The following is a 113,278-nucleotide window of genomic DNA, read 5'->3' as shown; positions in this document are numbered from 1 at the left end:
ATTTCTTCACGTCGCGGATCATGTTGCCACTCGGTGGTTTGTGTTTCGTGGTGTTTGCAGGCTGGGTGATGGGGCGTGAAGCGGTACGCGACGAGTTGTCGATCCGCAGCCCTGCGTTGTTCGCCTTGTCCTTGTTCTTGATGCGCTATGTGGCGCCCATCGGCATTCTCGTAGTGTTTGCCGCACAGCTGTGGAAGTGACGCTGACATGACGACACACATTCAACGTTCGGCTCTGCTGCCTTACCCGGCGCAAGCGCTGTATGACCTGGTCAACGACGTGGCGCGTTACCCGGAATTTCTGCCGTGGTGTTCCACCGCCGAAGTGCTGGAAAGCACTCTCGAACACATGCGTGCCAGCGTCGGCGTGGCCAAGGGTGGGTTGAGTCAGCATTTCGTCACCCGAAACACTTTAGTGCCCGGCCATTCAATCGAGATGAACCTCGAGGAAGGACCTTTCACCCAGTTGCACGGCATTTGGGTGTTCAAGCCGTTGGGCGAAAAGGCCTGCAAGATCAGTCTGGACCTGTCCTTCGATTACGCCGGGCCGATTATTCGCGCAACCTTGGGGCCGCTGTTCAATCAGGCCGCAAACACGCTGGTGGACGCGTTTTGCCAGCGCGCCAAACAAATGCATGGTTGATCCGATGGTTGACGTCGAGGTGGCCTACGCCGCCGTTGATCGTCAGGTGCTTCTCCCGGTGTCGGTGCCAGACGGAACGACAGTACGCGGGGCTTTGCTGGCGTCAGGCATTGGCGAGTCCTTTGCGGAGCTGGATCTGGCCAATTGCCCGGTGGGGATCTTCGGTAAAGTGATCACTGATGCGGGCAGTCGACCTGTCCAGGCGGGTGATCGCATCGAGATTTACCGGCCATTGCTGGCGGATCCGAAGGAAGTTCGTCGGCTGCGTGCCGCCAAGGCTGCCGAGGCCAAAGCCCGGAATCAGTGAATCGACCAAACGCCAGACAATAAAAAACCCGGACATGCCGGGTTTTTTATTGCGTCGCAAATTATTGCGGCGAAGTTTCCAGTGGTTCTGGCGTCGGGACTGGAACGGTTTCTACACCGTCTACGTCCTTCTGGATCTGGTCCAGCAACGAACCTGGCTTGACCGGTTTTTCCGGTTTCGGCTTCTCGGCGTTTTCTGCTGGTGCAGTGACTGTTGTGCCACTGTCCTTGCCGAGAATGGCTTCGTCGCGGCTCACGCCTGGCATGAAATCACCAGAGAGGCTGACAAGTTGATCATTTGGGTTGAAGATAACGCTAATGCGTTCCTGTTGGCGTTCACCGCCACCCGGTTGCAGGCTGTACAGATAATCCCAGCGATCGGCATGGAACGTGTCGGTCAGCAGGGGATTGCCCATGATAAACCGTACTTGCTTACGGGTCATTCCCGGGCGTAACTGGTTTATCATGTCCTGCGTGACGACATTGCCCTGCTGGATGTCGATTTTGTAAACCCCGGGGAATGAACAACCGGCGAGTGCGAGCAGTCCCACAAAGGTGAAACTGGTTAGCAAGAGCTTGGTGTTTTGCATCGGTGGGCGACTTCCACTATCTTGGCTGGGACAACGTAAACGCCGATCATACCCGCATTAAGAGAAGCTGCGAAGCAGCATCGCGAGAAAGCTGACCATGGTTGAAAATAGCGAACTACGCAAAGCCGGCCTCAAAGTGACCCTTCCACGGGTCAAAATTCTGCAAATGCTCGATTCCGCCGAGCAACGCCACATGAGTGCCGAGGATGTTTACAAGGCGCTGATGGAGGCTGGTGAGGACGTCGGTCTGGCCACGGTTTACCGTGTACTGACTCAGTTCGAGGCAGCTGGCCTTGTGGTGCGGCACAACTTCGACGGGGGCCATGCGGTCTTCGAGCTGGATGACGGCAAGCATCACGACCATATGGTCAACGTCGAAACCAGCGAAGTGATCGAATTCTTCGACGAAGAAATCGAGCGCCTGCAGAAAGCCATCGTCGATAAGTACGGCTTCGAGATGGTTGATCACAATCTGGTGCTGTACGTGCGCAAGAAAAAGTAAGCATGTCGCGCGAATTTCACATTCGCGAAACGAGCGAAGGCGACCCCTGGGTCGCCTTCGTGCTTTGTGCCGTCCTTAAATCTTTGCGGTAACGACCATTTTTTTCGCGTGAGCCAGGGATTCCTTGGTCAGATCGATGCCGCCCAGCATCCGCGCCACTTCTTCAACGCGCTCATTCTTGCTCAGTTTGGAAACAGCCGTGTGGGTCGCCTCTTCGCCGCGCACCTTGTGCACGAATAGATGTTGATGGCCCTGGGCGGCCACTTGCGGCAAGTGGGTCACCGTCAGCACCTGCCCGCGTTCACCGAGACGACGCAGTAACTGGCCAACGATCTCGGCGGTTGGGCCGCCGATGCCGACGTCGACTTCGTCGAACACCAGCGTCGGTACACGTGAGGTCTGCGCGGTGATCACTTGAATAGCAAGGCTGATCCGTGACAGTTCGCCACCCGAGGCCACTTTGGCCAAGGCTTTCAATGGCTGGCCGGGGTTGGCGCTGACCAGCAGCTCTACCTGCTCCAGTCCATTAGGCAGCAGTTCGTCGCTACTGTTAGGGCGTAATTCGATTGTGAAGCGCCCGCCGGGCATGCCCAGTCGCTGGATTTCCTGTTCCACGGCGCTGGCCAGACTGTTCGAGGCTTGATGGCGCAGGTCGCTCAGCTCCCGAGCCTTCTCCTGGTAATGACGGGCATAAGAGGCCAGCTCATCGCTCAGTCGCTCGATGGATTCGTCGTTGGCGTTCAGGGTTTCGATTTCATCCAGCAGGCGCTGTTGCATCTCAGCGACCTCGGTCGGCTGGATGCGGTGTTTGCGCGCCATGGTGTAGATCGCATCCAGGCGTTCTTCCAGGTACTGAAGGCGCGCCGGGTCGGCGTCGAAGTTGTCGAGAAAGCGGTTGAGCTCGCCCACGGCTTCTTCGACCTGTATCTGTGCGCTGGTCAGCAGGCTGCTGGCTTCACCCAATGCGCCGATCGAGTTATTGACGCTCGATAGGCGGTTGAGGCTGGCGGTCAGCGCGTTCAGGACATTCCCGGAATCACTTTCGCTGCATTGCTCGACCACTTGCCGGCAGATGCCCAGCAGGGTTTCGGCGTTGGTGAGGTTCTTGTGCTCCTGCTCCAGTTGCTCCAGCTCGTTTTCGCCGAGGCCGAGGTTTTCCAGCTCTTCGAGTTGATAGCTGAGCAATTGATGGCGAGCGCGCTGCTCGTCGCCGGAATTGGAGAGGCGCTCCAGTTCCTGGCGAGTCTGGCGCCAGCGCTGGGCAGCCAGTTGCACCTGGCGGGCGAGGTCAGTGGCGCCAGCGTATTCGTCGAGCAAACGGCGGTGAGTGTCGGTCTTCAGCAGGGATTGGTGTTCGTGCTGGCTGTGGATATCGATCAGCAGCTCACCGAGAGCCTTGAGGTCACCGAGCGGGCAGGGCGTACCGTTGATATAGCCGCGAGAGCGTCCTTCGGCGGTGATGACCCGGCGCAGGATGCACGGACCGTCGCTCTCCAGGTCGCGCTCAGCCAGCCAGGCGCTGGCTTCCGGGATGTCGACCAGGTCGAAGGTTGCGAGAATGTCGGCCTTGTCGGCGCCGGGACGGACCACGCCGCTGTCGGCGCGGTCGCCCAGAGTCAGGCCGAGGGCGTCGAGCATGATCGACTTGCCGGCACCGGTTTCCCCGGTTATCACGCTCATCCCGCGATCGAGCTCGAGATCGAGATGTTCAACGATGGCGTAGTTATGTACGGACAGGTGCACCAGCATAAAGGCCGCTCCCAGGCTTTAGGTCTGGTTATTTATACAGTGTTTTATTTGCAGCTGACAATGCCCCTGAATAGCTCGATCGACTCGGTCTGACGAAATACCTGGTCGACGCGCAATCACAATGCAGCGTTTTTTGTAGGGTTAATCGCAGCCCACCCCTTGAAGCTGATTTTTGCGGCCCCATATACCGGGACAGAAGCGCGAGTTGAGCTCGCGGACGTTATTGAAAGGAGAATTCTATGGCTGACGAACAGACAGTGGATACGCAAAATCTAGACGCCGATCAGGCTGCCCAGGATTCGGGTGCTGAACTGGCGGCTCGTGTACAAGTGCTCGAAGAGCAATTGGCTGGCGCTCATGATCAAGCTTTGCGTGTAGCGGCTGATCTGCAGAACGTCCGCCGCCGCGCCGAGCAGGATGTAGAAAAAGCGCACAAATTCGCCCTGGAAAAATTTGCTGGCGATTTGTTGCCGATCATCGACAGCCTGGAGCGTGGCCTGGAGTTGTCCAACCCGGACGACGAAAGCATCCGTCCAATGCGCGAAGGCATCGAGCTGACCCTGAAAATGTTCCAGGACACCCTGAAGCGTTATCAGCTGGAAGCGATCGATCCGCATGGTGAACCGTTCAACGCCGTTCTTCATCAAGCGATGGCCATGCAGGAAAGCGCTGACGTAGAGCCGAACAGCGTTCTCAAAGTGTTCCAGAAGGGCTATCAGCTCAACGGTCGTCTGCTGCGCCCGGCCATGGTCGTGGTCAGCAAGGTCCCTGCGCCAGTTTCGCCTTCTATTGATGAGCAGGCTTGAAATTAGCCGCAAGGCCCCCATTTATAAGTCAAGCGTTTAAGTGCTACCGCAGTTAGCCACCACTGCTGCGGCAACCAAATCCAAAGTTTCGGGAGAGTGAACATGGGCAAAATTATCGGTATCGACCTGGGGACTACCAACTCCTGCGTCTCCGTGATGGAAAACGGCAAAGCCAAGGTTATTGAAAACGCTGAAGGCGCGCGTACCACGCCGTCGATCATCGCTTACGCCAACGATGGCGAAATCCTGGTTGGCCAGTCGGCCAAGCGTCAGGCTGTGACCAATCCGCATAACACCCTGTACGCGGTGAAGCGTCTGATCGGTCGTAAGTTCGACGAAGAAGTCGTACAGAAAGACATCAAGATGGTCCCGTACAAAATCGCCAAGGCTGACAACGGCGACGCGTGGGTTGAAGTGAACGGCCAGAAAATGTCGCCGCCACAGATCTCGGCTGAAATTCTGAAGAAAATGAAGAAGACCGCCGAAGACTACCTCGGCGAGCCAGTGACCGAAGCGGTGATCACCGTTCCGGCCTACTTCAACGACAGCCAGCGTCAAGCCACCAAAGACGCCGGTCGTATTGCTGGCCTGGACGTAAAACGCATCATCAACGAACCAACCGCAGCCGCTCTGGCCTACGGTATGGACAAGGCGAAGGGCGATCACACCGTGATCGTTTACGACTTGGGCGGCGGTACTTTCGACGTTTCCGTGATCGAAATCGCTGAAGTCGATGGCGAGCACCAGTTCGAAGTGTTGGCCACCAACGGTGACACGTTCCTGGGCGGTGAAGACTTTGACATTCGTCTGATCGACTACCTCGTCGACGAGTTCAAGAAAGAAAGCGGCATGAACCTCAAGGGTGACCCGCTGGCCATGCAGCGCCTGAAAGAAGCTGCTGAAAAAGCCAAGATCGAACTGTCTTCGAGCATGTCGACCGACGTGAACCTGCCGTACATCACTGCAGATGCCACCGGTCCTAAGCACTTGAACGTGAAAATCTCCCGCGCCAAGCTCGAAGCGCTGGTAGAAGACCTGGTTCAGCGCACCATCGAACCTTGCCGTATCGCTCTGAAAGACTCCGGCATCGACGTTGGCGCGATCAACGACGTGATCCTGGTAGGCGGTCAGACCCGTATGCCACTGGTTCAGAAGCTGGTGACCGAGTTCTTCGGTAAAGAAGCTCGTAAAGACGTGAACCCGGACGAAGCCGTTGCCATGGGGGCTGCTATCCAGGGCGCCGTACTGGCCGGTGACGTGAAAGACGTTCTGCTGCTCGACGTCAGCCCGCTGACCCTGGGTATCGAAACCATGGGTGGCGTGATGACTGCGCTGATCGAGAAAAACACCACGATTCCTACCAAGAAATCGCAAGTGTTCTCGACAGCCGACGACAACCAGGGCGCCGTGACCATTCACGTGTTGCAAGGTGAGCGTAAACAAGCCGCTCAGAACAAGTCCTTGGGCAAGTTCGACCTGGCCGAGATTCCACCAGCACCACGTGGCGTGCCACAAATTGAAGTGACCTTCGACATCGACGCCAACGGCATCCTGCACGTAGGCGCCAAAGACAAGGCTACCGGCAAAACTCAGTCGATCGTGATCAAGGCCAACTCCGGTCTGTCCGAGGAAGAGATTCAGCAGATGATTCGCGATGCTGAAGCCAACGCCGAGGAAGACAGCAAGTTCGCAGAGCTGGCTGCTGCCCGTAACCAGGGCGATGCACTGGTTCACTCGACGCGCAAAATGGTCGCTGACGCTGGCGATAAAGTGACCGCTGAAGAGAAGACTGCAATCGAAGCCGCTGTTGTTGCTCTGGAAGCCGCTGTCAAAGGCGACGACAAAGCTGCAATCGAAGCCAAGGTTGAAGAGCTGTCGAAAGTCTCCGCTCCAGTGGCGCAGAAGATGTACGCCGAACAGGCCCAGCCTGCCGAAGGCGCGGCACCTAACGACGAAAAAGCTGAAAAAGCCGACGACGTTGTTGATGCCGAGTTCGAAGAAGTCAAAGACCACAAGTAAGTTGTTGGTCGCCCGGTTGACTGCCTTCAGGCGGTGACTGGTAGGATGTCGCCGCGCGGGAGCTTGCTCCCGCGTTGGCGTGTCTGGAGTTAGAGAATTTTTACAGCATGCGACACCGCTCGCGTGCTGCTGGTATGGCCGGGAATGCTCCTGCTTTTCGAGCCGAAAGTACCGTATTGAATCAAAGACCAGGATCGTTGAATTGACGTGAGTTGGGTCCGGGCCTGTATTGGGGCTCAACGAGTTTGGCGAGGCTCAGGAGGGGTTTGCCGGACGTCCTTAAGAGTGCAAAGACTTATGGCAAAGCGTGACTATTACGAAATATTGGGTGTTGAGCGTGGTTCAAGCGAAGCGGACCTGAAAAAGGCCTACCGTCGCCTGGCGATGAAGCATCACCCGGACCGTAATCCCGATGACAAAGCGTCGGAAGAGATGTTCAAGGAGGCCAACGAGGCCTACGAAGTCCTGTCCGATTCCAGCAAGCGCGCGGCCTACGACCAGTACGGTCATGCCGGCGTGGACCCGAGCATGGGTGGCGGCGGTGCCGGATTTGGCGGTCAGAACTTCTCCGACATCTTTGGTGATGTCTTCAGTGACTTCTTCGGTGGCGGTCGTGGCGGTGCTCGTGGCGGCGCTCAGCGCGGCAGCGACTTGCGTTACACCCTCGAGCTGAACCTGGAAGAGGCGGTGCGCGGTACGACCGTGAATATCCGCGTTCCGACACTGGTCAACTGCAAACCGTGCGACGGCTCGGGTGCTAAGAAAGGCTCGTCGCCGGTCACTTGCCCGACGTGCGGCGGTATTGGTCAGGTGCGGATGCAGCAGGGCTTCTTCTCGGTGCAGCAAACCTGCCCGCGTTGCCACGGCCAAGGCAAGATCATTTCCGACCCGTGCAACTCCTGCAACGGCGAAGGCCGTGTCGAAGAGTACAAAACCCTCTCGGTGAAAGTGCCGGCCGGTGTGGATACCGGTGATCGCATTCGGCTGTCCGGCGAAGGCGAGGCGGGTGCGCAGGGTGGTCCTACGGGCGATCTGTACGTGGTGATCAATGTGCGCGAGCACGCGATCTTCCAGCGCGACGGCAAGCACCTGTTCTGCGAAGTGCCCATCAGTTTTGTTGATGCAGCACTGGGTGGCGAGCTGGAGATTCCAACCCTGGATGGCCGAGTCAAGCTGAAAATCCCTGAAGGGACTCAGACCGGCAAGCAGTTCCGTGTTCGCGGCAAAGGCGTTGCGCCTGTGCGTGGCGGCGGTGCCGGTGACTTGATGTGCCGTGTGGCGGTCGAAACCCCGGTCAACCTGGGTCGTCGTCAGCGTGAATTGCTGGAAGAGTTCCGCAGTTCGCTGGCGGACGACAACAGCCATTCGCCGAAAACCACCGGTTGGTTCGAAGGCGTGAAGCGCTTCTTCGGCGATTTGTAAGGAGACTGGCATGCGACGTATTGCAGTGATGGGCGCCGCCGGGCGCATGGGCAAAACCCTGATCGAGGCCGTGCAGCAACAGCCGGGCGCGGGGCTGACGGCGGCCATTGATCGCCCGGACAGCTCGCTGGTCGGTGCGGATGCCGGCGAACTGGCTGCGCTGGGTCGTATCGGTGTACCGCTGTCGGGTGATCTGGATCGCGTGGTCGACGAGTTCGACGTGCTGATCGACTTCACGCACCCGACGGTGACCCTGAAGAATCTCGCGTTCTGCCGCAAGCATCACAAGGCGATGATCATCGGTACCACCGGTTTCAGCGTTGAAGAGAAGCAGTTGCTGGCGGAGGCGGGCAAGGACATTCCGATTGTCTTTGCGGCCAACTTCAGTGTCGGTGTCAATCTTTGCCTGAAGCTGCTCGACACCGCTGCTCGCGTGCTGGGTGATGATGTCGATATCGAAATCACTGAAGCCCACCATCGGCATAAGGTCGATGCGCCGTCCGGTACTGCCGTGCGCATGGGTGAAGTGATTGCCGATGCGCTGGGGCGTGATTTGAAGAAAGTGGCGGTCTACGGTCGTGAAGGTCAGACCGGCGCTCGTGCTCGCGAAACCATCGGCTTCGCCACTGTGCGTGCCGGTGACATCGTCGGTGATCACACCGTGCTGTTCGCCGCCGATGGTGAGCGTGTCGAAATCACGCATAAAGCGTCCAGTCGCATGACCTTCGCCAAGGGTGCCGTGCGGGCAGCTTTGTGGCTGGATGGTCGCGAGCCTGGTCTTTATGACATGCAAGACGTGCTCGATCTGCGTTAAGAAGTGCCTGAAACCGGGTTCGAACCCAGCGTTTGAGCCCGGTTTTACACCGCCAAGCGACGTCCTGTCGCATTCTCCGGCCTTTAAGGCTCATTGGCGGTAGACCAAAAATGCCTTTTTCTGTAAGCTACAGCTTTAGTGTGTTCACTAAAAGCGCGCAGAATAATTCAGTGAATGAGCGGGGTGACGTGTCCATACGTCACTCCGCTTTTTTACACCTGCGATCGCCCTTTCAGGCTTTATTTACGGGAGGTCTTCTTGACTAAGCCAGCCATACTCGCCCTTGCTGATGGCAGCATTTTTCGCGGCGAAGCCATTGGAACCGACGGTCAAACCGTTGGTGAGGTGGTGTTCAACACCGCAATGACCGGCTATCAGGAAATCCTTACCGATCCTTCCTACGCCCAGCAGATCGTTACCCTGACTTACCCGCACATCGGCAACACCGGCACCAACCCTGGAGATGCCGAGTCTGACCGCGTATGGTCCGCTGGCCTGGTCATCCGTGACCTGCCGCTGGTTGCGAGCAACTGGCGTAACACGATGTCCCTGTCCGACTACCTGAAAGCCAACAACGTTGTGGCCATCGCCGGTATCGACACCCGCCGCCTGACACGCATCCTGCGTGAAAAAGGCGCGCAGAACGGCTGCATCATGGCTGGTGACAACATCTCCGAAGAAGCCGCCATCGCCGCTGCCCAGGGTTTCCCTGGTCTCAAAGGCATGGACCTGGCGAAAGTCGTCAGCACCAAAGAGCAATACGAATGGCGCTCGACTGTCTGGGATCTGAAAACCGACAGCCACGCGACTATCGAAGCCTCCGAGCTGCCGTACCACGTGGTTGCCTACGACTACGGCGTCAAGCTGAACATCCTGCGCATGCTGGTCGAGCGCGGCTGCCGCGTCACCGTGGTGCCGGCTCAAACGCCAGCCGCCGACGTTCTGGCGATGAAGCCAGACGGCGTGTTCCTGTCCAACGGCCCTGGTGACCCGGAGCCTTGCGACTACGCGATCCAGGCGATCAAGGACGTGCTGGAAACCGAGATTCCGGTATTTGGCATCTGCCTCGGTCACCAACTGCTGGCCCTGGCCTCCGGCGCCAAGACCCTGAAAATGGGCCACGGCCACCACGGTGCCAACCACCCGGTCCAGGATCTGGACAGCGGTGTGGTGATGATCACCAGCCAGAACCACGGTTTTGCGGTAGACGAAGCGACCCTGCCGGCCAATGTCCGCGCGATTCACAAATCGCTGTTCGACGGCACCCTGCAAGGCATCGAGCGTACCGACAAGAGCGCCTTCAGCTTCCAGGGTCACCCTGAAGCCAGCCCTGGCCCGAACGACGTAGCGCCATTGTTCGATCGCTTCATCAACGAAATGGCCAAGCGACGCTAATCGCTCGCCTTGATGTTGCAAAGCTTGAGGGGCGGTCCCGAACACTGGCGGCCCCCCTCAAGGCTTCAAAGATTGAACAAGACGGCTTGCCGACTGACCTGCGGATTTGAGTGACAAACCCATGCCAAAACGTACAGACATTAAAAGCATCCTGATTCTCGGCGCTGGCCCGATCGTGATCGGCCAGGCCTGCGAATTCGACTACTCCGGCGCCCAGGCCTGCAAAGCCCTGCGCGAGGAGGGTTACCGCGTCATCCTGGTGAACTCCAACCCGGCGACCATCATGACCGACCCGGACATGGCCGACGCCACCTACATCGAACCGATCAAGTGGCAGACCGTTGCCAAGATCATCGAGAAAGAGCGTCCGGACGCACTGCTGCCGACCATGGGTGGCCAGACTGCTCTTAACTGCGCCCTGGACCTGGAGCGCGAAGGCGTTCTGGAGAAGTTCGGCGTAGAGATGATCGGTGCCAACGCTGACACCATCGACAAGGCTGAAGACCGTTCGCGATTCGACAAGGCGATGAAATCCATCGGCCTGGACTGCCCGCGCTCAGGTATCGCCCACAGCATGGAAGAGGCCAACGTGGTCCTCGAGAAGCTCGGCTTCCCGTGCATCATCCGTCCGTCCTTCACCATGGGCGGCACCGGCGGCGGTATTGCTTACAACCGTGAAGAGTTCGAGGAAATCTGCGCCCGCGGTCTGGACCTGTCGCCGACCAAGGAACTGCTGATCGACGAATCCTTGATCGGCTGGAAAGAATACGAGATGGAGGTTGTCCGCGATAAGAAGGACAACTGCATCATCGTCTGCTCCATCGAAAACTTTGACCCGATGGGCGTGCACACCGGTGACTCGATCACTGTTGCGCCAGCACAGACCCTGACGGACAAGGAATACCAGATCATGCGTAACGCCTCTCTGGCGGTACTGCGCGAGATCGGCGTGGAAACCGGCGGCTCCAACGTCCAGTTCGGCATCTGCCCGGACACTGGCCGCATGGTGGTCATCGAAATGAACCCGCGGGTATCCCGCTCTTCGGCACTGGCCTCGAAAGCCACCGGTTTCCCGATTGCGCGTATCGCTGCCAAGCTGGCGATCGGCTACACCCTGGACGAGTTGCAGAACGAAATCACCGGCGGCGCTACTCCTGCGTCCTTCGAGCCGTCGATCGACTACGTCGTTACCAAGCTGCCACGTTTCGCCTTCGAAAAATTCCCGAAAGCCGACGCCCGCCTGACCACTCAAATGAAGTCGGTCGGTGAAGTCATGGCCATCGGCCGGACCTTCCAGGAATCCCTGCAGAAAGCTTTGCGCGGTCTGGAAGTGGGCGTTTGCGGCCTGGACGAGAAGCTCGACCTGAGCAATCCGGAAAGCATGAGCATCCTCAAGCGCGAACTGACCGTGCCGGGCGCCGAGCGTATCTGGTACGTGGCTGACGCCTTCCGCGCCGGCCTGTCGGTCGAAGATATTTTCGGCATGAACATGATCGACCCGTGGTTCCTGGTGCAGATCGAAGATCTGATCAAGGAAGAAGAGAAGGTCAAGACCCTGGGCCTGGCCAGCATCGACCGCGACTTGATGTTCAAGCTCAAGCGCAAAGGCTTCTCCGACATGCGTCTGGCCAAGCTGCTGGGCGTGACCGAGAAGGCTCTGCGTCGCCACCGTCACAAGCTCGAGATCTTCCCGGTCTACAAGCGCGTTGACACCTGCGCGGCCGAGTTCGCCACTGACACCGCCTACATGTACTCGACTTACGAGGAAGAGTGCGAAGCCGCACCGACGGGCCGCGACAAGATCATGATCCTGGGCGGCGGTCCTAACCGTATCGGCCAAGGCATCGAGTTCGACTATTGCTGCGTACACGCGGCACTGGCCCTGCGCGCCGACGGGTACGAGACCATCATGGTCAACTGCAACCCGGAAACCGTTTCGACCGATTACGACACCTCCGATCGCCTGTACTTCGAGCCGGTGACCCTGGAAGACGTGCTGGAAATCTGCCGCGTCGAGAAGCCAAAAGGCGTGATCGTCCAGTACGGCGGCCAGACCCCGCTGAAACTGGCCCGCGCCCTGGAAGAAGCTGGCGTGCCAATCATCGGCACCAGCCCTGACGCCATCGACCGTGCGGAAGACCGTGAGCGCTTCCAGCAAATGGTTGAGCGCCTGAACCTGCGTCAGCCGCCAAACGCCACCGTGCGTAGCGAAGACGAAGCGATTCGTGCTGCCGCCAAGATCGGCTACCCGCTGGTGGTTCGTCCGTCCTACGTACTAGGCGGTCGCGCGATGGAAATTGTTTACGAAGAAGAAGAACTCAAGCGCTACCTGCGTGATGCGGTGAAAGTGTCCAACGACAGCCCGGTGCTGCTCGACCACTTCCTCAACTGCGCCATCGAAATGGACGTGGATGCGGTCTGCGACGGCACCGACGTGGTGATCGGCGCGATCATGCAGCACATCGAGCAGGCCGGTGTTCACTCCGGTGACTCCGCGTGCTCCCTGCCGCCGTACTCGCTGCCTGCGCATATCCAGGACGAGATGCGCGAACAGGTCAAGAAAATGGCCCTGGAACTGGGTGTTGTCGGCCTGATGAACGTTCAGTTGGCGCTGCAAGGCGAAGACATCTACGTCATCGAAGTCAACCCGCGCGCTTCCCGTACCGTACCGTTCGTGTCCAAGTGCATCGGTGTTTCCCTGGCCATGATCGCAGCGCGCGTGATGGCCGGTAAAACCTTGAAAGAAATCGGCTTCACCAAAGAAATCATTCCGAACTTCTACAGCGTGAAAGAGGCGGTGTTCCCATTCGCCAAATTCCCTGGTGTGGACCCGATCCTGGGCCCAGAGATGAAGTCCACCGGTGAAGTGATGGGCGTGGGCGACACCTTCGGCGAAGCGTTCGCCAAGGCCCAGATGGGCGCCAGCGAAGTGCTGCCGACCGGCGGTACCGCGTTCATCAGCGTGCGTGACGACGACAAGCCACTGGTTGCAGGCGTGGCCCGTGATCTGATCAACTTGGGTTTCGAAGTGGTCGCCACTGCCGGTACTGCCAAGCTGATCGAAGCCGCAGGCCTGAAAGTGCGACGTGTGAACAAGGTGACCGAAGGTCGTCCGCACGTGGTCGACATGATCAAGAATGACGAAGTCACCCTGATCATCAACACCACCGAAGGTCGTCAGTCGATCGCTGACTCGTACTCCATTCGTCGTAATGCCTTGCAGCACAAAATCTACTGCACCACCACCATTGCTGCTGGCGAAGCCATCTGCGAGGCGCTGAAGTTCGGTCCCGAGAAGACCGTGCGCCGCTTGCAGGATCTACACGCAGGATTGAAGGCATGATCAAGTACCCAATGACCGTCCAGGGCGCGAAAGCCCTGGAAGAAGAACACGCTCACCTGACCAAGGTCGTCCGTCCGAAGCTCAGCCAGGATATCGGCACGGCCCGCGAGTTGGGTGACTTGAAGGAAAACGCCGAATACCACGCAGCCCGCGAGCAGCAGGGGATGGTCGAGGCGCGGATTCGTGACATCGAGGGCCGGATTCAGAATCAGGTCATCATCGACGTCACGACCATTCCTCACACTGGCAAAGTGATTTTCGGTACCACCGTTGAAATCGCCAACGTCGAGACTGATGAAAGCGTCACTTACCACATTGTGGGTGAGGATGAGGCTGACTTTAAGCTCGGCAAGATTTCGGTGGGCTCGCCACTGGCCCGCGCCTTGATTGCCAAGGAAGAGGGTGATGTGGTCGCCGTGAAAACGCCGAGTGGCGTTATCGAGTACGAGATTGTCGAAGTACGCCACATCTAAGCGCAGGCGCCCGCTACGTGCGGGCGCCATGCTTTGGCAGCTGACTCAGATGTTGTGGGTCGGCGGTCTGTGGCTGTTACATATTGGTCTGCTGCCGGTGCTGGGCCAGATTGGCCTGGCACCGCTGCTGATCGACGAAATTGCAGGCATGCTTGATGCGCTGATGGTGGGTTTCGCCACAGCGTGTGTGATTTTTCAGGCTTTGGTGCTGATTCAGGCCGAGGGCCTTGCCAGTCTATGGCGCGATATTCGTGGGCAACTGCTGCTGATGGCGCTGTATGCGTGCGCGATGTACTTCGTGGTGCGTTTCGGTTGGCCAGATGCGGTGCGCTGGGAAGAGTTCAGCTACCTGATCCTGGGGTTTTCCGGGCTGGTGCTGGTGTTGCAGCCGGTGCCGGGATGGGGTGGCAGGGTGCGCGAAGCACACCCTTGACCCTTGCCATCACTTGAAGCGATGGACGTTCGACAGCTGCTTGTTGACGCTGAAGTTCTTGCGATAAATCAGTGCCATCTTGCCGATGACCTGGACCAGGTCCGCTTTGCCGACCTTGCACAGTTCTGCAATGTTCGCCAGGCGCGACTCGCGATCGAGGATGTTGAGCTTGATTTTAATCAGCTCGTGATCCGCCAAAGCGCGTTCAAGTTCGGCTAACACACCTTCAGTCAAACCGTTGTCAGCCACAATCAAAACTGGTTTCAGATGGTGGCCAATGGATTTGTACTGTTTCTTCTGCTCTTGAGTGAGCGGCATAATCTGACCCCTGCGTCTGATCTTGTAAAAAGCGGCGGCCAGTTTACCCGAGCGAGTCCGGGACCGCCCAGTTAATCACGACCCGTTTTATTTCGAGGTGGCCCGTGGCCCGTTCCAAGACAAGCCTTAAATGGCTGCAAAGACATGTCAATGATCCCTATGTGAAGCAGGCGCAGAAGGATGGTTATCGCTCGCGTGCGAGTTACAAGCTTCTGGAGGTCCAGGAGAAATACAAACTGATCCGTCCGGGTATGAGCGTTGTCGACCTGGGAGCGGCGCCCGGCGGCTGGTCACAGGTCACTAGTCGGCTGATCGGTGGTCAGGGGCGTCTGATCGCCTCGGACATACTGGAAATGGACAGCATTCCGGACGTGACTTTCATCCAGGGTGACTTCACCCAGGACGAAGTGCTCGCTCAGATCCTTGAAGCCGTGGGTAATTCGCAGGTGGACCTTGTGATTTCCGATATGGCCCCCAATATGAGTGGTACGCCTGAGGTGGATATGCCAAAAGCCATGTTTCTATGTGAGCTGGCTCTTGATCTGGCTGCTCGGATACTCAAGCCGGGTGGTAATTTCGTGATCAAGGTGTTTCAGGGCGAAGGGTTTGATGCTTACGTGAAGGACGCTCGTAAGAAATTCGAAAAGGTCCAGATGATCAAGCCGGACTCTTCCCGTGGCAGTTCCCGCGAGCAATACATGCTGGCTTGGGGCTACCGGGGCCGTAGTGAGTAAATCGAGGTTTTTTTGCGGGTCGATAGGTTTTTCGTATTTCGCCCCGTGAGCATTAGCGAATATTGTGTAGAAAGTGTTTCACAAAGGGTTACAGACGGCGCCTGCCAGAGTCGTAGGTAATGTAGTAAGTTAGGCCGGTGAATATCATGCGAAGCGCGCGCCATTAGCGGAGCTTGCTTCAGAGGGTAGTTAATTGAACGATATGGCAAAGAATCTGATCCTGTGGTTGATCATCGCGGCTGTCCTGGTGACAGTGATGAACAACTTCTCCAGCCCTAACGAGCCGCAGACCCTCAACTATTCCGACTTCATCCAGCAGGTCAAGGATGGAAAGGTCGAGCGCGTAGCGGTTGACGGCTACGTGATTACCGGCAAACGCAACGATGGCGACAGCTTCAAGACCATTCGTCCTGCCATCCAGGACAACGGTCTGATCGGTGACCTCGTGGATAACCACGTCGTGGTCGAAGGCAAGCAGCCTGAGCAGCAAAGCATCTGGACTCAACTCCTGGTCGCCAGCTTCCCGATCCTGGTGATCATTGCCGTGTTCATGTTTTTCATGCGGCAGATGCAGGGCGGTGCAGGCGGCAAGGGCGGGCCGATGAGCTTTGGCAAGAGCAAGGCGCGCCTGCTCTCCGAAGATCAGGTGAAAACCACCTTGGGTGACGTTGCCGGTTGCGACGAAGCCAAGGAAGAGGTCGGTGAGCTGGTCGAGTTCCTGCGTGATCCGGGCAAGTTCCAGCGTCTGGGCGGTCGGATTCCTCGCGGCGTGCTGATGGTGGGTCCTCCGGGTACCGGTAAAACCTTGCTGGCCAAGGCGATTGCCGGCGAAGCCAAAGTGCCGTTCTTCACCATTTCCGGTTCCGATTTCGTCGAGATGTTCGTCGGTGTCGGTGCCAGCCGTGTTCGCGATATGTTCGAACAGGCCAAGAAACACGCGCCATGCATCATTTTCATCGATGAAATCGACGCCGTCGGTCGCCACCGTGGCGCCGGCATGGGTGGTGGTCACGACGAGCGCGAGCAGACGCTCAACCAATTGCTGGTTGAGATGGATGGCTTTGAAATGAATGACGGCATCATCGTCATCGCCGCAACCAACCGTCCTGACGTACTGGACCCTGCGTTGCTGCGTCCGGGCCGTTTCGACCGTCAGGTTGTGGTCGGCCTGCCGGATATTCGTGGTCGTGAACAGATTCTCAAGGTTCACATGCGCAAAGTGCCAATGGGTGACGACGTCGCTCCTGCGGTGATCGCACGTGGTACGCCTGGTTTTTCTGGTGCCGACCTGGCCAACCTGGTGAACGAGGCCTCGTTGTTCGCTGCGCGTACCGGCAAGCGCATCGTCGAAATGAAAGAATTTGAACTGGCGAAAGACAAGATCATGATGGGCGCCGAGCGCAAATCCATGGTCATGTCCGAAAAAGAGAAGCAGAACACCGCTTATCACGAAGCAGGTCACGCCATCGTCGGTCGTGTCGTGCCAGAGCACGATCCGGTCTACAAGGTGTCGATCATCCCGCGCGGTCGTGCGCTGGGTGTGACGATGTTTCTGCCGGAAGAAGATCGCTATAGCCTGTCCAAGCGTGCACTGATCAGCCAGATCTGCTCGCTGTACGGTGGCCGTATCGCTGAAGAAATGACCCTGGGTTTCGACGGTGTTACCACCGGCGCGTCCAACGACATCATGCGTGCCAGCCAAATTGCGCGGAACATGGTGACCAAGTGGGGTCTTTCAGAAAAACTCGGTCCGTTGATGTATGCCGAAGAAGAGGGCGAAGTGTTCCTCGGTCGCGGCGGCGGTGGTCAGAGTGCGAGCTTCTCTGGTGAGACAGCCAAGCTGATTGACTCCGAAGTGCGCAGCATCATTGACCAGTGCTACGGCACGGCCAAGCAGATCCTCACGGATAACCGCGACAAGCTCGACGCCATGGCCGATGCCTTGATGAAGTACGAGACGATCGATGCCGATCAGATCGATGACATCATGGCGGGTCGCACGCCTCGCGAACCACGCGACTGGTCGGGCGGCGGCACCGGTACTTCCGGGACGCCTCCGGTGGTGCAGGATGAGCGTCCGGAAACACCGATCGGCGGTCCGGCTGCTGACGTATAAGGTTTGAAATGACTTCTGTTCAGTCCTCGACCCGGTTGCCTTGCGGCAACCGGGTTCTTGATTTGGCCCGGACGCATGTCATGGGCATTCTCAATGTCACTCCCGATTCCTTTTCTGATGGCGGCCGATACAGCCAGCTTGACGCGGCCCTGCATCATGCCGAGTCGATGGTTGCGGCGGGCGCCACGCTGATCGATGTCGGTGGCGAATCGACGCGTCCCGGTGCAAGGGCGGTTTCGCCACTTGAAGAGCTGGAGCGCGTGGCGCCTATCGTTGAGCGCATCAATCGCGAGCTGGATGTGATTATTTCGGTCGATACCTCCACTCCGGCGGTCATGCGCGAAACCGCACGGCTCGGAGCGGGATTGATCAATGATGTGCGCTCGCTACGTCGAGATGGCGCCCTGGATGCGGCAGCCGCCACCGGATTGCCGGTGTGCCTGATGCATATGCTCGGTGAGCCGAACGACATGCAGGACAATCCGTATTACGGCGATGTCACAAGGGAGGTTGGCGAGTTTCTCGCCGAGCGCATGGCCCAATGTGCGTTGGTGGGAATCCCGGCTGAGCGGATTATTCTTGATCCAGGGTTTGGATTCGCGAAAACCTTGCAGCACAATCTAAGTTTGTTCAAACATATGGAAGACCTGCACGCCTTGGGGCGGCCCCTGTTGGTCGGGGTTTCGCGAAAGAGCATGATAGGTCAGGCCTTGAATCGCCCGGTTGGAGAGCGCCTGTTTGGCGGTCTGGCGCTCGCGGCGCTGGCTTCGGCCAAGGGTGCGCGTATATTGCGCGTCCATGATGTAGCCGAAACAGTGGACGTGGTGCGGATGATCGCCGCAGTGGAATCAGCCGAATAAGAATGATGGAGCACTTATGAGCAAAAAATACTTTGGCACCGACGGTATTCGTGGTCGGGTCGGTGAGTACCCGATTACTCCTGATTTCATGCTCAAGCTCGGTTGGGCTGCGGGCATGGCCTTCCGCAAAATGGGCGCCTGCAAGGTGCTGGTCGGCAAGGACACCCGGATCTCCGGTTACATGTTTGAGTCCGCGCTCGAGGCGGGTCTGACCTCGGCAGGTGCTGACGTGATGCTGTTGGGTCCTATGCCAACGCCGGCGATCGCTTACCTGACGCGTACCTTCCATGCCGAAGCCGGTATCGTGATCAGTGCCTCGCACAACCCTCACGACGACAACGGCATCAAGTTCTTCTCCGGAAAGGGCACGAAGCTGCCGGACGAAGTCGAACTGATGATCGAAGAGTTGCTCGACACCCCGATGACTGTGGTTGAGTCGAGCAAGATTGGCAAAGTGTCGCGCATCAACGACGCCTCTGGCCGCTATATCGAATTCTGCAAAAGCAGCGTGCCGACCGGTACCAACTTTGCTGGCCTGAAGATCGTGATCGACTGCGCTCACGGCGCGACCTACAAGGTTGCACCTAGTGTGTTCCGGGAGCTGGGTGCCGAAGTCGTTGTGCTTTCCGCTCAGCCAAACGGCCTGAACATCAATGACAATTGCGGTTCGACCCATATGGGGCAATTGCAGGCTGCCGTATTGGCCGAACACGCCGATCTGGGTATTGCCTTCGACGGTGACGGTGATCGCGTCTTGATGGTTGATCACACTGGCGCCATTGTTGATGGTGATGAGCTGCTGTACATCATCGCCCGCGATCTACATGAGCGCGACAAGCTGCAAGGCGGCGTGGTCGGAACATTGATGAGTAACCTGGGGCTGGAGTTGGCCCTGGCGGATCTGTCGATTCCTTTCGTGCGTGCCAACGTTGGCGATCGTTATGTGATCGCTGACTTGCTGGAGCGCAACTGGTTGGTAGGTGGTGAGAACTCGGGTCATATCGTCTGCTTCAATCACACCACCACAGGTGATGCGATCATTGCTGCGTTGCAGGTGCTGATGGCGCTGAAAACGCGCTCGGAAGGTCTGGCTCAGGCCCGTCAGGCGCTGCGCAAGTGTCCTCAGGTGCTGATCAATGTCCGGTTCGGCGGGGGCGCGAGTCCGCTCGACCATCCGGCGGTCAAGGAAGCCAGCGACCGTGTCACCCAAGCCATGGCCGGTCGCGGGCGCGTGTTGTTGCGCAAGTCCGGGACAGAGCCGTTGGTGCGGGTGATGGTCGAAGGCGAGGACGAAACACAGGTTCGCGGTTACGCCCAAGAGCTGGCAAAACTGGTTACTGAAGTTTCTGCCTGAATTCGGCTTGCCAGCCATGATTGTGTTGGGTAACATCTGCGCCCACTTTGACCGACGAGGTACAGCATGCGTCGCCCTATGGTAGCTGGTAACTGGAAGATGCACGGTACCCGCGCCAGCGTCGCTGAGCTGATCAATGGCCTGCGTGATATGGCCTTGCCGAGCGGTGTTGATGTAGCGGTATTCCCGCCTTGCCTGCATATCAATCAAGTGATTGATGGCTTGGAAGGCAAGTCGATTTTGGTTGGCTCGCAGAATTCTGCGGTGGAATCCATGCAAGGTGCACTGACCGGTGAAATCGCGCCGAGTCAATTGGTGGATGCAGGTTGTTCCCTGGTTCTTGTCGGGCATTCCGAACGCCGCCAGATCATGGGCGAGCAGGACGGTATGCTGATTCGCAAGTTTGCAGCGGCTCAGGCATGTGGCTTGATCCCGGTGTTGTGCATAGGGGAAACCCTTGAGCAGCGTGAAGCCGGTAAAACTCTTGAGGTTGTCGGGCGTCAGCTAGGCAGTATCATAGAGGAGCTGGGTGTCGGTGCCTTTGCAAATGCAGTAATAGCTTACGAGCCGGTCTGGGCCATTGGCACCGGGCTGACTGCTTCGCCGCAACAGGCGCAGGATGTGCATGCAGCCATCCGCGCTCAGTTGGCGGCAGAGAATTCTGAGGTCGCACAAGGTGTGCGGCTTCTATACGGCGGCAGCGTGAAGGCGGCCAATGCGGTCGAACTGTTCGGCATGCCGGATATCGATGGGGGGCTCATTGGTGGAGCTTCCCTGAATGCAGATGAGTTCGGTGCGATTTGTCGCGCCGCGGGAAACTGAAAAAATGCTGGAAACAGTCGTAGTCGTTTTTCATCTGCTGGGTGCATTGGGCGTAGTTGCTCTGGTATTGCTGCAGCAGGGTAAAGGTGCGGATGCTGGCGCGTCTTTCGGAGCAGGTGCTTCAAATACTGTGTTCGGAAGCCAAGGTTCCTCTACCTTTCTTAGTAAGTTTACTGCTATACTTGCCGCCGGTTTCTTCATAACCAGCTTAGGGTTAGGTTACTTCGCTAAAGAGAAAGCTCATCAGCTGACTCAAGTAGGTTTGCCAAACCCGGCAGTGTTGGAAGTACCAAAGCAACAACCGGCTTCTGATGATGTACCGGTGCTTCAAGAGCAAAAGTCGGCTACTCCAGCGACTGACGTGCCTCCAGCTCAAGAGCAAAAGTAAGAAGGGTTTCAAACGTAGTATTGCCGAGGTGGTGGAATTGGTAGACACGCAACCTTGAGGTGGTTGTGCCCATAGGGTGTAGGGGTTCGAGTCCCCTTCTCGGTACCAATTATCAGGAGAGCCCGCTGTTGCGGGCTTTCTTGTAGGTGGAAGGTTACATTGACCCTGTCAGGGATCGGTCGTATACTTCCGCCCCAGCTTTGTCGCGGGGTGGAGCAGTCTGGTAGCTCGTCGGGCTCATAACCCGAAGGTCGTCGGTTCAAATCCGGCCCCCGCAACCAGTTTAAGGAGCCCCTTTTAAGGGGCTTTTTGTTAGCTGGACACTTTCTACGCCGCTGTTCGACGGCGTTTCAAGGATGGGCGTTTCGCCCATTTTTTTATTTTGCATAGCATGCACATACATGCACGAGGGGGTTCAGGTGTCGAGCAAGCTAGAAGAGTTGCAGGCCTTGTTGGCCCCGGTGGTCGTGGCCCTGGGCTATGAATGCTGGGGTATTGAGTTTTCGGCTCAAGGTCGCCACTCAATGTTGCGCGTTTATATTGATAAAGAGGGCGGTGTGCTGGTGGACGATTGTGCCATCGTCAGCCGTCAGATCAGCGGTGTCCTGGATGTTGAAGATCCAATCGCCGTTGAATACACCCTTGAAGTTTCCTCGCCTGGCATGGAACGCCCACTGTTCACTATTGAGCAGTTTGCAAAATTTGCCGGTGAACAAGTGAAGATCAAGCTGCGCTCGCCTTTTGAAGGACGACGCAACTTTCAGGGCCTTCTGCGCGGTGTAGAAGAGCAGGACGTCGTGGTGCAGGTTGAAGACCATGAGTTCCTGTTGCCGATCGATATGATCGACAAGGCCAACATTATTCCCAGTTTTGACTGAGACGCGGATCCCGCGGATCCAATGGCTTGCGAAAGGCGAGGCGTACGATGAGCAAAGAAGTACTGCTGGTTGTTGAGTCGGTATCCAATGAAAAGGGCGTACCGGCAAACGTAATTTTTGAAGCGCTGGAGCTGGCTCTGGCCACTGCTACCAAAAAGCGTTTCGAGGACGAAGTCGATCTGCGTGTGGAAATTAATCGCCACACCGGTGCTTACGAGACATTCCGTCGCTGGACGGTCGTCGAAGAAGCAGACCTGGATGATCCGGCCATCGAAACCTGGCCGAGCAAGGTTGCCGAAACGCACCCGGGCGCCCAGGTAGGTGATGTAGTCGAAGAGAAAATCGAATCCATCGAGTTCGGCCGCATTGCTGCACAGACTGCCAAGCAAGTCATCGTGCAGAAAGTTCGCGAAGCCGAGCGCGCTCAAGTCGTTGACGCTTATCGCGAGCGCCTGGGGGAAATCATCTCCGGCACCGTGAAGAAAGTGACTCGCGACAACGTGATCGTCGACCTGGGCAACAACGCTGAAGCGCTGCTGGCTCGTGAAGACATCATCTCTCGCGAAACCTTCCGGGTTGGCGTGCGCTTGCGTGCGCTGCTCAAGGAAATCCGCACCGAGAACCGCGGCCCGCAGCTGATCCTGTCGCGTACTGCGCCGGAAATGCTGATCGAGTTGTTCCGCATCGAGGTGCCGGAAATCGCTGAAGGCTTGATCGAAGTCATGGCAGCCTCCCGTGACCCGGGTTCGCGTGCCAAGATCGCGGTCCGCTCGAAAGACAAACGCATCGACCCGCAAGGCGCTTGCATCGGTATGCGCGGTTCGCGCGTCCAGGCAGTGTCGGGTGAGTTGGGCGGTGAGCGTGTGGACATCGTCCTGTGGGACGACAACCCGGCTCAGTTCGTAATCAACGCCATGTCCCCGGCTGAGGTTGCGGCAATTATCGTTGACGAAGATGCCCATGCAATGGACATCGCCGTTGGCGCAGACAATCTGGCTCAGGCCATCGGTCGCGGTGGTCAGAACGTGCGTCTGGCTAGCCAGTTGACTGGCTGGACCCTGAACGTGATGACCGAATCGGACATCCAGGCTAAGCAGCAAGCAGAAACCGGCGACATCCTGCGCAACTTCATCGACGAGCTGGAAGTCGACGAAGACCTGGCACAGGTGCTGGTAGATGAAGGCTTCACCAGCCTGGAAGAGATTGCCTACGTACCGTTGGAAGAAATGCTCAACATCGACGGCTTTGACGAAGAAACCGTCAACGAGCTTCGCGCTCGCGCCAAGGATCGTTTGTTGACCAAAGCCATCGCTACTGAGGAAAAGCTGGCAGACGCCCATCCGGCCGAAGACCTGCTCTCGCTTGAGGGTATGGACAAGGATCTGGCGATGGAACTGGCGGTGCGCGGCGTAATTACCCGCGAAGACCTGGCCGAGCAGTCTATTGACGATCTGCTCGACATCGACGGCATTGACGATGATCGTGCCGGCAAGTTGATCATGGCCGCCCGAGCCCACTGGTTCGAGTAATTAGGCGCGGCCTGAGGAGAGAAGTGCATGACGCAAGTCACGGTGAAACAACTGGCCGATGAGGTCAAAACACCGGTAGAGCGCCTGTTGCAGCAGATGCGTGAGGCAGGTCTGCCGCACACCGCCGCCGATGAAGGTGTGAGCGATAGTGAGAAGCAGTCTTTGCTGACTCACTTGAAGAGCAGCCACAAGGCGAAAGTGGAAGAACCGCGCAAGATTACATTGCAGCGCAAAACCACCAGCACCCTGCGTGTTGCTGGCAGCAAAAGCATCAGCGTTGAAGTACGCAAGAAGAAAGTCTTCGTACAGCGCAGCCCGGAAGAAATTGAAGCCGAGCGCAAACGCGAACTGGATGAACGTCGCGCAGTAGAAAATGCTGCTCGTCAGAAGGCTGAAGAAGAAGCCAAGCGCCGCGCCGAAGAAGAAGCGCGTCGCCAGCCTGCTGCTGCGCAATCCGCTACTAACGACGCCGTTGCAGCCCCTGCAGCAGTTGCCGAACCAGTACGCGAAAGCGCGCCGGTTGTAGCCGCTGCTCCAGCACCGTCTGCTGACGTTCGCAACAAGCAGAACGAACAGCGCCGTCCGGACAAACCACGTGCCGACGATAACAATCGTCGCAGCGGCGGTGGCGATGGCGAGCGCAAAAACGCTCCACATCGTGCTTCGGTCAAAGAGAAAGCGCCTGCTCCACGTGTTGCGCCACGGACTACCGACGAAGAAAGCGATGGCTTCCGTCGTGGTGGTCGCGGCAAGGCCAAGCTGAAGAAGCGCAACGCCCACGGTTTCCAGAGCCCAACCGGCCCTGTCGTGCGTGATGTGCAGATCGGCGAGACCATCACTGTTGGCGATCTCGCCCAGCAGATGTCGGTCAAGGCTGCTGAAATCATCAAGTTCATGTTCAAACTGGGTACCCCAGCGACCATCAACCAGGTACTGGATCAGGAAACTGCCCAACTGGTTGCTGAAGAGCTGGGCCACAAAGTGACCCTGGTCAGCGACACTGCCTTGGAAGATTCCCTGGCCGAGTCCCTGAAGTTTGAAGGTGAGACGTTCTCCCGTGCACCGGTTGTGACCGTAATGGGCCACGTCGACCACGGTAAGACCTCGCTGCTCGACTACATCCGTCGTGCCAAGGTAGCTGCGGGCGAAGCCGGCGGTATCACCCAGCACATCGGTGCGTACCACGTTGAAACTGATCGCGGCATGGTCACTTTCCTCGATACCCCGGGTCACGCTGCGTTTACCGCAATGCGTGCTCGTGGTGCCAAGGCGACTGACATCGTGATCCTGGTCGTTGCAGCGGACGACGGCGTAATGCCGCAGACCATTGAAGCGGTCCAGCACGCCAAGGCAGCCGGTGTTCCTCTGGTTGTTGCCGTGAACAAAATCGACAAGCCGGGCGCCGATCTCGATCGCATCCGTAGCGAACTGTCGGTTCATGGCGTGACCTCGGAAGAGTGGGGCGGCGACACCCCGTTCGTTTCGGTTTCGGCGAAAGTCGGTACTGGCGTGGACGAGTTGCTCGAAGCTGTTCTGCTGCAAGCCGAAGTTCTGGAACTGAAGGCGACCCCTTCGGCCCCAGGTCGTGGTGTCGTGGTTGAATCGCGTCTCGACAAAGGTCGTGGCCCGGTTGCTACCGTTCTGGTCCAAGACGGTACCCTGCGCCAAGGCGACATGGTCCTGGTCGGTTCGAACTACGGCCGTGTACGTGCCATGCTCGACGAGAACGGCAAGCCAATCAAAGAAGCCGGTCCTTCCATCCCTGTCGAGATCCTCGGCCTGGACGGTACTCCGGACGCTGGCGACGAGATGAGCGTGCTGTCGGACGAGAAGAAAGCCCGTGAAGTGGCTCTGTTCCGTCAAGGCAAGTTCCGCGAAGTCAAACTGGCCCGTGCTCACGCCGGCAAGCTTGAAAACATCTTCGAGAACATGGGCCAGGCAGAGAAGAAGACGCTTAACATCGTCCTCAAATCTGACGTCCGTGGTTCGCTGGAAGCGTTGAACGGCGCCTTGAACGGCCTGGGTAACGACGAAGTGCAAGTGCGTGTTGTCGGTGGCGGTGTCGGTGGTATCACCGAGTCCGACGCTAACCTGGCACTGGCCTCCAACGCTGTACTGTTTGGCTTTAACGTGCGTGCCGATGCCGGCGCTCGCAAGATCGTCGAGCAGGAAGGTCTGGATATGCGTTACTACAACGTGATCTACGACATCATCGAAGACGTCAAGAAAGCCCTCACCGGTATGCTGGGCAGCGATGTTCGCGAGAACATCCTGGGTACCGCTGAAGTGCGTGACGTGTTCCGTTCGCCGAAGTTTGGCGCGATCGCCGGTTGCATGGTTATCGAAGGTGTTGTTCACCGTAACCGTCCAATCCGTGTACTGCGTGAAGACATCGTTATCTTCGAAGGCGAGCTGGAATCCCTGCGCCGCTTCAAGGATGACGCTTCCGAAGTACGTGCCGGCATGGAATGCGGTATTGGCGTCAAGAGCTACAACGACGTCAAAGCTGGCGACAAGATCGAAGTCTACGAGAAGGTTCAGGTTGCTCGCAGCCTCTAACTCGCGCACTTCAAGGGCCACGGCGAGCCGCCGCATGCAAGTGCGCGGCACGGCGTCAGGACTCTAAACGCAACGCCCGGTCTGGCTTTTGTCAGGCCGGGCGTTTGCCGCTTTCAGACCCCTCGGGTTTCACCGTGGGGCAGTAACAGGTAACAAGACATGGCAAAAGAATACAGCCGTACCCAACGTATCGGCGATCAGATGCAGCGTGAGCTGGCACAGCTGATCCGTCGTGAAGTCAAAGACCCGCGCGTCGGCCTGGTCACCATCACCGCTGTTGAAGTCAGTCGTGACGTCGGTCACGCCAAGATCTTCATCACCGTGATGGGTCAGGACAACGCCGAAGACATCGCACAAAGCATCAAGGTGCTCAACTCCGCCGCTGGCTTTCTGCGTATGCAGTTGGCTCGCGAAATGAAGTTGCGCAGCGTTCCGCAGTTGCACTTCCACTACGACGAAAGCGTCGTGCGTGGTGCACACCTGTCGGCCCTGATCGAGCGTGCGGTGGCTGAAGACAATCAGCACCCGGTAGCCGCTGAACCCGAAGACGCCAAGGAGTAATCGGTGGCTCAGGTCAAACGTATCCGTCGTAACGTCAGCGGTATTATCCTGCTCGACAAGCCGCTGGGGTTCACCTCCAACGCCGCGTTGCAGAAGGTTCGCTGGTTGCTGAACGCCGAGAAGGCAGGGCATACCGGCAGTCTCGATCCGCTGGCCACCGGCGTGCTGCCGTTGTGCTTCGGTGAGGCCACCAAGTTCTCGCAATACCTGCTCGATTCCGACAAGGCTTATGAAACCCTGGCGCAGCTGGGCAAGACCACCACCACGGCCGATGCCGAGGGTGAAGTTTTGCAGGAACGCCCGGTGACCGTTGGTCGTGTCGATGTCGAAGCTGTTTTACCGGGTTTTCGCGGGCAAATCAGTCAGATACCGCCGATGTACTCGGCGCTCAAGCGTGACGGACAGCCGCTGTACAAGCTGGCTCGTGCAGGCGAAGTAGTGGAGCGCGAACCGCGTTCTGTTACTATTGCGCGCTTGGAATTACTGGCCTTCGAGGGTGATACTGCGCGGCTTGCGGTGGATTGCAGCAAAGGCACCTATATCCGCACCCTGGTGGAGGATATCGGTGAGCAACTCGGTTGTGGCGCTTACGTGGCTGAATTGCGACGTACCCAGGCCGGGCCTTTCACGCTAGCGCAGACGGTCACGCTGGAAGAGTTGGAAGCGGTACATGCCGAAGGCGGCAATGAAGCGGTTGATCGCTTCCTGATGCCATCGGACAGCGGTCTGCTGGATTGGCCGCTGTTGCAGTTCTCGGAGCACAGCTCGTTCTACTGGCTCAACGGCCAACCGGTACGAGCCCCGGATGCACCGAAGTTCGGCATGGTACGGGTACAGGATCACAATGGTCGCTTCATCGGAATCGGTGAAGTGGGCGAAGACGGGCGAATCGCGCCACGTCGACTGATTCGGTCAGAATGACCGGACGAGGGTGGCTGTTAACAGGCACGGTCACTACTCATTTTTAGATACAGGGATTTGTCCCTGGCCTGTTGAAGCTGTTTCTCTGAAACAGTTTCCTGATAAAAGGATTGCCTCATGGCTCTCGACGTTCAAGAAAAAGCTCAAATCGTAGCTGACTACCAGCAAGCTGTTGGTGACACTGGTTCGCCAGAAGTGCAAGTTGCACTGCTGACCCACAACATCAACAAGCTGCAAGGTCACTTCAAGGCCAACGGTAAAGATCACCACTCCCGTCGTGGTCTGATCCGCATGGTTAACCAGCGTCGTAAGCTGCTGGACTACCTGAAAGGCAAGGATCTGGGTCGTTATCAGGCTCTGATCGGTCGCCTGGGTCTGCGTCGCTAATAAGCGATTGCGCTAGAGGTTGGTTGTCTGTCGTGCTTCAGTGGGTTTCCCGCTGGTGCATGGCAGGCTCCCAGCCTCAAGTTTTATCTGGATAGTCGTTTTACCCTGGACAGGCGTTGGGCCGATTCCCGACATTGCCCAAGAATTTCGCAAGAAGACAAGTTCCCCAAGAGCCACAAAAGAAGGTAGGACACCGTGAACCCGGTAATCAAAAAATTCCAGTTCGGTCAGTCGACCGTTACCCTCGAGACTGGCCGTATCGCCCGTCAGGCCTCCGGCGCAGTATTGGTCACCGTTGACGACGACGTCAGCGTATTGGTGACTGTGGTCGGCGCCAAGCAAGCCGATCCAGGCAAGGGCTTCTTCCCTCTGTCCGTTCACTACCAGGAAAAGACTTACGCTGCCGGTAAGATCCCTGGCGGTTTCTTCAAGCGCGAAGGCCGTCCTTCCGAGAAAGAAACCCTGACTTCCCGACTGATCGACCGTCCGATCCGTCCGCTGTTCCCAGAAGGCTTCATGAACGAAGTGCAGGTTGTCTGCACCGTCGTTTCCACCAGCAAGAAAACCGATCCGGACATCGCTGCGATGATCGGTACCTCGGCTGCCCTGGCCATCTCCGGTATTCCTTTCGATGGCCCGATCGGCGCTGCCCGCGTTGCGTTCCACGAAAGCACTGGCTACCTGCTGAACCCGACTTACGAACAACAGAAAGCTTCGAGCCTGGACATGGTCGTTGCCGGTACTTCGGAAGCCGTGTTGATGGTTGAATCGGAAGCCAAAGAGCTGACCGAAGACCAGATGCTGGGCGCTGTACTGTTTGCTCACGACGAGTTCCAGGTGGTGATCAACGCCGTCAAGGAACTGGCCGCCGAAGCTGCCAAGCCGACCTGGACCTGGGCTCCACAGCCAGAAGCCACCGCTCTGCTGGGCGCCATCCGTGCCGAGTTCGGCGACGCGATCTCCCAGGCTTACACCATCACCATCAAGGCCGACCGTTACGCTCGTCTGGGCGAACTGAAAGACCAGGTTGTTGCCAAGCTGTCCGGTGAAGAAGGCCAGCCTTCGTCCAGCGAAGTCAAAGCCGCTTTCGGCGAAATCGAATACCGCACCGTTCGCGAAAACATCGTAAACGGCAAGCCACGTATCGACGGTCGCGACACCAAGACTGTACGTCCCTTGAACATCGAGGTCGGTGTTCTGCCCAAGACCCACGGTTCGGCTCTGTTCACCCGTGGCGAAACCCAGGCCCTGGTAGTTGCAACACTGGGCACCGCCCGTGACGCACAACTGCTGGACACCCTGGAAGGCGAGAAAAAAGACCCGTTCATGCTGCACTACAACTTCCCTCCGTTCTCGGTAGGTGAGTGTGGTCGCATGGGTGGCGCTGGTCGTCGCGAAATCGGTCACGGCCGTCTGGCCCGTCGTTCGATTGCAGCCATGCTGCCTGCTGCCGACGTGTTCCCGTACACCATTCGTGTTGTGTCGGAAATCACCGAATCCAACGGTTCGAGCTCGATGGCTTCCGTTTGCGGCGCTTCCCTGGCCCTGATGGACGCTGGCGTTCCGATGAAGGCACCGGTTGCCGGTATCGCCATGGGTCTGGTTAAAGAAGGCGAGAAGTTCGCCATCCTGACCGACATCCTGGGTGACGAAGACCACCTCGGCGACATGGACTTCAAAGTAGCCGGTACCGCCAAAGGTGTTACCGCGCTGCAGATGGACATCAAGATCAAAGGCATCACCGAAGAAATCATGGAGATCGCTCTGGGCCAAGCCCTGGAAGCGCGCCTGAACATCCTCGGTCAGATGAACCAGATCATTGGTCAGTCCCGCACCGAACTGTCGGAAAATGCTCCGACCATGATCGCGATGAAAATCGACACCGACAAAATCCGTGATGTCATCGGTAAAGGCGGTGCGACCATTCGTGCGATCTGTGAAGAGACCAAGGCTTCGATCGACATCGAAGACGACGGCTCGATCAAGATCTTCGGCGAAACCAAGGAAGCGGCTGAAGCTGCACGTCAGCGCGTTCTGGGTATCACCGCAGAAGCTGAAATCGGCAAGATCTACGTCGGTAAGGTTGAGCGCATCGTCGACTTCGGCGCATTCGTCAACATCCTGCCTGGCAAGGACGGTCTGGTTCACATCTCGATGCTGAGCGACGCTCGCGTTGAGAAAGTGACCGACATCCTGAAAGAAGGCCAGGAAGTGGAAGTACTGGTACTGGACGTGGACAACCGCGGCCGTATCAAGCTGTCCATCAAAGACGTAGCAGCAGCCAAGGCTTCGGGCGTTTAATCACCCCCGCTTGATTGCTTCAACGTTATAAAAAAGGCCCCGCAGTGAAAACTGCGGGGCCTTTTTTTGTCTTTGAAACAGGATGTGAAGTTGCTGGCTCTCGAACCCGGTGCTAGGTTTAGCCCACCGCCCGTGTAGCTCAGCCGGTAGAGCAGCGCACTCGTAACGCGAAGGTCGCAGGTTCGATTCCTGTCTCGGGCACCACATCTATTTTCACCCTGTTTCGCAGAGCTTCACGAAACCGCCAAGAGCCATAAGCCTTGACGGTTTTTATTTTCGCCATCTTTCGCAGTCTTTCGCTGCGTCCCGCGCATTTTTAGTACATCATTCAGCACTTCTTAATTCGAGTGACTTGGTGATGTACTAATGCCCCTCACTGATACCGCTGTGCGCCAGGCCAAACCGGCCGACAAGGAATTCACCCTCACTGACGGCAGCGGTCTATCGCTGTACGTTGCGCCCAACGGCACCAAGTCCTGGCACTTCAGGTTCTCCTGGCACGGCAAACAGCCGCGCATGTCGCTGGGCACCTATCCCGAAATCACCCTAAAAGAAGCCCGCGAAAAGCGGGATCAGGCGCGGTCGCTCGTTGCCAAGGGCGTTGATCCTCGATCTCAACGCCGCGAAGAAAAACGAGCTGCAGCGTCCGAGGCCGTGAAGACCTTCGAGGTTGTGGCGAACGAGTGGCATGCCTTCAAGCTGCCGCGCTGGGTGGCGGCCCATCATGGCGCCGCCTACCAGTCACGTTTCTACCTGGACAAGGATCTGATCCCGGCGCTGGGCAAGATCCCAGTGGCGGACGTCAAACGGTCCGACGTGCTCGCAGCCTTGCGCAGGATTGAGAAGCGCGAGGCGCTCAACTCGGCGAAGAAGTGCCGGTCATGGCTCAACAACATTTTCCGCTTCGCTATCGCGTCCGATTATCTGGAAATGAACCCGGCTGCCGACTTGGACATTGTCGCGGTGAAAGAGCCGCCGGTGAAACACAACCCGATGCTCAGGCAGCGAGAGCTAAAGGTATTCCTGCACACGCTCAGGAACTTCGACTGCGCAGGTTACACAAAGAGTGCCATCCGCATTTTGCTACTGACAGGCGTTCGCACAGGCGAGATGCGCCACGCAAGGGCAGCCCAGTTTGACCTGGACGCCGCGTTGTGGACGATACCGCCCGAAGGCGTTAAGCAATTGAGGAAGGTGATCCGAACAAAGGAGGGGGAGGAAGTGCCGCCGTATCTGGTGCCACTGTCGCGGCAGGCGGTCGAAGAGGTGCGCAAGGTGCATCAGTTGACCGGTCGTTACAAACTGCTGATCGCGGGCCGCAACGACCCGAGCAAGCCAATCAGTAACAACACGGTCAACGCTGCATTAAAGCGCATGGGGTATGAAGGCAAGCTGACCGGGCAGGGAATCCGAGCCACGATTTCAACGGCCTTGAACGAGATGGGTTACAACGAAGACTGGATTGAGGCGCAGCTTTCGCATGCAGGCTCAAGCAAGGTCAGGAAGACCTACAACCACGCAGAATACGTGGAACAGCGGAGGGGGATGATGCAGGACTGGGCGGATTACTTGGATGCGCTGGAGGCCGAAGCCTGATCGCGTTGACCGCGCGCGGCTGCGACCTGGTCGTTGTTCCATTGCAGAACCTCGGACTTTACCCAGGCCACGGACCGGCCCCCAAGCCTGACCTGTTTCGGGAATAGACCGTCGCTGGCCATGGTGTAAATCTTGGTGGTGCCCAAGCCGGTCAGCTCTTTGACCTTTGGCAGTCGGATGAACTCAACCTGCTCGTCGCGCAGATCGTCGGTGCGTGCGGTGTTCATGGTTTTTCTCCATTCAGCGCAGCGGTGGCGTCGAGGCAGGCGCTAATTGACTTGAGCACATTTAAAATGTGTTGCTCCTGAGTTTCCATAGTTTGATCGGATTTATTCTGCTGGCTTGTAGAATCCGAATCAGCCTGCTGCCAGTAAATCTGGCCAAGCGTGAAAGATCTACGAAGAGCGCTTTGGACCTGAGCAGCAATCTCCGCCGCCTGCCGCTCGATGGTGGCTTGCAGCTCTATTTCTCTATCCACTGACGCAGCAAGGCTGTTTTCCACCTCATCAAACATGTGGCTTGCGGTATCTAATTGGGCTTGCAGTTCGGCGAGTTGGGGCGGGGCGGCTACATCACGCATCGCAGCAATAACCCAGGCATGAGGAAACCACTTATATGCTTCTTCTGGGAGGCACGGCATATAGCTGTAACGGTGCGTGCTTTCGAGTGCGGCTTTAACTGTCTTGACCGAGTCAATAGACGCTCCAATGACTGGAAGTAGACGCTCGAATGCGGCCGGGCTTGGGTGCTTATGGTCCTTTGACTCACGCAGCCGCTCGATCTCGGCGATCATTTCCAGAACCGCTGTCGGCGAACAGCGTTTCACCAAGTCCATCTCTGAAAAGCCCGGACCAATTTCGAACCAATCGCTACCGTCCGGCCATGCACAGGTGAACTCGTGCGCCTTATATTCCGCAACAATAACCTCCGCCGCCTTCTTCAGTTCGCTGTAATCGGTCATTCACCTGCTCCCGATTCGGTGGGTTTGAGGGCTTCCGCCCGGCGCCGTGCTTTGTTGCCATTGCCAGGACTGAAGTCTGGGATTTCGTCGGCGGCTAGTGGCTTGGAAGTCGGCTTGTATTCGGCGCCGTCCGCATACATCAGGCCAATCCCAAGTTCTCTGGCGATCGACACCTCCAGTCGCGCACCTCGGGAGGACGTCCAGCCAGGCAGCAGCATCACGACTTCACAGGTTGCTAGCCGACCGATGTCATAGCGCAAGTAATCAGCCCACTCCGCGCCCACAACGTGTCCATGGTCAGCTGGGTTTTCAACATGCCAGCCTGCGCCGCGCAGCTTTTCTGCCATAGCGTTGAATGCAGGGAAATTGTACTCAGGAATACCTGTCATCGGCCCCGCGATATAGACGCGCATTTCGCGATCCATGGTTAGCAGCACAGCCCGCTTTGCGCTGGCGGGTTTTCCCTCCAGCACCTCGGCTGTGGACGTGACGATGTGGTAAGCGGCGTCATCGACCCGGATCAGCCTCTTAGCGTTCGCCTCGTACCAGGCACGCAGCAGTCCGTCGAGATCATCGTTGCGCTGATCGGCCACGGTCAGGCGCAGCTGCAGGGCATCACGCTCGGCGGTGACCCGGTCGAAGTCGGCCGCCAGCACAACCGAAGGCCGCCCCAAGGCCGTACCCTCAACGAGCCCTGTATCGCCAACGTGGTAACGCTTCACTTCACTCATTGCCTTTCTCCCGTGCGCGCTGCTCGGCCGCTTCGGCCTGGCGCTTCTTGCTGCATTTGTCGTGGTTTCCCCGGTTCCGGTTCTTCTGGCATATATCGCAGGTAGTCGGGAAGTCGGGGCAGTTGGCTTTCAGTTTTCCGGGGATGGGGGCTGTCATGGCGCTGGCTCCGGCAGGAAGTAATAGGCGATCTGCTTTTCTTGGCTGCAATGGCCGGAGTACTTCACCGCCTCATCAAAGGTGTAAATGCCAGCGTCTGACACGTCGGTTGTGTATCCACGGCCGTTCGCACGCCAGTAGCATTGCCATTCGCCCGACCAGATCCGCACGAGGTGCCGGCCTTTCTCAGCCCGCCACTTCGCAAGGGTGCCTTTGCTTTTCAGCCCATGCAGGGTGCGACGTAGGGTCATGGCATCACCCGCTTAAATTCGACGACCCAGACCCACGGATTCGCGGCCCAGCTGTCAACGCCGTTGATGGACTCCCACAGACGCTGGAACGAGTCGACATAGGAGAGGCTTCCGCAATTGCAAGCGGGATAGCCGTCCGGCTCAGTCGGGCGATCACAGCCGAACTCGTGGTCGCCGATTCCTTCCGCCTGCGCCTGGTCGCCATCGATGTCGTGCAGGCGTTCGATCCGGACGGCGGTTACCTCCAGCAATGCGCGGGAGGCGTCACGCGGCATGTGGATTGACGGGATTCGGCCGAACTTGCGAGCCCATGGCCTCGCCTCGGCCGGCTTGTATTCCTTGCCGTGCCACTCATCGTCGTACACGACGCAAGGTTGGTCGCCGTGGCCGGGCAGGTCGCAGCCCCAGAACGACTCTCGTACCCACAGCCGGTCGCCGGGTTGGCCGTATGGGCAGTTGGCGGGAATCGGCACCAATTCGCCCGATTCAGATGTTTCCCATAAGCCGTGCGGCATCTTGAGTGCGCGCCGCGTGACCGTCTTCCGGCCTTCCAGGATGGCGCGCACCATCGGGCCGTTGAATAAAATCGGGCGCTCTTTCATGGCTGCTCGACCGTTCTTAACGGCAGCCTTCGCCAGTGCGTCAAGCAGCAGTTCCTGGCGCTTCTGATTGTCCAGGTACTGGCGCACGGCCTGAACGAAAACGCTGTTCATGCTGCGATCGAGATAGTCAGCAGCGCCTTCAATTTCGGCACGCAAACCATCGGGCAGGCGAACCACAAATTTGTCGGCGGTGCGGGAGTCGTAGTTGTTGTTCATGCTTCCACCTGCAACAGATCAATGACTTGTTTGATACCGCTGGCGTAGCTGGACGGCATCGCGGCGGCGGTTCGGGTCAGGTTGGCAATTGCCTTGGCCGCAACGTCCGGCCGGCGCAGCGAAGCGCCGAAGGACCGGACAACCCCAAGGGCGTAGTTGCGCCCCTCGATTTCCATGACCCGGTTGATCGGGCCAGTGATAACGATCTGTGGGAGCGAGTACACCGGAATCGGGGACTGAACCTCGACGAAGTCCAGTGTTTCCGGGGATTTTCCTGTGGGAGCGGGCATGGCTTTGCCCAAGGCGCTGGCCAGCGCCTGTTGCGCGATTGAGTTCATGGGGTGACCTATCGTTTTTGAAAGGTTTTTGTCAGCGCGCCATTTACGGGGCGGCCTCTCTTCAACACGACACGAGCCAATGCGGCCCTGTCTTTCTCACTGTGGCTAGCCTGACTCAACAGGCCGAAGTAGCTGTTGGCGGTTTCGCGAAGATCCTCGACCGGAGCTGCAGCCGTGCGCTTCAATGCCTGGGCCAGTGATCGCTTGCGAGTGGTTCGCCGCCACGGCTTGATGACATGCCCGACGAAGTCGACGCCGCGATCTACGGGCTGCAGAATGGTTTTTGTTGGGTTCAGCCTGGCGCCGAGGCTTGGCAGGAAGGCTTCAACCTCTGCCAGCCATGCGTTGAGCTGCTGCGGCGACTCATGCAGGAACACGAAGTCATCGACGTACCGGACGTAGTGCTTGGCGCCGAGGCGGTGCTTGGCGAACTGGTCCAGCGCGTCGAGGTACACGTTGGCGAAGAACTGCGACGACAGGTTGCCGATCGGCAGACCGAGGCGGGCAGGTTGCGCGGTGAGCCGCTTGTGCTGCGGTACGCGATTGAACAGATGGGCCGGGCTTCGGACCTCGTAATCTTCGCGAGGGTCGTGCATCAGGATCTGTTCAGCGAGTGCCAGCCACCAGGGGTCGGTGATCTTGGCGGCCAGCTGCTTGCGCAGAACCTCTTTGTCGATGGCGACGAAGAAGTTGGCCAGGTCGCACTTGAGGTAGAAGATCGGCTTCGACCAGTTTTGGCTGGCGCTGCGGATCTTCGCTTCCAGCCGGGTGGCGGCGTACAACGTGCCGCGCCCGGGAATGCATGCACAACTGTCCGCTATGAAGCTGGCGTAGAAGCGCGGTGCCACACGGTTGTACAGCAGGTGGTGGACAACGCGGTCCCGGAAAGCGGCAGCCCACACCTCGCGGGCTTTCGGTCGGGTGACCACGAAACATATCGAACGGCCTGGCCGGTAAGTGCCGGCAATCAAGTCGTCGTGTAGACCGATCAGGTTCTTTTCCAGATCCATTTCGAAGGCCAATGCGCTGGCGCTGTTGCGCTTTGTGCGTCGGCAGTCGTAATAGGCTTGAACAAGTTCGCTGAACGGGTAGGGACCAAAAGTCGAATCTGCGGACGGGGCGGACGCGGAGCTCGTTGTTCTTGTCGTTGTTGTTCTGATTGCCATCATCGAAGTTCATGTTGAATGCGTTGTTGGCGGAGCGCTGCGACCTATCGTGCTATCTACGTCGCCAAGCCGAAGGCAGAGCCGATCAGCAAGGAAACTGCGCGAGACCTGCACGGACGCTTTAGACCGTCGGTATCTCTGATGCGCATGGCGGTGACCCAAAGGTCAGCGGCACGACCAGATTCAATTCGCACAGACCTGAAAGCCGTAACTCTCAGGTGGCGGGCGCGGTTGGGGTGGAGCGTTTCCAGGCATTGGCCTGTTTGCCAATCGAGGTGGTGACCTCTATTGCATTGGCATGCTGCGGGACGCTGATGAATCGGCTTTCTTTGAAAAGCCGCATCAGGAACTCGATCACCTGGACCTTCTCGACCAGCAATGTCAGGTGTGGGTGCTTGTCCCGAGTCGAGTTGGCTCGGGCAATCAACATCAGCACGTCGATGCACTCATCGATGACGCGCTTTCCGAGGGACTGCTTTAGATCTCGTGGAATGTTACGAGTCAGGTTCGTGGCCATCTGCAACAGGCCAAGTGAGGCTTTGTAGATACTCAAATCCGTGTGCATCGCCATGGGCGCGCTCTCCAAGAGCAACCGGCCGCAAGCGGCCGGATTAAATAAGCAAATTAATCAATCAATTGACTGCGGACGGGGCGGACGCGGAGCTCGCTGTCCTTGCCGCCGGTGAGGCTCTGACCGCCAACACCGAAGGTCATGGGGAATGCGTCGTAGGCGGAGCGCTGCGAACTCGACCAATACCAGGCGTCGCGGAAGGCTTCAGTTCCACCTTCTTGGAAGGCCGACAGCGTGGTCTGCGTCGGTGATTCTTCGGTGTACAGCTGGCCTACTGGCTCGCTATTCGGGTTGTCGCCGTTGCGACTGTTCGCCCAGTTTTCTTCAGTGGTGGGCTTGAAGTGGCGATACTGCAGCTCCTGCACGTCACGTGCCGGGATCGCCCAGCCGGTGAAGCCGCCGATGTCCAGTACCAACACCTTCTGCGCCAGTTCGCTGCCAGCGGCTGCCATCGCTTCGGTGTTCGCCCGGCTGTTGGTAAAGCTGTTGGCGCCTTCGATCTTCACACCGTACTCGCCCCATGCACCTTTCAGTTCGTGCGCCGCGCCGGCGGTGATGTTCAGGTAGCGCTTGCCGGTATCCGGGTCGCGGGTGATGCCGCTGAAGAACCCGCCACCGAACGGCTGGCCGATTTCCGGGAGTGTCACTGCTGGTGCTGCTTTCTCAACTGCGGACATGGTCTTTCCTCTTTTCGAAGACAACAAAAAAGGCGCTGAGCGCCCTGGTGTGCCGGATCAAGAACGAATGGATGAAGGATTAAATAAAGAATCTGCGGACGGGGCGGACGCGGAGCTCGTCGTAGTTGACGCCGTAGCCCTGAGTGCCAACACCGAAGGTCAAGTAGAATGCGTAGTCGGCGGAGCGCTGCGATGAGGACCAGTAGTAGCTATCCTTTGCGAACGCCTCAGGGCAGTTCAGCCAGCCTTGGTACAACTCGGCGGCGGCCGGCAGATAGAAGTCATGGTGACCATCTGCTTGATGCTCTGTGCAGGCGCTGGCTGCTGGGTGATCGTCATCGCTATTGCACAGCGCTATGCTGTTGGCACAGCCGTCCGTCTTGCTGGTAGCGCCGGACTCTTTGCCGCGTCCGCCCCATTCGTGAGCGCCGACGTCGTCCTTGGCGATGATCAGGTAGTGCGCCGGGACATCGCCGCGCACCGGGACGAAGCCACCATTGATGCCACCCTGGCCTGGCCAGTACTCGCCGATGGCGGGCGCTGCCGGATGCGATACAGGTTGCAGGTTTGCTGCCGGCGGCAAAGCCTGTGTGAAGAGCCCTGCAATCAGTAACTGGACAAGCCGCTCTGGCGTGGCCTTCATTTTGAAACCTTCGGCTTCGATAGAGATTTTGTTGGCTTTCATCTTGTGTCCTCGGTGTGGGGTGGCTTATGCCACCTGAGCAGCGGGCGGGTTCATCGCGAAGTAGATGCGTGCGCAGGCTTCGGTGTCGGGCCGTGCGCGGTGGCCACCGACCAGTTCTTCACCGGTGAAATGCAGAAGGGCTTCGGTCACAGTCGGAACCTTGAACTGCTTGCCGAACCCGGCGCGGATCATCTTTTCGGTAGGCGGGCACTTAACGATGTTCTTGCTCGACTGGCAGGTGCAGTAGCCTGCGGTGGTTTTGAAAGCGTCGGCCGCTTCCTTGCCCCGGTACCGAGACAGCGCAATGCGCATGATCCGGTCATCGAATTGGATGTTGTGGGCAACCCGCAGGCCTGCGCGTTCGTGAATGGCCATGAACCCGTCCAGCGCCTCAGACTCAGGGATGCCCAAGTCCATCGCCATTTCGTTGGTGATGCCGTGAATCGCGGTCACTTCGGACGGGATCACCCAGCCATCAGGGCGGATCATTGCTTCGAAGGGATCGACCAGCGTGCCGTCAGGGCTGTAGGCCAGGATGCAGATGTCCACCAGGTGCGGCTGGCGGGGGTCATCGCTTGGGTCACGGAACAGCGGGAGGCCGGTGGTTTCGGTGTCGTACGGGGTAATCAGATTCATGGGGCACTTTCCTTTGGGCGAAAAGAAGGCGCCCGTAGGCGCCTGTGGCATTGCGAGTGGGTGGGTTATTCGATGAAGCGGATATCGTGCAGGTTGGCGTTTTCGACCGTTCCGTCTGGTAGTTCCACGATGGCGACGGTGTAATTGCCCGGTCCTGTTTCAAATTCTTCGTACGCTGCACCGAACTGATGGAACGTCGCGATCAAAAGCTCAGACTCGGCCCAGTGCCCGCGAATACCTTCAGATGGGCTAACCCAAAATTTACGTTTCAGTTCGACCTTTCTCACTAGCCGGCCTCCTGCAGTTCTTGGTCGCCGACGGCAACGCCGCCCTCGATCCACACCGCGTTGATTTCTGGCGGCAGCTTGGCGGGCTTGGCCTTCAGGGTGCCGCAGACGATGGCGCTATCGATGGTTCCGGCCTTCGCCATGGCCACCAGCATGCCGAGTAGTTGCCCGCGTCCTGGCAGATCCAGCACGTCGAAGCGATCGAGTATCACGAACCGCAACCCCGAATGCTCAGCGATTGCCAAGGCCAGAAGGGTGTCAGCGCGCCACCGCTCCGACTCCGACAACAGCGTGTACAGGCGGCCGCCGGCAGTGATGTTCATGTCGGCGCCGATTTGAACCAGCTTCCATGTGGCCAGCTTTGAGGACTTGGCCAAGCTGTCGTTGAACGGCTTCAATGCGCCTTTGAGGATGTCGCTAGGGATGCCATCCGGGGCCAGCAGCTCGGCGATGTGCGTCCAGGCCTTCACGTCGGCATGGTGCGCGGCGGCGTCCTGTGCCTTTTGCTCGGCGCTGGCGATCAGGTCCAGGCGTTCGCTGATTGCATCGGCCTTGGCCTTGGCCGTGTCGCGCAGGTTGCGCTGCACTTGAATGGCCGACTGGACGCGTTCAATCATGGCGTCGGTGACTTCTTCGCCGGCAGTCTTCACCAGGGCGTCGAGGTCGCGGCCGGCCTGTTCCGACTCGGTGACAGCCTTCTGGTCATTGACCTGAGTGCGGGCCATCAAGTTGTAGGCGTCGTTCGCCTTCTTCAGTTCGGCCTGAGCCGTTGCCAGCTTCGCCGCGTCGGCGGTCTTCCCTTTGAACAGCTCCAGCACCTTGCCGACGATCTTCAGCTTTACGCCGCACGCCGGGCACTCGCACGGGCTTTCACCCGCGAACGCCTGTACTTGCTGCTCGCCTTCGCTGACCTTTGCTTTCCACTGCTCCAGTTCTTTGTTGGTGGCCTCGAGCTTGTTCTTGCGGCGATTCAGTTCGAGATAAACCTTTTCGAGCTCGACCTTGCGCACCGCTGCGCTGTCGCTGGCTTCGCGCTTGGCGTTCAGCCCGCCCAGGTGCTGGGTGCCTTTCTCGATTTCCTTCGCCGCGTCTGCCAGTTCGGTCTGAGCTGCTGCCAAATCGTCCAGCGTGACTTCGGGCGCGTCGTCCGGCAGTGCCTGGATAGTGACACTCCAGCCCTCGGCCTTCTCGCTGCCATAGGCTTCGCCGGTGAGCCCCTCCCACGCGCCACGGGATTCACTGGTGTAGGTCTTGGCCTGTTCCTGCGCAGCGGCGAACCCGCTCAACAGCAGGGGCTTGATCTTCTCCACCTTGGCCGGGTCTGCCTTCTTGGCCAGCAGCTTTTCGACGACCACTTGCGGCTTGCTGCTGGACTTGGTCAGAGCGAACAGCATTTTGCGGCGCTCGACGTCCTTCAGGCTGGCGAACAGTTGCGGGGTCAGCACATAGGGCAGGTATTCGTCACCGACCGCCAGCGTGTGGTCGCCCTTGCCATCCGGCAGGGTGTAGCTGCTGGCCACGTCGTCGTGACTGAAAATGATTTGAGCCTTCTTCTGGCCCTCGGTGACGAGTTGCTTGTAGTCCTTCTTCAAGGACACGCGCGCCGAACCGCCCAGCGCGAGATTGATTGCTTCCTGAAGGCTGGTCTTGCCGGCGCCGTTAGGGCCGCTGACCAGGGTGATAGGTGCGGTCAGGTCCAGGTTGCACGCTTGCAGGCCCTGAAAGTTCTCGACGAAAAGGTGGTTGGCGCGCATGGCGATTACTCCAGGTCCAGATTCGCCAGCTCGGCGATGACCTTGTAGGTGTTGACTATGGAAAGGTCGCCCTCGGTTTCGAGTTCGATCACGGCGTTGTCGACGAGGCGCAGAAGCAGGCTGGTGGCCTGGTCGCTGTCGATGGCGAGACGGCGTTGCAGATAGGCGACGTCGACGGTCTTGGCGTGCAGCACCACCAACTGGGCGGCGTCTTCGTAGCTGAAATCACCGAACTCTTTACCGATATCTGCGCTACGCCCTTCGCTCACAAGGGCGCTGAGTTCTTCCTCAGTACCCAGCGGGTGTTTCTCGCCGTCAGTCTCGTCTGGACCTATAGGCGTTGTACGTTCTTTTCGGTCGAACAGGTTGTCAGTCAGATCGCTGACGTGTAGCGGCAGGTCGCGCTGGTCGCGCTCCACCGTGAGGCTGTCCAAGCCTTCGGCATAATCATTCGGAGCCAGCACCAGCAGGCACAGTTTGCCGGCCACGTCGATCAGGCCATGACGGTTCGGGTCCTGGGCATCAATGGTCGCGGTGACCGTAATGCTTTTGGCCTTGAACTTGGCGTCGGCAACCGTCAGCGGGATTGTGTCGACGCTACGAGACGAAATGATCCCAACGGCGGTGTAGACCGCCGTGGTGACTTTTTCGGTTAACCGGTCGGTCACTTCCTGCCGCTGGCCTTCGTTCAGCTTGCTGAATGGGGCGGCGATGTTCTGCCATTCGAACATGGCAGCCTCGACCAGGTCGCGCACCAGCAACTGGTGTGCCAGCACCGAAGGCATGACGCCATGCATCTTTGCGCGTTCGATTGCCTCAAAGTGTTCAGTTTTCATAGAGTGTCCTCAGTGCTTGGCGATGCGCTCAAGCTTCGATTGTTGAGCCGGGCTCAGGTTGGTGTGGGCGGCGTACCGCTTGAAGCTGGCCCGGATGTTCTCGACGAATTCCTGTTCCCAGCCGCCGCTGGCGTGGAGCTCAGCTGAGACCAGGATTGCGGCGAATTCCTCAATGCTGTCGTAGATATCCAGGACGGATTGAGAAGCCATGGCAGTTACTCGACGTTGAGGCCGGCTGTGTCGGCAGGCTCATCGGTAACCGTTTCGGCCGTTTCTTTTGCGCTTTCGGCCTGTTCCGTTGCGGAATCGGCCGTTTCTGATGCAAATTCCTGCGATTCCGTTGCACCGCCGTCGCCCTGGGCGTCGTCATCATCGATGATCGCTGGCGGCTCAGGATCCTTGTTGCGCAGGTCGTTCACATCCACCGTGTAATTGCCGGCACCGTCTGGTGTGGCGTCGATGAAGTCGTGCACCTCTTCCTGCGTTTGCAGGCCCATCAGCAGTTCGGGCGCATACAAGCGACCGAACAAACTTGCTGCCCGATATCGCAGCATGATTTCCGGCATCGTCTGCCACTTGCTGCCGTTCTTGGTGAGCCAACCCTCATCAATCGCCATTTGCATGGAGACGGTCGGGCCGTCGAGGCGGTCGCCGGTTTCCTTCTCGATGACCCAGGCGCGGCAGGTGCGATGCTGGATCGTCACCTTGCGGGGCTCTTCGGTCTTTTTGTCGTTCTTCCAGACGACGGCCTTGTAGTCGACTACCTGGTCTTTACCGGGCTCGCTCAGGTCGAATCGCAGCGGGCTGAAACGGCCGCAACTGTTGATCGCGGCGATGATGAACTGGCTCGACCAGCTTGGGCGGCCCTCGATGACGTAAAGGTTCTGCATCACCATCAGCGGATCCGCACCCATGCGCATCGCCATGTTCAGCGCCACGACGCAGTTGGGCAGGCCTGCCGGGTTGGGCTGGTATCCTTCAACCCGGCCAAACTTCTTGATTTCGGTGAAGGCGCGGTACTGGGCAGGCACAAGGGTGGAGGCGCACAGCGCCTTGGCAACACGCTGGAGCTGATCGAAGCCGGAGCCGGTTAGCAGCGACATTGGGGAGTCATTCTTTGGGGCGGCGACAGCGCTGGTCTGCATTTCAGCCAGTGAGGTTGGTTTGCTCATTTCCGCACCTTCCGCGATTCGTTGTATTCGGCTTCAGTGGCGACCGAGACCAAGCGACGGTCCTCGATCTTCTTTTTCGGGTCTTCGTGCTGTTTCACCTGGCTGCTGTAAAACAACTCGCGATCCCAGACGCGGTGGGCGTTGATCATCGGGTTGTGCTTGCCGGTGGGATCAACCAGCCGAATGAACATGTCTTGCGCTTTCATGGGCAATTACTCGTGGTAGGGACAAGAGGACCAGCGCTGGCAGTACTTCGCGCTGCACAGAAAGCTCTGTGGGTTTGGGGGGAACAGGCCGGTGCGCAGCATGTCGGCGCCGATCTGGATCAGGCCGGGGAAGTCTTCGGTACCGACCATCATTTGCTTGGCGCCGCGTATCTCGCCGATACCGGTTTCCGGCGTGCCCTTGGTCTTGAGCCCGATGATGTGGGCCGGGGCGGTGATGGCCTCGCCGGTGGTGTGTTCGTAGAGAATTTCGTAGGTGCCTATCTGAGGGGCGTGGCCCTTCGTCTTGGCGACTCCCTTCACAACTGAGGCACCGCCGCTTTTAACGTCGCCGATGCCAAGGCCTTGGCTGGTCTTGCAGATCCGACCCCGGTCGAGCTGTCCGGTCAGGCGAACGATCACGCCACCACCGCAATCAATCTCCAGTGGCTTGGTGGTCAGCTCGACGGCCACAAAGTCATAGCGCGGGCTCACCTCGTTGCAATACATGGTGTGCAGCTTCAGGCCGATCGCTTCCGCCTGCGCCAGGGTGATGTCGGAGCCGCGCCAGTCCACTTCGTAATCCGGATTGCGCAGCGTGTGCACCAACATTTCGGCGGTGTCGTAGGCCGACAGGTTGCTGCCGTTGATGCGGGAGGAATCGAACGCCGCGGTGCTGGCGTGAATCGCGGTACCGAGCTGGGTACGCGGCCCGCTCGGTGACCGGTGCCCGAGGATGTGTATCCATTCCCACTTGTAGGCACAGTCAAAGAGCGAGCCCCAAGAAGAGGCTCGAATGGTTGTGACGGACATAGGGTTACCTATTGAGTGATCCAGCCGGCGATTGCAGGGGCCAGCAGAACGATGGTGATGAAGAGGGCGCCGACGATGGCTGAGGTCCGGCGGATCGCGCGGCGCCGGGAGCGCTGCGCAGTGGTCATGGCATCCTCACAACGATCATCCCGCGCCGAATCTCGATGCGAGTAAGGGGTGGCAGGTCGGCGACTAGAAAAAAGCCCTGACGGTTCAGGGCTTCGGCGAGTTCGCGGCAGGTTCTGGCGATGATCGTCATGGGGCAGACCTTCGAATGTCGGAGAGGAAAGCCTCGGACTGCACCTGATACATGCGATCAAGGCGGTCCACGTAGTGGCGGTGCTCGTCGATATCGATCGCGGCCAGGGCGTGAGCCATTTCAATGGCCATGCTCGTCTCTGCATGCAACTGCGCAGAAGAGTCGCCGTTCCGCAGCAGGGCAAAGCGTGAATCGATCATGCCCAGCGCTACTTCGTGTTTGCGGTTCATGCTGCCCACCGTGCCCGACGCGTGTTAGCGTCGATCTCAACCCACAGCGCTATTTCGATTTGCGGGCCGTACTGCTTGGCCAGCACTGGCAGTTGATGGGGCATCACGTCCATCCGGATGCCGTCATCGTCGTAGCAGATGGCCGAGTCCACTTTGAACTCCAGCTCCCGGCTGCCATAGAAGTCCCAGTCGCTGTTCCAGCCGTTGAATACCGGCGGGATGTTCTCGCAGCGGGTCACCTCCACCTGGAGGACAAACCCTTCAACAATCACTTCGTAATTCATGGTGGTCGCCTCCGTGGTGGCGGGGTGGTTGCATCCGTCTGCCCACTCGTTGGAATGGGCAGAGGTGATGCTTTACATGTCGTAGGGCGGCGTATCTCCAATGCGCTTTTTCTGTTCCGCCTGAAATGCCAGCGCCATATCGAAACAGCGAGTGGCGATTTCCTGAGCGCCCATTCCGTCGCTTCTGGCGAGCAAACCAACCATTGCTGCTACTGCGAAAGCCTTCGTGTCTTCGTGTTGATCGCGTGTCATTGTTTTTCTCCGGTTGTTTTCCCAATGCACCCGTCGCCAGGTGCATCAGTGAAAATGTCCGTTGCTCTCACAGGACCGGTTCGCTCACACCGGATCACGCTTCCCGCATCACTTGGGGCCTGCGTGCCACTTGGATGACGGCTTCTGAGCCATCACACCTGATCGCAGCCGGAACGCATGTGGCGTCGGCTGGCCTTCTATGCCTGAAGGCTCGGCGGTCTATCGATGTTAAAGAGCGCTGGCTTTCGCCGGGTTCCGAATCTGCGCTAATCGCAGAACATGGATTGCATTATGCGCAGATTTAATTCTGCGTCAAGCGCAGATTTATAAATCGCAGACGAAAAAAAAGCCCGCTCAAGGCAGGCTCATTTAGAGAGGGGTTAGGCGGGGATCAAAGGTTGTGCAGAATCAACCAGATAAAGAAGGCGGCGCCAACCACCATCGTGGCAATTTCAGCCCGGGACGTTTTCTCACCGAGCATCGCCGACACCACACAAGTGACCAAACACACGGCCATGCCGGCGCAAAAAACCAGTCCGGACTGTTTCCAGTCAAACAGATAGGTGAAGCCGGCCACGGCAATCAGGAACAGCCCGCAACCGAACAGTGAACCTGTGGCGTTGTTCCTGGTCGCGGCGGATTTCTCAGTGGCTTGCATGGGGCACCTGGTTAAAGGCCGGTCATCTTCGAATCGATCACGCGGCCAATGAACTTGCACTCACCATTGATAGGAATGGTGCGATAGCTCGGGTTGAGCGGGCGGAGGTATTTCAACCCGGCGTCTTCAATGTACTGCTTGAACGTGCTTTCACCGCTGTCCAGCAGCTTCACCACATAGTATTTGCCGCTGATCAGATCGGCTTCCGGCATTACCAGAATACGCGATCCCTCGGGAAAGCTGGGGTTTCCGGCGCAGGTCATGGAGTCACCGCGCACTGTCAGCCAGAACCCGTGCTCTCCGGCGTTCTCTGTCGAGGCGATCCAATCATCTGCATCGCCCGGGTGGAAGGTGTCGGAAGATTCTGCCCACTCGCCAGCAACAACCCAACTGATTAACGGATATTCCTTAGGCTCCCGGCTTGGTTGCAGGGCCATCTGCACGTTAGACATTCCAGCGTCTTGTTGCGGGCTCAGCTTGATACCCAAGACACTCATGATCTGCTTGAGCTTTTCCGGGGTGGTGCTTTGCAACCCACGCTCCAGGCGAGAAAGGTTGCCAGAGTCCGATTCGACCTGGTGCGCCAGTTCTTCGAGTGAAAGCTTTTTAGCTTTCCTTGCGTTTCTGATGATCTGTCCAATATCCATGGCGCAATTTTCCGGTGTTACTGCGTTGTGCGCAAAGCGATCAGCGCAGAATTTGTTTGCATTAAATCTGCGCTAATCGCAGAATCACCCTGAAATCAACTCAGGGCCCCGCCATGACTCCCTTAAAACGTGCACGTCTCGAAAAGAAATGGACGCTCGCCGATGTTTCGGCCCGTCTTGCTCAGATCGGTGACGCCATCGATTCCGGCAACCTTTCTCGCGTTGAACGCGGGGTTCAGCGTGCCTCCGCAGGTCTTGCGGAGAACCTGAGCAAGGTGTTCGACGGCGAAATCACCGAGATCCACATCCTCTACCCGGAGCGCTTTCCCGACTCCGGTGAACAGGCGGCCTGATCATGTCGACGAGCCCATTGAACCAAGAGCAGACCGTAAGGGCCCGCAAGAACTATTCCGTTCTCATGCAGAGCCTTGCATCGATCGGCAATGCCCCTGTCGCACTTGCAGTGGGTTGCGATGAAGCCACGATCAGCCGCATGAAGCCTGAGAAGTTCGAACAGCTCTGCCAGATCCTGGCGGTGCTGGGGCTGAAGATCGTCCCGAACGACATGCGCTGCTTCAACCAGCGCGATATCGAGGCGATTTTCCATCAGGCCAAGCGCTGGATGGAGCATGTGCAGCACGTCGACCAGCTCGAGGAGGACTAGCCATGGCAGCCCTTCCGTATATGCAGCTGTATGTCGCTGACTACCTGGCCGACACCATGCACCTGACCACTGAGGAACACGGTGCGTACCTGTTGCTGATCTTCAACTACTGGCAAACCGGCAAACCAATCCCGGTGTCACGTCTCGCCCGTATTACACGACTTTCCAACGAGCGTTGGACGGACGTTGAACGGTCGTTGGGGGAATTCTTCAACGAGCGTGATAACGAGTGGGTGCACGACCGAATTGAGCGTGATTTGGAAGCTGTGCATGCAACGCAAGCGCAGCGAATTGCAGCAGGAAAGGCGTCTGCAGAGGCTCGCAAGCAGGCCGCAAAGCCCCGTCCAGCAAAGGCCCGCAACGCTCGTTCAACGCCCGTTGAAATCCCGTTGAACGAAAACTCAACGAATAAAGAAGAGAAGAGAAGAGATACAGAAGAAGATCTAAAACCCCCTTTGTCCCCCCTTGCTGAAAGTCCAACACCAACCCCAGAGCCGAAAGCCAAGCGCAAAACCCGATTGCCCGAACCGTTCAACGTCTCGGGCGAAATGCGCAAGTGGGCACTCGAACGCGCCACCGCCGTGCACCTGATCAACGAAACCGAGAAGTTCGTGAACTACTGGCGCGGCAACGGCGGAACTAAAGCCGACTGGCCAGCAACGTGGCGCACCTGGTTTCTCAAAGCTCAGGAAGACGCCAATCGCCGCATGGCTTCGCCACAGCGCAGCACCGCACCGTCATCGCTTGATTTCAACAGCACCGACTGGGCCAGGGAGCCAATCCTATGAAATCCGTTACTGATATCACCAGGAACCTCGATCCGCAGCAGGCCCTGTCACACGCATCAGTCAGCCAGCCTGTTGGACCGATCAAGGTCGACCAGAACACCGCCGAGATCGTGAACCTTGTGTTCACCAAGCTTGCCGGTGTTTTTCCAGCTTGGCGCCAGGCATGGCCTGACAAGGATTCTCTCGATAGCGCAAAACGCGAGTGGATCGCAGGCTTTGTGCAGGGTGGCATCAACTCCCAAGACCAACTGGCCTACGGTTTTCGGCAGGCTCGCAAGTCATCCAACCCATTCGCCCCAAGCGTTGGTGAATTTGTCGCGTGGTGCACGCCAACCGCTGAGCAGCTCGGCTTGCCGCATGAATCAGACGCGTGGATCGAAGCCTTGATGGGCGTTTACAGCCACAAGGCCGTGAAGATCGCTGCTGAAGCCACCAGCACGTTCGACCTCAAGTCTGCACGTCAGGACGACAAGGCCCTGAAACAGCGCTTCGAACGCAATTACGCCATCGTCACGCGCCGCGCCCAGACCGGCCAACCGCTGGAAGGACGAATCGCGACCGGCATTGGCCACGACAGCATGCGTGATCGCCGGCAAGTCCAACTCGAGCACAGCCGCCAGGAAGCCGACCGCATCGTCGACACCCTCGAAATTCCAAAAGACCCGAAGGCCTGCCGCGCTCTGCTGCTGGCCAAGATGGGCATCCGGAGACAGCCCAATGTCTGATCACAAGCCCCAGCGACCGGGCGGTATGAGTCGATCACTGCAAGCCCTCGGCCGCCTCAAGACCGGCGAGATGAACAAGTCCGAAGCGGCCTACGAGGTTTACCTCAAAGACCGCCAGTACCTGGGCCACATCGCGTGGTTTAAGTTCGAGGGGATCAAGCTTCGCCTCGCGGACAACACGTTCTACACGCCTGACTTCGCCGTAATGCTCGCTGATGGCTCGATGGAACTGCATGAGGTCAAGGGATTTTGGACTGACGACGCGCGGGTAAAAACCAAAGTCGCGGCCAGCCTGTATCCGTTCCAGATCGTCGCAGTCACTGCCAAAACCAAAAAGTCCGGCGGTGGCTGGGCGTTTGAGAAGTTCTAGGAGGCGTTATGAACACAATCCTGCTCGCCGGCTTCTTCGCCTTCTGCGCCCTTTGCTACATGGGGCTTAGGCTCTACTGGCTCGGTTTGCCAGCCGTTTGCCAGTGAAACACCGAACTACGCAGAACTACGCAACAAGGGGATATTCATGAAACTTATCAGTGCGCGGCAGGCTTGGCGGGAAGCGTTGCACGAAAGCCGTGACTCGGTGCTGGCCGCAGCGCAGGAGCGTGCGAGGCTCGGGAAGAAGGGGCGCGTGGTGGGTGAGACCATGCCCTCGATGCGTGACAGCAACGGGCGCTGCGCTCACATGCTGGCCGCTGGGCTGGTCCAGTCAGCGATAGGCACGCTGCCGAAGCCGTTGCAGCACTTCGGGCACGCGCTGTACTCACCCATCGCCAACGGCCAGGACATCAACGTGGCGCACGCTCTGGTGTGGCTGACGGTCGAACTGGGCGAGTGCACGGCCAAGCGCAAGGAAGTTGCGTATTGGATGGCCCTAGCCGCGATCAAGAGCCACCAGGCGGCGGTGAATGGTCGCGAGGCGTGGGGGCCTGCTCGCGTTGTCGAGTTCGTGCACGACTGGTACGGGACGAAAGTGAGCGTGCAGAACTGGGCGCGTGACTGGGCAGGGATCTGGGGCGCAATTGCTCGCACCGTCGACAGCCTGGACGCCAAAGCCTTGAAGCCTGTTGCAGCGGTCATCGTGCGCATGGGCGAGCGTCGTCAGCCCGGAGCCTGTCGTTGGGAGTTGTACGACCGTGAGCACGTTGCAGACCTTCGGGCCGAGGCTTACGCCGCTCGCCGTGATTTCGCCCGTGACGCACTTCGCCAGCGCCTGGGTGCAATGACCGTGGAGCAGCTGCGCAGATGGTTTCATCGCATGAACGTTTACGGCGCCGCCTACCGCGCGGAGTGGGGCAGCGACACTCAAGAGAACCCAGGCCGCCACCTGATCTACGTCGACCGAATCACCGAGTACTGGAACCAACGCCAGCGCGTAGGAGACGTGACAAAAAGGGTCGCTTGACCAAATGAGGAGGGTTCCGGTACATTTTCCCCAAGTTGCAAAGTTACGCCCAGCTCCCAGAAACCCGCCAAGTGCGGGTTTTTTGTTGCCAAAAATTCAATCTTGAGCCTCGCCGTCGTGCGGGGTTTTTCGTTTCCGGGGTACGCAAATGGCAGAGCCAAGCAGCGGTGCAGTGTTGGCCGCTCAGGCGGCTGCGGGTGTGGCAGGGATTACCGGAGTTACAGCGGCGAGCTTGATGCCCGGCGTTGACGTGAACGCCGTGGTCGGCGCGTTCGCTGGCGCCATGTTCTTCGTGGTGTTCGCCAAGGACCTGAAGCCGCTCGCACGTTTCGGTTACTTCATCGCGTCCTGGGTGCTGGGTTACTACGTGGCCAGCGAGGTTATCGGACGCGAGTGGGCCAGGACTTCGGGCCTTGTCGCATTCTTCGGCGCGCTGTTCTGCGTTGCCGTATGCATCAGCCTTCTGGAGTGGATCGACGGCGGCAAGATGCCGGGCTGGCTGCAGTGGGTAGCTGACAGATTCGGAGGTAGCCGCAATGGTTGATCCATGGACTTTGGCAGCCGCCGCGATCTGTGGCGCAATCTGCTTTCGAATCGCGTTCTACCAACGACAGGGCGCCCGGTACCGCGCTGGCGTTTCGTGGTGCGCCTACGCCTTGGCTGCCGCTACTGGCTGCGAATGGCTTTCCGTGATGCTGGCAGTGCTTCTGGCCCAACCCACCACAGCCGTATCCCCCTTCATCCTGATTGTGCTGCTGGTGCTTGCAGTGCTGGTTTACCGCGCCGGCGGCAACGTCGCCCGCATCCTGAGAATGGACTGATGAAAATCACACCTTCCCACCTGGTGGCAATCATGCGCTGCCAGGACGCCACTGCACGCCTGTGGGCTGACCCGCTCAACGCTGCATGCGAGCGCTTCCAAATCGACACACGCTTGCGCCTGGCTGCATTCCTCGCCCAGATCGGCCACGAAAGCGGCCGCTTGGAAAATGTGGTCGAGAACCTGAGCTACAGCGCAGCGGCACTGCAACGCACCTGGCCCAATCTGTTCGACGCCGAGCTGGCCGCCGAGTACGCGCACAAGCCCGAGCGCATCGCAAACGTCGCGTACAACGCCCGCATGGGCAACACCGCTGCCGGCGACGGCTGGAAGTATCGAGGCCGGGGCCTGATCCAGATCACCGGCAAGAACAACTACGCCGCGTGCGGTGAAGGCCTCGGCCTGGACTTGGTGACAACCCCAAGCCTGCTGGAGGCACCAAAGGGCGCCGCGCTGTCAGCGGCCTGGTACTGGGTCAGCCGGAACCTGAACGCCCTTGCCGATATCGGCGACATCCAGAACATCGGCAGCTTGATCAACACCGGACGGCGCGGACGTGTGCCGCACGGTGCTGCTGAGCGGCTGGCGCTGTACCAGGTCGCGCTGAAAGCGTTGGCTTGATCCTTTCCCCACCCGAGGCAATCCCCGTGAACGATAAAACGATTGAGCAAGAAATTCAGGCGAAGGGCCTGACAGCTCCCCGCATCACTCCCTACGATCTACAAGCGAATATCGATCGAGTTGTGTACTTCACCGCCCTGGACGGCGTTGTAGGTGAATTCGCAAGCACCGGCTTTGGTGTCACCGAAGAGTCGAAACAAGACATGAAGTCTTTGAGCTTGCTGACCTTCTGCGTCATCACGCTGAAGAACGGCTTCACCGTCACCGGCGAATCGGCTTGCGCCAGTCCCGATAACTTCGACGCCGAGATTGGCCGCAAGATCGCGCGGCAGAACGCTGAACAGAAGATCTGGCCGCTCATGGGCTATGAACTGAAACAGCGCCTGCATCAGCAAACTCTGCCAGCTCAAGCACCGACCGAGTAAGCCACCATGAATCGCTACCTGCTCATTGCCCTTGCCGTGTGTGCGGTAGCGATTCTATTCGGCTGGCAGTACATCGGGCGCCAGTCCGACCAGTTGTCCACGGCCGAGACCACCATCGGCACGCTGGGCGACACGATCACCACCCTTGAAGCGGCGGCCCAGTCCCGGCGCAACACCCAGAAGCTGCTGGCCACCCTCGACACCGAACACACAAAGGCCATGACCGATGCTAAAGCCGTTACTAACCAGCTTCGTGCTGATGTCGCTTCTGGCGCTCGCCGGCTGTCCATCAAGGCCACCTGTCCCGCTGCCACTGTGCGAACCACCGCCGGCGCCGCCCGCGTGGTTGATGCAGAAGCGCGAGCCGACATTGACCCCGCGACTGCTGAACGAGTTGTCGCCATCACCACCGACGGCGACGAAGCTATCCGCGCCTTGAACGGGCTGCAGGACTACGTCAACCGCGTTTGCCTGAAAGGAAACTGAGTCATGCCTACGTTCAACGTCCGCACCTACGAAGAGAACATCGCAGTCACCGCTGACACGGTTGAGTTCTGTGTCGACGGCATCCGCCTGCTGTTCAAGAACGGCGACAAGGTCGTAGCGGGCTTCTCGCGCTACCTATGGGTGCGTGAGGTCGTGGCTGCCGAACCGGCGTCAGAAGTTCCGGCAGCCACAACACTACCAACCGAACCAACCCCTGAGTCTGCGCCAGACACGCAGCCCGAGTAAGTGAGTCCCTATGGCCCTGACAGCGAAGCAACAGGCATTCGTCATCGAGTACCTGGTTGACCTCAATGCTACGCAGGCAGCCATTCGGGCGGGGTACAGCAAGCGCGGGGCCAAGGATCAGGCCTGGCAACTGATGCAGCGTCCGGACATCGCAGCAGCTATCAAAGCGGCCATGGAGGCCCGCAACGAACGCACGAAGGTGGACGCCGACTACGTGTTGAGCCGTCTGACCGAGATCGACCAGATGGACCTGCTCGACATCCTGGAAGACGACATGTCCATCAAGCCGCTTTCGAAGTGGCCCAAGGTGTGGCGCCAGTCGCTGTCGGGTTTCGATATCGCCGAGATGTTCGAGGGTGTTGGCAAGGAACGCGACCTGGTCGGTCTGATGAAGAAGATCAAGTGGCCGGACAAGGTGAAGAACCTTGAACTGCTCGGCAAGCACGTCAATGTGAACGCCTTCCGCGACCAGGTGAGCGTTGATGTCAACGTCTCGCTCTCTGAACGGATGGCCAAAGCCCGTGAACGCGCCAGCAAAGGTTGATGCGGAAGACCTGCTGGTTGAGGACATTCTTTCGTTTGCCGATGACCCGCTGGGTTATGTCTGGTACGCGTTCCCATGGGGCGAGCCAGGTACCGAGCTGGCGAACAAGTCAGGCCCGCGTCAATGGCAGATCGATGTCTTGGACTCGATCGGCAAGAAGATCAGAGCAGGCGCCAAGGATCTGGGAGACGTCATCCACGAAGCGGTTGCCAGCGGCCACGGTATTGGCAAATCGGCGCTCGTGTCCTGGATCATCAAGTGGGCGCTCGACACGTCCATAGACACGCGCGGCGTGGTTACGGCCAACACCGAAACGCAGCTCAGGACCAAGACCTGGCCCGAGGTTGCGAAGTGGAATCGCCTGTCGATCACGGCTCACTGGTTTCGCCTGACCGCTACGGCGCTGATCAGCACGGATCCAGAGCACGAAAAGAACTGGCGCATCGACGCCGTGCCTTGGTCGGAGAGCAACACCGAGGCATTCGCCGGTCTGCACAACGAAGGCAAGCGCCTGTTACTGATCTTCGACGAGGCATCGGCCATCGCTGACCTGGTGTGGGAAGTGGCTGAAGGTGCACTGACCGACGAAAACACCGAAATCATCTGGGCAGCGTTCGGCAACCCGACCAAGAACACCGGCCGGTTCCGGGCGTGCTTCACCCGTTACAAACACCGGTGGACACACCGCCAGGTCGACAGCCGCACGGTTGACGGCACCAACAAGACGCAAATCGCCAAGTGGCAAGCGGACTACGGAGAAGACAGTGACTTCTTCCGCATCCGTGTGCGCGGCATGTTCCCGAGGGCTTCCGAATTGCAACTGATCCCGACCGACTGGGTGGCTGATGCCATGAAGCGCGACCCGGTGTTCGGCATGGACGACGCCATGGTCTGCGGCATCGACATTGCCCGGGGCGGTGCAGACAGCAACGTGATCAGGTTCCGCCGCGGGCTCGACTCGCGATCGATACCGGCGATCAAGATCCCCGGCAGTGAGACCCGCAACACCACAGTGTTCATCGCCAAGGTCTGCACGGTGGTGCAGGAGCACCGGCCGGACGCGGTGTTTGTTGATGCCACCGGCGTTGGCGGCCCTGTGGCTGACCAGCTGCGCCGCCTGATGCCCGGCATTGTGATCATCGACGTGAACTTCGCCAGCGCAGCGCCTGACCGGCATTACGCGAACATGCGGACGTACATGTGGTGGCAGATGCGCGAGGCATTGCGTGCAGGCTTGGCCATCGACAGCAACGAAGAGCTCGAAGCCGAGCTGACCTCACCCATGTACACGCACAACGCCAGCGACCAGATCGCGCTGGAGAAGAAGGACGACATCAAGAAGCGCCTCGGTATCTCCCCGGATGACGCCGACGCTTTGGCGCTCACCTATGCCATGCCGGTGATGAAGAGCCAATACAACGACTACGGAAAATCCGGATCCAGCAACAACGGCCTGGAATCTGATTACGACCCATATGCGGAGGCATGACATGTGCGGCAAAAGCATTAAGAAACTGATGAACAAGGCCATTGACCTGGACCCGCTGCGCGGCGGGGACGTGATCCTTGAAGGTATGGGCCTGCCCAACCTGACCGGCGAAAACACCGGGTTCCTGGGCAAGGCCGACCGCGAGAAAGAGGCGGCCAAGGCTGCATCAGGTTCTGGCACAACCGCCAATCCAACGGCCGCGACCACCAGCAGCGACTCAGTGCAGGCCGCTGTTGACGCTGAACGCCGTCGCCGTCTGGCGCAGTCAGGCCAGAACGGCACCATCCTGACTGGTTCGACTGGTGTTCTGGGCGGTGCCAACACCAGCCAGAAAACGCTGTTGGGGGTGTAAGTTGGCCGACTCCCTGCGCGATCAGCTCGAAAAGCGCTACACCCGCCTGAAGGCTGAGCGCGACAGTAATTGGCTGCCTGAGTGGCGCGAACTCGGTGAGTACTTCAGCCCGCGCTCTGTCCGTGAGAACAGCTCAGATACCAACAACGGCAAGCGCCGCGATCAGAAGATCATCAACCCAACCGGCCGATTCGCCGCCAGAACGCTTGGCGCAGGCATGCACACAGGCATGACAAACCCGGCCTCGCAGTGGGTCAAGTTCGGCACCCCTGATCCGGGATTGATGAGCTATGCGCCTGTAAAGGAATGGATTTATGCGGTTGAGAAGGCCATGCGTGAGGTCATGGCCAGGACGAATCTCTATAGCGTTTTGCCAAACCGCTACGCCATGGAAGGCATATTCGGCACGGCGCCGATGATTGCGCTACCGCACGACAACGATCTGCTGCGTTTTCACCCGATGGCCGTTGGCACCTACATGCTGGCGAACAACAGCGACAACCAGGTCGATACGCTTTATCGGGATCTGCGTCTAACTGCGCGTCAGATGGAACAGCAATACAGCAAGGACAGCCTGAGCCAAACGGTAAAGACCTTGTTGAGCAGTAATCCTGAAGCGTGGGTTGATGTCGTTCACGCCATTGAGCCGAATGACAGTCGGGAGCCAGGGCGCAAAGACAACGGGAACATGCCGTTCCGCTCTGTGTATTGGGAGAAGGGAAGCGATAAAGACAGCGTGTTGCGCAAGTCAGGATTTAAGACGTTCCCGTGCTTTGCTCCTCGCTGGGATGTTGAGGGTGAGGATGTTTACGGCACAGGGCCGGGTTCTCTTAGCATTGGCACGAACAAGGCTGTGCAGTTGATGGAGCGGCGCAAAGCCGAACTGCTGGAGAAGGGTGTGCGGCCCCCAATGGGGGCACCAGCAAGCCTCAAGAATCAGCGCGCCTCGATCCTGCCGGGCAGCATCACCTACCTGAACGACATGCAGGTAGGTGCCAAGTTTGCCCCCCTGTTTGAAACTCAGCCTGCTTGGTTCGCTGCGTTGCGGAGCGAGATTCAGGCCGACAGCGACATCATCGACACGGCCTTCTTCGTCGACTTGTTCCTGATGATCAGTCAAATGGACAGCGTCCGGACAGCTTACGAGATCGCGACCCGCAAAGAAGAGAAGCTGCTGATGCTGGGCCCCACCTTGGAGCGCCAGACAGATGACCTGCTCGACCCACTGGTCGACATGATCTTCAGTCAGATGATTGAGCAGTCAATTCCACGTTGGACGGGGCTTTTGCCTGGGGCTCCGTTGATTCCACCTCCGCCAAAGGAATTGCAGAACCTGGACCTGCGTGTCGAGTTCACCAGCATCCTCGCCCAAGCACAGAAGGCTATCGGCGTATCGAGCATCGAACGCGCCATTGGCTTCGCCGGCCAGGTTGCCACCACGACACAAAGCATCAACGCGCTGGACCTGCTCGACGCTGACGAAGCGATGCGGCAGTACTTCGAACTTATCGGCACACCGCCAACCCTGGTACGCGCCGACGACATGGTTTCTGAAATCCGCAAGCAGCGTGCACAGCAGCAGCAACAGGCTGAGATGCAGCAGCAGTTGGGCAGCGTCATTCAAGGGGCACAGATGCTCAGCGAGACCGATACCAGTGGCAATAACGCCCTGACGCAGCTGGCGGGGGCGGTGTGATGGACGACCTCGAAGACCTGGACGCTTTACGTGAACAGGACGAAAAAGCCAAGCAGACCGCACGCCAACAGGAGGTCGCCGACTTCCGATGGCTCATGAATGACCATCGAGGCCGGCGTTTCATGTGGCGCCTGATGGGGCATTGCAAGGTGTTCCAACCCTCATTCAACCCCCACGGCGGGGTGATGAACTTCAACGAAGGCCAACGAAATGTTGGCCTTTTTCTTTTGGGCGAAACAAACGACCTGTGTCCGGCGATGTTCCCGGTCATGGCCTCCGAGAACGCCCCCAAGCCTGTAGAGGATGAATCCAATTGAGCACCTTGATGATGAAACTGATGGGTCGCGTCCTGATGAACGAAGCCACAGCTGACGGCGCCCCATCGGGCGGTGCGGCACCAGCAACGCCAGCGGCTGCACCAGCAGCCCCCGCACCAGATTCCACCCTGTTGACCCCTCCAGCAGCACCAGCAGCCACTGACCCTAAACCCGAAGGTGAGCCGCCAGCTAAGCCCGGAGATCCCGCAAAACCAGAAGACGGAAAGCCCAAGGATGAGGGCAAGAAAGACGAGCCACAGGGCGCGCCTGAGGCTTACACCGACTTCAAGCTGCCCGAAGGCATGGACATGGACGCCGAGGTGCTTGGCGAATTCAAAGGACTCGCCAAGGAGCTGAATATTTCGCAGGAAAAGGCCCAGCAGCTGATCGACTTCCAAACGAAGTTGGCCACCAAACAGGCTGAGGAATACCAGGCCGCCGTAACCAAGCAAAAGGAAGATTGGGCGGCAGCGGTGAAAAATGACCCTGAGCTGGGCGGGGAGAAATACGAAAAGAGCGTAGAGAGCGCGGTCAAAGTCATCCAGGCATTTGGTGATGAGGGTTTGAAAAACCTGCTCAACACCACCGGCTTGGGCAACAACCCGGCGCTTTTCAAGTTCTGCCACCGCGTCAGCCAAGCCATCTCGGAAGACAAGTTCGTCTTGCCGGGCAACCAGCAAGACGCACCAAAAGAAATGAGCATCATCGACGCCTTCAAGTAAGGCCCTGATAAATCGTAGGAGAGACAACAGATGGGCATTCTCACTTCCACCATGCCGACCCTGATCGATAAGTTCAGCAGGGAAGACAGCCAGAAAAAGATCATGAAGATCGTCGAGCTAATGGCTAAGCGAAACGACGTCCTCATGGATGCTGAATACCAGGAGTGCAACGACGGCTCCAAACACAAAACCACCATGCGTTCGGGTATCCCTGAACCGACATGGCGCCTATTCAACAAAGGCGTGCAGCCAACCAAATCGACCACTGTGCCTGTGCTGGACACCACCGGCATGATGGAAGACTACGGCAAGGTTGATAAGGCGCTGGCTGACCTGAGCGGCAACGCTGACGCTTTCCGCGTGTCGGAGAACATCGCCAAGTTGCAAGGCTTCAACAACAAGGCCTCGCGTTACATGTTTTACGGCAACACCGGTTCGGAGCCTGAAGCGTTTCTGGGCTTGTCGCCGCGCTACAACGACAAGTCGGCCGACTCCGGCGCCAACATCATCGACGCCGGCGGTACCGGTTCGACCAACGCGTCTATCTGGTTTGTCACCTGGGGTGAAATGACCACGCACCTGCTGTATCCGAAAGGCAGCGTGGCGGGCTTCGTTCACCGCAACCTGGGTGAGGACACCGTGCTCGACGAGAACGGTCTTGAGTTCCAAGCTTACCGCGACCACTTCAAGTGGGATATCGGCATGTCGGTTCGTGACTGGCGTGCCAACGCGCGTATCGCGAACATCGATGTCACAACCCTGACCAGCGATGCGGCAACTGGCGCCAAGATCATCGAACTGATGATTAAGGCTTACTACCAGCTCGACAACCCGGACCAAGGCGAAGGCCGGACCATCATCTACGCCAACCGCACCATGCAGACCTTCCTGCACCTGCAAGCGATGAACTCCAAGAACGTCAACCTGACTCTGGGCGAATACGCCGGGAAGAAGATCCCTGAGTTCCTGGGCATGCCAATCAAGCGTGTCGACGCGCTGCTCAACACCGAAGCCCGCGTAGTCTAACGACTGCGTGGTTTTCCCCTTCACGGAGAAGACATCATGCTTTTTGACGCAAAGCTGCAGTTCTCGGCAGCCCAGGCAATTACTGCCTCCGCTGTATCGACGAACACCATTGACCGCGGCGACAACAAGGACGTTGGCCGAGCCGGCGATATCCCGCTGCTGATCCAGGTCGTTGAAGCGTTCAACACCCTGACTAGTCTGACCATTGAGTTGCAGACCGATGACAACTCGGGGTTCGCCTCGCCACGGTCCTTGTATTCGGTCGTTGTCCCGTTGGCCGACCTTAAGCTGGGTTACCAGACTCCGGTCATCACCTTGCCGCAGAAAACTGAACGTTTCCTGCGCCTCAACTACACCGTGACCGGCACCGCCCCAACACTGGGCAAGGTAACTGCTGGCGTGGTTGCTGGAGTGCAGACCAATGCCTAAGCGCTATGAAGTGCTGGAGCGTTCGTTTATCAACGGTCGACTCTATGAGCCTGGTGAAACTGTCGTTCTGGAGATCGACGGCCCAGGCTCCAACCTCAAACTGGTCAGCAACAAGGCTGTGGCTGCGCCAGCAACTGGCAAGGACGATGACCATCTGGAAGATGGTTACGTGGCTGCACGTGGGGCCGCTGGCAAGTTCGTCGTCAAGGATGCGGCGGGCGTGTTGGTTGGGTCATTTGCGGGTAACAAGGCCGAGGCGGAAGCGGAAGCCGCCCGTCTGAATGCTGGTGGCTTGCCACTGCTCAAGGACGATGACCATCTGGAAGATGGCGGTGACGGCGGCAACGGACTGCCAGACGCCTGATCCAACCGCACCAATCTAAGGGCCCTTCGGGGCCCTTTCTCATTTCTGAGGTTCCCGAATGTCTAGCGATATCGAGATCTGCAACGTCGCGCTTTCACGTGTTGCATACACTCAGCCAATCGTGTCGTTCACTGAGAAAAGCAAGGCGGCAGAACTCTGCAGCGTGTTTTATAGGACGTTGCGCGAACTGGTGCTGACTGAATTCCCGTGGCCGTTTGCTGAGTCGATCGTCACCCTGGCTGACATCGGGAGCCCTGCGCCGGGCTGGGCGTACCGCTATCGGTACCCTGCTGACTGCCTGAAAGTCCGCGAAATCATCCTGCCGGGCCAGCGCGGACCGCTTACAGCTGATCAGCAGATCCCCTACAAGATCGGCTACGACGCTGGCGGTCGAGTTATCCACACCAATCAGCCAGAGGCTGGTGTGCGCTTCACGTTCAGGGTTGAAGACGCCACGTTCTTCGACGCTCTATTTGCGGACGCGTTTGCTTGGCGCATCGCGATGGATCTGGCGTTGCCGCTGAGTTCAAAGCCAGAGCTCCAGCAGTACGCCGACCAGCAATATCAGCGGGCAATGACCAAGGCTGAGGCCTCTGCCTTCGAAGAATCTCAGGACGATCCAGAACCTGAATCTGAATTCGTGTTGGTGCGCTCATGAGTAGTGTATTGCAGCCAACCTTCGCCGCCGGCGAGCTGTCGCCATCCGCCAGTGCCCGCAGCGATATCGCCCGCTATTACACCGGGCTCAAGCTTTGCCGCAACTTCATGGTCATGCCCTACGGCGGCGTGCGTAACCGCCCTGGCACCAGGTTGGTGTGCGAGGTTGCCGATTCGACCAAGTTCAATCGCCTGATCCCGTTTCAGTTCAACGACGAACAGACTTACATTTTGCAGTTTGGTGACCTGGTGCTACGGGTCATCAAGGATGGCGGGCAGATCGTGTTCGGTGGCGGCCCGTTCGTTGGCCTGCCGTATCAGCTGGCAATGCCCTACACCCAGTACGATTTGCCGCAGCTGAACTTCACCCAATCAGCCGATCTGATGACGTTCGCACACCCAAGCTACAAGCCTCGCGAGCTGGGCCGGCTGGCGCATGACAACTGGATCACATCGGAAATCAGCCTTGCGCCGCGCATCGCCGCCCCTGCATCAGCGACCGCTACGCCCACGGCCGGCACGGGCGTCACCCAGATCTGGCGTTACCAGGTAACAGCGGTTCTTGATGACGGCAACAGCCTGGACGAGTCGTTGCCTGTCACGTCGAACACGGCGACGGTGTTTGCGGACACGGCATCGGCAACCATCGTGTGGCCAGCAGTACCAGGCGCCACGTATTACATCGTCTACAAGGACAACGCCGGGGCTGGTATCTACGGTTTCATCGGTCGCGCCACCGCACTGACGTTCACCGACCGCAACATCACCGCCGTGAAGACCGACACGCCACCGAATGGCAACGATCCGTTCGTAGGCGTCAACAACTACCCGGGCGCCGTTGGCTACTACCAGCAGCGCCTGGCCTTCGGTGGCAGCAACGCCAATCCACAAACCGTGTGGATGAGCAAAACAGGGCTGTTCAAGAACTTCGGGTTTTCGATCCCGAACAAAGACGACGACGCTATCACCTTCACCATTGCCAGCAAAGAGGTGAACCGCATGCGCCACCTGGTGGGGCTGGATAGCCTGCTGGGGCTCACCTCTGGTGGTGAGTGGACTTTCTCCGGCGGCGACACGGGGCTGACAGCTAAAACCATTCAGGCGCGACAAAAGGGGTATGACGGTTCGTCGCTGGTCCCGCCAGTGGTTGTCGGTAACAACGCTGTGTACCTCCAGGCGCGCGGCAGCCGTGTGTCGTCGTTCGGCTACTCGCTCGAAGCTGACGGCTTTGTCGCTGGCGACCTGACGCTGTTCAGCGCCCACCTGTTCCGTGGGCACAAGCTGACCGACGTGGCATATCAGAAGATTCCGGACTCGATTGTTTGGTACGTGCGCGACGACGGGAAGCTGCTGGGGCTCACCTATTTGCCTGAACAGCAGCTTGTTGGCTGGCACTGGCACGACACTGACGGCTTTGTCGAATCCATCGCCTGCATCCCTGAGGGGCAAGAAGACGCCCTGTACATGGTGGTGCGCCGGAGCATCAACGGCGTGATAAAGCGATACGTCGAGCGCATGGCGACGCGCCAGATTCTCTCGATCGAGGATGCTTTCTTCGTCGACTGTGGCCTGACCTACGACGGCCGAAACGCTGACCCACTGAAAACCATGACGCTATCGGGTGGCACTACCTGGGAATATCCAGAAGTCGTGACGATGACAGCTGTCGGCCACACGCCTTTCACCTTCGGCAGCATCGGGCGCCACTACTCGCTTAAGCGCGTGATCACAGACGCGAATGGTGACACCAGTACCGATATCGTTCGCGTTGAGGTGGTGAGCGCCCCAACCACCAGCCTTGTATCCGTCAAGCTTTTGGTGGCCTGTCCCGCATCGCTCCGTGGTGTCGCCGTGTCCACCTGGGCCCTTCAGGTGAAGACCCTGTCCGGCCTCGGCCATCTGGAAGGCAAGACGGTTTCAATCCTGACTGATGGCAGCGTCCACCCGCAGCGTGTGGTGGTGGCCGGGTCCGTCGAGTTGCAGGAAGAAGCCGGCATTGTGCACGTAGGCCTACCGTACAACTCCGACATGGAAACGCTCAACATTGAGCTGAAAAATGCCAATGAAACGGTTCTCGATAAGAAGATTGCCGTCACGTCGCTGACGGTCGTTGTTGAGGAGTCGCGCGGCATTTTCGCCGGCAAAGACAAAAATTCCCTGTACGAGGAAAAGACAGAGCGGGACACCTACGAGCAGCCGCTTGATCTGCTGACTGGGCAAACCGCTATCGCCATCTCCAACGATTGGCAGGGCAAGGGCCGGGTGTTCATTCGCCAGTCAGACCCGCTGCCGCTGACCGTGCTGGCCGTCATTCCAGAGGTGACCATCGGTGGCCGCTGAAGTGTTGCCGGTAACGGCTGAAGACGTAGCGCAAATCCTGCCCATCGTGCGCCAGGCCGATATTGACGAGATAACCGAGGCGCTGGGAATCCCGATGGAAAAGGCCCTGGTCGAAGCGATCACCGGCAGCCTCAACGCCAAAAAGATTGTCGTCGACGGCCTGGTGGTTGCGGTGTTTGGGGATGCCACGTACAGCATTCTCGGCTCTGTCGGCGTGCCGTGGTTGATCAGTACCGTCCACGTCGAGCGCCACGCCCGGGCGTTCCTGAAAGTCTGCAAGCCCGAGGTTCAGGGCATGTTGACCCGCCATCACCACCTGATGAATTACGTCGATGCCCGCAACACGGCCGCCATTCGCTGGCTCAAGTGGCTCGGCTTCACCTTCGGCCCGGCCGTTCCTTACGGATATCGGCGCTTCCCGTTCCACCCCTTCACATTGAATAGAGAGATTTGAATATGTGCTGGATGGCATTGATACCAGTCGCCGTCGCCATGGTCGGCGGCATGATGGGCGCGCAAAACGCCAAGCAGGAAGGCGCCTACAACGCGAACATGCTGACCGGGAACGCGGCACTGAAGGACCAGACCGCCCAAGAAACACTCAACGCCGGCGACACGACAGCGGACTGGCAGCGTGTTCGAACTGGGCAGGCGGTTGGCACCCAAAAGAGTGTTCAGGCTGCCAATGGTATCGACGTCAACAGTGGCAGCGCTGCGCAGCTCCAAGACGACACCGCCATGATCGGCGAGCTGGATGCCCTGACGATCCAGAACAACGCGGCGCGGGAGGCTTACGGCTACAAGATCCAGGCACAGCAGGACCGTAGCAACGCACAACAGGTCCTCACCAATGCCGGCAACAAGGCTACGGGGTCAATTCTCGGCGGCTTCGGCAGCGCTTTCGGCTCATTCGCGGGAGGTCGCTAAATGCCTCGGGTACCGACATACGACACGGCTCAGGTCGGCCAGCAGCCTGTTCGTGCGGTTGAGCTGCGCGGCGTTGCCCCTGATAACTCGGCCATCGCTGACGGCTTGCAGAGCTTCCAGCGTGGCGCCCAGATCCTGGTCAACAAAGAGCGGGAGAAGGCCGATACCGCGTTGCTGATGGACGCTGACAACCAGCTGACCAAGTGGCAACAGAAGGCCATGTACGACGAGAACGGCGGCGTGTTCACCCGCAAGGGCAAGAACGCCCTCGACGTCACCAACCAGACGCTGGATCAGTTCGAGCAGACCCAAGCCGAGATCGCCAAGAACCTGACCAACGATCAGCAGCGGTCGCGCTATGCCCAGATCGTGGCCAGCCGCCGCAACTCGCTCTCCAATGACCTGAACCGGTACGAATACAGCGAGCGGCAGAACTATTACGGCGAAGTCGAAAAGGGCCAGCTCGAAACCTCGATGCAAGGCGCTGCGCTGGATTACCAGGACCCGGCCAAGGTTCAGGGTTATCGGCAGAAGATCGACGCCGTTCTGGCCAGTCGCGCCGAGCGGCTGGGGCTTTCCCCTGAGGCGGCACAGGCTGAGCGTCTTAAGACCAATAGCGGCATGTCGACGGCCGTCATTCAGCGGATGTTGGTCGACGACCCGGCCAAGGCCAAGGGTTACTTCGACTCGTTCAAAGACACGATGACCGCCGAAGACCAGATCCGTGCCAGCAGCGGGATTGACCAGGGTTTCCGCCGGCTGGAAGCGGAAGCCCGTCAGCGCCAGGTCGAGGCGCGGCAGATGCAGGCCATCAACCGCATGGAGTTGAGCAGCCGCGTGCAGGATGCCAGCGCCGCCTATTCGCAGGGTTTGGACTTCCAAAACCCGCCATCCCGTGCCGACTTTGACGCCGCCTATGGCAAGGACAAGGCCGCTGACGCTTATGAGAATTTCTCCAAGGTGCAGGCCATCGCGCCTGCTATTCGCGAATTTGCCACCGCCGACCCACAAGAGCGCCAAGCGATTCTGGATAAATTCAATCCGACCAGGACGGCGGCGGGATCCTTCTTTGGTGACAAGGCCGCCGGCATGTTGGAACAGGGCAACATTGACCTCAATGCCCGGCCGACTGTGAAGAATGCCGATGGGTCGATCAGTACAGTGCGATCGATATCGGCGAACTTTGATGGTCAGGAGGTTTTGATTCCGACTGTCAGTGATGACGGCAAGATCCTCAGCAACGAGGAAGCAATCAAGTCCTACCAGAAAACCGGAAAGCACTTGGGCAAGTTCGACAACCCGGAAGATGCCACCGCCTACGCTGAGTCATTGCACGAACAGCAGGCCAAGCAGTACGGCGGCGACGGCGTGCCTACTGTGGGTAAAGGCTTCAAGGAAGATTCCCAGCTTTACCAGCACCTGACATCCGTTGGTGTAGGCCTGCTCAAGCAGCAGCAGACCGACCCGGCCGCCTATGTCGCCAAGTACAGCCCCGTCGTTCAGCAGGCTTTCGCAGCAGCGCAGGACGCCGGGACACCAGAGGCTTATCAGGCTTACGCCACCGCAACCGTTGCAGAGCAGGAGCGCCTTGGGGTCATTCAACCGCAACTCCTGCCGAAGGCGGCCGCTGATCAATTCGCGGCACAGTTCAATCAACAGGTTGAAGGCGGGGAAAACGCAGCCACGCTGATCGAGCAGCAGGCGCAACTGTGGGGCAAGAACTTCCCGGCCGTGTTGCAGCAGGTCGGTAACAAGCTGCCGGCCGAAGCCCAAGTAATTGCCACCAATCTGCCGAAGGACATCGCTGAGCGCATGGCGTCAGTGGCCACGATAAAAGACGCAGACCTGTACTCAGGCTTGCAGAAGGGCCAAAAGGATGAGGTCGGCCAAGCGGTGCAACAGGCAATGCTTCCGTTCGCGGAGTCTTTGCAGGGGCAAGCTGGCGGTATCAATACCCTCAGCACCATGCACAAGGCCGCCGTTCGCACTGCAACGTCCTACGTGCTTCAGGGCGCAAGCCCAAAGGACGCCGCGCAGAAGGTTGTCGACGGGATGGTCAACGATAAATACGACTTCTTCGGCACCTACCGCGTGCCGAAAACCCTGGACACCAACGCGGTCAGCCGCGGCGCCGAGCAGGCCTTGCGCACTCTCAAGCCTGACGAACTGATGGGGCTGCCTGGGCTCAAGGGCGTTACCGACGAACAGAATGCTACCCAGCTGTACGAAGCATTGCAGGCCGGTGGCCAGTGGGTGCCGACCAATGATGAAAGTGGTCTGGCGCTGACACTGAACGGGTACCGGGTTCGCGGCAAGGACGGCAAGCCGGTCGTTAAAAGCTGGGCCGAACTGCAACAGAAGGGCATTAGCGCGCCGTCCAAATCTGGGGCACCAAGCATGGGGATTTACAATTGACCATCTTCGCGGGTGACGCACAGGTTCTCGATCGGCGCACGATGCTGGACATCCCGGCAGAGTCGGGCGAAGTGTTTGACGCTTCGTTCGGTGGGGCTTTTGCCACCAACCCGTCAAGCTCGATCGTTCGCACTGAATCTCTCAACCAGGCACAGGAAGGCCTGAGGCTCACCGGTGACACGGAATCAATTCTGGTACCGCCGCGCAATGAGCCTGACACGCCACTGCTCGAAGCACAGGCCGCGCGTGATCGCGTTGCTGGCATGGGACTTGACATCAAGATCCCCGAACAGGGCATCCGCGAAGGCGCGCTGGACATCCTTGTCGATCGGCACCGCGAGCAGGCTGCCCGTCAACAAGTCATGGCCCGGGCGAACGGTGGTTCGTTCGGTACCCAGATTGCTGCAAGCCTTGCCGCTTCGTTGCTGGATCCGCTTAACATCGCTTCGGCATTCGTTCCGGTGGTGGGTGAGGCTCGATATGCGGCGTTGCTGGGGCGCGCCGCTGGCCCATTGGGGCGTGCGGGTGTCCGTGCGGGCGTTGGCGCAGTTGAGGGGGCTGTGGGCGCGGCGATCATTGAACCGCTGCCACTGCTGGCGGCTGGATTGGACCAGACCGAATACGGCCTTTCCGATTCGTTGGCCAACATTGCGCTTGGCGGGATCCTCGGTGGCGGACTGCACACCGTTGGCGGGGCTGTATCCGATGCGCTGCGTCGTAATCTGGCCACCGAAGCACCGCCGGCGGGGACGGTTCTGAACGCTGCTGATCGGCAGGCCGCGCCTGTTCAGTCGCTGCGCGCTGCTGACTTCGAGCGTGTATTCGATCAGGACCCGGACGCAGCCCTGCGTATGTCGCTGGCCCGCCACCTTGAAGAAGACGGGGCATCCCTGTCACGCAACGCCCAGCGCCAGGCGCTTGATGAGATACGCCCGACACTGACTGGTGAGCGCGTGGGCAATGTGGCCGACCTGAAGGCTGAGCGCGTCGGCCTGGTACAGCGTGACATGAATCTGGACGCGACTTTTCGTGAGCGGGCGAAGGACTTTCAAGGCCAGCGCATGAGCCGCAAGCAGGCAGAGCGCGCAGCGCGGGAATCGATCGCCACCGACCGCGAGCAGATCCGCACGCGTCAGGCCGAAATTGATACCCAGATCGAGCGCAACCGCACCGGCGAGTTTGATCGGCGTGACCTTGGCCTGATCGAGCGCGGCGAGGTGCCGGAGCGCCTGCGCCCGCAGATCGAAGCCCGCGCCAAGCAGATCATGGCGGGGTATCAGCAGCGGCCGTTGGGTGCTGCCGTGCGCACCGCCCGGGAAACCGCCGAGTCGGCAGACTGGACCGTGCGCGACAGCGCATTACGCAGCGCCGTGGCTCAAGCCGTGAGCGGGCGCGATATCGACGTCAATTCTCTTTTTGACCTTGAAGCCCCCGGAAAGTCGGGTGCGGCGCTGGAATACGTCAAGCGCCCGACCACCCGCAGCGTGGATCCTCAAGGGCAATCGGAAAGCCTGCGCGTCGATGGTGAGGTAAAGGCCCAAGGCCAAGACGATCTGGAATCGGCGCAACAAGCATTTGATGAGGATGAAGCCCTGGTAAAGGAAATGCTCGAGCAACTGCCGGAAAACGAACGCGCCGCCGTACTTGCTGCCGGTCGCGAAGAAACAGATCTGGCCATCGCCCAGGCTGAACGGGCCGAACGTTATACGAAGGCATACCGCGCCGCTGCCGTGTGCGACATAAGGAACGGGCAATGACTCCCTGCATAGATGCTGTACGGGCCGCCGCCGGCGACCTTGAAGACCAAGAGATTTCGGAGATTTTCGAACTGTTGCGCGGACGCGCGAAAGAGATAATGGCCAGGGAGGGCGCCTTGGGCATGGAGCAGGCGACGTTGCGGGCTGCTGATGAACTCGGCAAGCAGGCAAGGCAGGCGGCTTTGATCGAGCGACGTAATGCGCTGATCAACCTGCGTCGTCGTGGGGAGATTGTTTCTTTTGTGCGTGGCAGCTTTGCCGACCGGCCAGACCTGGGCATTGAATCGCTGCTGGTCGGTACCAACCTTGCGCGCCAAGGGTCGCGCCTGTCCGTTGCTGCCGAACAGAAGTCGCTGGGGGATGCCTACATCGGCGGCCTAATCCACGATCTGGAACGCAAGGACCTGACCGCCATATTGGCCAAGGGTAGTGCTGACGTCGATATCGCCGACGCTTTGTGGAAGATCGGCAACGACCTGGACACCTCGAAGCTCAACGACCAAGTGGTCGATATCGCCAAGATTATTCAGAAGTACCAGGAAGCGGCGCGCATCGATGCGAACCGGGCCGGCGCCAACATTGGCAACCTGCCCGGGTACATCGCCCGCCAGAGCCATGACAGCGAGAAAATTGGCTCGGCTGGGTTCGACAAGTGGGTTGAAGACATTCTGCCGCGCCTTGATCCGAAAACCTTTGACGGGGTGGCCAACGAAGCCAGCTTCCTGCGCGGGGTTTTTGATGGCCTGGTAACTGGCGACCACCTGAAGGCCGCCGGCGATACCAAACCAAATGGCTTTCGCGGGCCGGCCAACATCGCCAAGAAAATCAGTCAGGAACGGGTGCTGCACTTTAAGGACGGTGTGGCCTGGCACGAATACAACACGCAATACGGGACCGGCAACTTGCGCGAGGCAGTGTTGCGCGGCCTCGATCTGTCTGGCCAGAACACAGCGCTGATGCGCCGCCTCGGTACCAATCCAGAAGCGAACCTGAACATGGCGATGGACATCATTGCCGAGGACGTCCGCAAATCCGGCGACCCCGCCGCGCTGACCAACTTCAACACTGCCCGGCAGACGATGCTGGCGAATCGTTTTGCCGAGGTGAGCGGCGCGACCAGAATTCCCGGTAACGCTACGCAGGCGCGGATCGCCGCCAACGTTCGGGCGTGGCAGTCGCTGTCAAAGCTGGGTGGCGCGCTACTGTCGAGCTTCACGGACCTGCCTGTGGCCGCCAGTGAAATGCGGTACCAGGGCAAGAACTTCCTCGGCTCGCTGGGTGAAATGACCGCGGGGCTCGCCAAAGGGCGCGGCAGTCTGGAACAACGCGAGATCCTGTCGAGCTTTGGCGTTTACGCCGACTCGATGCGCGGGGAGATCATGCGCCGATTCTCGGCCGACGATTCGGTGGGCGGCAAGATGAGCCGGGGTATGTCGCTGTTCTTCAAGCTCAATGGCCTTTCGTGGTGGACCGATGCCAACAAGGCCAGCGCCGGGCTGATGATGGCCCACAACCTTGCGCAGAATAAGGGCAGGGCGTGGGGCACGATGGACGCAGGGTTTCGCCGCACGCTGGGGCTCTACGACATCGATGCCGGCAAGTGGGACCTGTTGCGCAGCATGGACACCAAGATGGCTGACGGCCGGGATTACCTGACCGCCGACGGCATCGGGGATATCCCAGCCGAACGCATCGGGGATTACCTGGCATCTCAAGGCCGCAAGGTTTCTGATTCGGCTATCCGTGAAACCCGCGAAGGCCTGGACCGCAGTCTGCGCGCCTACGTGAACGACCGGGTCAGCTATGCGGTTCTTGAGCCAGATGCCCGTACACGATCGATCATGAACCAAGGCACCCGCCCGGGCACGATGATGGGTGACCTCAACCGCTTCCTGACCCAGTTCAAAAGCTTCCCGGCCGCATACATGCAGAAGACGCTGGGCCGCGAGCTGTACGGCCGTGGGTACGCGCCAACCCCGCTGGGTGAGGGCTACCGGGGAAGCAAGGATCTGATGGCCGCCCTGCGCAATGGCAACGGCGAAAAGCTCGGGCTTGCCCAGCTGCTGTTGTGGACAACAGCCTTTGGCTATCTGTCGATGGCGTCCAAGGACATCGCCAAAGGTCGCGAGCCGCGCCCGGTCGACGATCCGAAAACGTGGGTAGCGGCCATGGTGCAGGGCGGTGGCTTCGGCATCTTCGGCGACTTTATGTTTGGAGAGGTCAGCCGCTTCGGCAACAAGCCGCTGGAAACTCTGGCCGGACCCACACTCGGTACCGCCGCCAGCGCCGTCGACCTCTGGAGCAAAGTCCGCTCCGGTGATGATGCTGCAGCGTCGGCAATGCGCCTGGCCCAGAACAACACCCCATTCCTCAACCTCTTCTACACCCGCATTGCCATGGATCACCTGTTCCTTTATTCGGTCCAGGAGGCGTTGAACCCCGGCTCACTGCGCCGAACCGAACAGCGCATCCAGAAAGAGAACGGCCAGCAGTTCCTGGTACGCCCATCGCAGAGCTATGCCGACCCGCTAGGAATCGCCCGCTGACACAACCCATCCCCATCGAAGCCCGCGTTAAGCGGGCTTTTTTTCGCCTCAAGAAAAGGAGTCACACAAGTGACCGTACCAACTCTTAATAGCGTTGCTGAGTTTGCTACCAACGGGGTAACGACAAATTTCCCGTTCTTCTTCAAGTTCTTGGCGAACGAGGATCTGGTTGTCACGTACATCAACCCGACCGGTGTGAGTAGCGTTTTGATGCTGGGGACGCAGTACACGGTCAATGGCGCGGGTAATGAGGCGGGCGGAAGTATCGTCACCGTCTCTACGCTTGCGGGGCCTGGGCAGCTGATCGTTTCAAGGGAGATGGAAGCCTTCCAGCAAACATCCTTGCGCAACCAGGGCAAGTTTCTGGCTGAGACGCATGAGGATGTGTTCGATCGGCTGACGATGTTGATTCAGCAAGGGTTCTCAATTTTCAAGCGGGCGCTCACCCGGCCGTTTGGGCGCGATTATTTCTACGCAGAGAATCGCCGTATCACCAGTCTCGCGGACCCAACGGACGCTCAGGACGCCGTGACGAAGTATTACAACGAGCGCTATATCGCCGGCCTGCTTGATGACTTCACCGGGCCGCTCAACAACGCCGCTAACGTGATGTTCGTCTACCCGGACGGGGTTGCGCGCTCTGTCCAGTCCTTGTCGAGCTACACCAACGTTCTGATGGGCTCGCAGGGGATCGGCCATTACAACCCGCTCGGCACGATACAGACTGTTGGCATGCTCCTCGACGCACACACGGCGGGGATCGCTGCCAACGCAGCAGCAATCACCGAAACCTTCAACGCAATACCCGTCATCAACGCCGCCCAGCCGCTGATGTCTCGTTCCAGCAATGTGCTGAACCTTGGCCACGGGGTGAACATCATTGGGGATTCAATCAGCGCTGGCGCGTACCAGGGCAACGTTTACACCAATGGCTGGCCGGCGCTGTTGGCCAAGGCGATCAACAATCAGTTTGGCTCGAAGAACCTGGGAGCCATTCCGACTGATGCTCTGTTCAACCCGGTGCCGGCATATCAGACCGATCAACTGCACACTGTGACGTGGTTCGGTGATTGGGGCCCGCTCGTTGGTTCGACTGGTATTTACAACTGGCCAATCGGCAACACTGGCGCAGCGGCAGGCGATGCAATCAATGGCAAGACGGTATCGTCGACCAACAACACCGCCTATATGGAAATTACGATCCCGGCGATTAACAACATCGTCACCATCTATTACGTTGGCCAACCTGGTGGCGGAAAGTTTGACGTGTCGGTAAACGGGGCGATTGTTGCAGAGCTCAACACAGCGTTTGCGACTAAAACGTACAACCTTCAAAGCCCTTTGATTGTGAGCGATGGCGGCCAAGGTGAAGTCGTTATACGCCTAACCAAGAAAGACGCGCTGCCAACTGAGTTGCAACCTGTTGTCCGCTATCAAAAAATAGTCGGCAACCCCGACGAACACTTCGCGTTGATGAATGTATGCAACCACTCAATCAGCGGTCGTCAATTGGCGACAATGACCGAAGCGGGGATTATCGCTGCCACAAACTGCGCCGCGATGGTCCTGGCTCTCGGTTTTAATGACTCGCTCGCTGAAACAAACACGACCTATTACAACAACTTTCTGACCCGCGTTAACTGGATTATTCAGTACGCGAACAACCAGAAATGCCTGGTTGTGGTTAGCGACTTCTGCTGGTACAGCGCAACGACATCTAAGGTACGCACCCAGCTCAAGCGCATTGCCAAGGAAACGAAGGGGATCTATATCCCGTTCCCCGACAAGTTTTCACCGAGTGGTGCGGTGATTGTGGATACCACGCCAGCTGCATCAGAGCTGATTACCTCGCTGCGCCTGTTTGCTGATAACGCTCACCCGAACTTCAAGGGTAACGAAATGATCTTTACCCAGATCGCACGTGCGCTTGGACTGTCGGTCACTTCAAAGCGCAGTGCACTGCTCAATGACATGCCATTCCCAGTGAAGTTGGCTGGCACGCTGAAGAACAAGGCAGGGGATGTATCGAGTGTTTCTCGTGTGAATGGGGGGCTGCTCTACAGCCTTGGGATCACTGCCACTGGCGGCGGGAACATCTCATCGGGTTCGCTATCGCTGTGCACGCTGCCTGCAAAGTTCTACCCAGGTGCCGAGGTCAGGGCGTCGTCTGACGTTCTCTCGATAACTGGGGCCGGTGTGATCAACAACTTCACTTCAACCCTAGTCAACGGCGCGGTCAACGGAACAATTGTGACCGCGTCGGTGGTGGAGGGGTCGTTCTTCGTTGCCGAGAAGCAAGCGTAACTACTTGCTTTCTGTCGACGAGGCATGAAGCTCTTTCGAGTCAACTGCCTGCTGCAACTTAGGTGCAAGTATTTCAGCAATGTATTTATAGCCAATGATTGTTGGGTGGATTCCTTCATCCCAATACATTGTCTTGTAGTCTTTGATGTTGCTGAACTCTGAGTAAAGATCAATAACTTTGCACTTGCACCCGTCGCCATTCCACGACAGCAGAAGTCTATTTAGAACTTGGTTTCTGCTGTCATTCTTGTCCAATCGCGGCAGCAAGGTCGACACGATAACTGAGCCTCCTTTTTCCGAAAGCGACTTTGCAATTTTCTTTATGTTTTCGAACGACTGCTCGGGCGTAGCAAGCGTCCAATCATTTGTTCCCGCGAGAAGAAAATAGTAGTCAGATCGCTGTACGGCATCGAGCCTGCCAAGAATTTCAAACGTGTTGTTTCCGCCTTCACCGGCGTGACCAAACCCAAATGAATCGGTATGCGGCCCGATGAAATTGATCCCCGAAGTCTGCTTGGAAAGCAGGCAGCGCAAATACCGGCCGTTACTCCACCAGGTTATAGAGTCACCGACCATGGTCATGGTCTTGCCTGGTTTATTCTTGTCAACGCTAACAGCGTAAAATTTGTATTTCCCAGATGGATCTAATGCCTTGTTGCTCTGCCATGTCAGCCGGCCCAGGTACATAGAACCATTAATGAAGTTCTTTTCGCTGACCCGAAACAAAGAAGATTCAGTGCCGTTATCGATTTTGTACAGGGTGTCAAAGTCGAATAGCTTGTCTTCGGATCGGCCAGGAAATTCAATCCACCCCGGAATTGTGTTTTTTACCTTGAAAGTCCCGATCAGCTTTTCGCTGGTGACGGTCTCAGGCAACAGTTCGCATGACTGTGTTATTTGATCGGTGACAGATAGAGGCGCTGCCGGCCTATCCGTTTTCGGCAGCTGTGCGCAGGCACTCAACAGACCAATGATCGCAATAGCCATCACCCCTTTGATGCTGAATGCACGGGATGTGCTTTTGATCGGCGCGGGGCTGGCCGTTTGGGATGATGGGAACATTGCTGATCAACTCCATGTTTAGGGGCGTGCCTTCTTGGGCGCGCATCTTACGCGGTGAAAGGCAGTTACAGAAGCGGGAGGGTGTTAAGGGCCGTCACTGACGGTTGCCTTCTATAGAAAAGGACGTTCGACATATACTGGGTGCCTGACGGCGGTCGTTCATCGCCCCAGCGATCTTTAAAAAGTACACTGAATAGTCCATTGGTCTTTGTTGATTTTGTTTTTAGCCAATGAACATTGAGGTTTTTCCGTTAGGTGTGGTTCCTGTCTCGGGCACCATTCCCTCTTATTTCACCTTTCTGCTCAGATCTTCCACAGTGCGTTTGAGCTGATCGAGTTGATTGTCCTGATCGCTGACTTCCCGCTTAAGGCTGGACAGATCGCTGGAGCTCGAGCTGGAACTCGACCCGGCGCTGCGCTTGAGGTCTTCCACTTGGCTGGCAAGCCTTTTCAGGTCGTTTTCCTGTTCGTTGACGGTACGTTTGAGGTCGTTCACTTCGCTGGAGCTTGAACTTGAACTTGAACTGGAGTTCGAGCTGCTGCTGCGCTTTAGATCGTCCATCTGACTGGCGAGCTTTTTCAGGCCGTTTTCCTGTTCGCTCACCGTGCGTTTCAGATCACTCACTTCGCTGGAGCTTGAGCTTGAGCTGGAATTCGAGCTGCTGCTGCGCTTTAGATCGTCCATTTGGCTGGCGAGCTTTTTCAGTCCGTTGTCCTGTTCGCTGACCGTGCGCTTGAGGTCGCTGACTTCGCTGGAACTGGAGCTGGAATTCGAGCTGCTGTTGCGTTTGAGTTCGTCCACGGCCTTGGCAAGGTTTACCAAGCCCGTGTTCTGTTCGCTGACCGTGCGTTTCAGGTTGTTCATTTCGCTGGCGCTGGAACTGGAGCTCGAACCACTGTTGCGTTTGAACTCGTCCATGGCCTTGGCGAGGTTCTTCAGCGCCGTTTCCTGGTCACTGACGGTGCGCTTGAGTTTGTCCACTTCGCTGGCATTCGAGATTGAACTGGAACCCGTGTCCTTTTTGAATTCTTCGATGAGCCGTGCCTGTGCACTGACGGTTTTCTTCAGATCTTCCAGATCTGCCGTATCGCTTTTAACCAGTCTTTGTAATTTTTCCACGTCATCAATACTGATACCGGATCTGACCATCACGTCTGTGCCGTAATAGTTGTGGTAAACGAGAAATTTATCAGAAGAGTTTGCGCTGTCGGATTTGTACTCCAGACCTGCTTGAGCCGAATCGGGTAATGCCAGGGTGCCGAGAAGAAGGGCGGCCATGCCAGTTGCAGACAGGATGGACGAAAGCTTGGAAAAATTGCGCATCACGGGTTCCTTGTGACGTGCCTAGATGGCACATCGCTATGACTTTACCTTTTGAACGTTGTTCCTGGGTAGAGAAGGAAAATTTTCAGAAAGCCCGATCAACGGTTTTTTTGTAGATTTGATGTAAAAGTCCATATAAATCGTCGACCAAACGTCCTATATTCGGACGTTGCACACGTACCACTTTGCAGTTTTCAGATGATCCCCGAATGGTTCTGAAGGCCAGACAAACCGGGCTTCACACGGTTTTTTGCGTCAGAGAGATCCTTGATGATCCAGATCCATCTTCCATTCCCCAGATCAGCGAGAACGCCATGACCGTTAAAGAATTGACCCAAGAAGCCAGACACGAAGAAGCGCTTAAAAAGTACCTGCTTGATACGCCCCAGCTAGCGGACGAGATCAAGGACCTGCCAGCCGACGATCAGAAAGACCAGATCCAGTGGGCGTTCGAGGATGAGGCGGAATCCCAGGGCTTGCAGCCGTGGGAGCTGACGCTCAAGTACACCTCGACCCCTGAAGAGTTCGAGGCTGCGCGCCTGGTGCTGCACAAGGAGGCGGCCGAGGTGTTGGGCGTCGAGTGGGAAGAGTACTGCGAGATGAACAATCTGGTGGTCTGACAAAAACGCCAGCCTCATTGAGGCTGGCGTTTTTCATTCTCAGAGGCTCAGACGCATCGACAGGTCGACAGCCTTCACATCCTTGGTCATCGCACCAATCGAAATGTAATCCACCCCGGTTTCCGCGATCGGCAGCAGCGTGTTTTCGTTGATACCACCGCTGGCTTCCAGTTTCGCCTTGCCCGCGTTCAGACGCACGGCTTCACGCATGTCATCCAGGCTCAGCTCATCGAGCATGATGATGTCTGCACCCGCCGCCAGGGCTTCTTTCAATTCCTCCAGGCTCTCCACTTCAATCTCGACCGGCTTGCCCGGGGCGATCTTGTGCGCAGCGTTAATGGCCTGAGGAATGCCACCGCAGGCGGCGATGTGGTTTTCCTTGATCAGGAAGGCGTCGTACAAGCCGATGCGGTGGTTATGGCAACCGCCGCAGGTCACGGCGTACTTCTGCGCCAGACGCAGGCCCGGCAGGGTTTTACGGGTGTCGAGCAGCTTCACCTGGGTCTCGCCGACAAAATCCGCCAGGTATTGCGCGCGGGTGGCCACGCCCGAGAGCAATTGCAGGAAATTCAGTGCGCAGCGTTCGCCGGTCAGCAGCGAGCGTGCCGGGCCTTCGAGGTGGAACAGCGCTTGATTGGGTTTCACCCGTTCGCCGTCGCGCACCTGCCAATGCACCGCGACCCGTGGATCGAGTTGCCGGAAAACGGCATCGACCCATGCGGTGCCGGCAATGACCGCAGCGTCGCGGGTGATGATGGTGGCTTTAGCCAGGCGTTCGGCCGGGATCAGCTGTGCGGTGATGTCGCCGCTGCCGATGTCTTCGAGCAACGCACGGCGCACGTTGGCTTCGATTTCGGCGGTCAAATCGGCGAGACGTAGATTCGGCATAACGGGCTCCACAAACAAAGTGGCCCGATTATAGGGCCATGGCGCGAGGCAACCCAAGGCATCAGAGGCGTTCCCCTCATCTGCAAACCTGCATTTGGTCGATTCCCTTGAGTCATCGGCACTAAGTCAGCGTCTTCCCAATGCGTCTATTTCAATACGAAGCACAGAGTCCGCTGGCACACGGGGGCGCTTTTGCAAGATAATCCGCCTTGCTTTTGACGTCATGGCTTTGACGTGTTTTTGGGTTCACGACTATTCGCAGAATCACCGTTTCAGGAGGCTTGGATGCACAACGACGGGAATGTAGTGCCTTTGCACAAGGCGGCTACCGATCAGGCGACGCAATCGCCGCTCGCCCGCCTGCCTGTGATTCTGCTTCAGGTTCGCGACAAGGCCACTCAACAGCTCAGGCACGGCTTGCAAGCACTGTTTGATAACGCCGACGACACGCTGTTCGAAATGGCTGATCGGGCCCGCAACGATGTCGAGCAGAACCTCTTTTTCGAAGCCATGCGCGACTTGCGACTCAAGCGAAAAAGCATCGAGCGCGGTTTTCTCGAACAATTCTTCGAGGCGTTCGTCAGCCTCTCGCAGTACGACAGCCCCCAGGCGTCCATGCCTCAGGCATTGGCGTTTGAACCCGATACATTGCCCAATGACGATCTGGAGCGCAGCGTCGCGGTGGAAGCCATGGTCAGCAAAGTGCTGAACCGCGACGGGTTCGCCCTCGACCAACTGACAGCCCGACTCAGTGCTTTGCTGGGCAAGACGCTGGACAATAAACACAACCCGCTGGGACCGGCGCGGCTCTGCGAGTATTTCTTGCAGGCCTGGCGCAACCTGGGGGTGGAGATCAAGGTCAAGCTGATCATTCTCAAACTGTTCGACCGCTACGTGCTCAGTAGCGCTGATCAGTTGTACGCCGAAGCCAATCAACTGCTCATCGCAACCGGCGTGTTGCCCGACCTCAAGCCTGCGCCGATGCGACGTGCCATCGATCATGCGGCCGCCAGCGCCCATGCCGAACCGATCGAGGTCGGCATCCACTCGGGTGATACGCCGATCGACGATGGCGTGCAGGAAGTCTTTGCCGCGTTGCAGGAGCTGCTGTTGCACGTGCGCGGCAGCGTCGCACCCACCCTCGAGGCCAGTGCCCAGACCCAGCCTATTTCCACCCGAGACCTGTTGCGCCTGCTCTCGCATTTGCAGCAATACGTGCCGGCGCTGGCTACCCAGGACGACTTCGATCTGCGTAACCAGCTTGAACAACTGCTGACCCGGGTCAGCGTCAAAAGCGGCAAGTCGCGTGTGGTCGGCGTGGCTGACGAAGACGTGATCAACCTGATCGCCATGCTCTTCGAATGCATCCTTGATGACCGCAACCTGCCGGATTCCCTCAAGGCGCTGATTGGTCGGTTGCAGATCCCGATGCTCAAGGTTGCGGTGCTCGACAAGAGCTTCTTCAGCCGCGCTAGCCACCCGGCCCGGCGTCTGCTCAACGAAATTGCTGCCGCCGCGATGGGCTGGGGCGAGTGCGATGACCACGAACGTGACAGCCTGTACCTGCGCATCGGGCAAGTGGTGCAGCGTCTGTTGAACGACTTTGTTGACGACCCGGCCATCTTTTCCGAGTTGCTCGCGGATTTTCTCGCGTTCACCAGTGACGAGCGCCGCCGCAGTGAATTGCTGGAACAACGCACCCGTGACGCCGAAGAGGGCCGCGCCAGGACCGAACTGGCGCGCCAGCGTGTCGAACAGGCGCTGAATCAGGCGTTATTGGGCAAAGTGCTGCCCCAAGGTGTGGTGGTCTTCGTGCAGGAGGCCTGGAGCAAAGTGCTGTTGTTGACCTGCCTCAAACACGGTGATGCGTCGGCGGAATGGCATGCGGATGTGCAGACCATGGAGCAATTGATCTGGAGCGTGCAGCGCCATGAGGAGCCCGATGCCGGCCTGCGGTTGTTGGCGCTGGTGCCGGGGTTGCTGAAGGCCTTGCGCGACGGGCTGAGCAGCTCGGCATTTGATCCGTTCGCCACCAGTGAGTTTTTCAGTGAACTGGAAACCTTGCACGTTCAATTGTTCGAGCGCCCGGGCCAGGCGGCTGAACAACCTGTCGAGCCGACGGTGATGGTCGAAGTGCTGCAGCAAATCGTGCTGCACACCGCCGACGAAGGCCCGACCGATGTGGTATCAGTACGGTTGCCGGTGGACGATGCCGGTTTGCTTCAGGTCGATCAACTGCGTCCGGGCTGCTGGGTCGAGTTTCAGGAAGACGATGAAAACACCCTGCGTTGCAAGCTGACCGCGATCATCGATTCCACCGGAAAATACATCTTTGTCGACCGCACAGGAATGAAAGTGCTGGAGCGCAGCCGCACCGGTCTGGCCCTGGAATTTCGCCGTGGCGCGGTGCGGGCGCTGGACGATACCTTGCTGTTCGACCGGGCCCTGGAGTCGGTGCTGGGCAATCTGCGGCGTCTCAATCGCGGCAAGTGATCGCGCCCCGAGGGCCTATCGCGGCATACTGGGCGCCAACACAGTCGTCGTTGAAGGAACCTGTATGCAGTTGGACCCCGCGAGCGGTTGGTGTCAGGGCGTGCGTGTATGCCCCTCGCCCAACTTCAATGCGCGCCCCTCGGGCGAAATTTCCCTGCTGGTGATCCACAACATCAGCCTGCCGCCAGCGCAGTTCGCCACCGGCAAGGTGCAGGAATTTTTCCAGAATCGTCTGGATGTCACGGAGCATCCCTATTTTGCAGGGATTGCTGACCTGCGGGTGTCTGCGCACTTTCTGATCGAGCGTGACGGCACCGTCACTCAGTTTGTCTCTTGTCTTGAGCGCGCCTGGCACGCCGGTGTCTCGAGTTTCGAGGGGCGGGACACCTGTAACGATTTTTCCGTGGGTATCGAGCTCGAAGGCACGGATGATCTGCCGTTCGAGGACGCTCAGTATCAAGCATTGACGACGCTGACCCGGCAACTGCAAAGCACGTTTACGGCGATCAGCGCGCAGCGCATCTGTGGGCATAGCGACATCGCACCGGGACGCAAGACGGATCCGGGACCTGCGTTCGACTGGGCGCGCTATCGCGCCGCCCTGGCAAAAGAGGAACAACAATGAGTTTTCTGGTGTTGCTTTTGGCCGTCTGGATCGAGAAGTTCTCGGCCCTGCGCCATCGGGTCCAACGTGACGGCGGTTGGGTGCGTGAACTGAACAAGCTTGAAGTCAGTCCGCGCCTGATCAATCGGCCATGGCTGATATTGGTGGTGCTGGTGTTGTTGCCGGTGGCGCTGCTGGGTTTGTTGTTGGTGGTGCTGGAACCGGTGGCCTACGGGTTGCTGGCGTTGCCGGTGCACCTGCTGGTGGTGATTTACAGTCTGGGTCGCGGCGATTTGCTGGCCGGCCTGGGACCGTTTCGCGATGCCTGGCGCCGGGAAGACCTGCAAGCCGCCGCCCATGTGGCGAAGCGCGACGTGGACATCTGCGCCGATAGCGGCGAGCAACTGCTTGAGCGGGTCGAAGGCCATTTGCTGTGGGAGGCTTACCAGAGCTTTTTTGCGGTAATTTTCTGGTACTTCGTGCTGGGCCCGGTCGCCGCACTGAGCTACCGGTTGCTGGCGCTGGCCGAAGAACACGGGCAGAACCCTGCAGTGGTCGAGCGAGCTGCACAGTTGCGTCATGCGTTTGATTGGGTGCCGGTGCGTCTGTTGGCGGCCAGTTTCGCGCTGGTCGGAAACTTTGTCGCGGTCAGCCGCGTCATGCTGCATGAACTGTTGAACTGGAACATCAGCGCTGCCCAGTTGATCGAGAAAGTCGGCTTGGTGGCAGGCGAAATTCCTGCACCGGTCGTCGGACCGGATGGCATCAACAGCCTGGACCGGATCTGGGAATTGCTGCTGCGGGCGGCGGTACTCTGGTATGCAGGTTTTGCGTTGTGGACGGTCCTCCCGTAACCCAACAGCTGTCTGACGTGAACGTTATTGTGGCGAGGGAGCTTGCTCCCGCTGGGCGCGCAGCGCCCTCAAACGGCCACGCGAATATGTCAGGAAAAGCCGCTCGTCTGCATTGCGTCTGCTTCGCAGACGAGCGGGAGCAAGCTCCCTCGCCACAAGAAGGATCATCGATCTCAAGACCGGCGATCTGCCGTTAACCTTAAGTTACAAAACCCCCAGCCGATTTAAGCTATACAGAGATAGCGCTGAATAGTGGCTATCTGCCGTCGACCTGCGCCTGCCAATAAAAATAAGAATCAAAAGGGAGACTTCCAGTGAAGAGCTTGCTCTATCCCGCCGTCGCGCTGATGAATCGCCTGAGCTTCGGCATGAAGTTCAGCCTGATCAGTGTGCTGTTCCTCGTGCCGATGCTGGTGACCAACTTCTATCTGGTCCGCGATTCTTATCGTGAATTCCAGGGCACACAAGTCGAGCTGCAAAGCCTCAACCTGCTCGGCAGCAGCCTGACCCTGCGGCGTGATCTGGAAACCCTGAACAACCTGGTGCAAATCAACGTCACCCTTGGCCAGTCCGGCAAGGCCGGCAATGTCGAGACGAAGATCAGCACCCTGGAGCAAAGTGTTCTGGCCCGCCTGCAAGGGCTGACGGCGATGACCACTGATCCGGAGCAGATCACGGTGTTCGATGGCAAGCGCGATGAAATGATCGCGGCGTTCAAGGCCCAGCAAGCGGAAAACTCCCTGCAAAGCAAAAGCGGGATGATCGGCAAGTTGCTCGGCAGCGCGCAGATTTTCAGCCAGATCATCGCCAGTCAGGCCGGCCTGACCCGCGACACCCAGAGCGACATGCGTCAGCTCAGCGAGCTCATTACCAACGTCACTCCGCCCGTGACGCAGATCCTGGGCGACGGCCGGGCGATGGGTTCCTATTCGCTTGGGCAAGGTTTTCTGAATTCGTCGTCGAGCACCCGGTTCGATGAACTGCTGGCGCAGATCGAAAAGCTCCAGGGCGAATACGGTCTGAAGCTCAATGATGCATTGGGCTCCAGCAAAGCGGCGCGTGACACCCTGACCGCCCAGGCCGAGAGCAGCAAAGCCTCGCTGAAAAAGGCCAGTGAGCTGTTCGAAGAGCAGGTGGTGATGGCCGACACCCTCGATGCGCCGTGGCAGGCTTTTTACGATCAGGTCACCGGCCTGATGGACCAGACCTACCAACTCAACGAAGCGACCCTGACGTTCCTCGGCACCCAGTTGCAGCAGCGACTGGAGCAGAACCGCACCCACATGGTCTTGCAGGCCGTGGCGCTGTCGGTGGTGTTTGTGTTGATTTTTTACCTCTACGGCGGCTTCTACGCCTCGACCCGCACCACCCTCAAACGCCTGGGCGCGACGCTGGACAAAGTGGCGGCGGGCGACATGACCGTCACCTTCCGCGCCGAAAGCCGCGATGAGTTGGGCGAGCTGGGCGAGGTGTTCAACGGCACCGTGAAGAAAATCCATGACCTGATCGAGCGCGTAGGCCAGACCGTGAATGAGGTCGAGCGCCAGGCCGGGCAAGTCGAAAGTGTCTCTGCCCAAAGCAACCAGGCGGTGGCGGGGCAGCGCTCGCAGATCGAGCAGGTCGCCACGGCCATGAATCAGATGTCGGCCACCTCCCTAGAGGTGGCGCGCAGTGCCGCGGCGGCGGTCAGCAGTGCTCACAGCGTCAACGACGAGACCATCAGCGGTCGCGGCCTGGTGGCGTCCCAGCAGGGCAGCATCGCGCAACTGGCCAGTGAGATCGATCAGTCGGTGCGGGTGATCAACCAATTGGCCAGCGACAGCCAATCCATCAGCCGCGTGCTGGAAGTGATCAAGAGCATTGCCGAGCAGACTAACCTGCTGGCGCTCAACGCGGCGATCGAAGCCGCTCGGGCCGGTGAGCAGGGACGGGGTTTTGCGGTGGTGGCCGATGAGGTGCGGACCCTGGCCAAGCGTACCCAGCAATCGACCGAAGAAATCGAGCAGATGATCACCAAGCTCCAAAATGGTGTCGGCGCGGCGGTGAAAGCCATGGGCGTCAGCCATCAGGTGGCCGATGGCACCGTCGGGCAGTCGGAAAAGGTCCAGCAGGCGCTGGAAAACATCCTCGGCGCCGTCGGCATGATCGTCGACCAGAACCAACAGATCGCGGCCGCGGTGGAGCAGCAGACCGCCGTGGCCCACGACATCGACCAGAACATTGTCGAGATCAACCGCGCGGGTGAACGCACCGCTGAAGGTGCGCACCAGACCGAAGATGCCAGCCGAGCGTTGTCGGCCCAGGTGGTGGAACTCAAACAACTGATCAGCGCGTTCCGGGTCTGATGGCCCCAATGGATCAAATGTGGGAGCTGGCTCGCTCCCACAGGTTTTTGCGCCCAATCTGTAGTACTTATTCCCTCATTCGGTCAGCACTGTCCTGTTTTTCTCTAGGCTCTGGTTTTTGGTCTTCAATGAAGGAAGATCAAACACTCTGACTTGGCCTGAGGACGCACGGTTATGTCTGTCGCAATAAGTGGAATCCAGGGGCATTGCGCACATTGTGGAAGCACTCTGGTGCTTGAACCCTGGCAACTCAACGCCATCGCAATCAAGGAATCGTTCGCCTGTTCCCACTGCCACAAAGCCCTGCAGTTGAATGACCCGAAACAGATCCGGCGCTTGAAGTCCGTTGACTCCCTGGCCATGCTGCGGGCCAGTACGCTGGTGACGGTGTGCACCGCGTTATTGGTGGCGCTGGTGATGGAGTGGGTCGGCATACTCAGCGTGGTCGAACAGCTGAATTTTTCGCTGATTGCGATTCTGCTCTACTTCGGTGTCGTGCAGTTCACTCGGCACAAACAACACGTGACGCTGATCCTGGAAGCCGCCAAGGCCCACGGCGACTGACTACCAGCGGAACAACTCACAGGCATTGGCCGTGCTGGCGGTGGCCAGTTGCTCAGGGCTGATCGACATGATCCCGGCCAGTGCCGAGCAGATCGCCGGCAGGTGCGCCGGGCTGTTGCGTTGACCGGGAAACATGGCGGGCGCCATGTCCGGTGAATCGGTTTCCAGCACCACCGACTCCAGGGGCAATTCGGCGAGGACGCGGTGCATGCGCAACGCCTGCGGCCAGGTCGCGGCGCCGCCCAGGCCGAGTTTAAAACCGAGCTTGATGTATTCTCGGGCCTCTTCCTTGCTGCCGGCGAAGGCATGAATGATGCCCGCGCGTTTCAAGCGAAACCGTTTGAGTGTGGCAATCACCGCGGCATGGCTGCGCCGCACATGAATCAGCACTGGAAGATTGAAGTCCACCGCCAGTTGCAGTTGCGCGTCGAACAAGGCCTGCTGGCGCTCACGGTTGAGGGTTTCGATGAAGTAATCCAGGCCGATCTCACCCACGGCACACAATTGCCGATGACCCGCCAGGCGGGTCAGCCAGTCACCGAGTTCGAGTAAATCGTCAGGGCGATGCTGGTCCAGGTACACCGGGTGCAAACCGAGCGCCGCATGCAGGTCGGGATCGCTTTGCACCAGGTCCCAGACCCGCTGCCAATTGCCCTGATAAACCCCCAGCACCACCATCCGCCGCACCCCGAGGGCGCGGCTTTCGGCGAGCAGCGCCGTGCGGTCCTCGTCGAAGTCCGGAAAATCCAGATGAGTGTGGCTGTCGATCAGCTCCACGGTTCAGTCCTGGCGAATACGCTGCTTGAAGGTCCGCGCGATGGCTTGCACGCCGGGTTGGTAATCGGATTGCTCGATAGCGGCCAGCGCCAGCGCCAGCGCCTTGTCGGCAATCAGTTGATGCTGCTGGGCCATGGCGTTGACCGGCAGCGGCAGGAAGTCCAGCAACTGCGTGTCGCCGAAGGTGCCGAGGCGCAGCGGACGGGTTTTCAGCGGGAAGTCGTGCAAGGCATCAAACACGCCTTGAAGCAGCACGTAGGACGTGGTCACCAGCGCATCCGGCAAATGCCCCAGGCGCTGCAGCAATTCTTCCATCAACTGCTTGCCGCACTCGCGGCTGAACGACTCGCCGTGCTCGATCAGCACCTCGCCTTTGAACCCGCTCAACGCTTCCTTGAACCCGGCGGCGCGTTCCTGGCTGATGCTCAGTTCGGGACGGGCGCCGATCAGCGCGATTTGCTTGGGCAGCGGGTCGAGCAGGCTGCGGGTCAGTTGCAGGCTGGCCTCGCGATCATCGCTGATCACCGAACAGAAATGCTCAGGCTCCATCACCCGGTCGATGGCGATGATCGGAATACCTTTGGCCTGCAATTGACGATAACTGTCATCACCGGCCGGCAGGCAACTGGCGACGATCAGCGCATCGCAGCGCCGTGCGCGGAACAGTTGCAGCAATTGCCGTTCGCTGTCCGGCGCATCGTCGGAGCTGGCGATCAGCAATTGATAACCGCGCGCCCGGGCGCCTTGCTCGAGCAGTTTGGCGATTCGTGCGTAACTGGGGTTTTCCAGGTCCGGCAGAATGAAGCCCAGGGTACGGGTGTGCCGACTGCGCAGCCCGGCCGCTTGAGGGTTGGGGGTAAAACCATGCTGTTCGACGACCGCACGAACGCGCTCGACGGTGGCACTGCTGATCCGTTGCTGTTCGGCCTTGCCATTAATGACATAACTGGCGGTGGTAACGGACACACCGGCCAATTGTGCGATATCACTGAGTTTCAACGCGGGCTTTCCTTGTTTTTCGGCCGACATTTTCGCCAATCCTAACCGATTCGGGCAGACGACCATGGTCTGAACGCATCCGACAAGTTGGACTTCAAGGATGGGACATTATCGAGTAACGTGCCAATCATTCTAGATTAAACGTTTCAGCAGGCGTATTTTCTAGGTTATAAGCGCATTTGGCCGGTTCTGCCGCGAAACCGCCAAAAATGATGACTAAGCGCCTAAGCTGAATCATTCAAAACAATACCTGGCGCCAACAGACGCCAAAAAGGAGAAAGCATGCTCGAGCTCACCATAGAGCAGATATCCATGGGCCAGTCGGCTGTGGATAAGTCCGAAGCCTTGCAATTGCTGGCTCGGCATCTGGTCACCGATGGCCTGGTGGCCGAGGGTTATCTTGCCGGTTTGCAGGCACGGGAAGCCCAGGGCTCGACCTTTCTCGGTCAAGGTATTGCCATCCCCCACGGTACGCCGGAAACCCGCGATCTGGTGTTTTCCACCGGCGTGCGGCTGATGCAATTCCCCGAAGGCGTGGACTGGGGCGATGGCCAGATCGTTTACCTGGCGATCGGTATCGCCGCCAAATCCGATGAGCACTTGCGACTGCTGCAACTGCTGACCCGCGCCCTCGGTGAAACCGACCTCGGCCAGGCCCTGCGTCGCGCCAGTTCCGCCGAAGCCTTGTTGAAACTGCTGCAAGGCGCGCCGCAAGAACTGGCGCTGGATGCACAAATGATCGGCCTCGGTGTCTCCGCCGATGACTTCGAAGAACTTGTATGGCGCGGTGCGCGCTTGCTGCGTCAGGCCGATTGCGTGAGCAACGGTTTCTCCGCTGTTTTGCAGCAAGTCGAAGCGTTGCCGTTGGGCGATGGCTTGTGGTGGCTGCACAGCGAACAAACGGTTAAGCGTCCGGGCCTGGCTTTCGTCACGCCGGACAAACCGATGCGCTACCTCGGTCAGCCCCTCAGTGGCCTGTTCTGCCTGGCCAGTCTTGGCGAGGCGCATCAGGCCTTGCTCGAACGCCTGTGTGCGCTGCTGATCGAGGGCCGTGGCCATGAACTGGGTCGCGCCACCAGCAGCCGTAAAGTCCTCGAAGTGCTGGGCGGTGAACTGCCAGCGGATTGGCCGAGCGCGCGCATTGCGTTGGCCAACGCCCACGGTTTGCATGCCCGCCCGGCGAAGATCCTCGCGCAGTTGGCGAAAAGTTTTGAAGGCGAAATCCGCGTGCGCATCGTCGATGGCCAGGACAGCGCCGTGTCGGTGAAGAGCTTGAGCAAACTGCTCAGCCTCGGCGCCCGGCGCGGTCAGGTGCTGGAGTTTGTCGCTGAACCGAGCATCGCCGCTGATGCCTTGCCAGCCCTGCTGGCCGCCATCGAAGAAGGCCTGGGCGAAGAAGTCGAGCCGTTGCCCGCCGTGAGCCAGCAGCGCGAGGTGTTTGCCGATGTCGCCGAAGTGCTCCTTGCGCCAGCGTCCGGCAGCCTGGTCCAGGCGATTGCCGCTGCACCGGGCATCGCCATCGGACCGGCGCACATTCAAGTGCTGCAAACCATCGATTACCCGCTGCGTGGCGAGTCCGCCGCCATCGAGCGCGAGCGTCTCAAGCAGGGGTTGGCGCACGTGCGCCGCGACATCGAAGGCCTGATCGAACGAAGCAAATCCAAAGCCATTCGCGAGATTTTCATCACTCACCAGGAAATGCTCGACGACCCGGAACTGACCGATGAAGTCGACACCCGCCTCAAGCAAGGCGAAAGCGCCGAAGCGGCGTGGATGGCGGTGATCGAAGCAGCGGCCAAACAACAGGAGTCGCTCCAGGACGCCTTGCTCGCCGAACGGGCTGCCGACTTGCGCGACATTGGCCGTCGGGTACTGGCGCAACTCAGCGGCGTCGAGACCCCGAGTGAACCCGATCAGCCGTACATTCTGGTGATGGACGAAGTCGGCCCGTCCGACGTTGCCCGTCTCGATCCGACCCGTGTGGCCGGCATTCTCACGGCCCGTGGCGGCGCGACCGCTCACAGCGCGATTGTCGCCCGGGCGCTGGGCATTCCAGCCTTGGTCGGTGCCGGTGCAGCGGTGTTGCTGCTGGCGCCGGGCACGCCGTTGCTGATTGATGGCCAACGCGGTCGCCTGCATGTGGACGCCGACGCAGCAACCTTGCAGCGCGCCACCGAAGAACGCGACACCCGCGAGCAACGTCTGAAAGCCGCCGCCGAACAACGCCATCAACCGGCGCTGACCACCGACGGTCACGCGGTCGAAGTGTTCGCCAACATCGGCGAAAGTGCCGGTGTGACCAGCGCGGTGGAGCAGGGCGCCGAAGGCATTGGCTTGCTGCGCACCGAACTGATTTTCATGGCCCATTCCCAGGCGCCAGACGAGGCCACTCAAGAAGTCGAATACCGTCGCGTCCTCGATGGCCTGGCCGGTCGTCCTCTGGTGGTTCGCACCCTCGACGTCGGGGGCGACAAACCGCTGCCGTACTGGCCGATTGCGAAAGAAGAAAACCCGTTCCTCGGCGTGCGTGGCATTCGCCTGACCTTGCAGCGTCCGCAGATCATGGAAGCGCAATTACGCGCCTTGCTCCGTGCGGCGGACAACCGCCCGCTGCGGATCATGTTCCCCATGGTCGGCAGCGTCGATGAGTGGCGCCAGGCACGGGACATGACTGAACGTCTGCGTCTGGAAATCCCCGTTGCCGATCTGCAACTGGGGATCATGATCGAAGTGCCATCGGCGGCGTTGCTGGCGCCGGTGCTGGCCAAGGAAGTCGACTTCTTCAGCGTCGGCACCAATGACCTGACCCAGTACACCCTGGCCATCGACCGGGGTCACCCAACCTTGTCGGCCCAGGCTGACGGCTTGCACCCGGCGGTGCTGCAACTGATCGACATCACCGTGCGCGCGGCCCATGCCAACGGCAAGTGGGTTGGGGTGTGCGGCGAGTTGGCGGCCGACCCGCTGGCGGTGCCGGTGCTGGTCGGTCTCGGTGTGGACGAACTCAGCGTGTCCGGTCGCAGCATTGCCGAGGTCAAGGCGCGCATCCGCGAACTCAGCCTGAGCCAAACCAGAATTCTCGCCCAACAGGCCCTGACCGTGGGCAGCGCCAATGAAGTGCGCGCATTAGTGGAGGCCCTGTAATGGCCAAGATACTGACCCTGACGCTCAACCCGGCGCTGGACTTGACGGTGCAACTGCCGCGTCTCGAGCCCGGCCAAGTCAATCGCAGCGACGAAATGCACACCCACGCCGCCGGTAAAGGCGTGAACGTGGCGCAGGTGCTGGCCGACCTCGGGCATCAGGTGACGGTCAGCGGTTTCCTCGGTGAGGACAACCTTCAAGCGTTTGAGACCCTGTTCGCCAAACGTGGTTTTGTCGATGCGTTCATCCGGGTGCCCGGTGAGACGCGCAGCAACATCAAACTGGCGGAAAACGATGGGCGCATCACCGACATCAACGGCCCGGGGCCGATGGTCAATGCGGCAGCGCAGCAGGCCTTGCTGGATCGACTCGAGCAGATTGCGCCCGGTCATGACGCGGTCGTCGTGGCCGGCAGCCTGCCGCAAGGGATCAGTCCTCAGTGGCTGCAGGCGTTGATTGAGCGTTTGAAAAGCCTCGGTCTGAACGTCGCCCTCGACACCAGCGGCGAAGCCTTGCGTGCTGCACTCAAGGCTGGCCCGTGGCTGATCAAGCCGAACACCGAGGAGCTGGCCGACGCGCTGGGCTGCGAGGTGATATCGGTGGCGGCACAGGCCGAAGCAGCGAGCCGTTTGCACGCTCAAGGCATCGAGCATGTGGTGATCTCCCACGGGGCCGATGGCGTGAACTGGTTCAGTGTCGGCGCGGCGATGCACGCCACGCCGCCCAAGGTCAGCGTTGTTAGCACCGTGGGCGCGGGTGATTCGTTGCTGGCCGGCATGCTCCACGGTTTGCTCAGCGCCGACACGCCTGAACAAACCCTACGCACCGCCACGGCGATTGCCGCGATGGCGGTCACGCAGATCGGTTTCGGAATTGGCGATGCCACGCAGTTGGCGCGGCTCGAACAGGGCGTGCGCATCCGCACCCTGACAGAACAATAAGAGGGTTTGTCATGAAGTTAGCCATTGTTACGGCCTGCCCGAACGGCATGGTCACCAGTGTGCTGTGCGCCCGGTTGCTCGATGCAGCGGCCCAGCGTCAGGGCTGGAGCACCAGCGTCGAAGTGGTCGATGCCGCGCATCCGGAACGTCAGCTGTCGGCGGCCAAGATTGAAGCGGCCGAGTGGGTGCTGCTGGTCACCAGTGCGCCGGTGGATATGTCGCGATTTGTCGGCAAGAAAGTGTTCCAGAGCACACCCGCGCATGCCCTGCAGGATGTCGAAGCGGTGCTGCGACGCGGGGCTGAAGAAGCTCAGGTGTATGTCGCGCCCGAAGCCGTCGAGCAACCTGCTGCCACCGTTCAAAACGCGCCACGCCTGGTGGCGATCACGGCGTGTCCGACCGGTGTCGCTCACACCTTTATGGCTGCCGAAGCCTTGCAGCAAGCGGCCAAGCGCTTGGGCTACGACCTGCAAGTGGAAACCCAAGGCTCGGTCGGTGCGCGCAACCCACTCAGCGCTGCGGCGATTGCCGATGCTGATGTGGTGCTGCTGGCCTGCGATATCGAAGTCGCCACCGAGCGTTTTGCCGGCAAGAAAATCTACCGTTGCGGTACTGGCATTGCGTTGAAGCAAGCCGAGGCGACGCTGAATAAAGCGCTGGCCGAAGGCAAGCAGGAAACCGCTTCGACCGGCGCCAAAGGCCCGGCCAAACAAGAGAAGACCGGCGTCTATAAACACCTGCTCACGGGCGTGTCGTTCATGCTGCCGATGGTGGTGGCGGGCGGTCTGATGATCGCCCTGTCGTTCGTGTTTGGCATCACCGCGTTCAAGGAGGAAGGCACGCTCGCCGCCGCACTGATGCAGATCGGCGGTGAGACTGCGTTCAAGTTGATGGTGCCGTTGCTGGCGGGTTACATCGCCTACTCGATCGCCGACCGCCCGGGCCTGGCGCCGGGGATGATCGGTGGCCTGCTGGCGAGCACCCTGGGCGCCGGTTTTATCGGCGGGATCATTGCCGGTTTTATCGCCGGTTATGCGGCGCAGGCGATCAATCGTTACGCGCGTCTGCCGCAGAGTCTCGAGGCGCTGAAACCGATCCTGATCATCCCGTTGCTGGCGAGCTTGTTCACTGGCCTGGTGATGATTTACATCGTCGGCAAACCGGTGGCGGGGATGCTCGAGGGGCTCACGCACTTCCTCGACAGCATGGGCACCACCAACGCGATTCTGCTGGGAGTGCTGCTCGGCGGGATGATGTGCGTCGACCTTGGCGGGCCGATCAACAAAGCCGCGTATGCGTTCTCGGTCGGGCTGCTGGCCTCGCAAAGTTATGCACCGATGGCCGCGACCATGGCCGCCGGCATGGTGCCGCCGATTGGCTTGGGCATCGCCACGTTTATCGCACGGCGCAAGTTTGCCCAGACCGAGCGCGAGGCCGGTAAAGCGGCGCTGGTGTTGGGGCTGTGTTTCATCTCCGAAGGCGCGATTCCGTTTGCCGCGAAAGACCCGCTGCGGGTGATTCCGGCGAGCATTGCCGGTGGCGCATTGACCGGTGCGTTGTCGATGTATTTCGGCTGCAAACTGATGGCGCCGCACGGTGGGTTGTTTGTGCTGGCGATTCCGAATGCGATCAACCATGCGCTGTTGTATCTGCTGGCGATTGTGGCGGGGAGTTTGTTGACGGCAGTGGCGTACGCGCTGCTCAAACGACCTGAAGTCGTTGAGATGGCACTGGAACCCGCCAAGGCCTGACACACCGCAAAACCTGTGGGAGCGAGCAAGCTCGCTGCCACAAGGGAGCAGTGGTGTTGGCAGATTTTGGTGTCACACCGGTTTCATGCGCACGTGCTTTAGTTTTCCTTTTCAGGGAGAACACCATGAGCGAATTCGATCTCGGCCGCCGCCGTGTCATGCAAGCCGTCGGCGCCGGGCTTTTGCTTCCCGGCCTGGCACCGGCCGTCATCGCCTCGGTCAAGGACCGTCCGCAACTCACCGATGGCGTGCAGTCCGGCGATCTGATGGGCGACCGGGCGATGATCTGGAGTCGCAGCGACCGTCCGGCGCGGATGGTGGTGGAATGGGACACGCGCAGCCTGTTTGGCAACCCACGCCGATTCGTCTCGCCATTGGCTGATGCGCGCAGCGATTTCACCGCGCGGGTGGAACTCACGGGCCTGCCGGCCGATCAGGCGATTTTCTATCGCGTGTATTTCGAAGACGCCCAAAGCGGTGTCGACAGCGAACCCTGGTTCGGTCATTTGCGCAGCGTGCCGCAAACCCGGCGCGACATCCGTTTCGTCTGGAGCGGCGACACCGTCGGCCAGGGCTTCGGCATCAACCCGGACATCGGCGGCATGCGCATCTACGAAGCCATGCGTCTGCGCCTGCCCGACTTCTTTATCCACAGCGGCGACACCATCTACGCCGATGGCCCGGTGCCCGCGCAGCTGACCACCGAAAGCGGACGCGTGTGGCGCAATATCACCAGCGAAGCCAAGAGCAAAGTCGCCGAGACACTGGACGATTATCGCGGCAACTACCGCTACAACTTGATGGACGAGAACGTCCGCCGCTTCAACGCCGAAGTCCCGCAGATCTGGCAGTGGGACGACCACGAAGTGGTGAACAACTGGTCGCCGGGCAAGCAGTTGGATGAGCGCTACAAGCGCAAAGATATCCACAGCCTTGTCGGTCGCGCCCGGCAAGCGTGGCTGGAATATGCGCCCATGCGTTTGCAGAGTGCGGACGGCGGCGGGCGAATTTATCGCCAGCTCGGTTATGGGCCGATGCTCGATGTGTTCGTGCTGGACATGCGCAGCTATCGCGAAGCCAATGACGACAATCTTGGCGCCGCCAAACCGTTTCTCGGTCGTGAGCAACTCGACTGGCTCAAGGCTTCATTGAAAGCCTCCACTGCCCAATGGAAAGTCATCGCCGCCGACATGCCGATCGGTCTCGGCGTCCCCGACGGAGAGGTCCGCCCGGGTGTGGCGCGTTGGGAAGCAGTGGCCAACGGTGATCCCGGACCGGCTCAGGGACGTGAACTGGAAATCGCAGAACTCTTGGGCTTTTTACGGGCGCAGCAGGTGCGCAACTACGTGTTCCTGACGGCAGATGTGCATTACTGCGCCGCGCATCATTACCACCCGGACCGCGCCGCATTCCAGGACTTCGAACCGTTCTGGGAATTTGTGGCCGGGCCGTTGAATGCCGGGAGCTTCGGGCCTAATCCGCTGGACAAGACGTTCGGACCCGAAGTGGTTTTCGAGAAGGCCCCATTGGCGCAGAACACCTCGCCGTTTGCCGGGTTTCAGTTTTTTGGCGAGGTGAATATTGACGGGCAGACGGGGGAGATGAGTGTGGTGTTGCGGGATTTGGATGGGGTGGCGGTGTTTGAGCAGAAGTTACAGCCTGTCTGATAGATCCACCCCTCACCCCAGCCCTCTCCCCAAAGGGGAGAGGGGGAAAGGGGGCCGATCTCCATTGGATTCGAAACGTGAGTTCGACTCGGAATTTCAGGTCGCAGAATTTCTAAAGAAACTCACGGTCAGTCCCCTCGCCCTCTGGGAGAGGGTTAGGGTGAGGGCTGTGATTCGCAGCAAACCTCAGGATTTGCTCTAACACATCACTCATCCGCTCAATAACCTCCAGATTGCTGAATCGCACAACTTCAATACCTAGCGCCTGAAGGTAACGCGTTCGCCTCCGATCGTGGATTTTTCCCGCCGTCTCATAATGCTGACCACCATCCAGCTCGATGGCCAACTTCAGCTCAATGCAATAAAAATCCAGGACATAAGGTGGACATGGAAACTGCCGTCGAAACTTCAGATTGGCGAGTTGCCGGGATCGGAGTTTTTGCCAGAGCATGAGCTGGCAGTCGGTCTGATTGGCGCGAAGGTGACGAGCGAATTGGCGTAGGTTGGAGGAGGTGCGGGTGGGCATGCTTCACGTCCGTGTGAAGGGGGATGGAGGTTTTACTTTAGCCGGAGTTTTGTACTTCGGTTATAGAACCACCCCTCACCCCAGCCCTCTCCCCACGGGGGAGAGGGGGAAAGGGAGCCGATTTGCGTTGGATTCAAAACCTGAGCTCGACTCGATTTTTCAGGTCGATGTATAACGTGAGACACCTCGGTCAGACCCCTATCCCTCTGGGAGAGGGCTAGGGTGAGGGGGCTCTTTCAGTAGACGTCGCGGCGGTAGCGGCCCAGTTCGATCAGGCGGTCGACTTCTTCAATCCCGAGCACTTCGTTGAGTACGTGATCCACGCCTGAAGCCATTCCCTGCAAGCTGCCGCAGATGTAGATGACGGCACCGTCGGCCAACCATTGCTTCAATAGATCGGCCGACTCGCGCAGTCGATCCTGCACATAAATCTTCTCTGCCTGGTCCCGCGAGAACGCCAGGTCCAGTCGCTCCAGATCACCTGACGTCAGCCACTCCTCAAGCTCATCGCGGCACAGGTAGTCGTATTCCCGATGACGCTCACCGAACAGCAACCAATGCCGTTGCTGCCCATCGGCAATGCGCGCCTTGAGCAGACTGCGCAGCCCGGCGAGCCCGGTGCCGTTGCCCAGCAGGATCATCGGTACTGGCTCGGTCGGCAGGTGGAAACCACTGTTGCGCCGCACCCGCAGGCTGATGGTGTCGCCTACCGGCGCGTGTTCGGTCAACCAGCCGGAGCCGATGCCGAGGCTGCCGTCGGGGTGAAGTTCCTGACGCACGATCAGTTCGAGCATGCCGTCAGCGGCGATCGAGGCGATGGAGTATTCACGCATGGCCAAGGGCACCAGGGCGTCGACCAGCGCTTGCGCGTGCAGGCCGACCAGATGCGCCCGGTTCTCGGGCAGTTGTCGGCTGGCGAGGGCTTGCTCCAACGGTTGCGACAGGCCATCGAAGGTCACCATCGCCCGGCCTTCAATGCCCAGGCCATCAAGGAAATGCTCGATCGCCCACGGGCAATTGCGTGGCAGGACTTCCACCAGATCCCCGGCCAGCCAGCTGCTGGTGGTCGGGGCGGTGAGGCCCAGCAAATACACTGGCGAGCCGCTGCTGTCCGGGTTCATCAGCTCGCGACGGGACAGGGTCCAGTTGTCGTAGCTTGGCGCTTGCCAGGTGTCGACCGGCGCTTGCCCGGTCAGCAGACCGAGTTGCTGCTGCCAGTGACGCAGGGCGTAAGGGTCGCCGCTGTCGACTTCCACCGGCGCGAACAAGGTCTTGCCGCCATGCTCGCCGAGCCAGGTGTGCAAGCGTCGGGCGAAGCCGCAGAAGTGTTGATATTGGCGGTCGCCGAGGCCGAGCACCGCGTAGTTCAGGCTCTCCAGGCTCAATGCCCGGCCCAGCACTTTGCGCTCGAAACCGCGGGCGCTGTCCGGTGCTTCGCCGTCGCCAAAGGTACTGACCACGAACAACGCATTGCTGGATTCACGCAAATCCTGTTCGCTGACATTCGCCAGTGGCTGAACCTTCACCGGCAGGCCGGCCGCCTGCAATTGCCCGGCGGTCTGCCACGCCAGTTGCTCGGCAAAGCCGCTCTGGCTGGCGAAACCGATCAACCAGGCGGGTGCATTGCTGCCCGTTTGCGCGAAGTCTTTGCGGGCGTCCCTGATCTGCTTTTTCTTGCGGCGACGGTCCAGGTACAACAACCAGCCAGTGACGAAGAACAGCGGCATGCTCAGCGCGGTAAGGGTCAGGATGATCCGCCCGACGATGCCGAAGTAGCTGCCGACGTGCAGCGCGTAAATGCTGGTCAGCAATTGCGCCTTGAGGCTCTTGTCGCTGTAACGGTCATGCCGTTTGACCAGGCCGGTCGCCGGATCGAGGCTGATCTGGTTCAGTGCACGGTCATGGGGCGAGGTGTTCAACAGGTAGAAGACCGTCGCCGGTTGGCCGGCCACGGGCGGCATGCGGATGTTATAGGCGCTGAGTGCCGGGCCTGCGGCGCTGTAGATGCTGCTCCACATGGCGGCGTAATCGGCGGTGGGCGCCGGGCCGCTTGGCGCAGGACCTCGACCGCCGCGAACGCGCTCGTTTTGCGGCGCGTCGGAAAGCAATTGGGTCAGGCCCTTGTTGTACCACTCATAGGACCAGGACAACCCGGTCAGCGCGGACAGGAGGTAAAACACCAGGCACCAGGTGCCGGCCACCGAGTGCAGGTCCCAGTTGAAACTGCGGCCCTTTTTCTTCCAGTCGAGGGTCAGCCAGGCGCGCCAGCTTTTCCATTGGCGCGGCCAGCGCAGGTACAGGCCGGACAGGCAGAAAAACACCAGGATCAGCGTGCAGGCGCCGGTGATCTGCCGCCCGGTATCGCCCATGGCGAGGAAGCGGTGCAGTTGCAGCATCAGGCCGAAGAAGTCCTGGCCGGTGGCTTCACCCATGAACTCGGCGGTGTACGGATCGAAGTAGCGCATCTCGCCCCGGCGTTCGCCCGGTGGCGGGGTGAAACTCACCCGCGCGGCGTTGCCGCTGTCGGTCTCGACCCAGAGCATCGCGACTTTCTTGCCGGAGGCGCCCTCGATTTTTTCCACCAGTTCGGCGGGCGGCAGGACGCCGGCAACCTGCTTCTCGACCTGCAACACGGAAGGATTGAGCACGCTGAGGATTTCATCCTCAAACGATACCATCGCCCCGGTGATGCCCATCAGGGCCAGGACCAGCCCGGCACTGATGCCGAAAAACCAGTGCAACTGGAACAGGGTTTTCTTCAACACGTCGCTCGCCTTGTTCGTTCGAAATATCATCACGGCGCGCATTATGCCGTGGGTTGCTGAGAAACATTCTTTTTTACGTACAAAAGCCCCGTTCATGTGGATGAACGGGGCCTGGTCCTGATTTCAGCCTTCACCCACAGGGATTGCGGTGTGGCTGGCAATCAGAAGTGGAAGTTGGTGCTCAGCAATGCCGTGCGGCCCGCCGCCTGGTTGGCGAAGTGGGTCGAGAAGGCTTTGTCGTAGTAGGTTTCGTCGGTCAGGTTCTGCACGTTCAGTTGCAGGTCGACGTTTTTGCTCAGCTTGTAGGCAGCCATTGCGTCGTAACGAACGTAGGAATCCACCATGGTGGTGTTGGCCACGCTACCGAATACATCGTCAACATAGAACGCACCGCCACCGATGGTCAGCTTCGGCGTGACCTGATAGGTCGTCCACAGGCTGGCGCTGTTTTTCGGGGTGTTTGGCAGTTCGTTGCCGTTGTTGGCTTTGTTGGCTGGCAAATCACCACCATCGACCTGCTCGCTGTCCATGTAGGCGTAACCGGCGAAGACTTGCCATTTTTCGGTGATCTTGCCGGTGGCCGACAGTTCGATACCCTGGACGCGGGTTTTACCGGCGTTTTCATAGGACGTGGTGTCGACCTGAACCCGGGCGTTTTCTTTCTCGGTGCGGAAGATATCGGCGGTCAGCGACAGACGATCGTTCAGCAGATCCCACTTGGTACCGATTTCGTAGTTCTTGGTGGTTTCCGGCTCCATATCGCTGCTCAGCAGGTTGCCGTTGCGATCCGGAGTGCCGCCCAACGGGTTGCCTTCCTGACCTTCGCCCAAAGTGTTGCCCGGTGGCGTGGCGGAGGTGGCGTAGGACGCGTAGATGCTGCCGTTTTCGGCCGGTTTGTAGACCACGCCGAACTGCCCGGTCACGAACTCGCTGACGTCATCCCCTTTGGACGTGGTCACGCTGGAAGCGTTGTAGGTTTTGTACTTGGTGTCGAAATGGTCGTAACGCAGGCCCATATTCACCAGCCATTGCTCGGACAATTCCAGGGTGTCGAACACGTACAGCGCGTAGGTGTTGGCCTGGGTGTCGGTGCCGGCGTAGTTACGCGAGATCGCGCCGTTCCACGGGTCGTTCGGGTTTGGGTTGGCCAGCGAGGTGCAGTTGTAGCCGCTTGGCGCGCCGATCAATGCCGGGGAGCAGTTGGTGGTCGAAGCCGCCGTTCTCGGAGTGGTGTCGACGTTGACGTTGTACGAGGATTTCTGGCTTTCCTCGCGGCTCAACTCGATGCCGGTGGCGAAGCTGTTCTTGAAGCCGGCGATGTAGACGTCACCAAACAGATCGGTCTGGTTCGTGGTGGTCTCAGTGTTGCTGACGCGGGTGTTGGCCCGACGCCAGACGCTGCCGTTATTGACGTTGCCCTTGCTGTCGTCCGGCTGGGTGAGGATGTAATCCTGCATGCTGCTGCCGTGGCGCAAGGTGTTCTTGACGGTCAGCGCGTCGGTCAGGTCGTGCTCGATGGCGAAGGTGGCCGTGTCGGTGCGGCCCTTGCGGAAGTCGCGATCGTTCAAGCCGTAGAAGTTGCTGCTGTCGCCGCCGTCGTTCGGTTTGTCGGGGTTCGCCTTGGTACGGGCGGCCGAGCCTGCGACAGGAATGGTGTACGGAATGCCCGAGTCCGGCGTGTCATTGCTTTCCAGGTGGTAGTAATCGAGGTTGACCCGGGTGTCGGTGCCCAGGCCAAACGCCAGCGACGGTGCGATGCCCCAACGGTCGTAATCGACGCTGTCACGGCCGGCGACGTTGCTTTCGTGGCTCATCAGGTTCAGACGGCCAGCGGCGGTGTCGGTGAACTGGTAGTTGCCGTCCAGGGTGTAACGCTGGGTCTGGTCCGAGCCCCAGGTAAAACCACCGTCGAACGAATCGCCCAAGTGAGCCTTTTTGCTCACCAGGTTAATGCTGCCGCCCGCTGCGCCACGTCCGCCAATGGCCGAGTTCGGGCCTTTGCTGACTTCGATGGATTCTACGGCGAAGATCTCGCGGCTCTGTGATCCGGTGTCGCGCACGCCGTCCAGATAGGTATCGCCCTGAGCGTCGAAACCACGAATGAACGGACGATCGCCTTGTGGGTTGCCACCTTCACCGGCACCAAAGGTGATGCCCGGAACGGTGCGCAGCGCATCCTGCATATTGAGGGCGCCGGTGTCCTTGAGCACTTGCTGCGGGATGACGGTGACCGAGCGCGGTGTGTCCACCAGCGGTGCGGTGTACTTGGGCGAGGAGGCTTTTTCGACGTTGTAGGACGTCGCATCCTGGGCTTCGCCAGTGATGGAGGTCGCCCCCAGGGAGATCGCATTGCCCGGCGCTTTTTCGTCGGCCTTTTCGGCTGCGAAAACCATGTGGCCGGCAGAACCGGCCGTGATCGCCACGCCAATTGCAGACGCGAGCAAACGCGGTGAACTGACCGGTAAATGTGAGTGTTGGCGTGACATTTGAATTCCCCTCCCCAAGGATTTGAGGCCGCGGAATATAGGGTAGACGCGTATTTGTATCAATTGCGAAACGTTACTATTCGCGAGGAATTTACATTCTTTACAATTTAACCTTACGGTTTTTGATGATTCGTTCGTCGTGGGGGTTTTACACAGTCAATAAGAATCAATACCATTGCCGGCTCCTTACGTTCAGGTGTGATCCCATGCTGCTGCACATTCCCGGCGTGTTCGCGAAAGAAGAAGTGCAGCGCATCCGCGATGCTTTGGAGCAGGTGGATTGGGCCGATGGCAAAATCACCGCCGGCTACCAGTCGGCCAAAGCCAAGCACAACTTGCAGCTGCCTGAAGGTCATCCGCTGGCCAAGGAAGTGGGCGCGGCGATGCTGGAGCGGCTGTGGAAAAATCCGCTGTTCATGTCCGCAGCGTTGCCGCACAAGGTGTTTCCTCCGTTGCTGAACTGTTACACGGCGGGCGGCAGTTTCGACTTCCATATCGACAACGCCGTGCGTCAGCCCAAGGGCGGTATCGAGCGGGTTCGCACCGATCTGTCGGCGACGCTGTTCTTCAGCGAACCAGAAGACTATGACGGCGGCGAACTGGAAATCCAGGACACCTTCGGCACCCAGCGCGTGAAGTTGCCGGCCGGCGACATGGTTTTGTATCCCGGCACCAGCCTGCACAAGGTCAACGCCGTCACCCGCGGCACCCGCTATGCGTCGTTCTTCTGGACCCAAAGCCTGGTGCGCGAAGACAGTCAGCGTGCGTTGCTGTTCGAGATGGACGGGGCGATCCAGCAATTGACTCAGGACATGCCCGATCACCCGTCGCTGATCCGTCTCACGGGCACGTATCACAACCTGTTGCGTCGCTGGGTCGACGTATGAGTTTTCAATTGCGCCGCGAGGAAGTCCTCGACGGTGATTCGCTCAAAGCCATGCTGGAAGAAAGCCCCGCTCGCGCAGCCCAGGCGATTCTGATCGCTGCCGGAGAAGGCGTGCTCGACGCTCAGGCCTTGCTCGGGCAGATCCTGCTCGACGGCCAGGGCATCGCGATGGATCAGGCGCTGGCGCTACGCTGGTTCGCGATTGCGGCTCAGGGCGGGCACTTGATGGCGCGCAACATGCTCGGTCGTTGTCATGAACATGGCTGGGGGTGTGCGGAGGATGCTTCGGTTGCCGCGCAGCATTATCGAATCGCCGCCGACGCAGGGCTGGATTGGGCGATGTACAACTACGCCAATCTGCTGGCGACCGGGCGCGGAGTTGCCGTAAACCAGCGCCAAGCACTGAGTTTGTATCGACAGGCGGCCGAACTGGGCCATGCGAAATCGATGAATCTGCTGGGGCGATATCTGGAAGAAGGGCGGGTTTGTCCGGCAGATCCGCAAGCTGCGTGTGAGTGGTATCGACGTTCGGCGCTCGGCGGGGATTTTCGTGGGCAGTTCAGTTATGCCGCTGTGTTGGCGGATGGCGGCAAGATCGACGAGGCGCTGGTCTGGTTACGCAAGGCCCTGGACGGTGGCAATCTGAATTTCCTGCGGGTGGCGAGTCAGACCTTATCGACGTCGACCGATCCGAGAATTCGCGGGCTGACCACCGAGTATCAACAGCGTGTTCGGGAGCTCACTCTTGGATGATCGTTTCCACGCAGAGCGGGAACGATCAGCCGGACACAAAAAAGCCCATGACACGTCATGGGCTTTTTGATTTCTGCGTGCAGCGTTTTACACGTAAAACGACTTCAGCGGCGGGAAGCCATTGAACTCAACCGCGCTGTAACTGGTGGTGTAGGCACCGGTCGACAGCCAGTACAATCGGTCGCCGATCGCCAGGTTCAATGGCAGACCGTACTTGTAGTTTTCATACATGATGTCGGCGCTGTCGCAGGTCGGGCCGGCGATGACCACTTCTTCCATCTCGCCTTTCTTCTCGGTCCAGATCGGGAACTTGATGGCTTCGTCCATGGTTTCGATCAGGCCGGAGAACTTGCCCACATCCGTGTACACCCAGCGCTCGACCGCGGTACGGGATTTGCGCGCAACCAGCACCACTTCGCTGACCAGAATGCCGGCGTTGGCGATCAACGAACGACCCGGCTCCAGAATGATTTCCGGCAGGTCATCACCGAAGTCTTCCTTGAGGAAACGGATGATTTCTTCGGCGTAGGTTTCCAGGCTGTTGGTGCGGGTGATGTAGTTGGCCGGGAAGCCGCCGCCCATGTTGATCAGCTTGAGGTGGATGCCGTCTTCTTCTTTCAGGCGTTCGAAGATCACTTTGACCTTGGCGATCGCCGCGTCCCAGACGCTGATGTCGCGCTGTTGCGAACCGACGTGGAACGAGATGCCGTAAGGCACCAGGCCCAGGTCACGGGCGAGGATCAGCAGGTCCATGGCCATGTCGGTCTGGCAGCCGAATTTGCGCGACAGAGGCCAGTCAGCCGTGGTCGAGCCTTCGGTGAGGATGCGCACGTAGACTTTCGAACCCGGTGCAGCCTTGGCAATGTTGCGCAGGTCGGCTTCGGAGTCGGTGGCATACAGACGCACGCCCTTCTCGTAGAAGTAGCGAATGTCCTTGGATTTCTTGATGGTGTTGCCGTAGCTGATGCGATCCGGGCCAACGCCCTGGTTCATCACTTTGTCGAGCTCGTAGATCGACGCGATGTCGAAGTTCGAGCCTTTCTCTTTGAGCAAGTCGATGATTTCGACGGCCGGGTTGGCCTTGACCGCGTAGTAGACCTTGGCGAATTCGAAACCGGCGCGCAGGTCGTCATAGGCCTGGCTGATCATCGCGGTGTCGATCACCACGAACGGGGTTTCTTGTTTGTCGGCGAAGGCCTTCATTTTGTTGAAGGTATCGCGCGCGAAATAGTCTTCGACGTTGATCGACATGCTGGGAACTCCTACTGGCAAACTGAAATTAACAATGGGTGCAAATGAACGTCCTCCGTATCCCCACTTTGGTTCGCCTACTTCCCAAGGCATGTCGCCGAAAGCAAAAAGGCCACGGGAGGCGGTGCTTCCCTTGGCCTTGCTGTCTCGTCGTCAGTACTTGAGCCGGATGGATCGTTTCCAGCATGGACGTTCGGCGCGAACTTTAGGGCGTGAGGGGCTTGAGATCAACAAAAAATGTCGCGTTTTTGCACGCTTCCGTCGTGCGGTCCCCGACAGTTACTGATGTAACCGACCTGCATGACAGTGTGATGTTCCCTTTACAGGGATATTTGAGGTGTTTCTGGGGGATTTGTGGTGCTGCCATTCGCGAGCAAGCCCGCTCCCACAGGGGATTTGTGTTGATGCACAGATCCAATGTGGGAGCGGGCTTGCTCGCGAAGGCGTCAGATCAGGCGACCGCAGTCTCGGCCGGCGAAACAATGCTGGTCTTGCCGCCACGGGACTTACCGGAACTCAGGTATTCGGCAATCGATTCCTGCGTCACTTCCCCCAGGAACACCCGCTCGGCATCCATTACCGGCAACCACGAGCGGTTGAACTCGTACATGCGCGACAGCAGGATGCGCAAATGCTCGTCATACGCCGCCGTGGCGTTGAACTCGCGCAGGTATTGCGCGCACGTACCGGTCTGACGGTGCAAGTCGCGACGTCGTACATAACCCAGCGCCTTGTTCTCACCGTCAGTGACCACCACATAACGACGGTCCAGTTCGTCCATCAACTCCAGGGCTTCGGCCACCGGGGTTTCCGGGCTGACCGACGGCGCGTTGTCCGCTGCGTCTTCGGCTTTCACCAGCAACAGACGCTTGAGCGTGCTGTCCTGGCCGACGAAGTTGCTGACAAAGTCATCCGCCGGGTGGGCGAGCAGGGTGTCCGGGTGATCGATCTGCAACAGCTTGCCGGCGCGGAAGATTGCGATCTTGTCGCCCAGCTTGATGGCTTCGTCGATGTCGTGGCTGACCATGATCACGGTCTTGTTCAGCGCTCGTTGCATCTCGAAGAACTCGTTCTGGATCATCTCGCGGTTGATCGGGTCGACCGCGCCAAACGGTTCGTCCATCAACAGCAACGGCGCATCGGCCGCCAGTGCGCGAATCACGCCGATCCGCTGCTGCTGACCACCGGACAATTCACGCGGGTAGCGATTCAGGTACTGCTTGGGTTCGAGCTTGATCATGCTCATCAACTCGCGGGCGCGGTCGTGGCATTTCTGTTTGTCCCAGCCCAGCAGGCGCGGAACGATGGTGATGTTTTCCTCGATGGTCATGTTCGGGAACAGGCCGATTTGCTGGATCACATATCCGATGTTGCGACGCAGGGTCACCGCGTCGAGGTCGGTGGTGTCTTCGCCGTTGATCAGGATCTTGCCCGAGGTCGGCTTGATCAGGCGGTTGATCATCTTCAGCGTGGTGCTTTTGCCGCAGCCCGATGGCCCGAGGAACACACAGATCTCGCCTTCATTGACGGTCAGGCTTACCGAGTCCACGGCTTTTACGTCTTTGCCGTTGCTTTGGAAGGTCTTGCTGAGGTTTTGAAGTTCGATCATTTCAGGAGTCCTTTTGGAGTCAGCGTGCGTTGCAGCCATTGCAGAAGCAGGTCGGCGAAGATGGCCAGGAGACTGACCAGCACGGCGCCGACGATCAGCATCGACATGTCGCTGCGGCTGATTGAAGCGAGAATAAGTACACCGAGGCCACCGGCGCCGATGGTCGCGGCGATGGTCATGACACCGATGTTCATGACCACGGCGGTGCGCACACCGGCCAGGATCACAGGCACCGCGATCGGCAGTTCGACCATGCGCAGGCGCTGGCCGAAGGTCATGCCGATGCCGCGCGCGGCTTCGCGAATGCCCGGTTCAACGCCGGTCAGGGCAAGGTAGGTGTTACGCATGATCGGCAGCAGCGAGTACAAAAACACTGCCGTGATCGCTGGCATCGGGCCAAGGCCCTGGCCGAATTTGGAGTAGAACGGCAGCAACAGGCCGAACAGTGCAATCGACGGCACGGTCAGCAACACCGTGGCACTGGCTTGCAACGGGCCGGCGAGTGTCGGGAAACGTGTCATCAGGATGCCGAGCGGCACACCGACCAGAATCGCCAGGGTCACGGCGATGCCGACCAGGGTGATGTGCTGCCAGGTCAGGTGCAGCACCAGCGGCCAGTCGAGATGGGAAAAGGCGTTCAGAAATTCCATGTCTTTTTCTCCTCGGCCTTAATGGACAGAAAGCATTGGATGCTGGCGCAGGAAATCGGCGGCAACGGATGAAGGGCTTTCGTGATCGACATCGACCCGCGCATTGAGCTCGCGCATGGTGGCGTCGTCGAACAGTTCAGCCAGCGGCTTTATTTCTTCCGCCAGTTTTGGATGGGCGTCGAGGTAATCCTGACGCACCACAGGCGCGGCGGTGTAGTCCGGGAAGTAGTGCTTGTCGTCTTCAAGCAGTTTGAGCTTGAAGGCATTCAAACGACCGTCGGTGGTGTAGACCAGGCCGGCAAACACCTGGCCGTTGCGCAGGGCGGTGTAGACCAGCCCGGCGTCCATCTGCCGGATGTTTTTGCGGGTCAGGTTCATGCCGTAGAGGTCGACCATGCCGTCCAGACCGTCGGAACGGTTGGCGAACTCGGTGTCCAGGGCGACCAGATGATCGGTCTTCGCCTCAGCTTGCAGCACCGTGTTCAGCTCGCTGATGGTGTTGATCTGCGGGTAGGCCTTCGCGGTGCTTTCCGGCAGGGCCAGGGCGTAGGTGTTGCTGAATTTCGACGGGGTCAGCCAGATCAGGCCTTTTTTCGCGTCGAGTTCTTTCACCTTGGCGTAGGACTGGGCGCTGTCGAGTTTTTCGGTGACATGGTTGTAAGCCACCAGCGAAACGCCGGTGTATTCCCACATCAGGTCCAACTGGCCACTTTCGTGGGCGCTGCGGGCCAGGTTACTGCCCAGACCGCCGGTCACCTGGGTGTCGTAACCCTTGGTGCGCAGGTACTGGGAGGTGATTTCCGCCAGCAGGGTTTGTTCGGTGAACACCCGGGCGCCGATGCGGATCACCGGTTTTTCAGCGGCTTGGGCGATTCCCGAGAACAGCAGGACGCAGCCTATTAGAAAGCTTAATTTCTTCATGTTTATTCCTTTGCCGAGGCTTAAGACGGGCGCAAGCCGCGTTCGAGCCAGAGGCGGCTGGCGAGTGTCACCAGACCGTCGAGCAGCAAGGCCAGCAGGGCGGTGCAGGCCGCGCCGAGCAGCAGTTGCGGCTGATTGTTCAGGGCGATGCCGGGGAAAATCAGGCTGCCCAGGCTGTTGGCTCCGATCAGAAACGCCAGCGGTGCCGTCCCGACGTTGATCGCCAAGGCCACGCGCACACCACCGATGATGATCGGCACGGCGTTCGGCAGTTCGACCCGCCACAGCACCTGAGTCGGTGTCATGCCGATGCCGACGGCCGCTTCCTTCAGCGAACCCTGAACGTTTTTCAGGCCTTCATAGGTATTGCGCACGATCGGCAACAGCGAGGCGAGGAACAGGGCGAAGATCGCGGGGCCGCTGCCGATGCCCAGAATCCCCAGGGCGATGGCCAGTACGGCGAGAGGCGGCACGGTGTTGCCGATGTTGAAGATCTGCATGAAGCGTTCAGCGCGGCCCACCATGGTCGGGCGGCTGAGGAAGATACCGGCGGGGATGCCCACAACGAGGGCGGCCAGCATGGAAACAAGGACGAGAATCAGGTGAGCTTGCAGGTAAAACAACAAATCGTCGCGGTAATGTTCGATCGTGTTGATGCCAATCCAGTGGACCAGCAGGGCCAGAAGTGCGACGACAACCGCACCTCCTATAAGCCCCTTGCCATAGCGAATAGCCACAGGCGGACTCCTTTTTTTTCTTGGTCGGCGAACGCAGTCCTTTGTGGCAATGCCATCACTGGCTGCCGGGATATCGACGTTCGCGAGAAGCAGCTCTTCATGCTGGTAAAACCGCATGAGATCGAGCCATAAGCGCAGCCTCGTCAGGCTAACTTGCTGATTTATCAGCCCCTGGTACGAGTGCCGTAACAGGGGAGTGGACGTCTGCACCTTTTAAAAGGTTCCATAATTAGCAGCAATTAGCCACCCTTGATCTCCCAACGGTCCCGTTAATCGCCATGGGCGACAGGGCGAGCGGTGGTCCGTAACGCTCGGTTTGCGCTATACTCGCCGCCCTTTTTTGAATCACCTGCCAGGCGATTTCCCATGACCAAACAGGCCGCCGAAGTCGCGAAACGCCGCACTTTCGCCATTATTTCCCACCCCGATGCCGGTAAAACCACCATCACCGAGAAACTCTTGCTGATGGGCAAGGCGATTGCGATTGCTGGCACGGTGAAGTCTCGCAAGTCCGACCGCCATGCCACCTCCGACTGGATGGAAATGGAAAAGCAGCGAGGTATCTCGATTACCACGTCGGTCATGCAGTTCCCGTACCGCGACCACATGATCAACCTGCTCGACACCCCGGGCCACGAAGACTTCTCCGAAGATACCTACCGCACCCTGACGGCGGTGGACTCGGCCTTGATGGTCCTCGACGGCGGTAAAGGTGTTGAGCCTCGGACCATCGCGCTGATGGACGTCTGCCGTCTGCGGGATACGCCGATTGTCAGCTTCATCAACAAACTCGACCGTGATATCCGCGACCCGATCGAACTGCTCGACGAAATCGAAGCAGTCCTGAAGATCAAGGCCGCGCCGATCACCTGGCCGATCGGTTGCTACCGCGACTTCAAAGGCGTTTATCACCTCGCCGACGATTACATCATCGTGTACACCGCTGGCCACGGCCACGAGCGCACCGATGTCAAAATCATCGAGAAGCTCGATTCCGACGAGGCTCGCGCGCACTTGGGCGACGAATACGATCGCTTTGTCGATCAGCTGGAACTGGTGCAGGGCGCCTGTCACGAATTCAATCAACAGGAATTCCTCGACGGCCAACTGACCCCGGTGTTCTTCGGGACTGCCTTGGGCAACTTCGGTGTCGATCACGTGCTCGACGCCGTGGTCAACTGGGCACCGAAACCGCTGGCGCGTGTTGCCAACGAGCGTACCGTCGAGCCAGTCGAAGAGAAATTCGCCGGCTTCGTGTTCAAGATCCAGGCAAACATGGACCCTAAACACCGCGACCGTATCGCCTTCATGCGGATCTGCTCCGGCAAGTACGAAAAAGGCATGAAGATGCGCCACGTGCGCACTGGCAAGGACGTGCGGATCGGCGACGCGCTGACCTTCTTCTCCTCCGAGCGCGAGCAACTGGAAGAAGCGTTTGCCGGCGACATCATCGGCCTGCACAACCACGGCACCATCCAGATCGGCGACACCTTCACCGAAGGCGAAGTCCTGGGCTTCACCGGCATCCCGCACTTCGCCCCGGAACTGTTCCGTCGCGTGCGCCTGCGTGACCCGCTGAAATCCAAGCAACTGCGTCAAGGCTTGCAGCAGCTGGCGGAAGAGGGCGCCACCCAGGTGTTCTTCCCCGAGCGCAGCAACGACATCATCCTCGGCGCCGTCGGTGTGCTGCAGTTTGATGTGGTCGCCAGCCGCTTGAAAGAGGAATACAAGGTCGAGTGCTCTTACGAGCCGATCACTGTGTACTCCGCGCGCTGGATCGATTGCGACGATAAGAAGAAGCTCGAGGAGTTCCGGGTCAAGGCCGTGGAAAACCTGGCGGTCGATGGCGGTGGTCACCTGACCTACCTGGCGCCGACACGGGTCAACCTGGCGTTGATGGAAGAGCGCTGGCCGGATGTGAAATTCCGTGCGACGCGTGAGCATCACTAAACGCTGAGCGATAACACCCCAAAGCCCACTGTGAACACAGTGGGCTTTTTTTTGACCATTAAACGGGTTCGAATCGATGATCGGGTAAGGCTTTCCTGTAGGTCTTTTTTCCTGATTTCGTAGCTTGACTCTGCTTTTTCATTACCGGGACTGTTTCCCGCGACAACGCAATCGTTGACGTCTAGCGTTCGGAGGACATTTCGCAAGCAGCGACTTTCCACGAGCAGGAGCGCGAGACAAATGGATGTGATGAATACCAACACCGCGGTACAGGCAACACAAGGAGCTCAAATTCCCGTTTCTATTATCGAGCGGTACTACGATCTGATTGTCAGCAGTGCAGCTGATTTTGAAGTCAGCTGTGGTGACGCATTTGAGCCATCCATGAAATTGCCTGCACTGGATGCTCGAATGCAGGCATTTCTTTCCGTCGCAACTGCGCAGTTTTTTGAGTTAGGCCGTTACTGTGGGATGCCACTGCGGTTGTTCGATTTGAGACAAAACGCAAATACTCAAACGACAAAGACATTTGCTTCGACGCTGATCGTCGCTCGTGCCATTCGCCATATTCAGGACACCGGCGACAGCATCCTGTTGTTTTCCCCTTCTTCCGGCAACAAAGCCATTGCATTGCGTGATGCAGTTTTGCGTGCATTGAAAGCCAAACTTGTTCATCCAGAACAATTGCGCATTGTCACATTGACGCCTGCACAGACGATCGGGAAATTGCGTAGAACCGAACTTTACGATGACCCTCGGCTGCGTGCGCTGAACCCTATATTCGTCCTTGATGCCGAGTCGCCGGAGGCAGTGAAGGTGGTTGGGCAGCACTTCAAGGAGCTTTTCAGTCGCAGTCCATTGGGTGAGTTGAAGTTATGGCATTCCCTTCGGCTAGAGAATTATCGGTTTTCTGACCAGGCCCGAGCATTTTTTGATTTCGAACAGGGTGATGCCTGGGACACTGATCGAAAAACCGTCCATGTGCATGCCGTGTCTAGTGCCTATGGCCTTCTTGGATACTGCTCGGGTGTAGAGGTGTTGAAACGCCACAACAAACACGTTTCTACCCCTTCATTTCTACTGGTTCAGCATCTGGCCACCAGTGACATGGTTTTGCATTTACTCGACGGAAACTTCGAGGGTGCTTCCACGCCAGGCTATACACAGGAATCCAACGGCTTATGGGTTCAATCGGAGTCTGCGCATTTTCCTTCAGCGACCTGGAACCCCGATGAGATCCTTGAACCCACTTTTTACACGCACCTTCCGCCTACCGCCGTGGAAATGACCGGATTGGTCAGGGCCAATGGTGGCTCGGGAATTGTCGTGTCGCTTTATGAGTGCATGCAACGCTACAGCGAATGTGTCCAGTTGCTAGCGAGTACACCCGTGAGATTGCCCGCGGATCCTCGGGATCTGAAGGAGTGGTCATTGGTGATGGCTCTCACCGGATGCCTGAATGCAATTGACCGAGAGTTGCTGGTGGGCATGGACGGCTGCACCATTCATGCATCCGGCTCCTACTGTCAGAGTGATGATGAAGCCATGCCCATCGAAGGACTGTCATTCATTGACGGTGCAGAAGAGATGATGGAGATCCTGCGTGGTCGTTGTAACTCATGAGCGCTGACCTTTCCATCACTCAGAAAATACCCTGCCATTTCCGCGTTTACAGGGGCAACTCCAAGGCTGGAGAAATGGCGCGTCTTGTTTATGTTGGAGTGAGTGAAGGGCTGATCTATATCGCCCCTTTTGTGGATCAATCTTTTTTCGAACATTCGACTGTAGAGCAAGAAGGCACTCTGGAATGGAAACAACTTGAGTGTTTTCTAAACCAGAATCAACCCGACACGAGCCTGTTGATGGCGCCACTGGAAGTCGTCCAACAATGCCAGCGCCCCGGCGATATTGTCGGACTCAGCAGGCTTCACCAGAAAGTCGATGTGTCCTCTGATTGGGAGTATGTGCAGAGGGAACTGTCCCATCGGGAAAACAAGCGCCGTGTTCAATTGGTCGGACAAGGGTTTGGTTTCGATGTGTCACTTAAGGATGAAGACTTCTTTGCCTTTTATCGTTCCATGCATGTCCCGACCATGCGCGCCCGTTACGGGCGCTTTGCCCGTAGCGTGCCCGAGCAATCGGCGTATCTGGAATTGTTCAAGCAGGGAGTGTTGTTTCGGGTTTGTTTAAAGGGTGACTGGGTGGCGGGAAGTGTTTCTCAAGTTGATGAGTCGACACGCACCTTGAATGCACGGTTGATCGGAGTGAGGGATGGCGCAGCAATTTACCGGGTTAATGGAGCGCAGAATTATGTCTATCACGCGATCCTGGAGTGGGCATCTCATCAGTCGAACATCGATTGCGTCGACTTCCAGGGCTGCGAACCATTTTTGAGCAAAGGAACGTTTCAGTACAAGAAACGCTTTGGGGCTAAGGCCGTAGTTCCTGACAACGCATTCGGTCAATGGCGGTTACTGATTCGAGCGCACAAGCTTGGTGCTTCAGCCCGGCAATTTCTGATCAATAACCCTGTTGTCGGCCTTGATGCCGAGGGCCGGCTGCAAGCGCAGTACTTCTACGATGCAGGCCACGAGATCCGTTCGGACATTCCCTTCGCTTCAAAAGGCATTTCCAGCCAAGTGAGCCATAACCTGGACCAATGGCATGGCTAGTCGGCTCTTCCTCCTGACCCGGCTTGATGGATATTTCTGTCCTATGGCCTGGATGCTTGCTGCGTTGATCTTCATCAGTCGGTTGAGCGCCATGGTCAAGCTGTTCATGGCGTTATACCTGCGTCAGGAACTGGGGCTGGCGATTGAAACCGTAGGCTGGTTGTTATCCGGATACGGGGCCGGTTTGCTGATGGGGTCAATGGGGGGCGGGCTGCTCAGTGAGTATTTCTCCACGGCACGCCTCACCGCCGCGTTGTTTTTTGCCTCGGTATGGATATTGGGTTTGTTGGGGCTAGTCGTTGAGGTGCCATTGCTGGCTGGTTTGTTGCTTTTCAGCGGAGCACTCGATGGTGCAATTCGTACTCTTCATCAACGCTTGATTATGGAGTATTGCCGGGTTACGCAGCGGCCTCGCGCGCAGTCATTGAGTCGTGTTGCCAGTAACTTGGGCATGGCTGTAGCCGGGGTTGTGGGTGGCGTCTTGGCGCAGGCTGATTTTCGCTGGGTGTTTTTTATCAGTGCGGCCATGACGCTGTTGGCTTTGATCTGGTTTGTTCGGGCGACATTTCATCGAGAAACTCTGATGCCGGATCAGACTCCTGATTCGGTTTCGGGTGCATGCGTACCTTATCGAGATAAACCATTCCTCTGGTTGTTGGCGGCTTCTGTCTTGCTCGGCCTTGCCTTCGAGCCGGTCTACAGCATGCTGGGCAACTATTTGCTCGACTACTACCGGTTGGGTACTGAAGTCATCGGATGGCAATTTGCACTCAATGCAGTACTGGTGGTGGTGCTGCAAATTCCGTTATCTCATTGGAGTGAGCAATGGGGGGCGCGTCGGCAACTACTGGCAGGCAGCCTGTTGTTAGCCGGTGGGCTTGGGATGTTGCCGTTGGGTTCTGGGGTGTTTTACATCTGCCTCTCGACTGTTGTCTGGACACTTGGCGAAATTCTTTTCATGCCCACTCTGAACGTATTGGTTATGCAGCGTGCGTGCGCAGGAAGGAGTGGGCATTACTTTGGACTTTTTTCCATGTGCTGGAGTGCGAGCGCGCTGCTTTCTCCGATACTCGGCGGTCAGCTCTATGGCCATTTCGGCGGGCACATTGTCTGGTGGGTCAGCGCTGCGCTGGCCTTGTTGTCCACGCCGCTGATTTATCAGGCCACACGTTTGGGCGCCTCGAAAGGACTGGACTCACAAACGTCGCGCGTCACATCGCTTAGCTGATTCGATTATGAGGGTTATTCGAAACCAATCTGGCTCCGGACGGCATTTCCGCCCATTCGTTAGCGTCCTATCTGGAGAACCCGGCTGATCGGAACTAGATTTCACTCAGCGCCAGCCAGGCACTTATGTTTCACCCGCGAAAGGATGGAATCGGCTATGAACAGATTTCTAAGGGTTTTACTGCTGTTGAAGGTGGTGGTGATGTTGTCCCTCGGCAGTTCGGCGGTCTGGGCCGAGTGCGAGGATCACGATACGCAAGCGTCGAGTGGGCAGGGTGGTCAGGGCGAGTTGATGATTGCCAAATCCGAATCAGAGCCTGGTGATCAGGGGCAGGGCGGCAGTGCGGACGACGATGATTCGACCACTGAAGAGCCAGACACTGACGATGATGAGGGCGACAGCCAGACGTAAATCGCAGGCAAAAGAAAACCCCTTCTTCCCAGACTGATGCGCAGCCGGGGCAGAAGAGGTTAGTGAACAGCTCGCAAATCCGTGTGGGAGCGAGCCTGCTCGCGAGGCGATATTCCAGTCAACATCTGAGTCGACTGAGAAAACGCTATCGCGAGCAGGCTCGCTCCCACAGTTTGTTACGCGGCGCCGTCGAGGAATTGCTCGGCGTAGTGGCAAGCCACCTGACGGCTGTCGAGCAGGCGCAGGGCCGGCTCTTCGGTGCTGCAGCGTTCGGTCGCATACGGGCAGCGCTTGTGGAAAGCGCAACCCGACGGCGGGTTCAACGGGTTGGGCAACTCGCCGACAATTTTGATCTTCGGCTTGTTCGGGTCCGGGTGAATGGTCGGGGTGGCCGACAGCAGCGCCTGGGTGTACGGGTGCAGAGGACGCTCGTAGATGTCGTTCTTCGGACCCATTTCCACTGGGCGGCCGAGGTACATCACCATCACGTCATCGGCGACGTGTTGCACCACCGCCAGGTTGTGGGAGATGAACACGTAGGCGGTATTGAACTCTTGCTGCAGATCCATGAACAGGTTCAGCACCTGGGCCTGGATCGACACGTCCAGCGCCGAGGTCGGTTCGTCCGCGACCAGCACTTTCGGTTGCAGCATCATCGCGCGAGCGAGGGCGATCCGCTGGCGCTGACCGCCGGAGAACATGTGCGGATAACGCTGATAGTGCTCAGGACGCAAGCCCACCTGCTTCATCATTGCCTGGACTTTCTCGCGACGTTCGGCCGCGCTCAGGCTGGTGTTGATCAGCAATGGCTCGGCCAGTTGATCACCGACTTTCTGCCGTGGGTTCAACGACGCGTACGGGCTCTGGAACACCATCTGCACGTCTTTGCGTAACTGCTTGCGCTGAGCCTTGTCGGCACCGGCAACTTCCTGGCCGGCGATTTTCAAGGAACCGGAGGACGGCTCTTCGATCAGTGTCAGGGCGCGGGCCAGGGTGGATTTGCCGCAGCCCGATTCGCCTACGACGGCGAGGGTCTTGCCGGCTTCCAGTTCGAACGACACACCGTTCAGGGCGCGCACGGTCGCATGGCCCTTGAACAGGCCACGGGACACTTCGTAGTGACGGGTCAGGTCGCGGGCGGTAAGTACGACGGCCATTACGCCACCTCCTGATTCAGCGGGTAGAAGCAGCGGGCGAGGCTGTTGCTTTTCGGGTCAAGGCCTGGACGTTGTGCGCGGCAGCTTTCTTGCACATACGGGCAGCGCGGCGACAGCAGGCAACCCTGCGGACGGTCATAGCGACCGGGAACGATGCCCGGCAACGTGGCCAGGCGGGTGGCGCCGAGGCTGTGTTCCGGAATCGCCTTGAGCAGGGCTTCGCTGTAAGGGTGTGCCGGAATGTCGAATAGTTGAGGCACTTGTCCCACTTCTACCGCTTGGCCGGCGTACATCACGCACACACGCTGAGCGGTTTCGGCCACCACTGCGAGGTCGTGCGTGATCAGCACCAGGCCCATGTTCTGCTCTTTCTGCAACGCCAGCAGCAGGTCCATGATCTGCGCCTGAATCGTCACGTCCAATGCGGTGGTCGGTTCGTCGGCGATCAACAGTTTCGGTTCGCCGGCAATCGCCATGGCAATTGCAACACGCTGGCTCATACCGCCGGAAAGCTGATGCGGGTAAGCGTCCATACGGCTGGCTGCGCCCGGGATTTCCACTTTTTCCAGCAGTTCGATGGCGCGTGCGCGGGCCTGTTTGCCCGACATTTTCAGGTGCAGGCGCAGCACTTCTTCAATCTGGAAGCCGACGGTGTAGCTCGGGTTCAGCGCGGTCATCGGGTCCTGGAAGACCATGGCCAGGTCTTTGCCGACGATTTGCCGACGCTGACGGTTGCTGAGCTTGAGCATGTTCTTGCCGTCGAAATTCAGCGCGTCAGCGGTGACGATCCCCGGATGTTCGATCAGGCCCATCAGCGCCATCATGGTCACGGACTTGCCGGAACCCGACTCGCCAACGATGGCCAGGACTTCGCCCTTGTCCACGGTAATGTCGAGGCCATCGACCACCGGTACGGCGTTCTTGTCGCCAAAGCGAACGTTGAGATTCTTGATTTCTAACAGTGACATTTGAATCTCCTC

At 58.9% G+C, this 113,278-nt stretch carries 115 protein-coding genes, 3 tRNA genes and 1 pseudogene (1 of these 119 cut by a window edge); 76 read left to right on the top strand and 43 right to left on the bottom strand.

Annotated elements, in window-relative coordinates; all coding sequences use genetic code 11:
• The 3 genes in view from K0F88_RS22725 to K0F88_RS22715 are tightly spaced (at most 7 nt apart) and all read left to right on the top strand, a layout consistent with a single transcriptional unit that may run on beyond the window.
• Positions 1-200: the final stretch of a sodium-dependent transporter gene (locus K0F88_RS22725; RefSeq protein WP_094469193.1), read on the top strand. 1,204 nt of this gene lie to the left of the window's left edge; only the last 200 of its 1,404 coding nucleotides appear in the window; its start codon lies beyond the left edge, outside the window; it ends in the stop codon at positions 198-200.
• A gap of 7 nt (positions 201-207) precedes the next feature.
• Positions 208-642 carry a type II toxin-antitoxin system RatA family toxin gene (locus K0F88_RS22720; RefSeq protein ID WP_219096611.1) on the top strand — a complete coding sequence of 145 codons (435 nt, stop codon included), beginning with the start codon at positions 208-210 and terminating at the stop codon, positions 640-642.
• Positions 635-949, top strand: coding sequence for an RnfH family protein (locus K0F88_RS22715; RefSeq protein WP_094469191.1), 315 nt, complete (start codon positions 635-637; stop codon positions 947-949). The genes K0F88_RS22720 and K0F88_RS22715 overlap by 8 nt, the downstream gene beginning before the upstream one ends.
• A gap of 61 nt (positions 950-1,010) precedes the next feature.
• Here the strand turns inward: K0F88_RS22715 and K0F88_RS22710 are convergent, their stop codons facing one another.
• Positions 1,011-1,538 carry an outer membrane protein assembly factor BamE gene (locus K0F88_RS22710; protein ID WP_010463534.1) on the bottom strand — a complete coding sequence of 176 codons (528 nt, stop codon included), beginning with the start codon at positions 1,536-1,538 and terminating at the stop codon, positions 1,011-1,013.
• Between the two features lie 97 nt (positions 1,539-1,635).
• Here K0F88_RS22710 and fur point away from each other — a divergent pair, with 97 nt between their 5' ends.
• The gene (gene fur, locus K0F88_RS22705) at positions 1,636-2,040 is read left to right on the top strand and encodes a ferric iron uptake transcriptional regulator (protein ID WP_003197684.1); all 405 of its coding nucleotides are present in this window, start codon (positions 1,636-1,638) and stop codon (positions 2,038-2,040) included.
• Positions 2,041-2,115: 75 nt separating this feature from the next.
• On the opposite strand, the gene recN is transcribed toward fur, so the two are convergent.
• On the bottom strand, positions 2,116-3,789 hold the full coding sequence (gene recN, locus K0F88_RS22700) for a DNA repair protein RecN (RefSeq protein WP_219096610.1): 1,674 nt from the start codon (positions 3,787-3,789) through the stop codon (positions 2,116-2,118).
• A gap of 239 nt (positions 3,790-4,028) precedes the next feature.
• On the opposite strand from recN, the gene grpE reads away from it, so the two are divergent.
• The 8 genes from grpE (at position 4,029) to K0F88_RS22660 (ending at position 14,494) form a co-directional block, all read left to right on the top strand.
• The gene (gene grpE / locus K0F88_RS22695; RefSeq protein ID WP_219096609.1) at positions 4,029-4,595 is read left to right on the top strand and encodes a nucleotide exchange factor GrpE; all 567 of its coding nucleotides are present in this window, start codon (positions 4,029-4,031) and stop codon (positions 4,593-4,595) included.
• A gap of 102 nt (positions 4,596-4,697) precedes the next feature.
• Complete coding sequence (gene dnaK / locus K0F88_RS22690; protein WP_219096608.1) at positions 4,698-6,614, top strand: molecular chaperone DnaK; 1,917 nt, start codon at positions 4,698-4,700, stop codon at positions 6,612-6,614.
• A gap of 297 nt (positions 6,615-6,911) precedes the next feature.
• Positions 6,912-8,036 (top strand): molecular chaperone DnaJ, encoded by a 1,125-nt coding sequence (gene dnaJ, locus K0F88_RS22685; protein ID WP_010463516.1) that lies wholly within the window; start codon positions 6,912-6,914, stop codon positions 8,034-8,036.
• A 10-nt stretch (positions 8,037-8,046) separates the two neighbouring features.
• Positions 8,047-8,850: a 4-hydroxy-tetrahydrodipicolinate reductase gene (dapB, locus tag K0F88_RS22680; RefSeq protein WP_109627907.1), complete on the top strand. Its 804-nt coding sequence runs from the start codon at positions 8,047-8,049 to the stop codon at positions 8,848-8,850.
• 258 nt (positions 8,851-9,108) lie between these two features.
• Positions 9,109-10,245: a glutamine-hydrolyzing carbamoyl-phosphate synthase small subunit gene (gene carA / locus K0F88_RS22675; protein WP_219096607.1), complete on the top strand. Its 1,137-nt coding sequence runs from the start codon at positions 9,109-9,111 to the stop codon at positions 10,243-10,245.
• Between the two features lie 121 nt (positions 10,246-10,366).
• Positions 10,367-13,588: a carbamoyl-phosphate synthase large subunit gene (gene carB, locus K0F88_RS22670; RefSeq protein ID WP_219096606.1), complete on the top strand. Its 3,222-nt coding sequence runs from the start codon at positions 10,367-10,369 to the stop codon at positions 13,586-13,588.
• The gene (gene greA, locus K0F88_RS22665) at positions 13,585-14,061 is read left to right on the top strand and encodes a transcription elongation factor GreA (RefSeq protein WP_027924456.1); all 477 of its coding nucleotides are present in this window, start codon (positions 13,585-13,587) and stop codon (positions 14,059-14,061) included. The genes carB and greA overlap by 4 nt, the downstream gene beginning before the upstream one ends.
• Positions 14,062-14,089: 28 nt before the next feature.
• A complete protein-coding gene (locus K0F88_RS22660) occupies positions 14,090-14,494 on the top strand; it encodes an MFS transporter (RefSeq protein ID WP_094469185.1) in 405 nt (134 codons plus the stop codon).
• Between the two features lie 9 nt (positions 14,495-14,503).
• Here K0F88_RS22660 and K0F88_RS22655 read toward each other — a convergent pair whose 3' ends face one another.
• Positions 14,504-14,812, bottom strand: a complete 309-nt coding sequence (locus K0F88_RS22655; protein WP_008057408.1) for a YhbY family RNA-binding protein — start codon at positions 14,810-14,812, stop codon at positions 14,504-14,506.
• Between the two features lie 104 nt (positions 14,813-14,916).
• Between K0F88_RS22655 and rlmE the strand changes: the two genes are divergently transcribed.
• The 17 genes from rlmE to K0F88_RS22570 all read left to right on the top strand — a co-directional run bounded on the left by rlmE (position 14,917) and on the right by K0F88_RS22570 (position 31,818).
• The gene (gene rlmE, locus K0F88_RS22650) at positions 14,917-15,546 is read left to right on the top strand and encodes a 23S rRNA (uridine(2552)-2'-O)-methyltransferase RlmE (protein WP_219096605.1); all 630 of its coding nucleotides are present in this window, start codon (positions 14,917-14,919) and stop codon (positions 15,544-15,546) included.
• A gap of 202 nt (positions 15,547-15,748) precedes the next feature.
• On the top strand, positions 15,749-17,662 hold the full coding sequence (ftsH, locus tag K0F88_RS22645; protein WP_219096604.1) for an ATP-dependent zinc metalloprotease FtsH: 1,914 nt from the start codon (positions 15,749-15,751) through the stop codon (positions 17,660-17,662).
• Between the two features lie 8 nt (positions 17,663-17,670).
• Positions 17,671-18,522, top strand: coding sequence for a dihydropteroate synthase (gene folP / locus K0F88_RS22640; protein ID WP_094469176.1), 852 nt, complete (start codon positions 17,671-17,673; stop codon positions 18,520-18,522).
• Between the two features lie 16 nt (positions 18,523-18,538).
• Complete coding sequence (gene glmM / locus K0F88_RS22635) at positions 18,539-19,876, top strand: phosphoglucosamine mutase (RefSeq protein WP_219096603.1); 1,338 nt, start codon at positions 18,539-18,541, stop codon at positions 19,874-19,876.
• Between the two features lie 66 nt (positions 19,877-19,942).
• A complete protein-coding gene (gene tpiA / locus K0F88_RS22630; protein WP_219096602.1) occupies positions 19,943-20,698 on the top strand; it encodes a triose-phosphate isomerase in 756 nt (251 codons plus the stop codon).
• 4 nt (positions 20,699-20,702) lie between these two features.
• A complete protein-coding gene (gene secG / locus K0F88_RS22625) occupies positions 20,703-21,086 on the top strand; it encodes a preprotein translocase subunit SecG (protein ID WP_017336473.1) in 384 nt (127 codons plus the stop codon).
• Between the two features lie 22 nt (positions 21,087-21,108).
• A tRNA-Leu gene (locus K0F88_RS22620) sits at positions 21,109-21,194 on the top strand.
• Positions 21,195-21,290: 96 nt separating this feature from the next.
• A tRNA-Met gene (locus K0F88_RS22615) sits at positions 21,291-21,367 on the top strand.
• A 138-nt stretch (positions 21,368-21,505) separates the two neighbouring features.
• The gene (gene rimP, locus K0F88_RS22610; RefSeq protein WP_010463487.1) at positions 21,506-21,964 is read left to right on the top strand and encodes a ribosome maturation factor RimP; all 459 of its coding nucleotides are present in this window, start codon (positions 21,506-21,508) and stop codon (positions 21,962-21,964) included.
• A 47-nt stretch (positions 21,965-22,011) separates the two neighbouring features.
• Entirely contained in the window at positions 22,012-23,493 is a 1,482-nt protein-coding gene (gene nusA / locus K0F88_RS22605) for a transcription termination factor NusA (RefSeq protein ID WP_008024459.1), read from the top strand.
• Positions 23,494-23,520: 27 nt separating this feature from the next.
• Positions 23,521-26,052 carry a translation initiation factor IF-2 gene (gene infB / locus K0F88_RS22600; protein WP_219096601.1) on the top strand — a complete coding sequence of 844 codons (2,532 nt, stop codon included), beginning with the start codon at positions 23,521-23,523 and terminating at the stop codon, positions 26,050-26,052.
• A 159-nt stretch (positions 26,053-26,211) separates the two neighbouring features.
• Positions 26,212-26,613: a 30S ribosome-binding factor RbfA gene (gene rbfA / locus K0F88_RS22595; protein ID WP_007942872.1), complete on the top strand. Its 402-nt coding sequence runs from the start codon at positions 26,212-26,214 to the stop codon at positions 26,611-26,613.
• A 3-nt stretch (positions 26,614-26,616) separates the two neighbouring features.
• A complete protein-coding gene (gene truB / locus K0F88_RS22590; RefSeq protein ID WP_219096600.1) occupies positions 26,617-27,534 on the top strand; it encodes a tRNA pseudouridine(55) synthase TruB in 918 nt (305 codons plus the stop codon).
• Between the two features lie 117 nt (positions 27,535-27,651).
• Positions 27,652-27,921 carry a 30S ribosomal protein S15 gene (gene rpsO / locus K0F88_RS22585; RefSeq protein ID WP_003176135.1) on the top strand — a complete coding sequence of 90 codons (270 nt, stop codon included), beginning with the start codon at positions 27,652-27,654 and terminating at the stop codon, positions 27,919-27,921.
• Between the two features lie 195 nt (positions 27,922-28,116).
• On the top strand, positions 28,117-30,222 hold the full coding sequence (gene pnp / locus K0F88_RS22580; RefSeq protein ID WP_007942868.1) for a polyribonucleotide nucleotidyltransferase: 2,106 nt from the start codon (positions 28,117-28,119) through the stop codon (positions 30,220-30,222).
• A 128-nt stretch (positions 30,223-30,350) separates the two neighbouring features.
• Positions 30,351-30,426 (top strand) — tRNA-Thr (locus K0F88_RS22575).
• 162 nt (positions 30,427-30,588) lie between these two features.
• Positions 30,589-31,818, top strand: a complete 1,230-nt coding sequence (locus K0F88_RS22570) for an integrase arm-type DNA-binding domain-containing protein (RefSeq protein WP_219096599.1) — start codon at positions 30,589-30,591, stop codon at positions 31,816-31,818.
• Here the strand turns inward: K0F88_RS22570 and K0F88_RS22565 are convergent.
• The 25 genes from K0F88_RS22565 to K0F88_RS22445 form a co-directional block, all read right to left on the bottom strand.
• Complete coding sequence (locus K0F88_RS22565; protein ID WP_219096598.1) at positions 31,788-32,045, bottom strand: AlpA family transcriptional regulator; 258 nt, start codon at positions 32,043-32,045, stop codon at positions 31,788-31,790. The two genes, K0F88_RS22570 and K0F88_RS22565, sit on opposite strands and share 31 nt — an antisense overlap.
• Complete coding sequence (locus K0F88_RS22560) at positions 32,042-32,779, bottom strand: hypothetical protein (RefSeq protein ID WP_219096597.1); 738 nt, start codon at positions 32,777-32,779, stop codon at positions 32,042-32,044. Before K0F88_RS22560 ends, K0F88_RS22565 begins: the two co-directional genes overlap by 4 nt.
• The gene (locus tag K0F88_RS32545; RefSeq protein ID WP_257605327.1) at positions 32,776-33,510 is read right to left on the bottom strand and encodes a DUF4406 domain-containing protein; all 735 of its coding nucleotides are present in this window, start codon (positions 33,508-33,510) and stop codon (positions 32,776-32,778) included. Before K0F88_RS32545 ends, K0F88_RS22560 begins: the two co-directional genes overlap by 4 nt.
• Positions 33,503-33,667, bottom strand: a complete 165-nt coding sequence (locus K0F88_RS22550; RefSeq protein ID WP_219096596.1) for a hypothetical protein — start codon at positions 33,665-33,667, stop codon at positions 33,503-33,505. Before K0F88_RS22550 ends, K0F88_RS32545 begins: the two co-directional genes overlap by 8 nt.
• Entirely contained in the window at positions 33,664-33,918 is a 255-nt protein-coding gene (locus K0F88_RS22545; protein ID WP_219096595.1) for a hypothetical protein, read from the bottom strand. The genes K0F88_RS22550 and K0F88_RS22545 overlap by 4 nt, the downstream gene beginning before the upstream one ends.
• The gene (locus K0F88_RS22540) at positions 33,915-34,736 is read right to left on the bottom strand and encodes an Arc family DNA-binding protein (RefSeq protein WP_306823152.1); all 822 of its coding nucleotides are present in this window, start codon (positions 34,734-34,736) and stop codon (positions 33,915-33,917) included. The genes K0F88_RS22545 and K0F88_RS22540 overlap by 4 nt, the downstream gene beginning before the upstream one ends.
• Positions 34,733-35,074 carry a hypothetical protein gene (locus K0F88_RS32540; protein WP_257605326.1) on the bottom strand — a complete coding sequence of 114 codons (342 nt, stop codon included), beginning with the start codon at positions 35,072-35,074 and terminating at the stop codon, positions 34,733-34,735. The genes K0F88_RS22540 and K0F88_RS32540 overlap by 4 nt, the downstream gene beginning before the upstream one ends.
• An 8-nt stretch (positions 35,075-35,082) precedes the next feature.
• Complete coding sequence (locus K0F88_RS22525) at positions 35,083-36,084, bottom strand: RNA-directed DNA polymerase (protein ID WP_219096637.1); 1,002 nt, start codon at positions 36,082-36,084, stop codon at positions 35,083-35,085.
• A gap of 370 nt (positions 36,085-36,454) precedes the next feature.
• The gene (locus K0F88_RS22520) at positions 36,455-36,811 is read right to left on the bottom strand and encodes a four helix bundle protein (RefSeq protein ID WP_219096594.1); all 357 of its coding nucleotides are present in this window, start codon (positions 36,809-36,811) and stop codon (positions 36,455-36,457) included.
• Positions 36,812-36,864: 53 nt separating this feature from the next.
• Entirely contained in the window at positions 36,865-37,488 is a 624-nt protein-coding gene (locus tag K0F88_RS22515) for a DUF1566 domain-containing protein (RefSeq protein WP_219096593.1), read from the bottom strand.
• A gap of 79 nt (positions 37,489-37,567) precedes the next feature.
• Positions 37,568-38,173: a DUF1566 domain-containing protein gene (locus K0F88_RS22510; protein ID WP_219096592.1), complete on the bottom strand. Its 606-nt coding sequence runs from the start codon at positions 38,171-38,173 to the stop codon at positions 37,568-37,570.
• A gap of 24 nt (positions 38,174-38,197) precedes the next feature.
• Positions 38,198-38,809, bottom strand: a complete 612-nt coding sequence (locus tag K0F88_RS22505; RefSeq protein WP_219096591.1) for a 3'-5' exonuclease — start codon at positions 38,807-38,809, stop codon at positions 38,198-38,200.
• 65 nt (positions 38,810-38,874) lie between these two features.
• Positions 38,875-39,096, bottom strand: coding sequence for a hypothetical protein (locus K0F88_RS22500; protein ID WP_219096590.1), 222 nt, complete (start codon positions 39,094-39,096; stop codon positions 38,875-38,877).
• Positions 39,096-40,850: an AAA family ATPase gene (locus tag K0F88_RS22495; RefSeq protein WP_219096589.1), complete on the bottom strand. Its 1,755-nt coding sequence runs from the start codon at positions 40,848-40,850 to the stop codon at positions 39,096-39,098. Before K0F88_RS22495 ends, K0F88_RS22500 begins: the two co-directional genes overlap by 1 nt.
• Before the next feature lie 5 nt (positions 40,851-40,855).
• On the bottom strand, positions 40,856-41,686 hold the full coding sequence (locus K0F88_RS22490; protein ID WP_219096588.1) for a DNA translocase FtsK: 831 nt from the start codon (positions 41,684-41,686) through the stop codon (positions 40,856-40,858).
• A gap of 9 nt (positions 41,687-41,695) precedes the next feature.
• A complete protein-coding gene (locus tag K0F88_RS22485) occupies positions 41,696-41,896 on the bottom strand; it encodes a hypothetical protein (protein ID WP_219096587.1) in 201 nt (66 codons plus the stop codon).
• Between the two features lie 5 nt (positions 41,897-41,901).
• The gene (locus K0F88_RS22480) at positions 41,902-42,858 is read right to left on the bottom strand and encodes a hypothetical protein (protein ID WP_219096586.1); all 957 of its coding nucleotides are present in this window, start codon (positions 42,856-42,858) and stop codon (positions 41,902-41,904) included.
• Positions 42,855-43,064 (bottom strand): hypothetical protein, encoded by a 210-nt coding sequence (locus K0F88_RS22475; RefSeq protein WP_219096585.1) that lies wholly within the window; start codon positions 43,062-43,064, stop codon positions 42,855-42,857. Before K0F88_RS22475 ends, K0F88_RS22480 begins: the two co-directional genes overlap by 4 nt.
• Positions 43,065-43,070: 6 nt before the next feature.
• Positions 43,071-43,874 (bottom strand): PD-(D/E)XK nuclease family protein, encoded by an 804-nt coding sequence (locus K0F88_RS22470; RefSeq protein ID WP_219096584.1) that lies wholly within the window; start codon positions 43,872-43,874, stop codon positions 43,071-43,073.
• A gap of 124 nt (positions 43,875-43,998) precedes the next feature.
• Complete coding sequence (locus K0F88_RS32535; protein WP_257605325.1) at positions 43,999-44,133, bottom strand: hypothetical protein; 135 nt, start codon at positions 44,131-44,133, stop codon at positions 43,999-44,001.
• Positions 44,130-44,363, bottom strand: a complete 234-nt coding sequence (locus K0F88_RS22465) for a hypothetical protein (RefSeq protein WP_219096583.1) — start codon at positions 44,361-44,363, stop codon at positions 44,130-44,132. The genes K0F88_RS32535 and K0F88_RS22465 overlap by 4 nt, the downstream gene beginning before the upstream one ends.
• Positions 44,360-44,647 carry a hypothetical protein gene (locus K0F88_RS22460; protein WP_219096582.1) on the bottom strand — a complete coding sequence of 96 codons (288 nt, stop codon included), beginning with the start codon at positions 44,645-44,647 and terminating at the stop codon, positions 44,360-44,362. The genes K0F88_RS22465 and K0F88_RS22460 overlap by 4 nt, the downstream gene beginning before the upstream one ends.
• A 72-nt stretch (positions 44,648-44,719) precedes the next feature.
• Positions 44,720-44,899, bottom strand: coding sequence for a hypothetical protein (locus tag K0F88_RS22455; protein WP_219096581.1), 180 nt, complete (start codon positions 44,897-44,899; stop codon positions 44,720-44,722).
• A gap of 391 nt (positions 44,900-45,290) precedes the next feature.
• The gene (locus tag K0F88_RS22450) at positions 45,291-45,557 is read right to left on the bottom strand and encodes a hypothetical protein (RefSeq protein WP_219096580.1); all 267 of its coding nucleotides are present in this window, start codon (positions 45,555-45,557) and stop codon (positions 45,291-45,293) included.
• A gap of 11 nt (positions 45,558-45,568) precedes the next feature.
• Positions 45,569-46,204 (bottom strand): LexA family transcriptional regulator, encoded by a 636-nt coding sequence (locus tag K0F88_RS22445; protein ID WP_219096579.1) that lies wholly within the window; start codon positions 46,202-46,204, stop codon positions 45,569-45,571.
• A 113-nt stretch (positions 46,205-46,317) separates the two neighbouring features.
• On the opposite strand from K0F88_RS22445, the gene K0F88_RS22440 reads away from it, so the two are divergent.
• The 29 genes from K0F88_RS22440 (at position 46,318) to K0F88_RS22300 (ending at position 72,263) form a co-directional block, all read left to right on the top strand.
• Positions 46,318-46,557: a helix-turn-helix transcriptional regulator gene (locus K0F88_RS22440; protein WP_169856428.1), complete on the top strand. Its 240-nt coding sequence runs from the start codon at positions 46,318-46,320 to the stop codon at positions 46,555-46,557.
• A gap of 2 nt (positions 46,558-46,559) precedes the next feature.
• Positions 46,560-46,868, top strand: coding sequence for a CII family transcriptional regulator (locus K0F88_RS22435; RefSeq protein ID WP_219096578.1), 309 nt, complete (start codon positions 46,560-46,562; stop codon positions 46,866-46,868).
• Between the two features lie 2 nt (positions 46,869-46,870).
• A complete protein-coding gene (locus K0F88_RS22430; protein ID WP_219096577.1) occupies positions 46,871-47,656 on the top strand; it encodes a DUF1376 domain-containing protein in 786 nt (261 codons plus the stop codon).
• Positions 47,653-48,381 carry a replication protein P gene (locus tag K0F88_RS22425; protein WP_219096576.1) on the top strand — a complete coding sequence of 243 codons (729 nt, stop codon included), beginning with the start codon at positions 47,653-47,655 and terminating at the stop codon, positions 48,379-48,381. The genes K0F88_RS22430 and K0F88_RS22425 overlap by 4 nt, the downstream gene beginning before the upstream one ends.
• Positions 48,374-48,751: a DUF1064 domain-containing protein gene (locus K0F88_RS22420; protein ID WP_257605324.1), complete on the top strand. Its 378-nt coding sequence runs from the start codon at positions 48,374-48,376 to the stop codon at positions 48,749-48,751. Before K0F88_RS22425 ends, K0F88_RS22420 begins: the two co-directional genes overlap by 8 nt.
• A 147-nt stretch (positions 48,752-48,898) precedes the next feature.
• Positions 48,899-49,780, top strand: a complete 882-nt coding sequence (locus tag K0F88_RS22415; RefSeq protein WP_219096575.1) for a hypothetical protein — start codon at positions 48,899-48,901, stop codon at positions 49,778-49,780.
• Between the two features lie 148 nt (positions 49,781-49,928).
• A complete protein-coding gene (locus K0F88_RS22410) occupies positions 49,929-50,324 on the top strand; it encodes a putative holin (RefSeq protein ID WP_219096574.1) in 396 nt (131 codons plus the stop codon).
• Entirely contained in the window at positions 50,317-50,601 is a 285-nt protein-coding gene (locus K0F88_RS22405; protein ID WP_219096573.1) for a phage holin family protein, read from the top strand. Before K0F88_RS22410 ends, K0F88_RS22405 begins: the two co-directional genes overlap by 8 nt.
• The gene (locus tag K0F88_RS22400) at positions 50,601-51,221 is read left to right on the top strand and encodes a glycoside hydrolase family 19 protein (protein ID WP_219096572.1); all 621 of its coding nucleotides are present in this window, start codon (positions 50,601-50,603) and stop codon (positions 51,219-51,221) included. The genes K0F88_RS22405 and K0F88_RS22400 overlap by 1 nt, the downstream gene beginning before the upstream one ends.
• A gap of 26 nt (positions 51,222-51,247) precedes the next feature.
• Positions 51,248-51,646, top strand: a complete 399-nt coding sequence (locus tag K0F88_RS22395) for a Gp49 family protein (RefSeq protein WP_219096571.1) — start codon at positions 51,248-51,250, stop codon at positions 51,644-51,646.
• Between the two features lie 6 nt (positions 51,647-51,652).
• Complete coding sequence (locus K0F88_RS22390) at positions 51,653-52,132, top strand: lysis system i-spanin subunit Rz (protein ID WP_219096570.1); 480 nt, start codon at positions 51,653-51,655, stop codon at positions 52,130-52,132.
• Positions 52,133-52,135: 3 nt separating this feature from the next.
• On the top strand, positions 52,136-52,378 hold the full coding sequence (locus tag K0F88_RS22385) for a hypothetical protein (RefSeq protein WP_219096569.1): 243 nt from the start codon (positions 52,136-52,138) through the stop codon (positions 52,376-52,378).
• Positions 52,379-52,388: 10 nt separating this feature from the next.
• Positions 52,389-52,922: a terminase small subunit gene (locus tag K0F88_RS22380; RefSeq protein ID WP_219096568.1), complete on the top strand. Its 534-nt coding sequence runs from the start codon at positions 52,389-52,391 to the stop codon at positions 52,920-52,922.
• Positions 52,900-54,411 (top strand): terminase, encoded by a 1,512-nt coding sequence (locus K0F88_RS22375; protein ID WP_219096567.1) that lies wholly within the window; start codon positions 52,900-52,902, stop codon positions 54,409-54,411. Before K0F88_RS22380 ends, K0F88_RS22375 begins: the two co-directional genes overlap by 23 nt.
• Position 54,412: 1 nt before the next feature.
• Entirely contained in the window at positions 54,413-54,763 is a 351-nt protein-coding gene (locus K0F88_RS22370) for a hypothetical protein (protein ID WP_219096566.1), read from the top strand.
• 1 nt (position 54,764) lies between these two features.
• Positions 54,765-56,459, top strand: coding sequence for a portal protein (locus tag K0F88_RS22365; protein WP_219096565.1), 1,695 nt, complete (start codon positions 54,765-54,767; stop codon positions 56,457-56,459).
• Complete coding sequence (locus K0F88_RS22360) at positions 56,459-56,776, top strand: hypothetical protein (protein ID WP_219096564.1); 318 nt, start codon at positions 56,459-56,461, stop codon at positions 56,774-56,776. The genes K0F88_RS22365 and K0F88_RS22360 overlap by 1 nt, the downstream gene beginning before the upstream one ends.
• On the top strand, positions 56,773-57,498 hold the full coding sequence (locus K0F88_RS22355; RefSeq protein ID WP_219096563.1) for a hypothetical protein: 726 nt from the start codon (positions 56,773-56,775) through the stop codon (positions 57,496-57,498). Before K0F88_RS22360 ends, K0F88_RS22355 begins: the two co-directional genes overlap by 4 nt.
• A gap of 30 nt (positions 57,499-57,528) precedes the next feature.
• Complete coding sequence (locus K0F88_RS22350) at positions 57,529-58,524, top strand: major capsid protein (RefSeq protein ID WP_219096562.1); 996 nt, start codon at positions 57,529-57,531, stop codon at positions 58,522-58,524.
• 36 nt (positions 58,525-58,560) lie between these two features.
• Positions 58,561-58,953 (top strand): Bbp16 family capsid cement protein, encoded by a 393-nt coding sequence (locus tag K0F88_RS22345; RefSeq protein WP_219096561.1) that lies wholly within the window; start codon positions 58,561-58,563, stop codon positions 58,951-58,953.
• Positions 58,946-59,317: a hypothetical protein gene (locus K0F88_RS22340; RefSeq protein WP_219096560.1), complete on the top strand. Its 372-nt coding sequence runs from the start codon at positions 58,946-58,948 to the stop codon at positions 59,315-59,317. Before K0F88_RS22345 ends, K0F88_RS22340 begins: the two co-directional genes overlap by 8 nt.
• Positions 59,318-59,375: 58 nt before the next feature.
• The gene (locus tag K0F88_RS22335; RefSeq protein WP_219096559.1) at positions 59,376-59,975 is read left to right on the top strand and encodes a hypothetical protein; all 600 of its coding nucleotides are present in this window, start codon (positions 59,376-59,378) and stop codon (positions 59,973-59,975) included.
• An 8-nt stretch (positions 59,976-59,983) separates the two neighbouring features.
• On the top strand, positions 59,984-62,314 hold the full coding sequence (locus tag K0F88_RS22330) for a hypothetical protein (protein ID WP_257605323.1): 2,331 nt from the start codon (positions 59,984-59,986) through the stop codon (positions 62,312-62,314).
• Positions 62,304-62,768, top strand: coding sequence for a hypothetical protein (locus tag K0F88_RS22325; RefSeq protein WP_219096557.1), 465 nt, complete (start codon positions 62,304-62,306; stop codon positions 62,766-62,768). The genes K0F88_RS22330 and K0F88_RS22325 overlap by 11 nt, the downstream gene beginning before the upstream one ends.
• A gap of 11 nt (positions 62,769-62,779) precedes the next feature.
• Complete coding sequence (locus tag K0F88_RS22320) at positions 62,780-63,241, top strand: hypothetical protein (RefSeq protein ID WP_219096556.1); 462 nt, start codon at positions 62,780-62,782, stop codon at positions 63,239-63,241.
• Positions 63,242-65,656 (top strand): hypothetical protein, encoded by a 2,415-nt coding sequence (locus K0F88_RS22315; protein ID WP_257605322.1) that lies wholly within the window; start codon positions 63,242-63,244, stop codon positions 65,654-65,656. It abuts the gene before it with no gap.
• Positions 65,653-67,413 carry a hypothetical protein gene (locus K0F88_RS22310; RefSeq protein ID WP_257605321.1) on the top strand — a complete coding sequence of 587 codons (1,761 nt, stop codon included), beginning with the start codon at positions 65,653-65,655 and terminating at the stop codon, positions 67,411-67,413. Before K0F88_RS22315 ends, K0F88_RS22310 begins: the two co-directional genes overlap by 4 nt.
• Before the next feature lie 122 nt (positions 67,414-67,535).
• Entirely contained in the window at positions 67,536-69,959 is a 2,424-nt protein-coding gene (locus K0F88_RS22305) for a hypothetical protein (RefSeq protein ID WP_257605329.1), read from the top strand.
• A gap of 69 nt (positions 69,960-70,028) precedes the next feature.
• A complete protein-coding gene (locus tag K0F88_RS22300; protein WP_219096555.1) occupies positions 70,029-72,263 on the top strand; it encodes a phage tail fiber protein in 2,235 nt (744 codons plus the stop codon).
• Here K0F88_RS22300 and K0F88_RS22295 read toward each other — a convergent pair whose 3' ends face one another.
• Together K0F88_RS22295 and K0F88_RS33055 are read right to left on the bottom strand one after the other, a co-directional pair.
• Entirely contained in the window at positions 72,264-73,325 is a 1,062-nt protein-coding gene (locus tag K0F88_RS22295) for an SGNH/GDSL hydrolase family protein (RefSeq protein ID WP_219096554.1), read from the bottom strand.
• A 286-nt stretch (positions 73,326-73,611) separates the two neighbouring features.
• Positions 73,612-74,649, bottom strand: coding sequence for a hypothetical protein (locus K0F88_RS33055; RefSeq protein ID WP_094469165.1), 1,038 nt, complete (start codon positions 74,647-74,649; stop codon positions 73,612-73,614).
• Positions 74,650-74,963: 314 nt separating this feature from the next.
• Here K0F88_RS33055 and K0F88_RS22285 point away from each other — a divergent pair, with 314 nt between their 5' ends.
• Positions 74,964-75,269: a DUF6388 family protein gene (locus K0F88_RS22285; RefSeq protein ID WP_094469169.1), complete on the top strand. Its 306-nt coding sequence runs from the start codon at positions 74,964-74,966 to the stop codon at positions 75,267-75,269.
• A gap of 39 nt (positions 75,270-75,308) precedes the next feature.
• On the opposite strand, the gene nadC is transcribed toward K0F88_RS22285, so the two are convergent.
• Entirely contained in the window at positions 75,309-76,157 is an 849-nt protein-coding gene (gene nadC, locus K0F88_RS22280; RefSeq protein ID WP_219096553.1) for a carboxylating nicotinate-nucleotide diphosphorylase, read from the bottom strand.
• 285 nt (positions 76,158-76,442) lie between these two features.
• Here nadC and K0F88_RS22275 point away from each other — a divergent pair, with 285 nt between their 5' ends.
• The 6 genes and pseudogenes from K0F88_RS22275 (at position 76,443) to K0F88_RS22255 (ending at position 83,017) form a co-directional block, all read left to right on the top strand.
• Entirely contained in the window at positions 76,443-78,650 is a 2,208-nt protein-coding gene (locus K0F88_RS22275) for a DUF1631 domain-containing protein (RefSeq protein ID WP_219096552.1), read from the top strand.
• Between the two features lie 64 nt (positions 78,651-78,714).
• Positions 78,715-79,275, top strand: coding sequence for a 1,6-anhydro-N-acetylmuramyl-L-alanine amidase AmpD (ampD, locus tag K0F88_RS22270; RefSeq protein WP_094469162.1), 561 nt, complete (start codon positions 78,715-78,717; stop codon positions 79,273-79,275).
• Positions 79,272-80,108 carry a regulatory signaling modulator protein AmpE gene (ampE, locus tag K0F88_RS22265; protein WP_219096551.1) on the top strand — a complete coding sequence of 279 codons (837 nt, stop codon included), beginning with the start codon at positions 79,272-79,274 and terminating at the stop codon, positions 80,106-80,108. The genes ampD and ampE overlap by 4 nt, the downstream gene beginning before the upstream one ends.
• 347 nt (positions 80,109-80,455) lie before the next feature.
• Positions 80,456-81,595, top strand: a pseudogene (locus tag K0F88_RS33050) (HAMP domain-containing protein); the annotation flags it as partial.
• A gap of 144 nt (positions 81,596-81,739) precedes the next feature.
• A complete protein-coding gene (locus K0F88_RS33045; RefSeq protein WP_374039740.1) occupies positions 81,740-82,453 on the top strand; it encodes a methyl-accepting chemotaxis protein in 714 nt (237 codons plus the stop codon).
• Positions 82,454-82,627: 174 nt separating this feature from the next.
• A complete protein-coding gene (locus K0F88_RS22255; protein WP_219096550.1) occupies positions 82,628-83,017 on the top strand; it encodes a hypothetical protein in 390 nt (129 codons plus the stop codon).
• Here the strand turns inward: K0F88_RS22255 and K0F88_RS22250 are convergent, their stop codons facing one another.
• Together K0F88_RS22250 and cra are read right to left on the bottom strand one after the other, a co-directional pair.
• On the bottom strand, positions 83,018-83,794 hold the full coding sequence (locus K0F88_RS22250) for a TatD family hydrolase (RefSeq protein WP_219096549.1): 777 nt from the start codon (positions 83,792-83,794) through the stop codon (positions 83,018-83,020).
• Positions 83,795-83,797: 3 nt separating this feature from the next.
• Positions 83,798-84,793: a catabolite repressor/activator gene (cra, locus tag K0F88_RS22245; protein ID WP_219096632.1), complete on the bottom strand. Its 996-nt coding sequence runs from the start codon at positions 84,791-84,793 to the stop codon at positions 83,798-83,800.
• A gap of 282 nt (positions 84,794-85,075) precedes the next feature.
• On the opposite strand from cra, the gene ptsP reads away from it, so the two are divergent.
• The 4 genes from ptsP to K0F88_RS22225 all read left to right on the top strand — a co-directional run bounded on the left by ptsP (position 85,076) and on the right by K0F88_RS22225 (position 92,296).
• On the top strand, positions 85,076-87,937 hold the full coding sequence (gene ptsP, locus K0F88_RS22240) for a phosphoenolpyruvate--protein phosphotransferase (RefSeq protein WP_219096548.1): 2,862 nt from the start codon (positions 85,076-85,078) through the stop codon (positions 87,935-87,937).
• Entirely contained in the window at positions 87,937-88,878 is a 942-nt protein-coding gene (pfkB, locus tag K0F88_RS22235; RefSeq protein ID WP_219096547.1) for a 1-phosphofructokinase, read from the top strand. Before ptsP ends, pfkB begins: the two co-directional genes overlap by 1 nt.
• 11 nt (positions 88,879-88,889) lie before the next feature.
• Positions 88,890-90,629, top strand: coding sequence for a PTS fructose-like transporter subunit IIB (locus K0F88_RS22230; RefSeq protein WP_219096546.1), 1,740 nt, complete (start codon positions 88,890-88,892; stop codon positions 90,627-90,629).
• Positions 90,630-90,754: 125 nt separating this feature from the next.
• Entirely contained in the window at positions 90,755-92,296 is a 1,542-nt protein-coding gene (locus K0F88_RS22225) for an alkaline phosphatase (protein WP_219096545.1), read from the top strand.
• A 112-nt stretch (positions 92,297-92,408) separates the two neighbouring features.
• On the opposite strand, the gene K0F88_RS22220 is transcribed toward K0F88_RS22225, so the two are convergent.
• The 3 genes from K0F88_RS22220 to K0F88_RS22210 form a co-directional block, all read right to left on the bottom strand.
• Positions 92,409-92,822: an endonuclease domain-containing protein gene (locus K0F88_RS22220; RefSeq protein WP_219096544.1), complete on the bottom strand. Its 414-nt coding sequence runs from the start codon at positions 92,820-92,822 to the stop codon at positions 92,409-92,411.
• A gap of 236 nt (positions 92,823-93,058) precedes the next feature.
• Positions 93,059-95,587, bottom strand: a complete 2,529-nt coding sequence (locus K0F88_RS22215) for a sulfite reductase flavoprotein subunit alpha (RefSeq protein WP_219096543.1) — start codon at positions 95,585-95,587, stop codon at positions 93,059-93,061.
• A 161-nt stretch (positions 95,588-95,748) separates the two neighbouring features.
• Entirely contained in the window at positions 95,749-98,073 is a 2,325-nt protein-coding gene (locus K0F88_RS22210) for a TonB-dependent siderophore receptor (protein WP_219096542.1), read from the bottom strand.
• Positions 98,074-98,279: 206 nt separating this feature from the next.
• Here K0F88_RS22210 and K0F88_RS22205 point away from each other — a divergent pair, with 206 nt between their 5' ends.
• Positions 98,280-98,960 (top strand): Fe2+-dependent dioxygenase, encoded by a 681-nt coding sequence (locus K0F88_RS22205; RefSeq protein ID WP_219096541.1) that lies wholly within the window; start codon positions 98,280-98,282, stop codon positions 98,958-98,960.
• Entirely contained in the window at positions 98,957-99,712 is a 756-nt protein-coding gene (locus tag K0F88_RS22200) for a tetratricopeptide repeat protein (RefSeq protein WP_219096540.1), read from the top strand. The genes K0F88_RS22205 and K0F88_RS22200 overlap by 4 nt, the downstream gene beginning before the upstream one ends.
• Before the next feature lie 87 nt (positions 99,713-99,799).
• Here the strand turns inward: K0F88_RS22200 and K0F88_RS22195 are convergent, their stop codons facing one another.
• The 5 genes from K0F88_RS22195 to K0F88_RS22175 all read right to left on the bottom strand — a co-directional run bounded on the left by K0F88_RS22195 (position 99,800) and on the right by K0F88_RS22175 (position 104,880).
• Positions 99,800-100,963, bottom strand: coding sequence for a type III PLP-dependent enzyme (locus K0F88_RS22195; protein WP_027924486.1), 1,164 nt, complete (start codon positions 100,961-100,963; stop codon positions 99,800-99,802).
• A gap of 451 nt (positions 100,964-101,414) precedes the next feature.
• Positions 101,415-102,572 (bottom strand): betaine/proline/choline family ABC transporter ATP-binding protein, encoded by a 1,158-nt coding sequence (locus K0F88_RS22190; RefSeq protein ID WP_150633942.1) that lies wholly within the window; start codon positions 102,570-102,572, stop codon positions 101,415-101,417.
• On the bottom strand, positions 102,569-103,222 hold the full coding sequence (locus tag K0F88_RS22185; protein ID WP_007942812.1) for an ABC transporter permease: 654 nt from the start codon (positions 103,220-103,222) through the stop codon (positions 102,569-102,571). The genes K0F88_RS22190 and K0F88_RS22185 overlap by 4 nt, the downstream gene beginning before the upstream one ends.
• Before the next feature lie 18 nt (positions 103,223-103,240).
• Positions 103,241-104,143: a glycine betaine ABC transporter substrate-binding protein gene (locus K0F88_RS22180; RefSeq protein ID WP_219096539.1), complete on the bottom strand. Its 903-nt coding sequence runs from the start codon at positions 104,141-104,143 to the stop codon at positions 103,241-103,243.
• A gap of 20 nt (positions 104,144-104,163) precedes the next feature.
• Entirely contained in the window at positions 104,164-104,880 is a 717-nt protein-coding gene (locus tag K0F88_RS22175) for an ABC transporter permease (protein ID WP_054049992.1), read from the bottom strand.
• Between the two features lie 366 nt (positions 104,881-105,246).
• Between K0F88_RS22175 and K0F88_RS22170 the strand changes: the two genes are divergently transcribed.
• From K0F88_RS22170 to K0F88_RS22150, 5 genes are all read left to right on the top strand, one after another.
• Positions 105,247-106,830, top strand: coding sequence for a peptide chain release factor 3 (locus K0F88_RS22170; protein WP_007942808.1), 1,584 nt, complete (start codon positions 105,247-105,249; stop codon positions 106,828-106,830).
• 240 nt (positions 106,831-107,070) lie between these two features.
• Positions 107,071-108,453: a DUF6002 family protein gene (locus tag K0F88_RS22165; protein WP_219096538.1), complete on the top strand. Its 1,383-nt coding sequence runs from the start codon at positions 107,071-107,073 to the stop codon at positions 108,451-108,453.
• Entirely contained in the window at positions 108,450-109,502 is a 1,053-nt protein-coding gene (locus K0F88_RS22160; RefSeq protein ID WP_257605320.1) for a hypothetical protein, read from the top strand. Before K0F88_RS22165 ends, K0F88_RS22160 begins: the two co-directional genes overlap by 4 nt.
• Positions 109,495-110,730 carry an MFS transporter gene (locus tag K0F88_RS22155; protein WP_219096537.1) on the top strand — a complete coding sequence of 412 codons (1,236 nt, stop codon included), beginning with the start codon at positions 109,495-109,497 and terminating at the stop codon, positions 110,728-110,730. The genes K0F88_RS22160 and K0F88_RS22155 overlap by 8 nt, the downstream gene beginning before the upstream one ends.
• A 156-nt stretch (positions 110,731-110,886) precedes the next feature.
• A complete protein-coding gene (locus K0F88_RS22150) occupies positions 110,887-111,141 on the top strand; it encodes a hypothetical protein (protein WP_219096536.1) in 255 nt (84 codons plus the stop codon).
• 176 nt (positions 111,142-111,317) lie between these two features.
• Here K0F88_RS22150 and K0F88_RS22145 read toward each other — a convergent pair whose 3' ends face one another.
• Both K0F88_RS22145 and K0F88_RS22140 read right to left on the bottom strand, forming a co-directional pair.
• Positions 111,318-112,298, bottom strand: coding sequence for a peptide ABC transporter ATP-binding protein (locus tag K0F88_RS22145; protein ID WP_219096535.1), 981 nt, complete (start codon positions 112,296-112,298; stop codon positions 111,318-111,320).
• Entirely contained in the window at positions 112,298-113,266 is a 969-nt protein-coding gene (locus K0F88_RS22140) for an ABC transporter ATP-binding protein (RefSeq protein WP_219096534.1), read from the bottom strand. Before K0F88_RS22140 ends, K0F88_RS22145 begins: the two co-directional genes overlap by 1 nt.
• Positions 113,267-113,278 lie beyond the last annotated feature (12 nt).

Source organism: Pseudomonas sp. UMAB-40 (assembly GCF_900095275.1).
GTDB lineage: Bacteria > Pseudomonadota > Gammaproteobacteria > Pseudomonadales > Pseudomonadaceae > Aquipseudomonas > Aquipseudomonas mandelii_B.
Note: the sequence above shows the minus strand (reverse complement) of the source record. Positions and strands in the feature narration are given on the sequence as shown.

Bases quoted from the DNA above. Each gene is read 5' to 3' on its own strand.
- K0F88_RS22720 (WP_219096611.1), top strand. From the start codon at position 208: ATGACGACACACATTCAACGTTCGGCTCTGCTGCCTTACCCGGCGCAA.
- K0F88_RS22715 (WP_094469191.1), top strand. From the start codon at position 635: ATGGTTGATCCGATGGTTGACGTCGAGGTGGCCTACGCCGCCGTTGAT.
- K0F88_RS22710 (WP_010463534.1), bottom strand. From the start codon at position 1,538: ATGCAAAACACCAAGCTCTTGCTAACCAGTTTCACCTTTGTGGGACTG.
- fur (WP_003197684.1), top strand. From the start codon at position 1,636: ATGGTTGAAAATAGCGAACTACGCAAAGCCGGCCTCAAAGTGACCCTT.
- recN (WP_219096610.1), bottom strand. From the start codon at position 3,789: ATGCTGGTGCACCTGTCCGTACATAACTACGCCATCGTTGAACATCTC.
- grpE (WP_219096609.1), top strand. From the start codon at position 4,029: ATGGCTGACGAACAGACAGTGGATACGCAAAATCTAGACGCCGATCAG.
- dnaK (WP_219096608.1), top strand. From the start codon at position 4,698: ATGGGCAAAATTATCGGTATCGACCTGGGGACTACCAACTCCTGCGTC.
- dnaJ (WP_010463516.1), top strand. From the start codon at position 6,912: ATGGCAAAGCGTGACTATTACGAAATATTGGGTGTTGAGCGTGGTTCA.
- dapB (WP_109627907.1), top strand. From the start codon at position 8,047: ATGCGACGTATTGCAGTGATGGGCGCCGCCGGGCGCATGGGCAAAACC.
- carB (WP_219096606.1), top strand. From the start codon at position 10,367: ATGCCAAAACGTACAGACATTAAAAGCATCCTGATTCTCGGCGCTGGC.
- greA (WP_027924456.1), top strand. From the start codon at position 13,585: ATGATCAAGTACCCAATGACCGTCCAGGGCGCGAAAGCCCTGGAAGAA.
- K0F88_RS22660 (WP_094469185.1), top strand. From the start codon at position 14,090: ATGCTTTGGCAGCTGACTCAGATGTTGTGGGTCGGCGGTCTGTGGCTG.
- K0F88_RS22655 (WP_008057408.1), bottom strand. From the start codon at position 14,812: ATGCCGCTCACTCAAGAGCAGAAGAAACAGTACAAATCCATTGGCCAC.
- ftsH (WP_219096604.1), top strand. From the start codon at position 15,749: ATGGCAAAGAATCTGATCCTGTGGTTGATCATCGCGGCTGTCCTGGTG.
- folP (WP_094469176.1), top strand. From the start codon at position 17,671: ATGACTTCTGTTCAGTCCTCGACCCGGTTGCCTTGCGGCAACCGGGTT.
- glmM (WP_219096603.1), top strand. From the start codon at position 18,539: ATGAGCAAAAAATACTTTGGCACCGACGGTATTCGTGGTCGGGTCGGT.
- tpiA (WP_219096602.1), top strand. From the start codon at position 19,943: ATGCGTCGCCCTATGGTAGCTGGTAACTGGAAGATGCACGGTACCCGC.
- secG (WP_017336473.1), top strand. From the start codon at position 20,703: ATGCTGGAAACAGTCGTAGTCGTTTTTCATCTGCTGGGTGCATTGGGC.
- nusA (WP_008024459.1), top strand. From the start codon at position 22,012: ATGAGCAAAGAAGTACTGCTGGTTGTTGAGTCGGTATCCAATGAAAAG.
- infB (WP_219096601.1), top strand. From the start codon at position 23,521: ATGACGCAAGTCACGGTGAAACAACTGGCCGATGAGGTCAAAACACCG.
- rbfA (WP_007942872.1), top strand. From the start codon at position 26,212: ATGGCAAAAGAATACAGCCGTACCCAACGTATCGGCGATCAGATGCAG.
- rpsO (WP_003176135.1), top strand. From the start codon at position 27,652: ATGGCTCTCGACGTTCAAGAAAAAGCTCAAATCGTAGCTGACTACCAG.
- K0F88_RS22570 (WP_219096599.1), top strand. From the start codon at position 30,589: ATGCCCCTCACTGATACCGCTGTGCGCCAGGCCAAACCGGCCGACAAG.
- K0F88_RS22565 (WP_219096598.1), bottom strand. From the start codon at position 32,045: ATGAACACCGCACGCACCGACGATCTGCGCGACGAGCAGGTTGAGTTC.
- K0F88_RS22560 (WP_219096597.1), bottom strand. From the start codon at position 32,779: ATGACCGATTACAGCGAACTGAAGAAGGCGGCGGAGGTTATTGTTGCG.
- K0F88_RS32545 (WP_257605327.1), bottom strand. From the start codon at position 33,510: ATGAGTGAAGTGAAGCGTTACCACGTTGGCGATACAGGGCTCGTTGAG.
- K0F88_RS22550 (WP_219096596.1), bottom strand. From the start codon at position 33,667: ATGACAGCCCCCATCCCCGGAAAACTGAAAGCCAACTGCCCCGACTTC.
- K0F88_RS22545 (WP_219096595.1), bottom strand. From the start codon at position 33,918: ATGACCCTACGTCGCACCCTGCATGGGCTGAAAAGCAAAGGCACCCTT.
- K0F88_RS22540 (WP_306823152.1), bottom strand. From the start codon at position 34,736: ATGAACAACAACTACGACTCCCGCACCGCCGACAAATTTGTGGTTCGC.
- K0F88_RS32540 (WP_257605326.1), bottom strand. From the start codon at position 35,074: ATGAACTCAATCGCGCAACAGGCGCTGGCCAGCGCCTTGGGCAAAGCC.
- K0F88_RS22525 (WP_219096637.1), bottom strand. From the start codon at position 36,084: ATGGATCTGGAAAAGAACCTGATCGGTCTACACGACGACTTGATTGCC.
- K0F88_RS22520 (WP_219096594.1), bottom strand. From the start codon at position 36,811: ATGGCGATGCACACGGATTTGAGTATCTACAAAGCCTCACTTGGCCTG.
- K0F88_RS22515 (WP_219096593.1), bottom strand. From the start codon at position 37,488: ATGTCCGCAGTTGAGAAAGCAGCACCAGCAGTGACACTCCCGGAAATC.
- K0F88_RS22510 (WP_219096592.1), bottom strand. From the start codon at position 38,173: ATGAAAGCCAACAAAATCTCTATCGAAGCCGAAGGTTTCAAAATGAAG.
- K0F88_RS22505 (WP_219096591.1), bottom strand. From the start codon at position 38,809: ATGAATCTGATTACCCCGTACGACACCGAAACCACCGGCCTCCCGCTG.
- K0F88_RS22495 (WP_219096589.1), bottom strand. From the start codon at position 40,850: ATGCGCGCCAACCACCTTTTCGTCGAGAACTTTCAGGGCCTGCAAGCG.
- K0F88_RS22490 (WP_219096588.1), bottom strand. From the start codon at position 41,686: ATGAAAACTGAACACTTTGAGGCAATCGAACGCGCAAAGATGCATGGC.
- K0F88_RS22485 (WP_219096587.1), bottom strand. From the start codon at position 41,896: ATGGCTTCTCAATCCGTCCTGGATATCTACGACAGCATTGAGGAATTC.
- K0F88_RS22480 (WP_219096586.1), bottom strand. From the start codon at position 42,858: ATGAGCAAACCAACCTCACTGGCTGAAATGCAGACCAGCGCTGTCGCC.
- K0F88_RS22475 (WP_219096585.1), bottom strand. From the start codon at position 43,064: ATGAAAGCGCAAGACATGTTCATTCGGCTGGTTGATCCCACCGGCAAG.
- K0F88_RS22470 (WP_219096584.1), bottom strand. From the start codon at position 43,874: ATGTCCGTCACAACCATTCGAGCCTCTTCTTGGGGCTCGCTCTTTGAC.
- K0F88_RS32535 (WP_257605325.1), bottom strand. From the start codon at position 44,133: ATGACGATCATCGCCAGAACCTGCCGCGAACTCGCCGAAGCCCTGAAC.
- K0F88_RS22465 (WP_219096583.1), bottom strand. From the start codon at position 44,363: ATGAACCGCAAACACGAAGTAGCGCTGGGCATGATCGATTCACGCTTT.
- K0F88_RS22460 (WP_219096582.1), bottom strand. From the start codon at position 44,647: ATGAATTACGAAGTGATTGTTGAAGGGTTTGTCCTCCAGGTGGAGGTG.
- K0F88_RS22455 (WP_219096581.1), bottom strand. From the start codon at position 44,899: ATGACACGCGATCAACACGAAGACACGAAGGCTTTCGCAGTAGCAGCA.
- K0F88_RS22450 (WP_219096580.1), bottom strand. From the start codon at position 45,557: ATGCAAGCCACTGAGAAATCCGCCGCGACCAGGAACAACGCCACAGGT.
- K0F88_RS22445 (WP_219096579.1), bottom strand. From the start codon at position 46,204: ATGGATATTGGACAGATCATCAGAAACGCAAGGAAAGCTAAAAAGCTT.
- K0F88_RS22440 (WP_169856428.1), top strand. From the start codon at position 46,318: ATGACTCCCTTAAAACGTGCACGTCTCGAAAAGAAATGGACGCTCGCC.
- K0F88_RS22435 (WP_219096578.1), top strand. From the start codon at position 46,560: ATGTCGACGAGCCCATTGAACCAAGAGCAGACCGTAAGGGCCCGCAAG.
- K0F88_RS22430 (WP_219096577.1), top strand. From the start codon at position 46,871: ATGGCAGCCCTTCCGTATATGCAGCTGTATGTCGCTGACTACCTGGCC.
- K0F88_RS22425 (WP_219096576.1), top strand. From the start codon at position 47,653: ATGAAATCCGTTACTGATATCACCAGGAACCTCGATCCGCAGCAGGCC.
- K0F88_RS22420 (WP_257605324.1), top strand. From the start codon at position 48,374: ATGTCTGATCACAAGCCCCAGCGACCGGGCGGTATGAGTCGATCACTG.
- K0F88_RS22415 (WP_219096575.1), top strand. From the start codon at position 48,899: ATGAAACTTATCAGTGCGCGGCAGGCTTGGCGGGAAGCGTTGCACGAA.
- K0F88_RS22410 (WP_219096574.1), top strand. From the start codon at position 49,929: ATGGCAGAGCCAAGCAGCGGTGCAGTGTTGGCCGCTCAGGCGGCTGCG.
- K0F88_RS22405 (WP_219096573.1), top strand. From the start codon at position 50,317: ATGGTTGATCCATGGACTTTGGCAGCCGCCGCGATCTGTGGCGCAATC.
- K0F88_RS22400 (WP_219096572.1), top strand. From the start codon at position 50,601: ATGAAAATCACACCTTCCCACCTGGTGGCAATCATGCGCTGCCAGGAC.
- K0F88_RS22390 (WP_219096570.1), top strand. From the start codon at position 51,653: ATGAATCGCTACCTGCTCATTGCCCTTGCCGTGTGTGCGGTAGCGATT.
- K0F88_RS22385 (WP_219096569.1), top strand. From the start codon at position 52,136: ATGCCTACGTTCAACGTCCGCACCTACGAAGAGAACATCGCAGTCACC.
- K0F88_RS22380 (WP_219096568.1), top strand. From the start codon at position 52,389: ATGGCCCTGACAGCGAAGCAACAGGCATTCGTCATCGAGTACCTGGTT.
- K0F88_RS22370 (WP_219096566.1), top strand. From the start codon at position 54,413: ATGTGCGGCAAAAGCATTAAGAAACTGATGAACAAGGCCATTGACCTG.
- K0F88_RS22360 (WP_219096564.1), top strand. From the start codon at position 56,459: ATGGACGACCTCGAAGACCTGGACGCTTTACGTGAACAGGACGAAAAA.
- K0F88_RS22350 (WP_219096562.1), top strand. From the start codon at position 57,529: ATGGGCATTCTCACTTCCACCATGCCGACCCTGATCGATAAGTTCAGC.
- K0F88_RS22345 (WP_219096561.1), top strand. From the start codon at position 58,561: ATGCTTTTTGACGCAAAGCTGCAGTTCTCGGCAGCCCAGGCAATTACT.
- K0F88_RS22340 (WP_219096560.1), top strand. From the start codon at position 58,946: ATGCCTAAGCGCTATGAAGTGCTGGAGCGTTCGTTTATCAACGGTCGA.
- K0F88_RS22335 (WP_219096559.1), top strand. From the start codon at position 59,376: ATGTCTAGCGATATCGAGATCTGCAACGTCGCGCTTTCACGTGTTGCA.
- K0F88_RS22320 (WP_219096556.1), top strand. From the start codon at position 62,780: ATGGCATTGATACCAGTCGCCGTCGCCATGGTCGGCGGCATGATGGGC.
- K0F88_RS22315 (WP_257605322.1), top strand. From the start codon at position 63,242: ATGCCTCGGGTACCGACATACGACACGGCTCAGGTCGGCCAGCAGCCT.
- K0F88_RS22305 (WP_257605329.1), top strand. From the start codon at position 67,536: ATGGAGCAGGCGACGTTGCGGGCTGCTGATGAACTCGGCAAGCAGGCA.
- K0F88_RS22295 (WP_219096554.1), bottom strand. From the start codon at position 73,325: ATGTTCCCATCATCCCAAACGGCCAGCCCCGCGCCGATCAAAAGCACA.
- K0F88_RS33055 (WP_094469165.1), bottom strand. From the start codon at position 74,649: ATGCGCAATTTTTCCAAGCTTTCGTCCATCCTGTCTGCAACTGGCATG.
- K0F88_RS22285 (WP_094469169.1), top strand. From the start codon at position 74,964: ATGACCGTTAAAGAATTGACCCAAGAAGCCAGACACGAAGAAGCGCTT.
- nadC (WP_219096553.1), bottom strand. From the start codon at position 76,157: ATGCCGAATCTACGTCTCGCCGATTTGACCGCCGAAATCGAAGCCAAC.
- K0F88_RS22275 (WP_219096552.1), top strand. From the start codon at position 76,443: ATGCACAACGACGGGAATGTAGTGCCTTTGCACAAGGCGGCTACCGAT.
- ampD (WP_094469162.1), top strand. From the start codon at position 78,715: ATGCAGTTGGACCCCGCGAGCGGTTGGTGTCAGGGCGTGCGTGTATGC.
- ampE (WP_219096551.1), top strand. From the start codon at position 79,272: ATGAGTTTTCTGGTGTTGCTTTTGGCCGTCTGGATCGAGAAGTTCTCG.
- K0F88_RS33045 (WP_374039740.1), top strand. From the start codon at position 81,740: ATGAATCAGATGTCGGCCACCTCCCTAGAGGTGGCGCGCAGTGCCGCG.
- K0F88_RS22255 (WP_219096550.1), top strand. From the start codon at position 82,628: ATGTCTGTCGCAATAAGTGGAATCCAGGGGCATTGCGCACATTGTGGA.
- ptsP (WP_219096548.1), top strand. From the start codon at position 85,076: ATGCTCGAGCTCACCATAGAGCAGATATCCATGGGCCAGTCGGCTGTG.
- pfkB (WP_219096547.1), top strand. From the start codon at position 87,937: ATGGCCAAGATACTGACCCTGACGCTCAACCCGGCGCTGGACTTGACG.
- K0F88_RS22230 (WP_219096546.1), top strand. From the start codon at position 88,890: ATGAAGTTAGCCATTGTTACGGCCTGCCCGAACGGCATGGTCACCAGT.
- K0F88_RS22225 (WP_219096545.1), top strand. From the start codon at position 90,755: ATGAGCGAATTCGATCTCGGCCGCCGCCGTGTCATGCAAGCCGTCGGC.
- K0F88_RS22220 (WP_219096544.1), bottom strand. From the start codon at position 92,822: ATGCCCACCCGCACCTCCTCCAACCTACGCCAATTCGCTCGTCACCTT.
- K0F88_RS22210 (WP_219096542.1), bottom strand. From the start codon at position 98,073: ATGTCACGCCAACACTCACATTTACCGGTCAGTTCACCGCGTTTGCTC.
- K0F88_RS22205 (WP_219096541.1), top strand. From the start codon at position 98,280: ATGCTGCTGCACATTCCCGGCGTGTTCGCGAAAGAAGAAGTGCAGCGC.
- K0F88_RS22200 (WP_219096540.1), top strand. From the start codon at position 98,957: ATGAGTTTTCAATTGCGCCGCGAGGAAGTCCTCGACGGTGATTCGCTC.
- K0F88_RS22195 (WP_027924486.1), bottom strand. From the start codon at position 100,963: ATGTCGATCAACGTCGAAGACTATTTCGCGCGCGATACCTTCAACAAA.
- K0F88_RS22190 (WP_150633942.1), bottom strand. From the start codon at position 102,572: ATGATCGAACTTCAAAACCTCAGCAAGACCTTCCAAAGCAACGGCAAA.
- K0F88_RS22185 (WP_007942812.1), bottom strand. From the start codon at position 103,222: ATGGAATTTCTGAACGCCTTTTCCCATCTCGACTGGCCGCTGGTGCTG.
- K0F88_RS22180 (WP_219096539.1), bottom strand. From the start codon at position 104,143: ATGAAGAAATTAAGCTTTCTAATAGGCTGCGTCCTGCTGTTCTCGGGA.
- K0F88_RS22170 (WP_007942808.1), top strand. From the start codon at position 105,247: ATGACCAAACAGGCCGCCGAAGTCGCGAAACGCCGCACTTTCGCCATT.
- K0F88_RS22165 (WP_219096538.1), top strand. From the start codon at position 107,071: ATGGATGTGATGAATACCAACACCGCGGTACAGGCAACACAAGGAGCT.
- K0F88_RS22160 (WP_257605320.1), top strand. From the start codon at position 108,450: ATGAGCGCTGACCTTTCCATCACTCAGAAAATACCCTGCCATTTCCGC.
- K0F88_RS22155 (WP_219096537.1), top strand. From the start codon at position 109,495: ATGGCTAGTCGGCTCTTCCTCCTGACCCGGCTTGATGGATATTTCTGT.
- K0F88_RS22150 (WP_219096536.1), top strand. From the start codon at position 110,887: ATGAACAGATTTCTAAGGGTTTTACTGCTGTTGAAGGTGGTGGTGATG.
- K0F88_RS22145 (WP_219096535.1), bottom strand. From the start codon at position 112,298: ATGGCCGTCGTACTTACCGCCCGCGACCTGACCCGTCACTACGAAGTG.
- K0F88_RS22140 (WP_219096534.1), bottom strand. From the start codon at position 113,266: ATGTCACTGTTAGAAATCAAGAATCTCAACGTTCGCTTTGGCGACAAG.